General features: G+C 46.5%; 64 protein-coding genes (1 of these 64 running past the window's edge). 10 read left to right on the top strand and 54 right to left on the bottom strand.

Annotated features, from left to right (window positions below):
* Positions 1–1,613: hypothetical protein (locus EGI32_RS12930; protein WP_255155781.1), on the bottom strand; the 1,613-nt coding region annotated here is incomplete at its 3' end.
* 473 nt (positions 1,614–2,086) lie between these two features.
* Here EGI32_RS12930 and tsaD point away from each other — a divergent pair.
* Complete coding sequence (tsaD, locus tag EGI32_RS12935; RefSeq protein WP_255155782.1) at positions 2,087–3,124, top strand: tRNA (adenosine(37)-N6)-threonylcarbamoyltransferase complex transferase subunit TsaD; 1,038 nt, start codon at positions 2,087–2,089, stop codon at positions 3,122–3,124.
* Between the two features lie 113 nt (positions 3,125–3,237).
* On the top strand, positions 3,238–3,948 hold the full coding sequence (locus EGI32_RS12940; RefSeq protein WP_255155783.1) for a tRNA1(Val) (adenine(37)-N6)-methyltransferase: 711 nt from the start codon (positions 3,238–3,240) through the stop codon (positions 3,946–3,948).
* Positions 3,949–4,182: 234 nt separating this feature from the next.
* Here EGI32_RS12940 and EGI32_RS12945 read toward each other — a convergent pair whose 3' ends face one another.
* The 35 genes from EGI32_RS12945 to EGI32_RS13115 all read right to left on the bottom strand — a co-directional run bounded on the left by EGI32_RS12945 (position 4,183) and on the right by EGI32_RS13115 (position 49,364).
* Positions 4,183–4,923 carry a tyrosine-protein phosphatase gene (locus tag EGI32_RS12945; protein WP_255155784.1) on the bottom strand — a complete coding sequence of 247 codons (741 nt, stop codon included), beginning with the start codon at positions 4,921–4,923 and terminating at the stop codon, positions 4,183–4,185.
* Positions 4,924–5,071: 148 nt separating this feature from the next.
* Positions 5,072–5,824 carry a glycosyltransferase family 2 protein gene (locus EGI32_RS12950; RefSeq protein WP_255155785.1) on the bottom strand — a complete coding sequence of 251 codons (753 nt, stop codon included), beginning with the start codon at positions 5,822–5,824 and terminating at the stop codon, positions 5,072–5,074.
* A 376-nt stretch (positions 5,825–6,200) separates the two neighbouring features.
* The gene (locus tag EGI32_RS12955) at positions 6,201–7,925 is read right to left on the bottom strand and encodes a carbamoyltransferase C-terminal domain-containing protein (protein WP_255155786.1); all 1,725 of its coding nucleotides are present in this window, start codon (positions 7,923–7,925) and stop codon (positions 6,201–6,203) included.
* A 50-nt stretch (positions 7,926–7,975) separates the two neighbouring features.
* The gene (locus EGI32_RS12960) at positions 7,976–9,052 is read right to left on the bottom strand and encodes an acyltransferase (RefSeq protein WP_255155787.1); all 1,077 of its coding nucleotides are present in this window, start codon (positions 9,050–9,052) and stop codon (positions 7,976–7,978) included.
* Position 9,053: 1 nt separating this feature from the next.
* A complete protein-coding gene (locus EGI32_RS12965; RefSeq protein ID WP_255155788.1) occupies positions 9,054–9,641 on the bottom strand; it encodes an exosortase/archaeosortase family protein in 588 nt (195 codons plus the stop codon).
* On the bottom strand, positions 9,638–10,753 hold the full coding sequence (locus EGI32_RS12970; RefSeq protein WP_255155789.1) for a glycosyltransferase: 1,116 nt from the start codon (positions 10,751–10,753) through the stop codon (positions 9,638–9,640). The genes EGI32_RS12965 and EGI32_RS12970 overlap by 4 nt, the downstream gene beginning before the upstream one ends.
* Positions 10,750–12,096: a hypothetical protein gene (locus tag EGI32_RS12975; protein WP_255155790.1), complete on the bottom strand. Its 1,347-nt coding sequence runs from the start codon at positions 12,094–12,096 to the stop codon at positions 10,750–10,752. Before EGI32_RS12975 ends, EGI32_RS12970 begins: the two co-directional genes overlap by 4 nt.
* A 55-nt stretch (positions 12,097–12,151) precedes the next feature.
* The gene (locus EGI32_RS12980; protein WP_255155791.1) at positions 12,152–13,309 is read right to left on the bottom strand and encodes a glycosyltransferase; all 1,158 of its coding nucleotides are present in this window, start codon (positions 13,307–13,309) and stop codon (positions 12,152–12,154) included.
* Positions 13,310–13,311: 2 nt separating this feature from the next.
* The gene (locus tag EGI32_RS21380) at positions 13,312–14,334 is read right to left on the bottom strand and encodes a glycosyltransferase (RefSeq protein ID WP_255155792.1); all 1,023 of its coding nucleotides are present in this window, start codon (positions 14,332–14,334) and stop codon (positions 13,312–13,314) included.
* 4 nt (positions 14,335–14,338) lie between these two features.
* The gene (gene asnB, locus EGI32_RS12990; protein ID WP_255155793.1) at positions 14,339–16,147 is read right to left on the bottom strand and encodes an asparagine synthase (glutamine-hydrolyzing); all 1,809 of its coding nucleotides are present in this window, start codon (positions 16,145–16,147) and stop codon (positions 14,339–14,341) included.
* Between the two features lie 6 nt (positions 16,148–16,153).
* The gene (locus EGI32_RS21385; protein WP_255155794.1) at positions 16,154–17,326 is read right to left on the bottom strand and encodes a glycosyltransferase family 4 protein; all 1,173 of its coding nucleotides are present in this window, start codon (positions 17,324–17,326) and stop codon (positions 16,154–16,156) included.
* 39 nt (positions 17,327–17,365) lie between these two features.
* Positions 17,366–18,574, bottom strand: coding sequence for a glycosyltransferase (locus tag EGI32_RS13000; protein WP_255155795.1), 1,209 nt, complete (start codon positions 18,572–18,574; stop codon positions 17,366–17,368).
* A 15-nt stretch (positions 18,575–18,589) separates the two neighbouring features.
* Positions 18,590–19,459, bottom strand: a complete 870-nt coding sequence (locus EGI32_RS13005) for a glycosyltransferase family A protein (RefSeq protein ID WP_255155796.1) — start codon at positions 19,457–19,459, stop codon at positions 18,590–18,592.
* Positions 19,460–19,486: 27 nt separating this feature from the next.
* Positions 19,487–20,665 (bottom strand): glycosyltransferase family 4 protein, encoded by a 1,179-nt coding sequence (locus EGI32_RS13010; RefSeq protein WP_255155797.1) that lies wholly within the window; start codon positions 20,663–20,665, stop codon positions 19,487–19,489.
* Between the two features lie 20 nt (positions 20,666–20,685).
* The gene (locus EGI32_RS13015) at positions 20,686–21,744 is read right to left on the bottom strand and encodes an acyltransferase (RefSeq protein WP_255155798.1); all 1,059 of its coding nucleotides are present in this window, start codon (positions 21,742–21,744) and stop codon (positions 20,686–20,688) included.
* A 1-nt stretch (position 21,745) separates the two neighbouring features.
* Positions 21,746–22,591 carry a glycosyltransferase gene (locus tag EGI32_RS13020; protein ID WP_255155799.1) on the bottom strand — a complete coding sequence of 282 codons (846 nt, stop codon included), beginning with the start codon at positions 22,589–22,591 and terminating at the stop codon, positions 21,746–21,748.
* A gap of 61 nt (positions 22,592–22,652) precedes the next feature.
* Positions 22,653–23,468, bottom strand: a complete 816-nt coding sequence (locus EGI32_RS13025) for a glycosyltransferase (RefSeq protein WP_255155800.1) — start codon at positions 23,466–23,468, stop codon at positions 22,653–22,655.
* A gap of 2 nt (positions 23,469–23,470) precedes the next feature.
* Positions 23,471–24,292 (bottom strand): glycosyltransferase family 2 protein, encoded by an 822-nt coding sequence (locus EGI32_RS13030; protein WP_255155801.1) that lies wholly within the window; start codon positions 24,290–24,292, stop codon positions 23,471–23,473.
* Positions 24,289–25,440, bottom strand: coding sequence for a glycosyltransferase (locus tag EGI32_RS13035; protein WP_255155802.1), 1,152 nt, complete (start codon positions 25,438–25,440; stop codon positions 24,289–24,291). The genes EGI32_RS13030 and EGI32_RS13035 overlap by 4 nt, the downstream gene beginning before the upstream one ends.
* Positions 25,413–26,321, bottom strand: coding sequence for an NAD(P)-dependent oxidoreductase (locus EGI32_RS13040; protein WP_255155803.1), 909 nt, complete (start codon positions 26,319–26,321; stop codon positions 25,413–25,415). Before EGI32_RS13040 ends, EGI32_RS13035 begins: the two co-directional genes overlap by 28 nt.
* Positions 26,318–27,181, bottom strand: coding sequence for a bifunctional 2-polyprenyl-6-hydroxyphenol methylase/3-demethylubiquinol 3-O-methyltransferase UbiG (locus EGI32_RS13045; protein WP_255155804.1), 864 nt, complete (start codon positions 27,179–27,181; stop codon positions 26,318–26,320). The genes EGI32_RS13040 and EGI32_RS13045 overlap by 4 nt, the downstream gene beginning before the upstream one ends.
* A gap of 4 nt (positions 27,182–27,185) precedes the next feature.
* Positions 27,186–27,818: an acyltransferase gene (locus EGI32_RS21195; protein ID WP_303626648.1), complete on the bottom strand. Its 633-nt coding sequence runs from the start codon at positions 27,816–27,818 to the stop codon at positions 27,186–27,188.
* A gap of 6 nt (positions 27,819–27,824) precedes the next feature.
* Complete coding sequence (locus EGI32_RS13055; protein ID WP_255155805.1) at positions 27,825–28,790, bottom strand: glycosyltransferase family 2 protein; 966 nt, start codon at positions 28,788–28,790, stop codon at positions 27,825–27,827.
* Positions 28,787–29,830, bottom strand: a complete 1,044-nt coding sequence (locus EGI32_RS13060) for a glycosyltransferase family 2 protein (RefSeq protein WP_255155806.1) — start codon at positions 29,828–29,830, stop codon at positions 28,787–28,789. The genes EGI32_RS13055 and EGI32_RS13060 overlap by 4 nt, the downstream gene beginning before the upstream one ends.
* A gap of 5 nt (positions 29,831–29,835) precedes the next feature.
* Entirely contained in the window at positions 29,836–30,648 is an 813-nt protein-coding gene (locus tag EGI32_RS13065; protein ID WP_255155807.1) for a glycosyltransferase family 2 protein, read from the bottom strand.
* A 164-nt stretch (positions 30,649–30,812) separates the two neighbouring features.
* A complete protein-coding gene (locus EGI32_RS13070) occupies positions 30,813–31,742 on the bottom strand; it encodes an FkbM family methyltransferase (RefSeq protein ID WP_255155808.1) in 930 nt (309 codons plus the stop codon).
* Entirely contained in the window at positions 31,718–33,004 is a 1,287-nt protein-coding gene (locus EGI32_RS13075) for an ABC transporter ATP-binding protein (RefSeq protein ID WP_255155809.1), read from the bottom strand. Before EGI32_RS13075 ends, EGI32_RS13070 begins: the two co-directional genes overlap by 25 nt.
* 14 nt (positions 33,005–33,018) lie before the next feature.
* Positions 33,019–33,897 carry an ABC transporter permease gene (locus EGI32_RS13080; RefSeq protein ID WP_255155810.1) on the bottom strand — a complete coding sequence of 293 codons (879 nt, stop codon included), beginning with the start codon at positions 33,895–33,897 and terminating at the stop codon, positions 33,019–33,021.
* Between the two features lie 122 nt (positions 33,898–34,019).
* The gene (locus tag EGI32_RS13085; protein ID WP_255155811.1) at positions 34,020–35,150 is read right to left on the bottom strand and encodes a glycosyltransferase family 4 protein; all 1,131 of its coding nucleotides are present in this window, start codon (positions 35,148–35,150) and stop codon (positions 34,020–34,022) included.
* A 16-nt stretch (positions 35,151–35,166) separates the two neighbouring features.
* Complete coding sequence (gene asnB / locus EGI32_RS13090; RefSeq protein WP_255155812.1) at positions 35,167–36,960, bottom strand: asparagine synthase (glutamine-hydrolyzing); 1,794 nt, start codon at positions 36,958–36,960, stop codon at positions 35,167–35,169.
* A gap of 184 nt (positions 36,961–37,144) precedes the next feature.
* Entirely contained in the window at positions 37,145–37,669 is a 525-nt protein-coding gene (locus EGI32_RS13095; RefSeq protein WP_255155813.1) for a UpxY family transcription antiterminator, read from the bottom strand.
* A 116-nt stretch (positions 37,670–37,785) separates the two neighbouring features.
* Entirely contained in the window at positions 37,786–40,221 is a 2,436-nt protein-coding gene (locus tag EGI32_RS13100; RefSeq protein ID WP_255155814.1) for a tyrosine-protein kinase family protein, read from the bottom strand.
* A gap of 12 nt (positions 40,222–40,233) precedes the next feature.
* On the bottom strand, positions 40,234–41,010 hold the full coding sequence (locus tag EGI32_RS13105; RefSeq protein WP_255155815.1) for a polysaccharide biosynthesis/export family protein: 777 nt from the start codon (positions 41,008–41,010) through the stop codon (positions 40,234–40,236).
* A gap of 222 nt (positions 41,011–41,232) precedes the next feature.
* Positions 41,233–41,448, bottom strand: a complete 216-nt coding sequence (locus EGI32_RS13110; protein WP_255155816.1) for a PID-CTERM protein-sorting domain-containing protein — start codon at positions 41,446–41,448, stop codon at positions 41,233–41,235.
* Positions 41,449–42,026: 578 nt separating this feature from the next.
* On the bottom strand, positions 42,027–49,364 hold the full coding sequence (locus EGI32_RS13115; protein ID WP_255155817.1) for a hypothetical protein: 7,338 nt from the start codon (positions 49,362–49,364) through the stop codon (positions 42,027–42,029).
* Positions 49,365–50,029: 665 nt separating this feature from the next.
* Here EGI32_RS13115 and EGI32_RS13120 point away from each other — a divergent pair.
* Positions 50,030–50,296, top strand: coding sequence for a hypothetical protein (locus EGI32_RS13120; protein ID WP_255155818.1), 267 nt, complete (start codon positions 50,030–50,032; stop codon positions 50,294–50,296).
* Positions 50,297–50,400: 104 nt separating this feature from the next.
* Here the strand turns inward: EGI32_RS13120 and EGI32_RS13125 are convergent, their stop codons facing one another.
* The 5 genes from EGI32_RS13125 to EGI32_RS13145 all read right to left on the bottom strand — a co-directional run bounded on the left by EGI32_RS13125 (position 50,401) and on the right by EGI32_RS13145 (position 62,497).
* Complete coding sequence (locus tag EGI32_RS13125; protein ID WP_255155819.1) at positions 50,401–51,741, bottom strand: GH1 family beta-glucosidase; 1,341 nt, start codon at positions 51,739–51,741, stop codon at positions 50,401–50,403.
* 244 nt (positions 51,742–51,985) lie between these two features.
* Entirely contained in the window at positions 51,986–53,032 is a 1,047-nt protein-coding gene (locus EGI32_RS13130) for a glycosyltransferase family protein (protein WP_255155820.1), read from the bottom strand.
* Between the two features lie 521 nt (positions 53,033–53,553).
* Positions 53,554–54,000 carry an IS200/IS605 family transposase gene (gene tnpA, locus EGI32_RS13135; protein ID WP_255155821.1) on the bottom strand — a complete coding sequence of 149 codons (447 nt, stop codon included), beginning with the start codon at positions 53,998–54,000 and terminating at the stop codon, positions 53,554–53,556.
* A 162-nt stretch (positions 54,001–54,162) separates the two neighbouring features.
* A complete protein-coding gene (locus tag EGI32_RS13140) occupies positions 54,163–54,447 on the bottom strand; it encodes a hypothetical protein (RefSeq protein WP_255155822.1) in 285 nt (94 codons plus the stop codon).
* A gap of 16 nt (positions 54,448–54,463) precedes the next feature.
* The gene (locus EGI32_RS13145; protein ID WP_255155823.1) at positions 54,464–62,497 is read right to left on the bottom strand and encodes a choice-of-anchor D domain-containing protein; all 8,034 of its coding nucleotides are present in this window, start codon (positions 62,495–62,497) and stop codon (positions 54,464–54,466) included.
* A gap of 824 nt (positions 62,498–63,321) precedes the next feature.
* On the opposite strand from EGI32_RS13145, the gene EGI32_RS13150 reads away from it, so the two are divergent.
* Positions 63,322–63,882: a hypothetical protein gene (locus EGI32_RS13150; protein ID WP_255155824.1), complete on the top strand. Its 561-nt coding sequence runs from the start codon at positions 63,322–63,324 to the stop codon at positions 63,880–63,882.
* Between the two features lie 441 nt (positions 63,883–64,323).
* Entirely contained in the window at positions 64,324–65,628 is a 1,305-nt protein-coding gene (locus tag EGI32_RS13155) for an esterase-like activity of phytase family protein (protein ID WP_255155825.1), read from the top strand.
* A 318-nt stretch (positions 65,629–65,946) separates the two neighbouring features.
* On the opposite strand, the gene EGI32_RS13160 is transcribed toward EGI32_RS13155, so the two are convergent.
* Together EGI32_RS13160 and EGI32_RS13165 are read right to left on the bottom strand one after the other, a co-directional pair.
* Positions 65,947–66,741, bottom strand: coding sequence for a CPBP family intramembrane glutamic endopeptidase (locus EGI32_RS13160; RefSeq protein ID WP_255155826.1), 795 nt, complete (start codon positions 66,739–66,741; stop codon positions 65,947–65,949).
* Positions 66,742–66,745: 4 nt separating this feature from the next.
* Positions 66,746–68,092 carry a serine hydrolase gene (locus tag EGI32_RS13165; protein WP_255155827.1) on the bottom strand — a complete coding sequence of 449 codons (1,347 nt, stop codon included), beginning with the start codon at positions 68,090–68,092 and terminating at the stop codon, positions 66,746–66,748.
* A 223-nt stretch (positions 68,093–68,315) separates the two neighbouring features.
* On the opposite strand from EGI32_RS13165, the gene EGI32_RS13170 reads away from it, so the two are divergent.
* The 4 genes from EGI32_RS13170 to EGI32_RS13185 all read left to right on the top strand — a co-directional run bounded on the left by EGI32_RS13170 (position 68,316) and on the right by EGI32_RS13185 (position 71,166).
* The gene (locus EGI32_RS13170) at positions 68,316–69,425 is read left to right on the top strand and encodes a sensor histidine kinase (RefSeq protein ID WP_255155828.1); all 1,110 of its coding nucleotides are present in this window, start codon (positions 68,316–68,318) and stop codon (positions 69,423–69,425) included.
* Complete coding sequence (locus EGI32_RS13175) at positions 69,422–70,132, top strand: LytTR family DNA-binding domain-containing protein (protein ID WP_255155829.1); 711 nt, start codon at positions 69,422–69,424, stop codon at positions 70,130–70,132. Before EGI32_RS13170 ends, EGI32_RS13175 begins: the two co-directional genes overlap by 4 nt.
* A gap of 412 nt (positions 70,133–70,544) precedes the next feature.
* The gene (locus EGI32_RS13180) at positions 70,545–70,739 is read left to right on the top strand and encodes a hypothetical protein (RefSeq protein WP_255155830.1); all 195 of its coding nucleotides are present in this window, start codon (positions 70,545–70,547) and stop codon (positions 70,737–70,739) included.
* 199 nt (positions 70,740–70,938) lie between these two features.
* Positions 70,939–71,166: a hypothetical protein gene (locus EGI32_RS13185; RefSeq protein WP_255155831.1), complete on the top strand. Its 228-nt coding sequence runs from the start codon at positions 70,939–70,941 to the stop codon at positions 71,164–71,166.
* A gap of 69 nt (positions 71,167–71,235) precedes the next feature.
* Here EGI32_RS13185 and EGI32_RS13190 read toward each other — a convergent pair whose 3' ends face one another.
* The 9 genes from EGI32_RS13190 to EGI32_RS13230 all read right to left on the bottom strand — a co-directional run bounded on the left by EGI32_RS13190 (position 71,236) and on the right by EGI32_RS13230 (position 95,830).
* Positions 71,236–72,342, bottom strand: a complete 1,107-nt coding sequence (locus EGI32_RS13190; RefSeq protein WP_255155832.1) for a T9SS type A sorting domain-containing protein — start codon at positions 72,340–72,342, stop codon at positions 71,236–71,238.
* Positions 72,343–72,361: 19 nt separating this feature from the next.
* Entirely contained in the window at positions 72,362–73,120 is a 759-nt protein-coding gene (locus tag EGI32_RS13195; protein ID WP_255155833.1) for a hypothetical protein, read from the bottom strand.
* Between the two features lie 34 nt (positions 73,121–73,154).
* Positions 73,155–74,588 (bottom strand): T9SS type A sorting domain-containing protein, encoded by a 1,434-nt coding sequence (locus tag EGI32_RS13200; RefSeq protein ID WP_255155834.1) that lies wholly within the window; start codon positions 74,586–74,588, stop codon positions 73,155–73,157.
* A gap of 249 nt (positions 74,589–74,837) precedes the next feature.
* Positions 74,838–75,971, bottom strand: coding sequence for a T9SS type A sorting domain-containing protein (locus tag EGI32_RS13205; protein ID WP_255155835.1), 1,134 nt, complete (start codon positions 75,969–75,971; stop codon positions 74,838–74,840).
* A gap of 62 nt (positions 75,972–76,033) precedes the next feature.
* The gene (locus EGI32_RS13210) at positions 76,034–80,122 is read right to left on the bottom strand and encodes a SprB repeat-containing protein (RefSeq protein WP_255155836.1); all 4,089 of its coding nucleotides are present in this window, start codon (positions 80,120–80,122) and stop codon (positions 76,034–76,036) included.
* Between the two features lie 34 nt (positions 80,123–80,156).
* Entirely contained in the window at positions 80,157–81,539 is a 1,383-nt protein-coding gene (locus tag EGI32_RS13215; RefSeq protein ID WP_255155837.1) for a hypothetical protein, read from the bottom strand.
* A 186-nt stretch (positions 81,540–81,725) separates the two neighbouring features.
* Positions 81,726–84,614, bottom strand: a complete 2,889-nt coding sequence (locus EGI32_RS13220; RefSeq protein WP_255155838.1) for a TonB-dependent receptor — start codon at positions 84,612–84,614, stop codon at positions 81,726–81,728.
* Between the two features lie 226 nt (positions 84,615–84,840).
* Positions 84,841–85,170: a hypothetical protein gene (locus tag EGI32_RS13225; protein ID WP_255155839.1), complete on the bottom strand. Its 330-nt coding sequence runs from the start codon at positions 85,168–85,170 to the stop codon at positions 84,841–84,843.
* A gap of 421 nt (positions 85,171–85,591) precedes the next feature.
* Positions 85,592–95,830: a LamG-like jellyroll fold domain-containing protein gene (locus EGI32_RS13230; protein ID WP_255155840.1), complete on the bottom strand. Its 10,239-nt coding sequence runs from the start codon at positions 95,828–95,830 to the stop codon at positions 85,592–85,594.
* Between the two features lie 543 nt (positions 95,831–96,373).
* Between EGI32_RS13230 and EGI32_RS13235 the strand changes: the two genes are divergently transcribed.
* On the top strand, positions 96,374–96,997 hold the full coding sequence (locus EGI32_RS13235) for a hypothetical protein (RefSeq protein WP_255155841.1): 624 nt from the start codon (positions 96,374–96,376) through the stop codon (positions 96,995–96,997).
* A 331-nt stretch (positions 96,998–97,328) separates the two neighbouring features.
* Here the strand turns inward: EGI32_RS13235 and EGI32_RS13240 are convergent, their stop codons facing one another.
* Complete coding sequence (locus EGI32_RS13240; RefSeq protein WP_255155842.1) at positions 97,329–110,882, bottom strand: fibronectin type III domain-containing protein; 13,554 nt, start codon at positions 110,880–110,882, stop codon at positions 97,329–97,331.
* A gap of 1,294 nt (positions 110,883–112,176) precedes the next feature.
* Positions 112,177–115,343, bottom strand: partial view of a putative Ig domain-containing protein gene (locus tag EGI32_RS13245; protein ID WP_255155843.1) — the end only. The gene runs 5,584 nt beyond the window's last position; only the last 3,167 of its 8,751 coding nucleotides appear in the window; its start codon lies beyond the right edge, outside the window; the stop codon is at positions 112,177–112,179.

A 115,343-nucleotide genomic window follows, 5' to 3' on the forward strand; every position in this document is an offset into this window, starting at 1 on the left:
CTTGTCTGGAAAGTAGTTCCGTTGATGCTGTATTCCAGGCCGGTGCCGGTTGGTGCCGTAATTACGATCGTTCCGGTTGGAGTGGCACAGGTAGGTTGGGTGACTGTAGCCGTGGCTGCAGCCGGCGCTGATGGAGCGGCATTCACCGTTGCGGTAGCAGTGGAAGTACAACCTGCGGCGTTACGTACTGTAATAGTGTAAGTATTTGGCGCAAGACCGGCAAAAGTGGTACTTGCCTGGAAAGTAGTTCCGTTGATACTGTATTCCAGGCCGGTGCCGGTTGGTGCCGTAATTACGATCGTTCCGGTTGGAGTGGCACAGGTAGGTTGGGTGACTGTAGCCGTGGCTGCAGCTGGCGCTGATGGAACGGCATTTAAAGTTGCAGTAGTAGTGGAGGTACAACCCGCGGCATTTCGCACCGAAATAGTATAGGTTCCCGGAGCAACGCCGGTAAATATATTACTTGCCTGGAAAGTAGTTCCATTGATGCTGTAAGTCAAGCCGGTTCCTGTTGGTGTATTGATGGTAATGGTACCGGTAGGTGTAGTACAGCTTGGCTGGGTAAGTGTGTAAGTTGCCACCGCAGGCGCACCCGGAACGGAGTTGATGGTGATCGTTGCGGTAACGGCACAACCTGTCGCATTTTTCACTGTGATGGTATATACACCGGGAGCCAGTCCTGTAAAAACCGGGCTTACCTGGAAGTTCACGCCATCGATGCTGTAAGTATAACCTGTTCCGGTAGGACCGGTAACGGTGATCGAGCCTGTTGGAACGGCACAGGTAGGCTGCGTGATATTCCCGGAAACGCTGCCGGGCAAAGTGGCCTGCACCCGCATGCTGTTGATCCAGGTGGCATTGGCGGTTGTATTGGCAGCACCCGGGGTTTCATCCGTGGTTCCGGCATCGCCGATGATCCAGCTGGCGGCATTGGTATACAGGGCGTTGCTCAAATATAAGTTTGCCCCGCCATCCACATTCGCTTTCTGCACGGTAGGCACCTGGAAGGCACCGCCACCGGCACCAAGACCGAATATGATGGAGAAATGCGCCACTCCACTGTTGGCAGGGTTCACTATTATAACACCATCGCCGCTGTTGGCAAGCCCGATGGATACCCAGTTGGAACTGGTGCCGTACCCCGTAGTCGGGTATACATAGCTGGGGGATGAGGGCGTCACCGGGGTGGCGTCGTTCTGCTGTATCAAAGTGTTGGTGATAGGAAGCTGGTATTTGTAATCGTGGTTGGCGTCGGTGGGATCGTCGGTTCCGGCAGGTATTTTAGTATTCCTGTCGGCATTGTTGTAGATCAGGATGATTGACCCGTAGGGAACTTTTTCCCAGTTGGAACTGTTGGCGAAACGATAATGCCCCGCGGCGATACCGGAGCCCGCGCCGGCATACCATCCGTTATGATCATCGAAGATCCAGTTGCGAAGGTCGGCGGTACTGTCCGTACAGGTACGGGTACCCACCACCAAAAGTTCTATAAACTCCTTAGAGCCATTGGTGCCCTGAGATAACTCATTAACTATCAGGTTAAATTGAGCTTTTACCGAACTTGTTGACAGGCATAGGAACAGGATGAGGACAAGTGTAACATTACGTCTCATGCAGTAGTTTTTTGTCTGCGAATGTAGGGAAAAACAGTTAGAAGACCGTAATATTACGGGTCAATTAAGAATTAATAATCAAGAATTAATAATGCGGTTTTGCAGGGATGGCAACCCTGCAGGTGTTGCAATTACGGGTTGACTACCGAGGGTTGACTACCGGGAGTTGACTACCGAAGGTTGACTACTCGGAGTTGACTACCGAAGGTTGACTACTCGGAGTTGACTACCGAGGGTTGACTACCAGGAGTTGACTACCGGGAGTAGACTACCCGGAGTTGACTACCGAAGGTTGACTACCGAGGGTTGACTACCGAGGGTTGACTACCGAAGGTTGACTACCGGGAGTTGACTACCAAAGGTTGACTACCGGAGGTTGACTACCCTTTCTTAACTATCTTCGCATTCTTAATTCTTAATTCTTAATTCTTAATTCTTAATTCTTAATTCTTAATTCTTAATTCTTAATTGCCTTGGCAACTATTTTAGCTATAGAATCTTCCTGCGACGAGACCGCCGCTTCCGTCTGCCGCGATGGCCGCATCCTTTCCAATATCATTGCTACTCAAAAAGTTCATGCGCAATACGGTGGCGTGGTTCCCGAACTGGCCAGCAGGGCGCATATGCAGAATATCGTCCCTGTAGTAGATACCGCGTTAAAAGAAGCCAATTGCAGCCTCCCGGAAATTGACGCGGTAGCCTTTACCCAGGCTCCGGGATTAATAGGTGCATTGCTGGTAGGCACCGAATTCGCCAAATCACTGGCACTGTCGCTCGATAAACCGCTGATAGCCGTTCATCATATGCAGGCACATGTACTGGCCAACCTGATCGAGCAGCCAGCACCGGCATTCCCGTTCCTTTGCCTCACGGTGAGTGGCGGGCATACGCAGATCGTGCTTTGCCGTTCGGGCAACGATATGGAGATATTGGGACAAACCATCGACGATGCCGCAGGAGAAGCGTTTGACAAAACCGCCAAACTACTCGGACTTCCCTACCCCGGCGGTCCGCTTGTAGACAAATATGCCCGTGAAGGAAAAGCCATTTACCACTTTCCCGAACCCAGGATACAGGGATACGATTTCAGCTTTTCCGGGTTAAAGACTTCCATACTCTACTTTTTGCAGAATGCCGGCGCCGCCAATATTTATAAGGAAGAGTTCCTTGCGGATGAAGCCACTAAAAAACAATTCATCGAAACCCACCTCAATGATATCTGTGCTTCTGTACAGGACCGCATCATCAGCATTTTACTGAATAAACTGAAAAAAGCCGCTAACGATACCGGCATCAAAGACATCTGTATCGCCGGTGGTGTGAGTGCCAACAGCGGGTTGCGGAATGGCCTCAAAACGCTGGGCGAAAAAGAGGGCTGGAATACCTTCATTCCAAAATTTGAATATTGCACCGATAATGCCGCTATGATCGCCATCACAGCATACCATAAATACCTCGACAAAAAATTTGAAACCATGGAAGTGATTCCTGGAGCAAGAGGGGACTGGTAAAAAACCTCCGTGGTTTTCTTAACCCCGGAGTGTTTTGTTTATAAATCAACCGAAGATAATTTAACACACACCGAGGTTAGAAGAAAACCTCCGGGGTTATAATTTTTGAGCCAATGTTTTCTTTCAAAAAATTCACCATACACCAAGACAAATGCGCCATGAAAGTGTGCACAGATGCGTGTTTGTTTGGAGCATGGGTGGCGGAAAAAATGAAGGGTGAAAACGAAACGGAGTTTAATGTGCTGGATATCGGCACCGGAACGGGATTACTTAGCCTTATGCTGGCGCAACAATTAAAAGGAAAGATCGAATCGATAGAACTGGATGCCCCGGCGGCTACCCAGGCGGCAGAAAATTTTGCCGCTTCGCCATGGAAGGAAAGATTGAAAGTACATACCGGGAAGATCCAGGGTTTTGTGTCCGGGGAAAAATACGGGCTGATCATTTCAAACCCGCCATTCTTTGAAGCCGATCTGCGTTCGCCTGATGCTTCGCGAAATGCGGCCATGCATGATACCACATTGACCCTTGAAGAATTAATGAAACAGTTCAGCCTCCATATTGCTGTGGAAGGATCGGGAGCTGTGCTCATTCCATTTCATCGAACTGAATACCTGGAATCGTTGCTGGACCGGCATGGATTTTTTACGTTCAGCAAAGCTGTAGTAAAACAAACAACCACACATGCCTGCTTCAGGACAATGCTGTTGTTTTCAAAAAAAGAAAGGGAGAAAAAAGAGGAAGAGATCATCATACACGATGGAGAACGTGTATATACGGAGCGGTTTGCGGAGTTGTTGAGGCCTTATTATCTCAAACTGTGAAAAGAGTTACAGGTTGCAGATGACGGGTTGGTTGATCGTATGCGAAAGTTTTTTTGGAGATAACTTTCGTAATGGAGGCTCTTTTATTTTTGAAGTTTTTAAACCGCAGAGAACGAGGAAAGCAGAGTTTTCGCAGAGAAAAATATATAATCATACTCCGCGAAAACTCTGCTAACTCCTATTCTCTGCGGTGAAGAAAAATGCAGGATCTATGATATCCCGAACCTTAAAGATTTAAAGCCCGTTGTTCAGCAACATCGAATCTTCAAATACTTCCGCAAATAATTTACGGCTTCTGCGATCGGTGAGTGCGGCAAGGTGGCGTTCGTGGTGCATATCTGTTCCGGCAAAAGATGCCAGTCCGCTCTTGATGATATACTTTGCCGCTTTGGCTGTTTCCTTACCGTAATACCCGGTAAGCGAAAGCAGGTTGACCTGCAATACAAAACCGAGATCTTTCAGGTGATCGTACTGTTTGAGATTTCCATGGTAATAAGCATACCGCTCAGGATGCGCCAATATTGGTGTGTAACCTTCTGTGAGGATGGTGAATGCCATTTGCTCCGGATTTGAAGGTATGGACGAGTAAGAAAATTCTGTGAGGATCAGGCTATCCTTTACCGTTAGTAAGGGTACTTTGGAAGAAAGTAATTCAAAGAAATAGCTATCCAGCATATATTCCGCTGCAGCAGATACGTCGAAAGTAATCGACTCATCTTGCAAAGCCTGCTTCAGCTGGCTGAGCGCATGGCCGATCGTGTCGGGATTGTTACGGTACATATCACCAATGATATGCGGAGTGGCGATCGCTTTCGTGACACCCAGGTTCAGCATCCCTTTCACCAATAAAATGGAAGAAGCGATATCCTGCGAACCATCATCGATCCCCGGCAAAATATGAGAATGCATATCTGCCTGGATGGGGAAATAATCTTCGGTGAAACCAGAAGTCTTCTTTTTAAATAATCCGAACAAAGGAATTAATAATTAATAATTAACAATTAATAATTGAGCGGCCTCTACAATTATTAAATACTTAATTATTGGATGATTGAATTAGTATTTTAAAAATCCCGATAAATATCACAAACCTGAACTCTGAAGAATTATTAATTATTAATTATTAATTCTTCTTATAGAATTGATGCAGTTTGCTCAACGGTTTCAGTATCGATACAAAGAACGCAAACGGTATCTTATTCTTTTTCATCGCCAGGTAATCTCTCCTGTTGGCCCTGAAACGCTGCTGAAAATTCCGGTTGCTTTGCCCGCCGACCCGCATCTTCACGATCAGTTTTGGCAGATAATAAGCCGTTACCCGGTGGTGAAATAAATAACGGGCCATGAACTCATAATCCGCCGCGGTAAAATAATGCGATTCATATCCGCCAAACTCTTCTACCAGGCTCCTCTTGATATAAAATGTAGGATGTGCCGGCATCCAGCCAACTTTGAACAGCGACCTGTCGTACACTTTTCCTTTCCATATCCTGAAAACCTTGTCGGTATCGTCGGAATGTACGTATTCTAGATCGCCATATACAGCGCCTACCCGCTGCCGTTCGAATACCTCTACGATAGCTGAGATCACATCTTCTGTTTCCAGCATATCATCGCTGTTGAGTATACCTATCACATCGCCGGTAGCCATCGCCATGCCTTTATTGATGGCATCGTACATGCCCCTGTCTGTTTCCGACACCCATCTGGCGATATGTGATTCGTATTTTTTGATGATCCCAACGGTCCCGTCGTTGGATTTCCCGTCGATGATGATGTGCTCAATAGACCGGTGCTGCTGTTTTACAACAGAAAGGATACAATCCTCCAGATACTTTTCCGAATTGTAAGTGACCGTTATGATTGATACTTTCATTGCTGCCGGTATGATTACTAAGCTGTTGTGGTTGTTGCAAAATACGGTAATAAAAATAAATATTCATTAGGGAGGGACATTTATTAATATTTTGCAAACCTGTAAATGAAAAAACCTGAAAGGTTTATTCGGTTACTCGTTTGCAAATAGCACGCCAAATCAGGTTGCGGGCAGGTGTTTCTTTCAACTTCCGGGGTTTGGTTTAACCCCGGAGCGTTTTGAACAAACGCCCGGAGGTCGAAGAAAGCCTCCGGGGTTTGGTGTACCCCGGAGCGTTTTAAACAAACGCCCGGAGGTTGAAGAAAGCCTCCGGGGTTTGGTGTAACCCCGGAGCGTTTTAAACAAACGCCCGGAGGTTGAAAGAAACCTCCGGGGTTTACCTCGACACCACAATATTCTCCATCACCAGCATATCCATACTTGTACGTAAATAACAGGCCAGCGCTTCCTCGGGCGTATTTACGATAGGCTCATTTTCGTTAAACGAAGTATTGAGCAATATAGGGACACCGGTTTTTTTCCGGAAAGTATCTATAAGCGCATAATAGGCCGGGGAAATTTCCTTGTCAACAGACTGCAGGCGGCCTGTTCCATCCACATGTGTCACAGCCGGGATCGAAGCCTGTTTTTCTTTTTTGATCGGAAAAACTTTTTCCATGAACGGCACAGCTTCATCCAGCTCGAAATATTCTGCTACATATTCTTTCAGAATGGATGGTGCGAAAGGCCGAAAACTCTCCCGGCGTTTTATTTTGCTGTTGAGCAATTCTTTGGCATCGTTGCGGCGTGGGTCGGCAATGATGGATCTCCCCCCCAGGGCACGCGGGCCAAACTCGGCCCTTCCGCTGAACCAGCCTACTACCCCGCCATTGATCAGGCGATCGGTTACCACATCATATAATTGTTCACCATCGTATTGGGTATAAGCGATGTTCTTTTCATCGAGCATTTTGCGGATAACAGCGTTATCATAACGGCTACCTGTATACGCAGAATAGATGGCATGGCGTGGCTGGTCTTTTTCCTGGTGTTGCACATACAATGCAGCGCCCATCGAAATCCCGGCATCATGGCCGGCAGAAGGAATATATACTTCTTTGAATGGGGTGTTGCGGGTGATCTTACCATTGGCCACACTATTTTGCGCCACCCCACCTGCTATACACACTTTATCGAGCCCGGTGGCCGCATGCAGGTGATTGAGGATATGAAAGATCACCAGTTCGGTCATGCGCTGTACAGACGCCGCAAGGTCTTTGTGGTATTGCGACAAAGGTTCTTCCTTCAACCTTACGGCGCCAAATTTTTTCACCATATGCTCGCTGTACATCGGCGCTACTACGGGTACATGATTTTCATCATATCCTATCACCCCCGATGTCCCTTTGCGGAAATACTCCAGGTTGAGTTTGAAAAGCCCGTCGCCGGTGAGTTTGATCACATCATACAATGCATCCACATACTTTGGTTCGCCATAAGGCGCCATCCCCATCACTTTGTATTCATCGCCATAATGAGGAAAGCCGAGCAGTTGTGTAAATGCCGTATAAAAAATCCCGATGGAATGTGGAAAGTCTACCGATTGCAATACTTTAATGTGATTTCCTTTGCCGATGCCCGTCATGGTGGTACTGAAATCGCCGGAGCCATCTATCGACAGGCAGGCGGCTTCTTCAAACGGCGAAGCAAAGAACGCGGAAGCAAGGTGGCTGCGATGATGCTCCACGTTACGCACCTTATGCGTGAAGTCCTCTTCCGGCAAGCCGGAAATTTCACTCAGTTCCTTCTGGATGGAAGATACTTTTTTGCTGTTGCCCAGCCTGTCTTTCACCGTTTTGAAACTGCCCGACGGGTTAGCCGCCAGGTACAATATTTTCTTCAGGAACTTTGCTTTAGGATCCCTGCCTATCGCGAAAAAGTCTACGTCTTTGAAGGAAACCCCTGCTTCCTGCAGACAAAATTTTATCGCCAGCTGCGGAAAGCCAGCCCAATGCTTCACACGGGTGAACCGCTCTTCCTCAATTGCCGCTACCATTTTTCCATTTACAAAAATCGCCGCCGAAGCATCTGCGTGGTATGCGTTAATTCCTACTATGATCATCCAAATACTTTTAAGATGTTGTTTTAAATCTTATTACCAAAATGTAAAACCTATTTCAAATAGACTTTTAAATCATTGAGAGGCTTTTCAAATATAAACCAGGAAAGTGAGGCTATTCCCACTAATAATGCTAAGTGTAAACCCATTGCTACATAAGGATTTGCGATTGCAGCCGCAGGTATCAATACCGGCACATTTATTGGAAATTCTGTTTCCTTTCCTGAAATACAACGCACCAGCCAGGGTACAAAATTATGATATACATATAAGCCGTAGCTTATTTTTCCAAGATACCGGATCATCCTGTTCTGCAGAAAAAAGCTCGCCCATCCACCTGAATATTCTTTTGAAAAAAAAATGATCAGTGCTGACAAAATGGATATCAACACTCCTAAAATAAAACCGATCTTAAAATAACCGGCTAAAATCGTGATAAAAAAAACGATCAGGAACGTTGTCCATCTTTTTCCGGAACCTGAATTAACAGGCAGCTCTTTAAGATCCATCCGGTATGCCAAAATAGCCCCTATGCCAAAAGCATCAAAGCAACTAACAGGAAGCACTTCGAGATAACCCGTTCTGCTAAAGATAAATTTGAAGACAATGCTGGCGATCACGATACCGGGTAATACATATTTTAACCAGCGGCGCTTTAAAAAAAGAATGATGAACGGCCACACCAGGTAAAATTGTTCTTCTACTGCCAAGCTCCAGAAATGTGAAAGCCCCCCTGCCCATTTTTTTTCTTCAAAGATCAAAAAATTGGAAGTATAGGTGAGATAGTAAAAAAAGTGTCCGTTGAAAATATTTTTGTTTAAAAAATATACCAGGAATATTACTAAAAAATAAAGGGGGAATATCCTGAGACTTCTCCGGTAGTAAAATATTTTCAGTGCATGCCAAAATGTTACTTTACGCTCCTGGAACAGCTGCCGTGTTATAAACAGGTTGGAAGAGATCAGAAACCCGCTGATCACAAAAAAAAATGTTACCCCGATAAACCCGTTCGGAATTGTATTTACAATATTACCCGGTGCCCAATGATATATTATCACCAGTAACACGGCAAAGAAACGGAGGTTGTCTAACTGGGGAATGTATGCTATCTTTTTTGTCGGCTTGGTCATATTAACTAGTTGGCTTCTCGTTGCTTTTCTGGCCGGATGAAATTTTCATACTTTTTTCAAACCTCCATATCATTAAAAAGATAGCCAGATAAGCTGCAATATTGAACCACGTGTGATGATCGACGCCTAAAGGCATCTCCCAGTTGCGGTTAATGGCAGTGAGATATAAGGAGATCCGGATGACGTTGATGATGAACAACAGCAATACGCCGCCAAATGACCAGATGATCTTTTTGCCAATGCTGATGCTGTTCGATAGCACATAAGCCAGCCAGAAACTATACACTCCATAGCCCACACAATCCATCGCGATGAAGACCGATTTACCCATCACGAAACGGATGAGAAAACCGGGTTCTACCTGGGTTTTGATACCGCATAAAGAAAGCAGCCACTGCGTACAAAGCAGTAACATGTTTTTTATACCGCTTACATAATCAAAATATTCAGCAACGAACGGACTGTAATAACCTTCGGGTGAAGCGAGACCGATAACGGCTAATGTGCCGAAATACAAGACACAAAAGATCAGCAGGAATTTCGCTACAAACCACAAAAATTTTTTATCACCCAGGAAACTCCCTTTCATAATTCAAACATTCTTTTATATTGTTTTTCCAGAAACGCATGATCGGTATGGCTTGCGGCATAATCGATCGCGGCCTGCTGGTAAGGGGTATATTGCTTTTTGTCGAGCCTGATAAATTCTTCTATCGCTGTGGCTACCGCGTCTTCGGTGAGTTCCACATTTTTGCCTGCCCCGCTTTCTGCCAGGCCATTCCATGGCGTATTGTTGCTAGTAATCACCGGCAATCCGGCACTCAATGCTTCTATGATGGAGTGCCCGTAATTTTCACTCTTACTCGGCAAGATGAAAACATCGGCTTCCTGCAATACTTCGTTCACAAACCGTGGCTCAAGGTTACCGTGATAATTCACTTTAACATTCCACCTGAATTTTTTCATCACATCCAGGCATACATTCCAGTACTCCATATCTTTCACCGGCCCGTAGATATCGTACGTCACTTTATAATTGGTGCGCCTCAATGCATTCAATACCAGCAGATGGTTTTTCATGGGGCTTATCAATGCCACACTCACCAGCCGCAGGATGCCATATTGTTTGGTGATGTTGGGCGCCTTCAGCAATTTCCTTGGAAAATTGCCCGCGATATCCACTTTCACTTTTGGCCCGAAAACCGCTTTTACAAAACCCTCTTCTTTTTCATCAGTAGCATGAAACGTAATTTTTTTATGCAGCCGTGCCATCTTCCATGAGCGAAGAAAAATATTTTTTTTCCAGCTTTTCTGCGACAAAGCACCGGGATGCAACATCCCCCTTACAGATACTATTTTCTTTTTTGCTTCGCAAAATAACAAGGGTACCAGGTTGAAATGCCAGTCGTACAGGCCAATGATGTACAGCACTTCCGGTTTTTCCTCCTTCACTAACCGCAGCAATGTTTCACTTTTATTTTTTGCCGAAGCATACCACACTTTGGTGTAAACATTATAATCTGTCCACCTGCCGCTTTCTATATTCAATAAAGGCTCATTATTGAGATCGGTAGACGAACAGAATATCCTGTATTGCACACCATCTGTAAAAGAATCTACCAGGTTGGCGATGGATTGCACGGGCCCCCCGGCTTTATAAGCAGGGCGGAACCAGGGAATGCTGATGAAGATGGTTTTCAAGTGGTGGGTTGTAATACGGGTATTTTGCGGCGTACATAAAATTTGTGTTTCCACACCTGCAACATGATAAATATCAGGAAGCTGGATTTCACTACGTGGCCGAGGATCGTTTGCAATTCACAATCGGGACGTATCGGATAATAAAATACCAAAGGCGTGATCACCATCAATATCGGGAAGCGGTAGGAATGCCGGGCAAAGCTGTTCAGTACCCAGCTGAAGAACAGCCCGTAAAAGAACATGAATATCGAGCCGCCCATTTCACCCCAGTTTACATAGGCATCCCCGAGTGAACTCAGCCCCATGGAAGTACCTTTCTGCAAAGGGATGCCGGTATATTTTGTAAATATTTTCCTGTCGCCGGCATTCAGTTTATTGGGAGCGAGTATCCTTGGAAGTATGGCGGATTGTACAATGAGCAACATTTCCTCCCCGTTTTCAAAGGGCTGCTTGGCAGGTACCGTTGCCATGATGTTGGTAATGATGAATCCCTGGTTGATCCTGATATTACTTTCTGCAAGCCTTTCAACACTGAATATGCCCCCGTCTTTTCCACGCCTGTCTTCTTCAATAACTTTATTCAATGTTTCCAGGCCTGCCTCCTGCCCTTCCTTCCAGGTAGATTCGCGGTAATCGGATTTGATCAGCTGAATGAAAGTGGCAAGGGTCATAAAAGCGAGCACAAATCCACCTTTCACCAGATTGCTTGGTTGATATTTGAGCGCAAACACTGCCCCGAGAAAGATCAGCCATATCAACAGATCATGAAACATACCTGCCGACAGCGAAGAGATAAATATAGCTCCATATACTACAATGAGCGTGAGCGGTTTCAATTTACGATCACCTAAGATCAGCAGACTTGTACCGATAAATTTCAACCCGCCCAGCAATACAAATACGAAACCCAGTTCTGATCCGAAAAATCCTGAAACGACACTGGAGAAAAAACCTATCGCAATAAATACATAAGGTAACCGGGGGTTGAACTTTACGAATTTTTGTATTGCAATCCGGTCGATTGTTTCCCCTTTGAATTTGCCCGCAAAAAAATGTAATCCCATGATGAATAAGATCACAGCCGGTATTGCGTATGCAAAGTATTGCTCTTCGGGCACCTGCATCTTGTAGTACATCAGCTGGTATTCATCCAGGCCGCTGTAGGCAAATGCGGGCCCAAGAAACATCTGAAGACACATGAAACTTCCCAGCAGGTAACGTATAGGAAGCACATAACCGAAGCTATAAAACAACAAAAAAAACTGGTGCAAGGTGATCGCAATAGCAAAGAAACTCAGCCAGGTAATATCCATGAACAATACCCTGATGAGCAATAAAGACACCAGATATATAGGCCAACTGAATTTTACTTGAAATAATGAGTACATAATTGGAAACTTAGCTTTTTTCTGCTTCCCGGATCTTATCTAATACAGGCAAAAATACATATTCAAAATTTAGTTGCCCGGCAAAAGACTCCCTGGCCGCTTCTGAATATACATCATAATTATCCGCTATCTGTATCAGTATGTTTTTTAATGATTCCCGGGTGCCGTCAGTAAAGAATGCCCAGGGATATTTTTGAAGGTATTTGGTAAACTGCTCCGAATCGTACAATATCACCGGTAAGCCACAAGCCGCGTATTCATATATTTTATTGGAAGCCGTTCCCAGCGTCTTACTTACATTATCAGTATTCATGTGCACCCCAATGCCCATATGACAGGATGCCGTGAGCTTTGGCAATTCAGCATACGGCCCTATACCCACCCACTCCACCTGTTGCGAAACATCTTTACTTTCCGCCTGCGCATTCAACTGTTCCACATATTCTTTTTTCACCGAGCCTTTCAGGATAAGTTTCAATTGTTTTCCCTTTATCTGATCATTAAGCAGGTCAACGATCTCTTCCAATGCATGCCCCTTACCGATAAATCCCTGGAAAATGATCCTGAGATCATCGCCTTGTTTTTTGATGGAAAGATTTTGCGCCGTATACACTTTCAGCGAAGGATAATTCGGGATGATGAATGCATCCAGTCCCGGCTTCAGCCCGGGGTAAAATCTTGTCCTGTCGGGAGAAGGCAGGGAAAAATAATCGATGTGCCGCATGGCGTTCTTTTCATAACGCCCCGCCATTCCGCCTAGGGTGAACCTACTCAGCCTCGTCATATCCGGCATATCGTGATTGTGATACCAGACCTTTATTTTTTTTGATAAAAATTTCCTGGATACAAAATAAGAAAACAATGGAAACGGGTCGTACAGCACCAGCATCTCCGTTCCCTTCTGCCGGCAGGCGCTTACCAGTGTTTTGGTAAAACGATAGAAGGAACTGAACTTCTGAAACGTGGATACTTCTGCCGATTCGCGGACCGACATGAACTTGCCGATCTTTTTCAATACCACATTCGATGGATAATTAAAATCGGACAGGCTATGGTTGCGGGTTACCACCACCACTTCATCATATAACTCCGCGAAATTGAGGATCGCGTTGATGGTAGGCGGATAAAAATCCGGGTCTATATAAATAGCTACAACAATTCTTCTCATGTTCAGATCTTTTCAATTACCCTCGTAAGCCTCGAGCGATGATCGTAGCCGCTCCGGATGGACCTTTCCAATCCCGCGGCAGCGATCGCTTTCCTTTCTTCGGGATGAGCGAGGTAATAATTTACTTTTTCAAGCATTTCTTCCTTCGTGTTTACAAATACGGCTTCTTGTCCGTTGTCAAAAAGATCAAGATGCAGCTCACTCGTTTCGCCCAGCATGAACACTCCGCAGGCCGGTATTTCAAAAGTGCGGCTATCCTGTTCATCGCGGTTCACATGGCGGAGAAAGTGTAACGCGATATCCATGCCGTTGATGGTTTTTATATAATCTTCGCCATACACCGAGCGCCCCCTGTAAAACGGTTTTATCTTTTCCCAGTTCTTCGCATTCTCCCAATCGTTGCCGGTAACCCAAACTTTTATTCCATGGTCGAGCAGGTACACGATCCAGTCTTCGCGATAAGATTCGTGCGTTCCTACAAAACCAACTTCCGCATCAAACTTTTTATGCTCTTCGGCCGAAAGCAATAACGGCCGGTGAAAAGACGGATCGAATGAACGATAACATATTTCAACCCGCTTGGCCCCGCGATCTTTTAACTCCTGTATGTTGATGCTGCGCTGTACAAAATGAACATCGAAACAGGGAGCCGTATTTAAATACAAGCGCCATTTCCTGCCCAGCGGATCATCCGTAAGCAGGCTGATGATCTTTGTTGAAGGATGATCCCTGCGGATCTTTTTCAGCAATGCGGCCTGCAGATAACTTTTATTATCCACCCATATTATTTCGGGCTGATGTTGCTGAACTGCTTTCCACACGGCGTTATTGAGACGATGGATGCCGGGGCCGATGTTCAGGTGAAAATGAAATTTTGTAAAGATATTTCCGAAAATGAACGGATCGGTATCCAATCCATGTACCGTGTGGCCCATTGCCTGCAACGTCTGGAACCGCCTGTAACAATTTCCCGATTGGTCGAGTGTGCCGATGTATAATATATTCAACGATGCGGTGCTGTTCACGGAATTATACTAAGTTTTTTTTGAAAAATACCTGGTACCACAAAACATAACTGAGGGTGCGCCAGTAAATAGATACATCCCCATTGTTATTATAAAAATTATCGCCCAGGGCAAGCGCTTCTTTTTCTTCCAGGAAAGGCGTTTCCTTTACATGTCCGTAAAACAATTCACGCCCGCGTTCATCCGTCCGCAGTGCATGATCGATCGGTGAAGGAAACCCGTACTTCCCTTTCTGATCCAGCACTTCATCGGGCACCCTGCCCCTGAAGGCATTGCGCATGACTGATTTCGTACGGCCCGTAATAATTTCTTCCGTAGCAAATTGCAACACAAATTCTATGAGCACATGATCGAAAAAAGGCACACGTGTTTCCACGCCAAATGCCATCGAATTACGATCCTCGTAATGAAGGAACGGCGGCGCCGTCCAGCTGCGGTAATTATTTACCAGGTTGGCAAAATAGGGGTTGCGATGTTGATGATAATAATGCGGAACTTTTTCTTCCTGTACAATATGCCTGATCTTTTTCTGCAGGCTGCGGTTCTTGATCATCGTACGCAGCGATTGCGGAATGGTTTCGTACATACTTTTGATAAGCAGGTGCGATGCGCTGTAAGTGCCCATCTTTGAAAACTTCTTTACATCTTTCAGGTAAGAAACTATCTTCAACCCTTTGAGTAAAGTAGCATGATGCGCATGTATGTAGGAAGCATAACCGCCAAACAATTCATCGCCGCCGGATCCCGACAGCAATACTTTTATCTTATGCTCACTGGCCAGCTGGCAAAGTTTATAATGCGCATACATAGATCCATCCATCACCGGTTCATCGTGATGAAAAATGACGGAAGGCATATCCCTGAAAAAATCTTTTCCATCGAGCGGAAACGTATGCGGCTTCAATTTACTGTTGCCTTTGAGCACTCCTTCAATCAATGCATTCTCCGGATGGAAATACGGCAATATCCCGGAAAAGGTATGCAGCGCCGGTTGCGACATCTGTGCTGCCGCGAAACAGGTAACAGAAGTAGAATCGATACCGCCGGAAAGAAATGAGCCAACCGGCACATCGGATCGCAGGTGAAGACTGATTGTTTGCGAAAAAAGAGCCACAAATTCTTCGGCAGCAGCCGCATCGAATTTCTTCCTGCCGGGTGATGGAAAGTCCCAGTACATCTTTTGTTCCGACATACGCCCCTCCGCATCTACCCACGCATAATGCGCAGGATGTAGCTGCAGCACATTTTCAAAAAAAGTTTCCTCGTTGGTATCCAGCTGGCAATTGGCCAGGAACTCATACACTTTAAAAGCATTGATATTTTCCTGTTCGCGAAGCAAAGCCTTGATCTCCGAAGCGAAGTAAAAACCTTCATTATCCTGCCGGTAATAAAATGGTTTTATCCCAAACCTGTCGCGAACGACCAGCGTTTTGTTTTGTTGTTTATCATACAATGCAAAGGCGAACATGCCCCGCAGCATGTTGATGAATTCTATTCCATACACCGCATACGCGGCAAGGATCACTTCCGAATCGGAATCATTTTTGAAATCATAACGGTTACCAATAGCCGCTTTTATCTCAAGGTAATTATATATCTCCCCGTTAAACACCAGCATGTTGCCGCTGGCACTATCCTGCATCGGCTGATCGGCATTGGAAGACAGATCGATGATGCTGAGCCTTGCATGCCCGAACGCGATGGAAGGTTCGGCCCAGTAATGCAACCCATCGGGGCCACGGTGCCGGATCGATTCCAGCATCGGCTGTATCAGTGTTGTATTACCTCCTATTATCCCTGCGATTCCGCACATACTGATTTAATTTTCTGCCGCGATCTTTAGTTCCCCGACAATTTTATCTATAGAAAAATCCGCCACTATTTTTTTTGAAGCCTCGCCGGCGCTGATGCGGAGTGATTCATCCGACAGCAACTGATTGAGCTTTTTTGATAACTCTTCAATATCCCCTTCGTCATACACAAACCCGTTTACACCCTGCTGAACAAGATCGTGTGCGCTGCCACAGGTGGAAGATACGATCACCGGCATGCTGAAGTTCATCGCTTCGTTTACCGATAAACCCCAGGTCTCGCCCATGCCCGAGCACATTACAAAAACATCCGCGGCCGCGTAATACTTCACAATTTCAGATTGGTTCACAAAGCCCGTCAGCACTACATCCGCTATATTATTCTGCGCAATATAAGTTTCCATTTCCTTTCTCAATCCACCTTCTCCCATCATCAACAGCGTAGCATCATCCCGACGTAGCTGCGCAAATGCTTTAACCAGGTCCAGCGGGCGTTTCTTCTCAATATATTTCCCGGAAAATAACACTACTTTTTTCTGGGGATCAACACCAAGTTCCTTTTTGATCATTCCCTTATCGAAAAACTTTTTCGCCTCTTCCCGGAAGAAATCATTGTCGACCGCATAAGGTGTGTACACCAGTTTTTTAGGATTGACCCCATAGTATATAAAAAACTCTTTGCTCTGCGAGCCGATGTATAAAAACCTGCTTACAAAAGGAAATAATAAATATCCCAGTAACACTTTTTTGATCTTTAATACCTTTCCGCTTTTCCTCAACTCCTGGTTCAGCGGGTTTTCTGCACGAAGCCATACTTTTTTTCTGAAAAGAACGGAAAAGAAGATCACCATCAGTGTAGAGCTGTAACTCCATCCGTTTACGATCACAATTTTAGCAGGGCTTCTGAACAATGTAGAAATGACCGAAGGATTGAATACATCAAAAAAACGATTGGAAAGCGATTTTCTCCCCGAAAGATTTTTCAGGAAACTGTGTTCATAACCTTCCAGCAAAGGGATATCCCATTTCACTTTTTGTCCGAAACCAACATCGTAATTTCCGCGGATACTCGCGTCTGAAAAGTAATACACATGCAGGTCCAGTTCCTTATCCATTTTTCTCAGCAAAGGAGAAAAATATTGTATCGGGTGGCTCAGGAAATAAATGACTTTGGGTTTCACGCTGTATTTAATTATTGATAAGGCTTTTGAAAACCCATTTTAATTTAAGTAATAAGAAACAAGTTCGGCCGTACTTTTCGCGGCATCGGTCCTTTCAAAAGACGGTTTCCACCCCGCCGCTTTTTTTTCATAAGCAAGCCGGATGGTCTCTGTGAGGCTTGCTGCACTTCCGTATTCAAACAGGAAACCTTTTTCCGCACTGTTCACCACATCACGGTTACCCTTACTCGAAGACGCGATCACCGGCAATGAATGCTGAAACGCATCCAATATTACCAATGGCAGCATTTCCGGAACAACACTGGGCAGCACCAGGAAATCATACTGTTTCAATTGCGCCAGCAACACCTCCTGGCTGACCGTTCCTTTATAATTGAAATGGTAAATAGCTTTACAGGAATCGAAATAATCCGCTTCCATGATATCGCCGTAAACATCTACCTGCAGTTCTTTATTTTCCAGCCGGCTCATCGCTTCACACAAAAGGTGCAGCCCTTTGATCTGTTGTATGCGCCCGATGAAAACCAACCTGTGTTTTGTTATGGCATTATCGGCCTCATCGCCTGAAGCTACCGGTTTCAATGGCTTGTGTGGCAACAGCACAATATTTTCCGAATCGTATCCATTGTCCGCCAGCAATTGTTTGAACCAGTTCGCAAGCACAAATACTTTGTCACACAAACTGATCAACGCGTCAAGATCTTTTGTCCGTGCAGCAACACGGTGCCTGAATTTACCGGTGATACCAGAATAACTGATCGCTTTTTCCAGCACACCTGCCAGCGGCCCTTTTTGCAGCATCCCGATATTCAGTTTACTGATAAGGTTGCAATTGGCACATCTGCCGGCATCGGTAAATGTATTGCAATCGCTTACACCCTTATACCGGAAATCGCCTTTGTAACAAGTAAGGTATGGAATATGAAAAGTGAAATATACTTTTTTGCAGAATTCTTTCGCGATGCGAAACCAGGGAATCTCAATTCCACCGAAGGATGAATATTCATGGAAGTGGCAGATATCGAACTGTTTTTCCCTGAGCAGTTTTGAAAAATTCTCCGTGCTCCTTCCTGTAAGGTTTACCAATACCTCATCAAAAATATAATCATGCCCTTCCTGCACCGACAAAGCTGCCACTTCTACGTGGAAACCCTGCGTTTGCAATAGCTTTGCCAGGTAATGGGTGTAATTCTCAATACCACCTTTTTTGCCCGGCAAATAATTTCCTGTTACAAATAAGATCTTCATGTCAGCTCTTCGCCATTATTTCAATCGTCCGAAAATGTTACGGACAGAAATGCCGGACATGCTGAGTGCCTTCGCGGCTTTTTTCAGGTTACCGGTCTTTTTCAGGTAGTATAAAAGGCTGTATAAATTTTCACCGGTCTTTTTACGGATCACGCGCCGTTTATCTCTTGCCGATAAAGGGATCGCCTGTTCATTAAAAACATCCACGATCACGCGGTGATTGTTGTACAGGTAACTGTATTTATTATTCGCTTCCTGACCGTCGTGGATGCGGTAATTCAGGTAGATGTAAGGCAGCAATAAAAGGTTGGTGTTGCTTGCCATCTTCAGATCGTAATACAGGTCATTCGCGGGGCCATACTTTTCAGGGAAACGCCCAAGTTTTTCAAATACGGATCTCCGTACGATGGTACCACCAGGCCCGATATTGAGAAAACTTTTTTCAAAAAAATGTTTCTGAAGGCTTTGTTCCGGCGTAAGCATTACCGGCCCCGTAATATCTTTTTTATAATACAACAAAGAAAAATCCGCCTGCGGGAACAATGCAAAATTTTTAACTACATACTCCATTGCATCCGCTTCTATCGAATCATCGGAATCAACGTACATCAAAAATTCCCCTTTGGCATAAGACGCTGCTTTGTTCCTGTTTGGATAATCCCCAAGGTTCTTTTCATTCAGGTAAAGTTTCACCCTCGGGTCGCGGCGCTCATATTCCCTTGCGATGCTTATCGTTTCATCCTTCGAACCATCATCTACAATGATAAGCTCGAAATTTTCGTAGGTAGATCGTAATATGCTATCAATTGCTTCGGCGATAAATTTTTCACGGTTGTAAGCCGTCATCAAAACGCTGATCAAAGGATTGTTGCTATCTGTGCTCATGGTATGCTAACGTGCGTTCTGCTTTAATTATAATTTCGGGTTGCGTATGATCTTCCTCAAAAAAAATACGATCCACCCGGGTATCCACTTCCTGTCGAGTACGCGACCGCGGATGTAAGGGGGATAAATCTTTCCTTCCCTTTTATGCTGCGAAATTTCAACGATTGCTTTTTCATACGCATCAGCCTGTGCGAACGGTTCAAATTTCTGCAGCATCGCGGCAGAATTATTGCGCAGCATTTCAAATTTGGCGTGATCGTGATATAAGCCTGTAACGGCATCCGCGATAGCATTAGCATCACCTACCGGCAACAATATTCCGTTTACCCCATTCCTGATCACATCAGACACTCCGCTCTCAATATCAAACGCAACGGGTACCGCCCCGGCTGAAAGTGTTTCTATCAGTACATTTGGTAACCCTTCCAAAAACGAAGGGAATAAAAAAATATCCGCCTGCTTCATTTCCTGCATCACGGCTGCTTCATTCAGCCAGCCGGCAAAACTTACCCCAGGCTGATCGCCCAGTTGTTGCTTAAGGGCATTTTCGAGCGGGCCATTTCCTGCTATGGTGAATTGAAAATTATCTACCCCGTTCTTTTTTATACGCTCATAAATGGCCGGCAACAGGTGGGCCCCTTTTCTTTCGATCAGCGATCCTGCAAACAAGATCTTCAGCTTTTCGCCCCGGGGTTGTTTTTTATTCCCTGGTTCGTCCGCAGCCGCAGCTGATGGATAATATATCTTCCGGGTTCTGCCGGCCCCGTTTTCAAATGCCGCTACATCCTTTTCTATTTTATTGCTGTAAGCGATGAACCCATCCACAACAGTTCCATAGTGTTTGGCCATGGAATAATAATAGGGAAAATCACCATGCAAAATATACACAACAGGGTTTTGCAAACGCATAGTGGCCACCATCTTTATTTCCAGTCCGTCATTGCCAACAATGATGTCCCACTGGCTTTTCAGTGTTTTGCTCAACCTGCGAAAAGTACTGAAAGCACTCTCTTCCGAAGGGTAATAAAAACGGATGACCTCGTCGGCCGCGAAGTTTCCATCGCAGGCATCCATCTGCTGATTATCCGACCGGAACAGTACTACCGCATACGTATAGCCGCTGTTTTTTTTCCGGTAGCGCAGCAGATTTTTAACGATCCGTGAAACACCCGCTTCCACATCCGGAAGAAAATAAACGATCCTCATATCAGTTAAGCGCCGGCATTTTATTTAAACAAACGATCTTTCAGTTTCAGTAAAGGCCGCTCCAGGAACCGCATAGACAAGGCTGCAAAGCCGATGGTGATGGCAAGATATAAAGGCAGTTTAAATATCCATGGATGAAATTCCAGCACAGGAAAAAAACTAAAATCGATGCTGTTCCATATCGGGCTAAAGGCATATTCATTCAGGTAATATTGTATCGGCCCGTGATAAACATAAATGCCGTACGAGATGGATGCGATGTATAATACAAAACGGTGATGTAAAAACTTATTGATACCGCCGATCCGGAAACCGAAGAAGGCCGCTTTCAATACCAGGTACAGGGATACAAGCCCCAGGACGACCGGTTTTAATTTAAAGAAAAAAACAAGCGACAAAGGCAATACCAGCAGCAACACGAGGCATTCCAACAAAACCGACCTGAATAATTTTTCAGGTAATTTATAGTTCAACGTATACACCGCACCAAATGCGCCTAACCCAAGTGATGCCATCCTGGTCAGTATTCCTGCTCCATTATAAGGGCTTAAAGAAGGAAAAATATCCAGGGTAGTTTGTAAAAATCCAACAGAAACGATCGCGGCAATGACCACCAATAAAATCTGTTGTTTTTTACGAAGTCCCAGAACAACCAGTGGCCAAAAAAGATAGAATTGCTCTTCCACACAAAGCGACCAGAAATGGTGCACATCACTCACCGGTATTTTGTAATATACCCAGGCATAATTGTACGTATAGGTTACAAAATAAACCAGGTACTCGCGGATGACAGGATATTGCAGTATATACAACACCAGGATCGCGAAATAGTATACCGGGAAGATCCTCAATGTCCTTCTTCCCATGAATATGCCATATGCTTTGAAGAAGCTGGTCTCCCTTGACTTGCAAAGGATGCGGGTGATCAAAAAACCACTGATGACAAAGAAGAGGTCTACGCCATAATACCCCGCAGAAATATATTTACCGATCCACGGGGGAAAATGCTCGAGTAATACCAGCAATATCGCAACACACCGTAATCCATCGATCCCCGAAAAATATTTCTGATCGTTCAATTTATTTCCGGGATTTCAACAATGCTTTCACCAATGTAATATTCGGTTTACTGAAAGGTTTTAATGTAAATGCTTTAACAATATATTTCATTGCCTGTTGCCGTGTTTTTTTAAACCGAAGCAATTTATTGATGTAATCTACCAAAGCATAATACTCCAATGCTGCCATTTGTTTTTTATCGAACCCATCGGTGTATGCCGGCAACAAGGCCTGGTTATCCCGGTGAAAATTTTCGGAAGCTGTTAACCAGCGTTCGCTGAAATTGCCTTCAGATAAATGTTCTATCGTGATGGTATTGGCTACAACTACCCGGTACTTTTGCCGTACCCGCACACTGATGTCGATATCGTACATATCAAATCCATTCAGCGATCCTTCATTCCACGGAAACTCATCAAATACTTCTTTTCTTCCTGCCATGAAAAAACCATCCAGCACTGCCACTTCGGAAAAATTTCCTTCATCCAATATCTTATAAGGAACTTTTTCGCCACCTGCTTTTCGTTGTATCATATTGATACGATAGTATTGCTGCGGCACCGCTACCCACGAAGCGGGGAAACGCGATTTAAAGATTGCCCCGGCTGCACCAGCAAGGCCGATGCTCCCGTTATTTAACAATGACACCAGTTCCCGGCCCCACCCTTTTGTTTCAAACAAAATATCTTCATGGCAGAAGCAGCAATATTTTCCGGTGGCCGCTGCCAGCCCATGATTGTACACGCTGCAAAGGCTTTGCTGAAAAATGGTATTATCCACCACTATCAACTCATAATTAAAATCTATGGTGGCTTCAATATTTTCTTTCAATGCCGCTAAAAGCGCAGCATTGCGGGAACATACCACGATGCTTATTTTCTCTGTATCCCCTTTGGCGGGGAAGATGGTAACGGCATTGCTGATACGCTTAATATTTTACCAGGGGCTTGCCCAGGATCGTTTTCAATATACTCTTGAGTTTGTTGTTGCGAAGAAAGGATTTGAGGTTTTCAAATTTCTTCTTTTCATCGTACAACTGTGCATAATGACGGGCATATTGCACCGCATATTTCTTCACGATATATTCGTTGATCTCATCCTGCCGCGGGGTGGATTCCCTGCGGGACAATGACCGGTTGATGATGCGGTAATCAAAACCCGTCTCGCGGAGGTAGAACATTCTTTTGTTTTCAAAATACATACGCAGCCAGAGATCCCAGTCTTCATTGCCGTATACGGGTATCTTATCATCGTACCCTCCCATCGCTATCAAGTCTTTGGTACGCATGAGCGAGCAGGTATCGATGTGGTTGCGGGCCAGTAACAGGTCGGGGTTCAATTCGCCGGGCTCCCACAGATAAGTTTCATCGCCGAAACATTGCGCATTCGGGTACACTACCGAGATCGACGGATCAGCTTCCATGATATCCAATGCTTTCTCAAAAACAGCGGGCCTGAGTTTGTTGTCCGTATCTAACGGCAACACATATACGCCTTTTGCAGATCTTAAAGCAGTATTGCGGGCATTGGCCGGGCCACCATTTTCCTGGTCGATGATATGCACACCGGCAGCTTTCAGCTGCGCCAGTTTTTCAATGGTAGCGGGATCGGTAGAGCCGTCATTTACAATGATATGTTCTACCGGCACTTTCCAGTTATAGTCTTTCACACTGGCGATCGCTTCATCCAGGTATGCACCATGATTGAAACACGCCGATATCACCGATACAACTACTTCCGCCATAATTATTTTTTGAAAAGCTTTTTGAATTTTCCGGAGATGGCCCGGCTTTTCAACTGCAACGCAAATATTTTTCTTACAAAAAAATTCTTTGTCAGGTCTTCGAAATGCCGTTTCAGGTAACGCAATTCTTCCAGCTCGCTATAGCTGTCCGCATGCAAGGGATAACCCGATAAAAGCACTTTCTTTTTTTCAGCCAGCTGCACTTCAAAATATTCAGGCCTCGAACTGATACCGGTATAATCATACACGGTGATCACCAGCGGAACATATTTTGTTGCAGCCTCATACCTGCATACCGCATCCAGGAAGAATTTCCAGTCGGCCACTATCTTGAGGCCCTCATCATATTTACCCGCTTTTATCAGCAGGTCACGCGAAATGAACGAACCCTGGTGGGGCAATGTATCCCGCATGAAATATTCAAACGTCAACCGTTCGTTGTAATGTTTCACCCATTCCTTTGCCGGTTCTTTGATCAGCAGATCGCCGTACACGATGTCGGCATCCTGCAAAGAAGGCACTATGGTTTCAAGTACGGTGTTATTGGATAACACATCACCCGAATTAAGAAAAAGTAAATATTTGCCTGTAGCGGCATCAATGCCTTTGTTCATGGCATTGTAGATACCCTTATCTTTTTCACTGACGCTGTAGGCGATATCCTGCTGATATTTCTCCAGCAGCGTTTTGCTTTCATCGGCAGACCCTCCGTCAATCACAATGAATTCTACCTCCCGGTATGTTTGTGAGATCACACTCGCGATGGTAGCTTCGAGCCCCGCCGCATCGTTGTAATTGATGGTGATGATGGATAATAACTTCAACCTGCTTCTTTTGATGAAATGACCTGATCGATGATCTGCGAAAAGGCTTCGCCGAAGGCGTTTATATTTTTACTGTAATCATTGCCTGCATGTTCGCTGTATCCCTGTGGCAACGCGGCCGCCAGCGCTTCCGCGGAGGCAGGATCAAAGAAATACGATGGCCCGTAATTTTCCAGTTGCTCACGATGTACTTCTATATCCGATACTACCAGCGCCACTCCCAATGATTTGGCGTCTTCCACCACCGTACTCCATCCTTCAAAAAAAGAAGGCTGTATCACCGCCTGCGACAGCGTCATCAGCCCGAGCTGATCGGCACGATCGATGAAGCCCAGGAAACGAATATTTTCTTCAATACCCAATTCTGCCACCTGCGCTTTTATTTCTTCAAAATAACCCGGGTAACGATAATCGTTTTCCTTACCGGTGAACGCCACAAAAATATCCGGGCGTATGTTTTTGATGAGTGCAATTGCTTCGAGCACCACTTTGTGATTCTTGTGCCGCCAGAACTGGTTGCTGCAGATGAAAAATTTTTGCGGCAGCCCGTATCGGTCATGCAATGCAGATGTATCAGGCGCTACCACATGTGATACCGCGAAAGGAAGCACAAACTGACGGATTGCCGAACCGGGAAAAAACCGGTTGAAATGTTGCTGCGCCGTCTTGCTGCTGAATACGATCTGCTGGCCCTGCTCCGCTATCTTTTGCTGCGTCCCTTTCCTTAAAACGATCTCTTCTTTGGAAAAAAATTCCGGAAGAAAATGTTCCTGGAAATCGGGGATCCAGAAAATATTGCCGGTGGCCGGAAACAGCGGATTGCTGAGGTCTGCAGGAAACACCACCGGTATATCCTGCCGGTAGGGCGAAACGATGAATTTTTTCGCGGCGGTAAATGAGAGTTTATTCAGCAACTTCGAAACGATATCCAGCTTTCTGAGCTTCGTTCCTTCCTGCAGGTATGCATAACCGGTAGCTGCTTTCAGTTTTTGAAAATGCCCCGGTTCTGCGGTAAATACATGTAACTCCGGCTGATCGGCTTCAGGCAGTTTTCCCAATGCAGATACGAGGTTCTCGATGTAATAAGTACCCCCTATCCAGTTCTCATTGTATTCGTATATTATAGCAACTTTTCTTCGCGTAGCCATTGTACATAACGGTCGATGCCCGCATCCAGCGATACTGCCGGGGCATAACCCAATTGTTTTATTTTAGCAATATCGGCGCTCCATCTTGTAGGGTCGCCTTCCCGCTGCTCCCCGTTGAAACCGAGCGTTCCGTTGAAGCCGATCTTTGCCAGCAGTACCGACGCCAGTTCCTGCACACTCACTTCCTGCCCGTTGGCTATATTGTAAACAGCTCCTTCAAACACTCCCTGCCCCACTACAAGTTCCAGTGAGCGGATGATGTCACTTACATAAATAAAATCCCTTGTTTCTTTTCCTGTTCCAAATAACAGCACTTCTTTTCCCGCGAGTGTTTTTTGAAAAATATCCCACAGCAATTGTTTTTTCAATCCCGGGCCATAGGCCGAAAAGATGCGCAGCGAGCAGGTATGCAAACCGAAATGCCCGGCATATTCCTTACAGATATCTTCGGCCATGAGCTTGTGATAACCGTATGGCGACATGGGTTTCCTGGCCGCATTTTCATTCACCGGTAAAGATTCGGGGTTCCCATATACCGCGGCGCTCGACAGGTTGATGAACCTGCAGCTGCCCGAATGCCTGCGGATAGAATCAAGCACTTTTACTACATTGAATACATTGAGGTTGAAATCACGCAGCGGGTGCTTCAATGAATCCGGCACACTCGCCGCCCCGCTGCAATTGATGCATACATCAAAACGATGTGCTTCGAAGATCTCATCGAAATCACTGATGCCCGCATCAATGGTAAAATAATTCCGTGCGCCATGATCGGTCACCACATCACAGCCATAACAATCATATGCTGCATTAGCAGAAAAATGATCCATGGCATGGCTTCCGATGAACCCCTTCGACCCTATGATGAGTATTTTTTTCATTTTTTTTGAGCGATATAACTGTACATCCTGCCGGCAATGTCTTTTTCATTCAGCTCCAGCAGGTGCCTGTTCTTTCTTTTATAAACAGCGAACAACCCCGGTATGGCCCGCATGGCGCCTACACGTGTATTGAATGCCGAGCGGAACTGCAACCTCTTCGTTTCCTTCTGCTTTTCGATATCCGCATGGGTCATCGGGAAATAATTGATAATGGAATCGTAGTAGGACAGTTCCTGCAAAACCGCCAGCCCCGCGGCTTCCATCGCTTCCCGGTATTCGGCCGATGTGAACGCATTTTCGCCGCCGTAAAATTTCTGCAAAGGATGCTCCCGCAAAAATCTTTCCTTATCATCTTCATCATAGATCACATGATCGCGGATGGTGAAAAGAAAACCTCCCGGTTTGAGCAGCGTTGCCAGGTTGGCAATAAACTGCCGGAGATCATACGCATGGTGCATGGCCTGCCGCACATACACGATATCGAACGATGCTTTCTCCACATCGATGTCTTCGGCAAACTGCTCATATACTTTCATCCCGGCTATGTCGTACTGCGCCTGCAACTGGCGTATGGCACCCGCGCCCACCGTATCACTCGGGTCGGGTTCCGAAACCGTTACCTCGTAGCCTTCCAATGCCAGTGCAATGGCACTGATGCCGTTGCCGCTTCCTATGTCGAGCAGCGATTTAGCTCCCGGTGAATATTGCCGCAGCAACTTCAACGTTTGCAAAAACTCTTCGCTCTTCCTGAACCGTTCTACATTGGCTGCCAGGTCTTCTTCAAAATATGCTTTCTCTACGAGTTCGGCATATTCGGGCAATGTTCTGATATATCGTATGGTTTCTTCCCAGGTGCGCATAAAATTATGTTGTGTATTTGACGATAGTGGCAGGATTGCCCGCTACCACCGCATAATCGGGAACATCTTTGGTAACCACGCTGCCAGCCGCCACCACAGCGCCTTCGCCGATGGTGACGCCTTTGAGGATGATGCAGTTGAAACCAATCCACGCTTTACTTTTAATGTTGACAGGATTGCGACTAACTTTTGTCCAATCTTTATATGCCCCTATTTTGCCTTCATCAATTCCCCTCTTCCAATCCAACACATCATTCATACGATCTGTGGAAACTAAAGAATGTGCATTGTTATCCATAACGGTACAACCCCAGGAAAACATGACATCGTCCCCGATATTAATTTCATTTATGCTGATGAAAGTTCCGCCGCCAATAAATGTGCGATCTCCAATATTTATTTTTCCGGTAGGCAATTCAAAAACAAATGTCCCGGTTACCATCGAATCATTACCGATTTTCAATAATTTTTGATTGGGATCCTGGGCATTTCTTACAGAAATATTTATTCCTGAAACATTTGTCCTGTCTCCAATAATCATATGGGAATCAATTGTAGCGTGAACAACTTTTTTTACAGATTGCAATTGCAACCCCACTTTCCTCAGAAGATAATTTATTGCTCTTTTAAATAACATTACTGATTATTTTTTCCTCCCTTTTATAAATCCTTTTAATCGATTTATATTTTTTTCAAGCAATCCTTTTTTAGGAGAATTGAAAGCAGCGTAAAGATATTTTTTTAACTGGCTAAATTTTTTACTATCCGCTTTTACAGCCTTCGGGAAATGCGTGATCTCATATCCTTCCTCCCAATCCTTTTCTTCAAAAGGATTTTCGCCACCCGAGTGTGTACCTGAATTATCCCAGCCGGTATTTTTCACCAGGCTTTTATCGGGGTACAATACCAGGCCTTTTTGCCGGAATACCGACCACCACCAGCGGATGGCCCAGGAACTGATCCTGTCGGATTCCATCTGCTCCACCAGCATCGAGGTATAATCAAAATTACCATCGAGGTTGAAAGAGTTGCGCAATGCAGCATCCGTTTTGAGCGCTTCATACCCGGTGGCTTTCGTATCGAAGCTGTTCCAGGCCCGCTCCCATGTACCCCATGCCTGGGTAGTGGTTAAAGGTAAAAAGAAAGAACGGTTGCTGCGGGCGATCTTTTTTACCGGGAAAATATAACCGGCTATCATGTATACATTTTGTGTATTGGCATATTTATGCAAAGCCCTGTTCATGTATTTCAAAAAAAAACGGCCGGCCACTACATCGTCTTCCAGCGTGATCACGCTTCCGTGTTTGCGCACCACCGCGGTAGTGCCTTCTATCACCGAAGCCGCCAATCCTTTATTGGAAGCGGATTCCACTATATGAACATTCCCGCACCATTGCTGCTGCCTGATCACGGCACGTGTTTGTGCAATGCGGTCGAGGTCTTCCTGCGATGCCCCTGCTTTAGCGCCATCGGCATAAATATACAGGTCGGAACCTGCCGCTTCCCTGTTGGCAGCCAGCGCCTGCAGTGTCTGCAAGGTATGCGCAGGCCTGTTGTACACAAACACCACGATGGGCGCCAGCGGCGATGTATGTGTGGTGCTTGTCATGATTGCTGACGGGAAGTATTCATTCGTAATAGTGACTTCAGCCGGGTACGCAATCCCAGTTTCATCCTCATCGACACCAGCGATTGCTGCAACTGCCCGAATTTTTTATACTTCAGGTGCATGGTCGTTTTGAAACCTATGTCGATATTTTTTGTCACCGGCGAGCGCAGCAACTGGCGAAGCACTTTGTCATATTCGGCTGTACGTTCTTTGAATGTAAGCAGCCAGTCGATCGTCCAGCGGACAAATTGTTTGCTGTCGTCCCGCAAAGCGGTAATGGAATATTTTTTATACAATTCTTCAATCCCTTCGGCTACAGTGAGCAATGAAAATGCCTTATGCGGATCGGGGTTGCGGGTAGAAACTGAATTGGCCCGGATGCGGCGCTGGTAAAACGGTTGTTTCAAAAAATAAACGTTTTCCGCAGCCAGGAAAAGGGTACGCGAAAACAATTCGTCTTCGTGCATGATGCCTTCATGAAAGTGTATCTGCTGTTGTGTGAGCAGTCCGCGTTTTACGGCAAACAAACAAACACTCGCCACAAAATTGTTTTCATCTGTCATGCACTGATAAAATTCCCTCCCGGTATATTTTTTTTCCGCAAGAAAATTACGTGCATAAAAATTAGAACTGAGGTCGGGCACAGTATTATCGGCACCCGCAAAATCCTTATCCAGGAATGAAACCGCCGTGAATGCCACAAGATCGGTGCCTTGTGTATCAAAAACATTGTTGAGCTGCTCCAGCATACCGGGCGCCACAATATCATCGCTGTCCATGCAGTAGATGTAGGTACCTGTGGCATGTTTCAACCCGAGGTTGCGGGCCGTACTGGCGCCACCGCCTTTCTTTTTGTATACGCTGATGCGTTGATCGGACGCAGCCAGTTCGTCGGCTATCGCTGCGCTGTTGTCGGTAGAACCGTCATCTACCAGAATGATCTCAATATCCGTGAAGGATTGCTGCTGCAGGCTGCCCACAGATTCCCTGAGGTAAGCTTCCACATTGTAAACCGGCACTATGATACTGAAAACGGGCAAGGGTTTTATTTGAGCCTGCGCAGGATATCTTCCCGCAGTTTTTTCATGAATTGTTTGAGTAAGACTTTTTTATTGTTGAAGGCATAATATTGCCGCCTGTTCTCTTCGGTCAATGTTCCGTGTTCGTGCAGCAGGTTGCGCACAGCGTGAGGAAAATTCGCATCGATGTAATCCTGCCGTTCCTTCAGCAGCAACTGCCGGTTATCGGGGTGGCTGCTGATGCCATCTTTGTAAAAAACGGAAACGGTTTTATTGTGGTGCACACAACGTGCATTGCCGGTAACGATCGTTTTGAAAAAGAAAGCCCAGTCCGAAACGATCTTCATGTCTTCACTGTACAATCCGTACTCGTCAAACAGCCGGCGGCTGATAACGGTTGCCGGGTGGAACAAACTTCCTTTGAGCAGGTAATCGACCGTGAGCTGCGGCGGCGCGATGAACATCGTGGTGCTGCCATCAGGCAGTATCACTTTGAGGTTACCATAAAGGATATCTACATCGTCTTTGATGGCATCGAGCAGGTGACGGCAGGCATCGTTGTTTTCAAATGTATCGCCGCTGTTAAGGAACAGCAGGTATTTACCTGTCGATAAACGGATGCCTTTGTTCATGGCATTGTAAATGCCGGTATCCGGTTCGCTCACCCATCTGGAAATGGAAGCGCTGTTTTTTTCCAGTAATGCCCTGCTTCCATCGGTGCTGTTCCCATCTACTACCACATATTCAACATCGCGGCAGGTTTGGGAAAAAACGCTTTGCAGGGTTTTTTCGAGGCCGGCAGCGTTGTTATAGTTGATGGTGATGATGGAGAGAAGCAATGTATGATGTATGATGTATGATCTATGATCTATGATCTGTGATCTGTGATGTATGATCTATGATCGGTGATGCCAGCCCGGCTGACGCTGTTCGGACGGGTATGATCTGTGAAGTCCGTTCGGTTGGATGTTCAGTGACGGGTAGCTTACATTTGCGGTATTGTTTAAGCGATCCCGATGCGTTGGCGAACGTTTGCTTCGTTCTTTGTAGCGATGAGATTATTGTATGGGTAATGCAGCCGCATTTTTTCAACGGCAAGCTGATCGTTCTCGTACGTGAACCATTGATAGCCGAGGCTTTCGAGCAGGGTGAAAATATCCTGCACAAAATATCCTGCAGCAAATGTATTGGAATCGGTAAATTCTATGATGAGTGTGGGTGAATGATCGCGGAGGAATTGCAACCCACCTTCCAGCACATATTTTTCCCAGCCTTCCACATCGAGTTTTATCAGGGCTACCTTTTCCTTTTCTACTCCCGCAAGCTCATCGTCCAATGTAGCGACAGGAACGGAGATCGATTTATGGAATTTGCCGGAATCGGCCGGCGCGAAAGTGTTCCATGCATCGTAGCCATTATCGGACTGCTGCATTTCGAGTGTGCCGGGCTTGTCGGACAAACCGATATTCCTTGCGGTAATATTGGTGAAATTATTGAGCGTGATATTTTCCATCAGCCTGCTGTAAGTGAGCGGCGATGGCTCAAAAGCGATGATCTTCCCGTTGGCGCCAACGATGCCGGAAGCCAGGAGCGAGAACAGGCCGATGTTGGAACCGATGTCGAGGAACGTGTCGCCCGGCTTCAAAAATTTCTGCATGAATACGATCTCATTCTCCTCAAATCCATCCACGATCACTTTTGAAAGGATGCTGTCTTTGTAAAGATTGATCCGGATGGAATTGTTGATCGTATGCTCAAAATAAGATCTCCCCTGGAAGCGGTCGTCCCATTCCTTTTCGGCCCTCTTCACATTTCGGTCGTGTGAACCGGCCAATATCTTACCGGTCTTGCGGTTGATGGAACGCACGACCATATTGAATTTTATCTCGAGATAAGACCCGAGCCTTTCTAGAGTGAATTTTTTGTTTCCCATTTGATTCTTGGCATTATGAGGCCTGGCCTTGTGTCTGAATAAAATTTATTAAGTCCGAACAATGTGGTGATCGCCAGCGGCACCCGGATGCTGTCGTAGGAGATCCATCTTACATTATGGATGCCTACCGAGAGGCTGATGAGGTAATTGCCGGCATTGAGGAAATCGCTGTCGAGTGTCATTTCCGAAGTGTAGGTGCCGGGCTGTGTGTAATTCATTTCCTGGTACTCATCATCGTGAAAAGTGCGGAACAACACGATCTCCGATTGTTGCTCTATCAAATCAATACCAACCCGGAGGCCGAGTACGGCTTTTTTAACTTTGTACTGAAACCTTACTACGATCTCTTTTCCGGAACCGTATTCCTGTTTGGCTTCGCCTTCCTGCAATATCTCTACATCGATGAATTCAAAATGTTCATCCTCGATCTTCTTCAGTTGCTCAAGGATCGTTTCTTTTGATAACTGATTGTCGCGATCCTGGTACCTGCGGATCCCTTCAAATGTATCGCCCTGGAATGTCTTGGTACCATTTTGCAGAAGGATCACATTGTTGCAGAGATTGGAAATGGCGCCCATATTGTGGCTTACGAACAACACCGTCCGCCCTTCTTTTCCGCTTACGTCTTTCATTTTGCCGAGGGCTTTTTTTTGAAACTCCGCGTCGCCAACAGCCAGCACTTCGTCCACGATCAATATTTCCGGCTCCAGGTGTGCGGCTACGCCAAATGCAAGGCGCACGTACATCCCGGAGGAATATCTTTTTACGGGGGTATCGATGTAGCGTTCCACACCGGCGAAATCCACTATTTCGTCAAACTTTGATTTGATCTCTTTTTTCGTCATGCCCAATATGGCGCCATTCAAAAAGATATTATCGCGGCCGCTGAGTTCGGGATGAAACCCGGTGCCTACTTCCAGCAGTGATGCCACCCTTCCTTTGATCTTTATCTGGCCGGTAGTAGGAGCAGTAGTACGACTGAGTATTTTAAGCAACGTACTTTTGCCGGCGCCGTTTCGTCCGATGATGCCGGTGACTTCGCCCTGCGCTACTTCAAAATTGATGTCGCGGAGCGCCCATACATAATCGCTGCTGGCTTTCTGCGAACGGTCGTTCACATCGCCGATCTGCAGGTAAGGGTCTTCCTTTCCGCGGATGCGGTGCCATGTCCTGTTGAGGTCATGCGCCAGGGAGCCCGTACCTACTGCACCCAGGCGGTATTGCTTGGAGATATTTTCTACTTTTATGACGGTTTGGTTCATGTTGTCGGAAAAAATTAAACGGTATCCATAAATGATCTTTCCACTTTGCTGAACATGACGAGCCCTATCATCACTACGATGATGATGAACGTGCCGCTGAACAGCAATCCCTGTACATCCAATTGCCCTACGCCGAATATTGAATAACGGAATGCTTCCACGATAGGTGAAAGCGGGTTCCATGCCACCCAGCCCCCGAGCCCTTTATCTTTCAGGTAAGAAAGCGGGTACGCCACAGGAGTGGCATACATCAGCAGCTGCACGGCAAAACCGATAAGTACGTTGAAATCGCGGTACTTGGTGGTGAGGGATGAAATGATGATGCCCATCCCAAGCCCGAGGCCCGCCATCATCAACACCAGCAATGGTATGAGCAGCCAGCTGAGGCCGAAATGAAAATGCCCGTTCTTTACGCCAAACCAACTGAGCACTACCAGCAATAAAAAAAACTGGATACCGAATTTTACGATATTGCTCATTACGCTGCTCAACGGTATCACCAGCCTTGGAAAATATACTTTACCGAAAATATTGGCATTGGCTACAAAAGTGGAAGAAGTGGCGGTAAGGCAACTGCTGAAATAATTCCAGATCGCGATCCCGCTCATGTAGAAAGGGATGCGGTCGATACCATCGGTAGGAATGCCGGCCACCTGTCCGAAGATGAACATGTAAATGACAGTGGTAAAGATGGGCTGAATAAAATGCCATAGCGGACCGAGTATGGTCTGTTTGTATTGCGATACAAAATCGCGTTTTACAAAAAGCCACAACAGATCGCGGTAGCGCCACACTTCAGCCAGGTTGAGGTCGAGCAGCTTTGCACGGGGTTCTATGACGGTATCCCAATGTTCGGCGGTACTGTCAGAACCCCGGGTGGTTTGCGTATCCATATTTAATTCGTTCGTAATGAGTTGTAAGTTATATAAGATTATCACTTACGCTGTCAGCCTGAGCTTGTCGAAGGTTTTCTTTGCCTGATTTCGCCTTCGACAAGCTCAGGCTGACAGCTATTCTAATTTGTAACTGGTGCGTTGGTAAGCTGCAACAATCGATGCAGTTTTCTTTTATAAGTTTCATACCCGAAATTATTCATCAGTAGCTGATGATCGGGTTTATATGTCAGCGGGTTTTCAAGAACGGTTTCGAGCGCCCGGGTTATTTCTTCCGTATTTTCAGGGTCTACGAGCTGCCCCAGTTTACCATCGAGCAAGGCATCGGTAGATCCGTCTTTATTACCCGCTATCACCGGCAGGCCGTAATACATCGCTTCGATGAATACGATGCCGAACCCTTCTTTCCTGCTGGGCATCACGTATACTTCCGACAGGGCGAAATGTGCTTCCAGTTCTTCATCCTGTATGAAACCGGCGAGTATCACCCTATCCTGCAATTGCAGGTTGTTGATGATCTCCTGCAAAAATTTCTTTTCCTGCTCATCATAACTTCCGGCGATGAGGTATTTTACTTCCAGCCTGTCTTTCAGATTTGCGATAGCAGAGATCACTTTATCATATCCTTTGTAACGTTCTTTGGAAGACAGCCGGGTAAGCGTCATCAATATCCTGTCGTCTTTGTTGAGGCCATATTTTTGAAGTAACGCCGGTAGTTTCTTATTGACCGATGGAATGGCCAGGAAGGGATCCAGGCAATTATTCAATACAGAACAACGTTTTTTATCCAGCCCATGCGAAGCGATGATGTTGTTCATGGTATACCTGCTTACTGAAACTACCTGGTCGCAGCTTCTCAGCATCTTTCTTTTGTGATTGCTGATAGCATCCCATATCTCAATGCCGTGCGCCAGCAATATGATCTTCGTGGAGGGGGATATTTTTTTGATCATCCACCCTACCATCAACAGATTGATATGGCTGAGTATCACGGTATCGGCTTTCACGCCTTTTTTTACCATGGCGGCAATGAAGTTCAATTTTTTTACCCCATACCCGTTGAAATTTTCCGCAGGAAAGTAGAGGTTCCCTTCGGCATCGGAACTGTTGTCGTACATGCTGGACATCTCGAACGGCTGATGGTTTTCGATGCTGTTCTCATACAATGCTTTGCCGAGGATGCGGCATACTTTTTCGATCCCGCCGGTGGCGGAAAAAGTACGAAGCGTCAGAAAAAGTATATTATTTGCCAAAACTATCTGTTTGTTTTTATGCGGCTTTTCTTTTGCGCAGCAATATCAGCGACATCAGGTTGCTCCAATGCAGGTTTCCCGAACGGAATTTCTGGTAATTGAGTTGGGTGTTCTTTTCGCTTCCGGCCATCAGTTCTTTTACATATTCACTGTTTCCCAGCCACTCGGTGAACGGAAAGCTGAAGCCCATTTTTTTGCGATTGAAGATGGCATCCGGCAGATCGGTCCTGAATGCATCGATGAGCAGTTGTTTCGGATGTTCACCGGCGTATTTTACTTCGGGTGCTATGGAGCAGGTTTGGCGGATGAGTGTATCATCCAGGAACGGCACGCGTATTTCAAGCCCGTGCGCCATGCTCATCACATCCGCATCCCGCAGCAACTGGTTTTGCATATAGAGGTTCATCTCCATCCAGCTGGCTTCGTTTTTAGGGGCAAGACTATCGGTTACCGGAAAAACGGGTGTGCTTTCGAGCGTATCCCAGACTTCCTTTTCGGTACAGCCAAGCTGTGTGGCGATCTGTATTGGGGTGAATTGCCCGCGCAGAAAAAGATAGAGCCCTTTGATGCCCTCCAGCTGAAGGTAAGCCAGGCGGCTGACGCGTTTATTCGAATTTCTTTTTCCGGCGTTGAGTACCGCATCCGGCAGGCGTTGTAATTTTTTGGCGGTAGCAATTCTTCCGAAGGAAGGATAACCTCCGAATAATTCATCGCCACCTATGCCGGACAAAACGGCTTTGAGGCCTTGTTTTGCCGCATGCTTGCTGATGAACCAGGTATTGATGCCATCGCAGCTCGGCATATCCATATCATCCAGTATCGTGGCGAAGGATGCTTCAAATTCCTGCTCTACCAGTAAATGCTGCGATGATCTGCATTGCAGCTTTTCGATCAGGATATCCTGGTATCGTTTTTCGGAAAACGCTTCTTCGTTGAAATAAAGTGATAATGTATTGAGATGTTCCTGCTGCGTTGCTGCCGCAATATTGGTGATGATGCTGGAATCGACACCGCCGCTCAGGAACACGCCTATCGGGGCATCGGAAAGTAAATGGCCGGTGACGGCCTTTTCAAAATTATTTTTTGTATCGCTGACCGCCTGTCCGCGGCTGGTGATCTTTTCGGAAAAAGTATAAAAGGAAAAACTCTGAAGGCTGGTAGTTGCTGTTGCAGCTTTATATTTCAGGAAACAACCCTTGTGCAGCGGCCTCACATTGCTGAGGGTTGTTACCGGCTCGGGAATATGCCCATAGGCGAGCTGGAGCACCGGCCATTCCTTGCTTTCCACGTGCCTGTGGCCGGAATAGGAGAACGCCCGTATTTCAGAAGCGAACTCGAGACCGGTATCCGACAGATGATAATAGAGCGGTTTGATGCCCGCCGCATCACGGACAAGAAATAATTCCTTTTCCTGCCGGTCCCACAGGGCGAATGCGAACATTCCCTGCAGCCGCGAAAAACCCTGCGTATTCCATCTTGCAAAAGCCGCCAGGACCACTTCGGTATCGGAGTGAGCATGAAACTCATATCCTTCTTTTTTCAATTCGGTCCTGAGCTCTTTGTAATTGTAAATTTCTCCGTTGAATGTGATCACGTACCGGTCGCGGTAATGCATGGGCTGATGGCCGAGGGCCGAAAGCTCTATCAATGCCAGCCGGCGATGCCCCAGTACCAGCTGATCTTCGGGTGATACATAACGGCCTTCCCCATCGGGACCGCCGTGGCGCTGCAGGTCGCACATATGGTCTACCTGCTGCCGGATGGTTTCAAAAGGAATGGATCTGTCTATTTTGCCTGCTATCCTGCACATAAGAGAAAACGACGGCGGAAGGACGACGGATAACCGACGACCGACAACCGCGGGGTTGTTTAGGTTTGGAAGTGTATTAGGTTAGGTGGTAGATGCTGGATGGTGGTTGCTGGATGCTGGATCATCGCAGCAAGGAACTGAGCGAAGTTCTGAAATTATGAACTGCCAGTATCCAGCATTTTCCTCAAACTGCTTCGAGGTTGCTTTTATCGAATATCGCACTCAGCTCCAGCCCCATGCTGTCTATTTTTACTTTTGCTTTGTTGCCGCTTACTTCTACTATGATACCTTTGTAATTCATGAGCACCCCTTGTTTTACGATCACGGTCTTGTTCACGTCAAGGTTTTTATCTGTCACTTCCACATTTTCAAATTCCTGCAGGAACTTCCGGATGGTCACGATGTCTTCTTCCCGCACTACCGCCGGTTTGCCCAGCCAGTATACATAATTCACGATGCCGTCTACCAGTTTCACATCCCATTTGGCGGCTTCATGGATGTTTACAAAAACATAGCCTTTGAATAGCGGTTCGAGTACTACTTTTTTCCGGTCGCTCCATTGTTTCTGTACCCTGTTGAGCGGACAATAATATTCGATGCCTTTGGATTCAAGGTTGGAAGCCACTTTCTTTTCCCATCTGGGGCGGGTATAAACTACGTACCAGGTTGAATTACTTTCGGTCATGGACAAAGCTTCGCTGCTCCTCAATCACAGTTATTCTGTAACGGAAGAGAAAATGGCTTGAAAACTACAGTATGCAATCCCTGTAGCGGTATGTCTGAAAAACAGTAAACATCCCCCGTGAGAGGGATGCCCGGCTGCCTTTATCTTTTACGTTTTCCTTTAAATAATTTCTTCACTTTGCCTACCACACCAAACAGGTTTTTAAAGCCTGGTTGTTCCCCTTCGGAAGTATAGTAACTGCTTGCCTCGTTGCCATAGCCGTAACCATAGCCGTAGCCATATCCATAGCCATAACCGTACCCGTTTCCATAACCACCAAAACCATAGTTGAATATAGAAACCCCCCGTGGTTTTATCCCGTTGAAAACTACGCACATGTTCTTGAAGCGTTTTTCCCTGTTGAGGCTTTCCACCAGGTTGAGGAAGCTGTGAGGGGTAACGGCATGGCGTATCACGTATACGGTAATATCAACATACTTGTTGAGCAATTGCGCATCGGTAACCGGACCGATCGGCGCTGAATCGACAATGATATAATCGAAGCGTTCTTTCAGCTTTTCCATCATTTCGGCGAAGCTGGGTTTACCGATCAACTCTGTAGGGTTAGGTGGTATCGGCCCTGCCGTAACAAGGAATAAGTTGGCATGATCTGTTGGCTTGATGATCTCATCGAGGGTGGTTTTTCCCACGAGATAACTGGAGATACCCGGATCACGTTTTACATTCAGATGCCTGCTGAGCTTGGGTTTACGAAGATCCATCTCCAGCAACGCCACTTTTTTTCCGGTCAATGTGATACTGATGGCAAGATTGGTGGCCACAAAGCTTTTTCCTTCACCGGAAATACTGGAGGTCACCAGCAAGGTTTTTTCCTTGTCGTTGAAGCCCATGAAACCAAGGTTGGTGCGGAGTGCCCGGAACTGTTCGGCAATAACGGTTCTCTTACCTTCCGAAATAGCTACGTGCATTTTGGTAGGGGATTGTACGATCTCGCCTATCACCGGCACTTTGGTCTTATCTTCCACTTCCCTTCTGAAAAGTATCTTATTGTTGAACTGCTCCTGTATCTGCACATACAAAATGAACGCGAGCAGGCCTATGATGAAACCCGTCCAGTAAAATTTACTTGGTATCGGGCGGATCGGGCCACCGGACGAAGCGTTTTCCAGCACCCTCAGGTCAGCGGATGTAGACGCTGAGGAAATGGCGGTCTCTTCCCTTTTTTGCAAAAGGAAGGTGTAGATGTTATTTTTGATAGCCTGCTGACGGCTGATCTCGAGCAACCCTTTTTCTTTGCCGGGTACGCTGCGAAGCAGGCTGTTGTTGAGTGAAATATTATCGTTGATGCTCCTTGATTCTGTCAGGAAGGTATTGCGGATGTTGCCGATGTTCTCGCGGATATCTTTTTTGATACGGCTCACTTTTTCTTCCGCCAGTACCACGGCATTGCTTTGCGCACCGCCTTCGGCATTGGCTTTTCCGGCATCGAATTCGGCCGCGTACAATTGCGTGAGCAATGAGCTCAGGATCGGATCGGTCACCAGTTGCAATGCAGGAACCGTACCGGCACGCTGCCCTTTGCTGTTTACGTAACGCTCGAGGCCATTGAGTACATCCAGTTGCAGATCAAGATCGCTTTTACGCTTGTCGAGTTCCCTTACATTGTTGAAATAAATGGAAGCCTGCCCGGTAAGGTCGGTGATGCCTTCGCGTGATTTATACGTTTCGATGTTGCGTTCTACACTGTCGAGCTGGGCGATCACGGTATTCAGACGATCATCGATGAAGTTGATGGTATTGGCCGCGATCTGGTTTTTGTCTTTTATCCCGGCAACGTTATATACTTCAAACAGTTTGTTGAGTACATTTTTAGCTTTTTCCGGAACGGGCGTTTCTATCTTCAGGTCGAGTACGGTAGACTGGTAAGACAAAGGCGCTGCCTTGATACTTCCACTGAGCGGGCCCGCTGCCGAAGCGATGGTATTGAATACTACGAAATAATTTTTTCCGTGGAGGTTGGTATTATACGTGGGATTGATGCGGAGCCTGTAAGAGGTCCTGTTGTTGGTGTATACCCCGTCGAAAGGGATATTTTTTCCATCTATCTGCACGATGCGTTTATCCCAGAGGATATCAAATTCGTGGCGGCCTCCCCCGTTGATACTATCCTTGTCAATGGCTTCAAATACAATGGGGGAATTATCTCCGTACAGCTCTTCTGTCTGAACATTTCCTTTGTTGAAAACGGAGGCATAAATATTCAGCGATTTCACCACTTCCTGCATCAGCGAGGAGCTCTTCAATACGAGGATCTCATTTTCAACAATTTTCTTTTCGCCGAAAATATTCAAGGCGTCGAGCACTTTGCTGTCGCTTCCACCCTTCTGTGGATCCTTGAGGAGTACTTTCGCGGAAGCTACATAAATTTTGGTCTGGGAACGGAGATATACATAAGCGATACTGAGCGCAATACCGGTGAATAATATGAATATTGGCCAATAGGGCAGAAAACGGTTTACAATCTGACGTAAAATATTTGCCTGCGGCTTTTCATTAAAAAACTGCTCTTCGCTCATAAAAAAATTGGTTTACCTGAAAATCCTGTCGGCTATGATAAGGATCAATGAAACTCCGGAAGCGATCAATGTTACGGTAGTCTGGACACGCCTGCGTTTTTCTTCGCGTTCCATTTTTTCGATATCCGGTTTCACATATACGATATCGTTGGGTTGTACATAATACCAGGGAGATTTAAATAAGGAATGGTCTTCCAGGTTGATATGTTTTACTGTTTTTTCATTTCCTGTTTCGCGTATGATCATCACATCGTCTTTCCTGCTTGCTTCTATCATATCGCCGCTGAGCACGATCGCATCCAGCAGGCTGAGCGGTTCACCCGGCAGGCTCAATACCTGTGGCGATTTTACTGCCCCCATTACTGTTACACGGTGATTTAAGAAATATACATTCGCGATAGGGTCTTTCATGTAAGGCAACATCGCATTCTGCAGGTAGAGCGCAAACTCTTTCCTGGTTTTACCTTCCGCTTTTACACTACCCAGCCGGTGCAATGCTACTGTTCCATCTGTGGCAACGAGAAAACCGATACCGGTTGTGGCAGTGGAATTGCCGCTGACGATCTCCCCCGCAGCCTGGTTGAACAATATATCTTCATCTTTGCTCAGGCTGGTGATAACGATACTGAGGTTGTCGCCCGCTTTGATCTTTGCTTCAAAATCATTGTTTACAAAACCGGTAATGGTAGTGTCTTTAGTCATGGTCTTGAAATACTGGGATTCTTTGGCTGTTTTACAGGAAGTAAAAAGCAGCATCAGACATGACAGGCACACCAGAAGTTTTGACATCGGGACTGGCTTTAGAAAAAAGGGAGATCTATTCATTGAAATTTGACAATATTTCCATCCTTAATGGAGGTTTACAAAACTCGTAAAAATTATCCAGAATCTGAAACATAAATTCCGGAAGCGTATGTTATGTTTAAATAACTAAATATCAAGCCTTTAGTAAGCTAAAAAGGCAACCTTTCGATTGCCTATGTTACAAAAACTTATATTGAAACTGATGGATTAATATTTCCTGATTTCAGTCTTTTTTTTCTGATCGTACGCTTTTTTTGCCCCCAGGCCAATTCCGGCCGCTATCAATAAACTCACTCCCCCGTCGATCGGGCAAGGCACCGGGTTGTCCGGATCACCTGGATCACAAGGTTGCGCTTTCAGCGTTAGCGCTGAAAATGAGAACATTAGCACTACCAAAACCCTCACCATCAAAGTCTTTTTCATATTGATCTGTATTCGTTACTCTTTTTACAAAAATAAGCCGTTATTTCAATTTTCAGCAATATAGGCAAAATATTTATACCCACTCCGTGGCTTTTACTTTACTTAACGCAGACTTAAAGACCATATTGCCGGTTTTGTGCCGGGAAGGCGGAAAGAAATACGGAAAAAACTGACTCAAAGATTTAGCCAGGGTTGAAGGATTTCAGATGGGATCACGGATTTTAAATGATCAGGTGATCACACAGATCCTCGCCGTTGTTGGTGTTATCACCGACAACGTTCTCTTTCCTGTAAACTTATTTTAGGACGAGTCAGTCATTTCTTTCTCCTATCATCGTTGGTGATAACACCAACAATGGCTTTCTTTCTCCCATTATCGTTGGTGCCGTTCATTGCCGTTGTTGGTGTTATTACCAACAACGTTCTCTTTCCTGTAAACTTATTTTAGGACGAGTCAGTCATTTCTTTCTCCTATCATCGTTGGTGCCGTTCATTGCCGTTGTTGGTGTTATCACCAACAACGTTTTTTTCTCCCATCATCGTTTGTGATAACACCAACAATGGCCGTGATCCAAATTCTATTTCACCAAAATCTCCTGGCTCATCAATTCCCCCCTGGTATTTAAGATCAGCACACTGTAACTACCGGCCACTATATTTCCTAATTCAATCTTTTTCAAAAAGTTACCTCCACTCACCTTCACTTGTTGATCAAATACAACCTGCCCGATCTTGTTGAAGATCTTCACCTGGTAATTACCGGCCGGCTGGTTTACAAACCGCAACTGTGCCGTCTTGTTTTCCACCGGGTTGGGCGCTATCGTGATCGAAGATGGCAGATTGATGGCTGCTACTTTCACGATGTTGCTGTAAGTGATCGCGCCACCCGGGCCTGTAGCTTTGATGCGGTAATAATTGTCTGCCGCCAATGGGCCTAAGTCATCTTTCTGATAGGTTGAAATGCCTGAAGCATCCGCTGTCAATATGCCCGTAAAGTGTTGCCCGTCGGCGCTGCGTTCTACCGTATAGCCGGTAATATTGAGCTCGTTTTCCACTTTCCATTGAACGCGTATGCTCCTTTCGGCATTGCGGGTAGCCGTTACCGAAACAAATGTCACCGGTGTTGGCCCCGCTATCTGGCGGTTGAATACGATCTTGAAGCGATCGCGTGCAGAAGACAACGGATCAGCTGTTACCACAAAATCTACCAGCGTTTGTCCATTCAGGTCGATGGGTGTTTTTAATTGCAGGAAACGGTCGTAAACCCAGGCGGTACGTCCCGGCAGCAACATATTCCTCGTATCCAGCTGCCATTGGTAGGCTACCTGGCGGGTGCCGGTCAGTTCAAGGTGCAGCGTATCGTTGTTTTCCGGCGAAGGGCGCCTTTCTACCGCCGCCAGCGAATTGCCGGCCCGGAAGCTGGTATTCTCGTTGGTGCCCGGTATTTTCTGCCCGTCGTTGTTGTCGTAATTCCTGGAGTAATTACCAAAAATGGCCATGGCCCCATCGAGTAAAGTATTTTCACCACCCGGAATCTTTTCCAGCAGGTTTATTTTCAGGAGTTCCACCTCTTCCCCGCTTCCGCCACGGTTCACCAGCCTGCTGCTATCTGTTTTGGCTGCTTCGCTGAAAGCGATCTTTCCGACCAATCCGGTTTGTGCCTTGATAAAAAATGCCTGTCCGGATTGCAACCTGTTCACAATATCTACAGGATAAACCCCACCCGTTGGAGTGATCTCGTAGTTGGAGCCCACCACGGTAAGGGTACGGTATTTTCCAAAGCCAAAGCTTCCGCCCAGTGTTGGATCCCAGATGTATATTTCATCGGTCAGGTTTGTTTTCAGCAATGCCCTGATGTCGATAGAAGATGCATAAGGATTACCTACTGACTGGTATTTACCTGGTTCAGTCACTACTTCACCCGGTAGGTTGCCCGGGGCATATATCTGTCCGCGGGTGCGGAGTACCGTTGCGGAGGATGGATTGTTGTGCGTTTGAGTGCTGGTGCGGTCCCCACGTACAAACAGCATGTAACCTTTCGGATCGTTGACAGGTTCGCTGGTGCTGGCCGGGCCGTTGTCCCATTGGTCAACCAGGGGCAGGTAACGCTTGAGATTGGCGCTGGCCCCGGTATTGTCAAATCCGCCGGCGGTACCATAAGGGCTATAAATAAGTGTTCCAAAACCTGCTTTCGCATTCGCCATCGGCGCATTGTTTTCCTGCCATGCTTCGCGGATGGTTTGTGAACCGGTGGTTGGTGTGCTCAGGAACTGCCAGGCACGGCCATGGGTATTGGTAGGGATATAACGCTCTACGATGAACCTTCCGGTTCCGCTGTAATCCAGTGTGGCAGTGCCTATCGGCGCAATACTGGCTGTGTTGGCAGCCGTGGACCTGATCACTATGTCGCCGGTACCAAAACGCAGGCCGGAGTTATTTTCGAAGAACATCCTTCCAAGAACGTTCACATTCCTGTCAGGGATCACCACCCTTCCGGGGTTTGCCAGGCGGAGTTCCCAGATATTCATATTTTCTGCCCCGGTCCCGTTGATGGCCTGGTCGGCTGCACCGGATAATTTCAATACGCCTTTACTGCCGCTGTTTACGGTAAACGTACCATCCACAGTAATATCACCCTTCACTTCAAACCCTGTTCCTGCGGTACTTGCAAAGCTGGACAATGTATTTCCGGTACGGACGATGATGCCGCCCAGCACCTGCATAGGCAGGGCGTTGGTATTTTCGTTGTATACAGCCATGGTGCCTGTACCGGTTCCACCGATGTCCAGCGTACCTTTCACCGTGGTATAACCGCTTGCCCCTGTAAATTTCTCTGCAAGCGCATTGGCATTATGTGCCCCATTGGTGCTTTCAAATACCAGGTTAGGGTAAAACATATCGATCGCTATCACAGGCACGGTAGTACCATCTGTAGTAAATCGGTAGATCCAGGTGGCGGTAGCCGGAATGCTGCTGATGCCGGCCTGGTAAGCGGCGCGGTAATGCGCCACTGCCCCGTTGTTGGTTTTAATGAATGTTCCCGCGGTACCCATTTGCCAGGTAGCAGATGTGGCAAACGTTACCCCATTTCCGCTACCCGAATTGCTGCGGTCGATGAAAGTACCTTCCACCACCAGGTCGGCGCCCCCGGTATTCCCGTTGCGGATATTCAATCCATCCACCGTTCCAAGTTCGAGCGTACCGCCATTGACGATGGTCACTTTATCGATGTCTACGGTTATATCTCCCGAAATATTAATTTTAGAACCGTTCTTGATGATCACTTCCTGGCTGTTGGCTTCTGTAGGGTATACACAGGCATTCACCCATGTATTGCCGTCGTTGCTCATTTCCCAGCTGGCGGCGCTTGTCCAGTTGCCATTGGCAACCCTGCTGCGGTAGATGATCCTTGTTTCCGCCACCACTTTGATGTTCACCGCTGTTGAAGCGATGAAACAGGTAGCATCATCTTCCCTTACCTGCACATAATATTGGTAACCGTCTTTGGCGGCTGGTGTAATGGTGATGGTTGAACTGGTAGCATTCGATACAACTCCCGTGCTGATGGTTACCCAGTTTGCCGCACCCGGTGCCAGCTCATACCATTGAAACACCAATGATCTGCCGCCCGATACCCCTTGTGTGGCATTGACGGTATAACTGGCCGTTGTTGAATTACAGGTCAAGGCCTGGTTGGCAGGCTGTACACTGATAGCCGGGGAATTGCCGAGTGACTGAGGGGTGATACCTACCACGCTGCAATCGAACCCGTCGCCGATATCGGTGATAATCCAATCGGAAGCGGTGAAAGTGGCGCGGGGATAATATTGTCCTAACGCACGTTTGAGGTAATACCCTGCGGAGCCGATGGTAACATCCACATCATCCACTACTACTGCCCCGCTGCTTTTCCTCAGCTGGATACCGTCATTACCATTGTAGCCACTGCCCATGGTGCCGTTGGTGGCCGGCAACGCACAATCGCTTCCTGTAACACCGGCCACACCGATGCTTCCGGCGGCAATGCTTCCTGTGAGGTTCAGGTAATTGGTATAAGTGCCGCCGTAATTATCAGCCCTGTAAATGGAATATCCTGAAAGGTTGATGGTGGAAGATGTTCCGTTGAATAAAACGATCTTACCGCCACTACCCGTCTGCTCGTCGAGTATCTCGTAAATGATCAGGTCTGTTGCGGCGCCGCCCCCTGCGGTCAGTTCACAACCGTTGTCGGCTGATGTGATGACCGTAAAAGGCGCTTCCGAATCGCAGGCGAGTGAGGTATTCACCGTAACCGTACCGCTCGTAGCCCCGGCAGGCACTACCACACTGAGTTCGGTAGCGCTTACAAATGTAGTGGTAGCGGCTGTTCCGTTGAAATCAACCGTGGTTCCGGCGGTGAAATTGCTGCCGGTTATTTTCACGATCGTTCCAACAGGACCGGTTGCTGGCTGCAAAGTGATGGCAGCCGGGATACAATTGGGCAGACAGAAAACTTTTACGTTTTCGATATAAACCCTTTCGTCTGTATTGGCCGAAAATTTCAGGACCGAGCCTGCCGGCACGCCGGTAAAATTCATTACTTTTTCCTGGTAAGCAGTGTTGAACATATTGATCGTTTGCGAAGCGGCACCAAAAGAAACGGTAACAGTTCCTTCCGAAGCCGACCAGCCCTTGCCCTGAAATTTCACACTAACATTTCCTGAAACACCCGTCAATGCTGCTGTTGCGATACTGCCTGCGGAACTTCCCGATGCAAGCCGCATTGCTGTGCCCGATATTTCGGTGTAACCTGTTCGTGCTGGAAAATCAGCGCCGTTCATTTCAAAACATGGGCCGTCTGCCACCGTAAGTATCGCGGTGCCGGATGTTTTGCTGCCGCAAAAATTGCTTACCAGTACACGGTAGCGGTAACCGTTTTTACTCAATGGTACCGATGTAAGGTTAAGTGTTGCAGAGTTGGTACCGATGTTTGTCCAGTTAACCCCGTCCGGGCTTTCCTGCCATTGATAGGCAAGCGCTGCGGTACCGGTAGCAGCCACGGTAAATGTGGCATTACCGCCGGTGGTGATGCTCAGGTTGGCTGGCGATGTACCGATCGTCACGGCTGTATTGATGGTGATGGTCCCGCTGGCTATCGCCGGGCCCCAGCAGCCTGTGGCGTTCCTTCCCCTCACATAAATATTGGCGGTAGTGGTTGTTACGGTATAGCTGGTGGTACCTGCGTTGATGGCGGTAGATACACCTGTTGAAGTGGTCTGCCAGTAATAGGTCACGCCTGCTTCCGGGGTGCTGTTGTTGTAAGTGAGTATGGCCGATCCGCACGCCGGGTTATCGCTCGGTGTGATGGTGCCCGCCGGGGCCTGCGGCAATGCCACCACATTCATGGTGATATTGGCGGATTGTGCAGTATTTGTTGTGATACAACCTCCCGTAACGGTGATGGCGCAGGATACCAGGTCGCCATTCACCAACGTGGTAGTGGTGAATGTAGCGGCAGTCTGCCCCGCAACATTTCCCCCGTTAATTTTCCATTGATAAGCATTGGATGCTACCGTACCTCCGCCCAAAGTGGCCGGCGTAGCGGTAAATGTTGCGGAGGCTCCTGTACATATCGGGTTGGTGCCGCTTGTTTGAGCGATGGTAACTGTGGGGGTTACAGGCGTCGTGATAGTTGCGTTGATGGTATTGGAAGTGGCTGTTGAAGAAAGCACACAACCACCGGTGATGCTGATGGCACAGGAAACCTGGTCGCCATTAACGAGTGTATTGGTGGTAAATGCAGCGGCTGTTTGCCCCGCAACATCCACCCCACCTATTTTCCATTGATAACCGGTAGTAGCATTTACGCTTCCGCCACCAAGGTTGGCAGGTGTAGCGGTAAAAGTGATGTTATTCCCTGAACAAACAGCGCCCGTTAGACTTGCGGCAATCGTTACAGTTGGTGTAACTGCAGCCGTAATGATGATGTTGCTGTTGTTGTTGGTGCTGATCACAGGCGTACTGTTGGTACTTTTTATCCGCACGCGGTACGCCGTGCCTGCGGCAGTTCCGGAAGGCAGGGTTGCTGTGATGGTAAATGTACCGCTGCCCGAAACAGTACCGCCGAGGTTGGTGGTAACGCCGGCAAAACTTCCGAGGTTACTGCTCAGTTCGATAAACGGGGCGGTGATCGTTCCGGTAGTAGTATACGTAAGTGATATCGTATTATCAGCAGCATTACAATAGGAACCTAATGCCTGCGTGGCGGGAGATAATGTAATTGTTCCCGCGGGGATGGCGGGCACCAGTTCGCCATCGGCCCTGAGCATGGCGCCTGCGGTAAATCCGTTGAAAGTGATCTTCGCCAGCTGATCGTCTGTAAGGCCGGTGGCATCTGTTCCAACATAAATTCGTCCGGCAGTACCACTTCCGCCTGCCACGCCGGCCCAACCGGTGATGGACAGCGTTGTACCGGCCCAGGTGAGTGCACTGCTGTTATTGAAACGTAAAGTATGCACACCTGTGCCCAATGCCAGGGTCGAGTTAGCTGAAAGATCAAGTGTGCCGACAACATCTGAAAAACCTGTACTGGCACCGGTCCTGAATGTTCCGCCGGCTAATACCATGTTACTTGCATCGGCGATAGCGTTGTTGACTCCGGACTGTAAGGTGCCCGCGTTCACGATCGTGTTACCGGTATAGGTATGAGCGGTGGCCAGCAAGACTGTTCCCGCCGTAGCGGTGAGGCTGCCCGAACCTGTAACAATATTTGTCAGGGTGATCGTTCCGCCGGTAGCATCGAATAAGCCACCGCTGGCCCCGAGTGTGATACCGCGGTTACTCGAAAAATTGATCGCCCCGCCGGAAGCCAGGATCCCCCCTCCGTTGAGGGTGATCTGGTTGGCGGTGAATGAAGCCGGGTTGGCCCCAAACCTGCTTTCACCGCTGGCGCCGATATATCCCTGGTTGATGACCACTTTACCGGTGAAGGTGTTGGCCGCACCCGGAAACAGGAGGTTGCCCGCGCCATTTTTGGTTAACGCCACATTCGCCGCCGCAGTGGTGCCGCTGACTACATCGTTGACTGTAAGCGTAGAACCAGCCATGGGGGAGAAAGTGATGTTATTGGTAGAGAGGATGATATCGCCGTTCAATACTTTTGCGCCTGCAGACACCGTAGAGATAGCATAGCTGCCTACATTGAAGGTCAGCGAGGCCACTTCAGTGGTAGCGGCGGTAAGGCCAACCGTTCCGGCAGTACCCTGGAAAACTGCCTGGGCAGTGATAGGCGCCGTTACAAGTGCCGTATTGCCAGCTACTGCGGTTGTGAAAGTGGTACCCCAGGTAGCAGAGCCCCCAAGTCCGGCAGCAGTGGATACATCCCAGTAATAAGTGGAAGGCATTTTATAGAACGTAAGATCGGCCTGGCTGCCTGTGTAGCAGGCAAAACGCGGGGCGCTGGTATTGTACTGCAGTTCCCGTGTGCCGACTGCCACATTTGTGATGGTTGCCATCCCGCCTGAAGTATACGCAAGTGTCCAGCGTTGGTTATTGGCTGTTACCGCATCTACCACCTGCACATTGTTGGAGCTTCCTGTATAAGATATATATTTAGCGGTGGCTTCGTTGTAAATGCTTTTGCCGCTTCCGTTGGTTTCCACTTTCCATACAATGGATGTTGCAGGATTGGTAATAGTAGTACCAGACGTGGGGGAAATGGCAGTCCTGTCCAGGTAAGTAGTGCTTACATAGCTGTTGTTCATTGCATAGGTAGTACCGTAAGCAATTACATAATACCCATCGGTAAGGTCTGCCGCTGCGGTTATTTTGGTAAACACACCGGTACCGGAGTATTGCGCCTGTGCATTTCCCATAGCAAGGAAAAACAGTAGAAACAAGGCCGTAATGTTTCGGATGGAAGTGTAAATTTTACTCATGACATTGTTGATATAGTGAATGATGTTTTATTAGTTTTTTTCTGTTCCCAACCGGGCAAAGCAGTAGCTAAGGCAAGGCCGTTGGCGGGTTGCTGCAATGTTGAGAACAGGTTAAAAAATGTGAATCAGACCGGAGATCTTTCGGAGGGATATTGCTAAGGAAGCGCTAAAGTAAACCCTTGATTTTTTTTGGAGGCTGTTTCTGTGTTAAGTATTTATGACTGGAGAAATGATAATATTAATGTAACGGAAATTTAATATAAACGATCCTGGAATGGTATGGTGGAAGGAGTGGTATGGGTGATATGAGTGGTATCGTTGGCATGGGTCGGCATGGGTCGCGACCCATGCCGAAGATAGATTCAACCCCTTCGGGGTTGGTACGAAGACCCCGGAGGTTTTCTTTTCAACCTCCGTGCGTCTTGCTCCGACCCCGGAGGTTTTTCTTCAACCTCCGGGCGTCTCCCTCCGGCCCCGGAGGTTTTCTTTCAACCTCCGGGCGTCTGCCTCCGACCCCGGAGGTTTTCTTTCAACCTCCGGGCGTCTGGCTCCGGAAGAGCAACAAACGCTCCGGCGTTGGGGCAAAACGCCGGAGGTTTGATCCCTTCTCAAAACTTAACATTGGCAACATTATCTTATCGTTAATTTTGCCTAAAATATATAACATGTCAGGTAAGAAAGAAAAAAACGAAAAGAAGGTAAAAAAAGAGAAACCTTCCAAAAAAGTATCTGCGGCCAAAGCGTCTAAGAATGTGATCAAGAATAAGATGATCGAAGTATTGTTAACGATTGACCCGGCAATGAAAGAAAAAAAAGTGCTGAAGAAAGCAGAAAAAGCCACTAAGATACTCAGCAAAGGGGTGAAGAAACAAAAATCCAAAGGGGCCGTTTTGGTAGCAGAAGTATTTGAAGTAAAAACGGAAGTAAAATAGGCAAAGGATATTTGCAATTTATTTGCAGGAACGTCATTCCTTATCAGTACTGTCATTGCAGGTATCCCGCACTCTCAATGACAGTGCTATTTTAGTAACTGGCTTTATTTCAAAAAATCCGCATACCATTTCCCTGAACTTTTCACAATGCGCTCCTGCGTGGCGTGATCTACATGTACGATTCCGAATTTAGGGTAATACCCTTCGGCCCATTCAAAATTATCGAGCAGCGTCCACACAAAATACCCCCGCACATCCACACCTTCCTTTTTCGCTCTCAACACTTCAGCCATGTGCGCCTGCAGGAAAGCGAGGCGTTTCGGATCATCTACCTGCTTATCCGAAACAGTATCCGCGAATGCGGCACCACTTTCTGTTACGATGATGGGTGGCACATTCGGGTAAGCCGCAAATTTTTTCAGCAGGTGATATACCGATGCCGGGTATACCTCCCAATCCATCTGGGTGGTTTCCACCTTACGCTGGCTCGCTTTGATGATCTTCGCTTTGATGAATGGCATGAATGTGCTGTGCCTTACCAGTTCGCGGGTGTAATTCTGGATACCAATAAAATCCATATCAAATGCCAGCAGCAATTCGTCGCCGGGTTTCATCACGTGTTCGATACGGCGCAATATTTTCAGTTCGTTTACGGGGTACCCCATTCCCAGCAACGGCTCCAGGAAGAGCCTGTTGAGCAAGAGGTCAGCCTTTGATGCGGCGACCTGATCTTTTTTTACAGGACGATAAGGTTCGATATGCGAGCACGAAAACGTAGTACCGATATGGGCACCCGCTGCCAGCTGCCGTATCAATCGTCCGCCGGCCGCCTGGCTTAAAGCCGCATGGTGCACGGCCGCGAGAAAATTTTTCAATCCTTTTTTACCCGGCGCATGCACCCCCAGGAAATAACCTGCCCCGGTAAACACCATCGGCTCATTGAGCACGATCCAGTTTTTTACCCGATCGCCGAAGTGACGGACACATTGCTCCACGAAATAACAAAACCATTGCACCACATCGCGGTTTGTCCAGCCGCCCCTGTCCTGCAATGCCTGCGGCAAATCCCAATGATAAAGTGTTACCCAGGGCTCTATGCCGGCTTCCAGGGAATGATTGATCAGCCGGTTATAAAAATCAATTCCCTTGGTATTCACTTCACCGGTACCGGAAGGCAATATCCTGCTCCAGGAAATCGAAAAGCGATGGTTCTGAATATTGAGCGTATTGAGCAGATCCGTATCCGGTGCATACAGGTGGTAAAAATCGCAGGCGGTATTGGCATGCTGCCGCTGAAATATCTTCCGCGGATCTTTTACAAATTCATCCCAGATGGAGGGGCCTTTGCCATCAAGGTTGTGGGCGCCTTCTATCTGGTAAGCGGCAGTGGAAACACCGAAGTGAAAACCGGGACCGAAATCGGATTTAGTGAGTGAGTGGGTCAATGGGTGAATGGGTGAATGGTGAATGGTGAACCCCGGAGGTTTTCTTTTAACCTCAGGGCGTTTCGGTGAGCAAACGCTCCGGGGTTGATGAAAAACCCCGGAGGTTTTCTTTTTAACCTCCGGGCATTTCTGTCAGCAAAACCTCCGGGGTTGATGAAAAACCCCGGAGGTTTTCTTTTTAACCTCCGGGTGTTTCAATCAGCAAAACCCTCCGGGGTTAGAGAAAAACCCCGGAGGTTTTCTTTTAACCTCCGGGGTTTTCGGTCAGCAAACACTCCGGGGTTGATGAAAAACCCCGGAGGTTTAATACATTTTCTTCAAAAACCTGGTCGATCACCGCTGCGGTGTTATCAGCATAATTCACTTCAGGGGGTGTTTTGAAATAAGACCAGCTGATCACCTTCTCCAGGTACTTATCCTCCAGTTTTTTCAATACCGGTACCCCCATTTGCTCCAGTGCCGCGGCATTGCATTGTTGTTCGTATTGCCCTTTCATGGGGATCACCATCAGTTTTTTCTTCAGGAAAAGTGTTTCGGCAGGTGTTTCAAATCCTGCTCCGCAAAGAACACCCGAACAGGAGATGAGGGCATTTATGAACTGCTCATTGTTCACCGGGTAGATATAGACATTTCTTTCCTTGTAAGCTTCTTTAGCGGTTTTGGAAAAAACGTACCACTTGATATCGGGTATATGATCCAGAAAAGCGAGGATGCGTTTGTCGGAATAAGCCGGAAGGTATACCACGTAATGATCCTCTTCGGTAGGGATGGCGTGCCTGATCTCTGAGCGGATCACAGGGGTGAATATGTTGTTGTGATATGGTTTGAAATGAAACCCATAGGCTTTTGTTACCGGGGCGTAATTTTTCAATAACATCTGTCCGAGCATATCCGTTTTTTGCGGACGAGGGGCAAACGGGTCCAGCACTGCGGCCTGGTGACTGAGGCCGATGCAGGGTTTGTTTTTACGACGGCAGGCCCAGGCACTCACCGGTTCAAAATCGCTGATCACCAGGTCATATTGTTCTACCGGAAGACTATCTATTTCTTTGTTCAGGCGTTTCAGGCTTCCTTTTTTGAATGTTTTCAGAAAGTCTACCCCACCCTTTTTCCCGAATACAAAACTCAATCCTTTGAAGCGATAACGGATCTCGAAGGGTAATTCTATTTCGGCTTCGGTACCACTAACCAGTATATCTAATTCTCCCTTTTGGCGGAGTAGCGGGATGATGTCGCGTGCCCGGGCAAGATGACCGTTGCCTGTGCCTTGTATTGCATAAAGGATCTTCATGTGAGTGAATGGTGAATGGTGAATGGTGAAATCTTTGAAGGTTTTACTGAGTGGCCATAGTTTGCTTAAAGCTGTTTAATCGTAACTTATGAGTGCCCTCCGAAAACTCTGTACACTCATGTTCTCTGCTCCTCCCCCGTCGAATGGCGTGGGGTTAAAGCAGGTAAACCGTATATAGAATGCGGGGTTAAATTTTTGCATTCAGATCGTAAAATTTCAATGGAGAATACAGATCCCTGAGGCGGTGGATGAATAATCGTATGATGAATGCCGTGATGAAATAGCCTGCTTTTTTCATGCCCTTTGTTTTAGATGACGAAAGTTGAAATACCTGTTGTAAAGTTTAGAAGGGCATATGAAATAATTGTTATTTGAATGATAAGGAATGATTAAGTCTCTCCATGGGTTGCAACCCATAGAGAGATAGATTCAACCCCTTCGGGGTTGGTTGAGAAGAAGATTTCGCCATGGGTTGCTACCCATGGCGAAGGAGAGATTCAACCCATTCCGGGTTGGCTGGATTACAATAAATATTTCTCGTCAAATTCGATCCCGTTAGCGATCAGCATCGCTTTAAGCTCGTCGTAATAGTTTACGCCCATGTGATGACGTTTCTGATTTTTGACATAATTAAAAACCCTTCTCACATCGTTAAATGAATATGTGAATGCGGCGTAGCCCGACTGCCAATAATCAAACAGCGGGAACTTCGGATTGCCTTTCATCATGTCGGAGGTCGATAATTTTATATCTTTTACCAGATCCGCCAGGCATACGGATGGATGCAGGCCGGTAAGAATATGCAGGTGATCCGGCATTCCATTTACGCCGAGTGGTTTGCAGTTTTTCTCTTTCAACACTTTCGTGATGTAGTAATAAAGCTCCTTATCAAATCCATGTGTGATGGTGGGATTTCGGAATTTTGTCGAAAAAACGATCTGGTAGTTGATCTGTGTGAATGCGCCCATATGATTTTTTTTAAAGCATAAAGATGCGAATCAGCGGATACCTGGCAAGGGGGAAAACAACAGGATTTTGGGAGATTTTCCTGCTCCGGAAAGGGTCAAATTTATATTTTAAAACGTGCTGTCCCTGGTATCAAAGGGATTAGCAAACGCTCATCTGATGTATCACCTGCGCAATGGTTTGCAACCATGGCAAACAGCGATGACCGGTTCGGCACCTGCTCCATGGGGGCAATGAGGGCAATCATCTACCGGTTCGGCATTTGTAGTACCGGATCGGCATCTGCGCCATGGGGGGCAATGAGGGCAATCATATACCGGTTCGGCATTTGTAGCACCCGATCGGCACCTGCACCATGGGTTGCAACCCATGGCAAATATATATTCAACCCCTTCGGGGTTGGTAATAATGAAGAACCCGTTCCTCCAGGGAGAAACGGGTTCCGGCATTCTTAATTTTTAATTCTTAATTGACAATTATCTTCTGCACGCTCACCTTTCCATCTTCTTTCACCACTTTCACCTCATAATTGCCTTGCGTGGTTTTAGCGCCCAGTACGATCGGGTATATGAAGTTATAACCGGATACTTTTACCGAACCGTTGTAGATCACCTGTCCAAGGTTGTTGATCACCTGTACCTGGTACAATCCTGCGGGCTGGTTAGCAAATACCAGCTGAGCTGTTTTGCCTTCTACAGGGTTCGGGTAAACGCTGATGTATGCTTTGGTTGACAATGGCGCAACTTTCACTACTTCGCTGTAGGTGATCTCGCCGGCAAGGCCGGAGGCCTTGATACGGTAATAATTATCCTGGGCCAGCGGGCTCAGATCATCTTTACCATAAGTTCCCTGGCTGGTCATAGCCGAGTTTACAATTCCGGTGAAGCTGCGGCCATCGGCACTGCGTTCGATCGTGTAACCGGTAATGTTGGCCTCATTCTCCACTTTCCATTTCACGTTGATGCTGCGGTCAGTATTTCTTGTAGCACTGATGCTGATAAACCTGACTGGCGCTGGTGCCGCGATCTTATCGAACACGATCTTAAAGCGATCTACAGCAGCCGACAGCGGATCAGCAGTTACGGTAAAGTCTAACACCGTTTCTCCATTGAGGTTTACCGGCGTATTATTTTTCAGGAACTTATCGTAGATCCATCCCCCTCTTCCGGGCTTGTCCATAAACTGTGCGGTTACTGTCCATTGATAAGCTTTTTGCCCGGCATTGCTGAATTCTACATGCAAAGTATCTCCTGCTACCGGCGAAGGCCTGCGTTCGATTGCCGCCAGCAATGTCTTTACCCTCAATCCCACATTCTCACCGGTGTTGATGAATTTGGCCCCATCCCTCCAGTCAAGGTCACGGGAGAAATCGCCGAATATCGCCATGGCGCCATCTAACACTTCCTGATTACCGGCACTGTTCCTGGTATTTAGCTGAACCCTCAAAAGTTCTGCATTACCATCAGCAACTCCGCCACCCCGGGTTACCACCTTATTGGGTTCTACCTTATTGGTTTCACTGAATGAAACCGTACCTACCTGGCCTGGTCTTGCCTTCACAAAGAATGCCTGGCCTGATTGTATTTCGTCCACGATGGTGCCAGGATAAGCGCCTCCTACCGGCGTCACTTCGTAATGGGTGCCCACTTTGGCGAGCGTACGGTACCTTCCAAAACCAAAGGCCCCTGATCCAAGTGTTGGATCCCATATATAGATATCGTCGGTGATGTTTAGGGTATCGAGTGTACGCAGATCGATCGTTGAAGCGTAAGGGTTTCCAATGGCATGGTATTTACCTGCCTCGGTTGTTGCTACATATGGCAGATTACCCGGTGCATATATCTGTCCGCGGGTGCGTAATACCGTTGCATTTCCAAAATCGCTGTTCGTCTGTGTGTTATTTCTATCGCCACGAACAAATACCATCCAGCCATTTGGATTGTTGATCGTTGCTGTCGATGTAGAATTTGGTGAAAGTGCGGAAGTCCATTGATCGGAAGACGGTATGTAAGATTTGATGTTCACACCAGTTGGCCCGTCAAAACCATTTGCCGATGTACCACCATTGATACGCGTACCAAATCCATTTATACCAACTGTACCGGAACCGCCAAACCCTTCCTGCCATGCCTGGTTGATGGTTTGGCTGCCGGTTGTCGGGGTTGCTAGAAATTGCCATGCACGGCTGTGGGAATTGGTGGCGATGTAACGTTCTACGATGAAACGGCCGGTACCATAAGTGATGGCTGCTGTACCATCAATTTTGCCAACATTTGCCGTGTTGTTCAAGTCGGATTTAAGGCTGATATCGCCAGAATTCAGGTTAAGCTTACCTACACCGTTGAACGATAAGGTACGATAAACACTGAAATTCGATTTGACCTCCACTCCAGTTGCATTATTAACCTGGAGATTATTGAACACAATCTGTGGGGTTACCAATGAGTCTGTAATATTCTGGGTGGTTGTACCGTTCAGTTTTACGGTACCATCATTATGTTTAAATATGGATGCTCCGTATTTTTTGATGTTGCCCAAAATGATGAGATCGTCAGAAGGGGCTGTTTTATCGCTTGAACCACCAATGACAAGATTCTGGTAGTGGGCATTTGCAGGGAAAGTATTCAGCGCATTACTGATGACCTGGTTATCCGGAGCAAGACCATCATATTCTATGGTAGAACCTGCTTTTAAAGTAATAGATGGGTTATTTACATTACTCACGGCAGTATTGGAGCCTCCGCTAAAACCATTAATATTTGCGATTTTGAATGTGCCCGTATCCGTTACTGTAAATGATCCCAGTGGCTGAAATTGCATGAATGAATTGGGCCCGGTGCCTAAAGCGCTTAAGCCAACGTTTGAACCAGAGATAATCACATTGGCATAAAATGGTACAGAATTGATCAGTCTTGGGCTTTGAAGAGTAGCTGCCGATTTGTTGTTAAATTCTATGGTGGTATTAGCTCCTAAAGTATAGGCTCCTGTAGCATCTGGTTTTACTCCGGTTCCTGCAGTAATATAATGACTATTTCCTGTCATCGTTAGTGTAGTATTATTACCGCCAAGATAATTAGCGCCAGCATCCACTACGGCGTTGTCCGCAACTGTAATATCGCCTAAAACTACGGAGGCAGAACTTACATTCTTATAATTGGTCCTTAGAATATTATTGTTACTGAACTTGATATTCTGATATGCGGTACGGTTTGTTCCGTCTGTGCCACGTAATGTTTGAAATGCATGCGCTCCTGTTCCAGATAATTCAATGGTGCTTCCCGAAGCGAGGATATAAGGATTTGCGGCAGTACTGCCTAACATCCTTGGGATATATGTTCCTCCACTACCTCCGGATTCTATTGTTGCTACATTGTATCCTGTCACTACTTTGTACAGAGTTCCTGCAGACATATACAGAGTTCCTGTTGAACCATCAATATATCCGGAAGTGGTTTCAATAAACTTACCTTTCCTGATATCTAATTTACCTCCGCTGGCCACCAAAGTTGCCGCGCTTGTAATAGTTGTAGGGCTGGTCATTGTTAATTCTGCATTATTATCCACCAGGTCACAGATCAGGATTTTCCCGCTTGCTGTGCCGGGCAAACCAGTGCCTGTGGACTGAGTGGCGGCCCTGCCTATATACCAAAATGTGGCAAGACTGGTGTAATTCGGTGCATTTGTGACCTGAACGTTTCCGGTAGTCGGTGTAGAAGATGCACTGATTCCTGCAACAGAAGTTATTTTTAAAGTAGATGCCTGTTCAGACTTAAACATAGTACCTGTACTATAACTGGTTATATTAAGAGGTACCCCGGCAGCAAAGTTGAAATCTAATGTACCTCCAACGCTTCCGCTACCATTTACAGTAAACGTACTCTTCTGACCAAGAGGCATATCCTGGTTAATTAATTGCACGTAAGCCCCTGGTTTGACAAAGAAGTTGATGGCCTGATTTCTTGCTGCTACTGTTGTGGCTATATTAATCGTCTGTGTTAATGCGGCTGTAGATCCATCGCCCGCGCCATTGAAATTGAAAACTGCACCAGCATTTGTAACATCTGAATTCAGCATATTAGAGCCTGCCCCAATGGACAGATCCCCTGCAAGGTTTACGGTAGTAGATACGATCGTTCCTGACGACGGTGTGCCCGCATTGAAATTGAATACCCCGCTGTTACTTGTACTAAGATTGCCTTCAATTGTAAGGGCAACCGATGAGCCTGCAGTGGTTGTAGAACAAAGCCTTAATACCGCACCAGAAGACGAATTATTTTCTACGTTTCCTTTTACGGTTACAGCTACCGTACCTGCATTATTCAACATACTTACCGGCTTATTTGCCCATGTACTGTTAACGATAAGATTTCTTCCGATAGTGGCAGTATAACTTGCTGCATTTACAAAACGTACTGCGTAATTTGCCCCGGTAGCAGCCGAATTAAAGATCAGATCGTGATTGGTAAGATATCCACTGAACCCATTGTATAACAATTGTAAAGTTTGCGCATTGGAAGATGAGCTCATATCTATGATGAGGTTGCCAAAATATGCCGTTACGCCCCCATCTGTATAGGTAGAAACATCAGTTGACGAAGCTATGAGAAACGTAGTGGACGAATTATCCCATTCCTGGATGTAGAGGTTCGAATTCTTATGAAATTTTTCTACACCTGTCCATAGATTGGCGAGATAAGACTGAAGGTAAAAATTACCATCATCTTCCACTTCGATCACAGAAGTTGCATTTCTGAGGAAAGTGCCACTGGTGCTGCTTACATAAAAATTTGCATTGGCTGCAATATGCAACGTTGCGCCGGCTGTCAGGCTCATTCTTCCACTCATCAAAACATCACCTCCTTTAATATCGAGCGTTTTACCTGAATTTATAGTAAGGCCTGTACTGGTATTTCCAGAAAAAACGGTTGTTCCGGCCCCACTCACCACAATATTGTTATAACTCGAACCGGCTGCAACATCTATATAACTACCCGCCAGATAAATGGTGGGTGGTTTTGACCCGGCGGCTAACGATTGTGGAGCTTCCGCAGCGAGCGTTACATCCGCCCAACCGGAGGATGTCCATTTCTGCCAGGGATAAATACCTGATCCATCGGCGGTGACAGAACTAAAAAAGTAAGTGCCAGTAAACGCAGGATTAGTTTGATAATCGCCTAATGCATATGAAACCGCTGAAATGTTAAACGAATTTGAAGTGCCCGTTAGAACAGGAGTTGTAACATTTCCTGTAAGTGTGATGCCCGTTTGCACTGAGGCGAATTGAACATTGTTGATGGTTACTACCCCGGCAACAAGCGTATACGGTGTAGAGGATGTCATGCCAGTACCCGATGTGGTTAAGTCGACAGATTCAGTTCTATCAAGATCAGTATTTCCCAGAGCATCTTTTGCACTGATCGTGAAAGCTGCAAGGTTGATAGCCACAGAGCCATTTGCCACTGTGCTAAAAGCAAGCCTGTCTGCAGTTACTTCTATACGATTTCTGTCATTACCGGCATTATTGTCGGAAACTGCACCAAAAGAAGTAAATGTAGAAGAGGTATTGCTTCCCGCAGCGGTAGCGGCCGTAACAGTAAACACAAGTTTTTCATTATCTGCAACAACTGTATTAAATACCACACGCAAAATTGCTTGTGTATTTCCACCATCAGTGAGCGTGCTTATAGCAAGCCCGGAGAATGCAAGTGTATTTGCTCCTACAGTAGTTACATCAGCTATTTTTGAACCGCTGGTAGTAAATAAAGCTGCAGATCTGATAGTATTGGCAGTTCCTGTATAAGTAAATGTAATTGAGTTTAAAATTGTTGGCAGGTTATCCGCATCCACACCATCTGTGATGATGATATTGTGAACACCTACACTTCCTCCTGCGGCTGCAGGAACGGCAGTATTTACGTACGTTAAGTATGGAATATTTTGAGTATAAGAGTAAGTGGCGTCTGTTGTGATAGTGCTTAAGGCACTTGGTGTGCCGGTACCGGAAACATTGATGAGGTATGCTGCTTCATCGGGATCTGTATTATTAAAGGTAATGTTAGCTGTTCTTGCCCCAATCCCGCCTGGAGCAAATCTTACTGTAATATCCTGTGAACCGCCTGCTACAACAGAAAAAGGAAATGATGGAGGAGTTACCAAAGTGAAATCTCCGGCATTTATACCGGCAAAATTAATACTGTTTACACCTAAAGCCGCAGTTCCTGTATTCAATATTCTGAATACTGCAGTCACGTTATCACCCCATGCAACTGTTCCAAAAGAAGCTCTTGTTCCATTTACTGCGATAGAGGTTCCTACCGGTGATTGGATGTCAACTTCGGGTGTTGGCGGTGTATATACCAGATTGATATTTCCACCCGTGAATACAATGGAGAAAGATCCTGTAATTGTTACTCCGGTTAATGCTGAAGTATTTACGGTAACAAAGGTGGATACCGGCGAACCACTTCCATAAGTACCTATTTGCCAGGTATAACTGAGTGTATTGTCAAAGCCAGGCATAGTTCCGTTAATGGCTACTGTAAAAGCACCACTTGCAGGCGTTGTCAATGCACCTGAAGCTGTAATAAAATCCCAATTTGTACCGGCATTACCACCTGAAGGCAGCGCATTAATATCGAACCTGTAAGAACCTGTATTGTTCCATGTCATGGCACCTACATTAATTGTTCCGATTCCTGTTCCTGCAGGTGAGATTGTACCGGTAATGGCCGCAGAACCAGTTGTACCAGCACTGCCGGTGTTAGATAAAGTAGCACCATTTGCCACAGTTATATTACTGACTAATGTATTGGCATTAATGAGTAATGTACCGGCAGCAACAGTAGTAGCCCCCAGGTATCCATTAGATCCTGAAAGAGTCAATGTCGCAGTTCCATTCTTGGTAAGTGTATTTCCAGCTATGCCGGTAATACCACCGGTAAGTGTAATATTTGCATTGTTTCCTATGGATGTTGCAGACCCCAGAGTGATCGGGCCGGAATATGTAGCCGCGGCAACAACATTTATCATGGCACCAGCCCCGGTACCAGTTCCGTTCAATGTTAATGGTTCGGCAGTACTCAATGTGATACCATTAAGATCAAACACGGCACCACTTGTTACTGAGGTACCGGCACCTGTTGTTCCCAAAGGCGAATTTATTCCATCACCCGCTGCACCCAGTGTTATAACACCTGCACCGATGGTGGTCGCCCCTGTGTAAGTATTATTACCGGATAACGTCATAGTACCTGTTCCGGTTTTGATCAGGGAAAGTACACTCGCCCCGTTTTCGAGTGTACCTGAAAAAGTGGTGGTGGTATTATTTCCACCTGTGGTCAATGTACGGGCTGTATTAACCGTACTCATTATGTTACCGGCACCAGCAATAGAACCAACCGCTTCACTTAATCCATTCATATCAAAAAAGGCACCCGAAGCTATGCTCAAAGGGCTTGCATCCGGAATTCCACCGGCTGTTGTACCCAGGCGGATCGTTCCTGATGTAATAGTTGTTGCGCCTGAATAGGTATTTATTGCTCCCAGAATAGTGATTCCTGAACCATTTTGAGTAACACCACCTGTACCGCCTATAACATTTGGCAGCGTAAGAGATGCTGTTGAAACTGGTGCGGCAGTGATCGTATTGGCTCCCAAAGCAATACCATTTGTAGCTGTAAGGCTAAAAGCACCCGTTCCGCTCGTGGTGATACTGTAATCGTTTGTGTTTACTGTAATCGATTTTGCTGTTTGTGAGGCACTCAGGTTTACAACGTTTGGCGTTCCACCAGTACCTTGAAAAATAACATCATCCGTTGTGGCGGCAGTTACCAATGGATTGCTACCAGTGGCTACGGTAGAAAAAGTAGTACCCCATGTAGCAGAGCCACCCGTGTTGGGGTTGGCAGTAGAGGCATCCCAATATTTACCTGCTGACGCCTTTTTATACAAATAGATCGCCCCTTGTTCGCTACTGTAGCAGGCAAACCTGGTTGCGCTAGCGTTATGGCTCATAAGGTTCCTAGGACTAGCATTCGTGTTAGGATGACCTGTATTTGTAATGATCGCCTTGGTTGCAAAAGTGATGGTCCAATCACTTGGGGCGGCCTGGCCATTAAGGTAATTATTTGCAGAAGTACCTGTTGCTGGAATAAGGTAAGTGGAATTGACTGCATCAAAGAGCAGGTATTTTCCGGTACTTCCGTCACTAATAGTTATTTCAAAAGGCTCAGTACCTGCACTTGCTGTGGCAGGAGTAGTGGAGATAGTCATAACCCCAGAGACATTAGTAATAGTAACAGCACTCCTGTTTCGGTAATTCGTATTTTGCGAGCCCAATGCCTGTGCCGCACCTGCCAAATTACTGGAAACGATCAGATATTTTCCACCAGGATCAATGTCTGCTGTTGAGGTAATGAGAGTATACGTGCTTTGTCCGAAAGCATTTCCGGCAAAACACAATAAACAACCCAATAACAATTTCGCGTAAATCTTCTTCATAACCAGCTATTTAATAACTAATACAATTAATTAAAATTCAGAAAATGTAGAGGTACGGAAGGGGATCGGAAGGAGACTTTACAAAGGATTGGAATCTGCGAATATACAGTCCGCAACCCATATACCGAGTTGCGCCAGCAGGAAGTAATGCTCAATTTACGCACAAAAAATCAACGACATATGCGTAATACATTGATTATGAACACATGGTTTTTATGTTACTTCAATATTAACTAAATATTAAATCTGCTAAAAACCAGACTGCAAAAATATACGAAAAGTTGCTCATAACAACTTTCATTGGTTCTATTGTGCTGTAGTAAAACTACTATATTTTAATAAGCCTGAATGTGGAAATTACTACGGAAAAGAGAAAAACCCAGTCTTACCTCCCCATGATCCTTTATTAAGCACTGATTTTCAATAAAATGACTAAAAAACGTAATAGGACCATTGCACCACGGGACGTTTCCTAATGAATTACATTTTTTTAGTAATAGTCAACAAATATTTCAGGAAGCTGAAGGCCACGGGGTTTTTCTGCCCTGGTTTATAGATCCGGATGTTTTCTTAACTGCCCGGGCCGCGTCTCCAACAAACACACCGGGGTTATACGAAAACCCCGGAGGTTTTTCCCAAAGGAAACTGTACAAAAAAAGTACAATATAATTATTTTTATTGCGCACATTTTGTAACTTCGTGCTACAATTCCCGTTCTGAAATCTGGTACATTAAGGCACAGGGAAGATGAAGTTTTTCGCACGGCAATGCACAACTTTATCAGTATTATTTAATGTACCGCTCATCATTAAATAATCAACACCATGAAAACTTTCACACAACCCATCACCACCCTCAGCGAAGCCTACGCCACCATTCATGATTTCTTCAGCTGTTATCACCTGCACGAAGCCGTAGACGATCTCAACCGTATGTTTGGCTGGGCCTGTAAAGAGGGGTATTACAAAAAATCAGCGCCGGCCAATCTACTCTTTCACGCCCAACAGCTTCACCGGCTTTTCTGCGCAGCAGAGATCATCCGGTACAGCACCGGCAGAAAAATGTCACCGGTACTGTTCCATCACACTGTTGATAAAGCATCGCCTGTTCACTTCAAAGGCACCCATACCCCCTGTACCGAATGGGAATGTTACCCGCGGCACCTCACTGCCGAAGAATACCTGAACCCCTATTGGGCCTTTGAAAAACTGACCGGTATGCGTAACTGGGAAGCTATGCTACAGGAATTGATGGAATCCGCTTTAAGCAAGGGCAGTATTGAAGGAAATTATACGATCCGTGAGGTAATGGATTGCAAAGAAAATATGCTGAAAGTTGTGGAAGGCAGCTGGCTGATAGAAATCAGGAACAATAAATTTAACTGATGCTGCTGCTGATCTCAGGAAGCCTCTTTGGAAAGCTGATCCATCAAGGCCGGCATCATCAATATCCACCGGAGAAAAAATAAAAAACCGGCCAGCCGGTGAAACTTAAATTTCAGATAATAGAAATACAGCCAACTGATAACTGGTAAAAGGAAAAAAACTGCGAAAACGAAATCGCTGTTCCGGAGATGTTGGGAAAGCGGAAATTTTATATCAAACCAATGATCACAAAATTATTCCAGGGGAGATATAAAAAAGGACTACCAGCAGCATTAGTGATGCGAAGAAATATGTTTTCATAATCGTTGATCCATCCTGCCATCCGTAGAAGGCATCACTGCTCAGTTTTAAAATCAGCGATCCTTCGGTTAACTCAACATTAAGTTTTATTGCTTAACGCTGTCATAACATTACGCCGTTTCCTTTGCATAAACTCTTACAATGAAAGCGATCGTAAAATTTGTACCGGTAATGATGGCCGGCCTCTCCCTCTTCAGCAGCTGCAGTGATGACAACAATACCAATGGCGATACTACGCCGGTGTATCCTGCCATGGCATACGACAAACACCCCAAAGTGCTGGCCACCACACCGGGTGGAATAGTGTTGAACAATGGCGGTTATGGCTCGTCGATGGTGCAGGACCCGAACGATAAAGCTGTATTTTATCTCCTTACCGACCGTGGCCCGAATGTAGCTGAAGCTGCTACCAACAGTATCATGATCGCAACGCCGGACTTTGTTCCGCAGATTGGCAAGTTTCGTTTGAAAGGAGACTCCCTCACATTTGAAGGCAGCATCTTTTTAAAGAATAGCGCAGGGGCAAATCTGAATGGCCTGCCAAACCCTGTAGGAGCAGGCTCTACCGGCGAAAACCCGATGGATCTCAATGGCAACCCGCTGCCAGTCAGCGGAGATGGCCTGGATTCGGAAGGAATGGCCATGGCACCCGATGGTTCTTTCTGGATCAGCGATGAATACGGCCCTCACCTCCTCCATGTAGACAATACCGGTAAAACGATTGAAAAAATAAACCCGTTCTCTACCGGTTCCCGCAAGCTGCCACTGGTACTTGCAAAGCGCCGCCCCAACCGTGGTATGGAAGGGCTTACCATTACACCCGATGGAAAAACGTTGGTAGGTATCATGCAATTCCCTTTGTACAACCCGTCTTCAGCAGCAGTAGCGAATTCGCTGGTGATCCGCATCGTTACATTTGAAATTGCCACCGGCGCCACCAAACAATTTGTGTACATGATGGACAATCCTTCCCTGCAGGCGGTGAGTGAGATCACGGCCATCAACAATACTACTTTCCTGGTGCTCGAAAGGGATGGGCTGTTTGCTACCAACGCCAACCGCTCCACTGTATTCAAAAAAATATTCAAGATCAGCCTTACCGGCGCCACCGATATTTCCGATCCGGCAAACGCGGCTAACGGGAAATTATATGCCGGCAAAACTGTAGAAGAATTAAAAGACCTGGCTACCCTTACGGCAAATGGTATTACACCGGTTTCCAAAACCGTAGTGGCCGACCTGATGACAGATATCCCTACCCTGTATCCACACGATAAAGCAGAAGGATTGGTGATCATCAATTCCACTACCCTCGCCGTTTCCAACGATGATGATTTCGGGATCACCGGTGCCAACAGGGTCTACAGCGCAAAGGTCCTCGCCGGCTCGGGCCAGGTAGACAGGAATGGTATTTACTTTATAAAACTTTCCACGCCGTTATTTTAAGTTGAAAAAAAATGCAAAAGATCCATCTGTAGATCACAGATGGATCTTTTGCATCATAGCCGATCCCTGAAGCGAAAATTAAAGAACTGGCCATCATCATTAACTATTTAAAGGAGCACAGATTAAATGAACCTCCAAACAAAAACGCATTGCTTTGGAAAAAGTATATGTCAACTTAAACCCTGATATTGATGCCAGTTGGGAAAACAATGAAAATTTGTTGACCTGGCTTAAAAGATTTTCAAAAAATTACGTAAAGTAGTGATGGCTAAAATTTAGAACAGTCGCTGTTGACACTTCATTACTTTGCATAACTATTTACTTTGCCAGTGAGTCTTGGGCATATTCAACTATTTGTTTATCACCATCCCCCTTCCATATTTTTATATATATAAATGCTGCCAGAGGGAATACAACAAATTGAACAAGCGTTACAATTATGCTTTCATAAACATTGAACCGGTCTCCGCGTTTTGAAATCAACAACTGATCTCCAATCGGGCCCTGAGAAAAGATGATCGTATTTATAAAATTCCATCCAAAATGCAAGCCTATTGGTAGGTACATCGACCTTGTTTTGGCAAAAGCCAGCGCGAATATGTAACCCATAATTCCGGTGCCAATAAAAAGACAGGCCATAGATACCCAATTACCAAACGCCCCCATCGAAAACCAATGATAAACGCCAAAGCAAATGGCAGATAGCATACAAGCTTTTTTTGCACCTATTTTTTTTATTGCGATGTAGAGCAGTGCGCCTCTAAAAATCAGTTCCTCATACAACACCGATTGCATGACCCACCAACTGCCTGAAAAAAATCCAGGCCAGGTAAATGCCTTATTAAGCAGCCATGTAGAGCCCGAAAAAACAGTTTGCAAATAGTAGTTAAAGGCACAAATAATTATGGCTATCGCAAACCCAACAAATACCTGCGTTGTAGTTTTTGTAGTGGGGAGCAGGCCCAATGCCCGGGGATCTTTCCTATCAAATAATGACAACAATACCCAGCTGATGGATAGTTGCACTAATAAGCCATTGCTCTGATAAAAGCCCGCGGCCAATAACACAATGGACGGAATAAATTTGATAATTAATGAATGTTTTGTGATCATGGTTTTAGAAATCAGTCTTTTTTACACCGAGAAATTCGCCATTGCTATAGATAAAAAGCTGCTCCACCTTACCCTGGTTATTCCTTATAAATTCAGCCCGTATTTCTCCTGATTTAAACCGGTCTTTTGCCACCGGGAAAATCTCAAAATCCGACTGTCCGAAAATTTTAACTGATAACTTAGATTGCTTTAAAGTAACTGCAATCCCTGCTGAATCTTTCAGATTGACTTTATAAACTCCCTGATATTCCTTTTTCAAGGTATCTGTCATAGTAATTACCGGCTGTGATGAAAAAGGTTTTGATAGTGGTTGGTGGTAGATAATATTAACGATGTTCCTAACCAGCCCTCCTACACTACTGTTATTTGAATTACTTAAAGCAATTACACATACATCATCGGCCGGAAAGCGATTGATATTTGATTTATAGCCGTTGATATTACCATCATGAGAAACCCGTTGCTTGTTGTACAACGAATCGGTAAACCAGCCGTAACCATAAGGACCTGCATCTTTTTGATAGGCCAATTTAAGCGAGGATAAAGAGAGGAATTTCCCTTTTTGTAAGGCTTGATGCCATTTATATAAATCTTCTACCGTGCTATAGATGGCGCCGGTTGAATAAGAAATGGATGGATGCACTTTATAAGCAGGCATTTGAAAGTTTTTAAAATACATATTGTATCCCTGGGCAAGTTTCGGAGTTTGGATAACGGGAGGCCCGTAAGTAGTGTTCTGCATATCATGAGGCTGAAAAATCAAATGCTTCAGCGCAAGCGCGTACGATTCGCCGGTGATTTTTTCTATGATATAGCCCAGCATGGTATAGCCCGAATTGCTATAGCGGAATTTAGTACCGGGCTCAAAATCAAGCGGCTTATTTTTAAAAAACAAAATCATTGCTGACAAGGTAACCTCTTTAGACTGGTCCATTTTTTGAAAATCTGGATCATCGGTGTAATTTGATAGCCCGGAGGTATGGGTTAATAAATGATGAATAGTGATTTTATCTCCGTTAGGGAAATCGGCGTAATACTTACTTAGCTTATCTGTAACAGATAGCTTTTTACTTTCCTCTAATTTAAGGATCAGCGCAGCAGTAAAGGTTTTTGTAAGCGATGCGATATTAAAAATTGAAGTAGCATCATTAGGGATTTTTTTTTCTGCATCCCTATAATTAAACCCTTTTTTTAATAAGATCTTTCCATCGCTGGCCACTAAAACTGTTCCGGTAAATTCTGAATTATCGCTGTAACGTGTTACAAGGCTGTCAATACGCTGCGACTGGTTTTGTGAAAACACCGTGCCTGATAATATGATCAGGTTAAGCAATAAGATGAGTTTCTTCATGTCTGGGTTGGTTATGATCCAAATAGACAAGCTTTTGGTCAGTCTATAAAATCAAAACAACGGGTAGCTGATTATTTTAGATGAAGGGCCATATATTACCCAACGAAGATTTTCCGGGGTGGCACTGACGATTTAGTTGCCTGTAAAAAGGCATTCATCGAAAAATACGGTATATTAGTCGTATTAATTTAGTTGCCGGTTTGGTTTATCTGAAGTTAGCGAAATGGATATTGAAACATTAAGTGAAAAGCTTCGCTACAACAAAGGCTTACGCATAGCTGCGCATATGCTTTTCTGGACATTGTTAGCGGCAATTTCCTGGCATAGCATGGCCATATCCTTTAATTCGTATAACCAGCTTGGTAATGGGTATATCCTGTTGATTTCTGCAAGTGGTACCATCTGCGAGGTGCTGGTTTACTACCCGCTGGTTTATTTCGTTTTTCCCGATCTGTTTAAAAAATCGAAGGTATTTGCCGGGATACTGGCAGTGCTGTGTTTAATTTTATTTTATACCTGGTTAAGCACCTTGGGCGAGTCGTTTATTTTATTGAATTGCGAGAGCTGTACGCAGGTTTTAAAGGCAAATAACATAGGATATTACAGCTTTTTACATCAGGACTTAGGTAACCGCATGCTTGCCAAGCTATTAAGTCTGGGGGTAGTGTTCGGGTTGATCTTTGCAATAAGTATTCCTTTAAGTGTCAAGTTTGCTTTGCAGGCTTTTCGCCAGCAAATAGTATCGGCAAAAATTGCACGGCAAAATATCGAACTGGAATACAATTTTCTTAAATCGCAGGTCCATCCGCATTTTTTATTCAATTCGTTAAACAATATTTACGGGTTGATCTTAAAAAACGAGAACAATAAAGCTGCCGAAACGGTAGCAAGGCTTTCTGAATTTATGAGGTATACCTTGTATTACTCTACCCAGGATAAAATGCCTTTAGAAAAAGAAATACAATTATTAAAAGATTATATCGAACTGGAATCTATCAGGCTTAACCATACAAAAGTTAACTTAGCATTGAATGTAGACAGCTATGAATATGATTTCCCATCGCTATTATTGATGCCTGTTGTTGAAAATGCTTTTAAGTACAATGCTGATACGGCCAATACCTGCATCACCATACAATTAGCTATTCAGGATAATAAATTAAATTTCAGCATAGAAAATACCGTTGACGAAAACTTGCTGCTTAAGGTAACCGGCGGAATTGGGTTGCAGAATCTCAAAAAACGCCTTGACTTGTACTATCGCGGCAAATACAAGTATGAAACGGTGGCAACAGACACAACTTATACAGCAATTTTAAATATCGACTTATGAACCTGATCAATTGCATAGTTGTAGATGATGAGCCTATTGCCAGGGATATTTTAACCAACCACATTGAAGTTACTGCCGGCATACAACTGGTTAAAAGCTGCATCAACGCATCGGAAGCCTATGAGGGCTTACATCAGCATAAGGTTGATCTGATTTTTCTCGACATCCAAATGCCGGTAATCACCGGGGTCGACTTTTTACGGTCGTTGCGCAACCCGCCTTTAGTGGTATTTACAACCGCATACCATAATTACGCGGTTGAAGGGTTTGAACTAAACTCCGTTGATTATTTACTAAAACCTGTTACCTACGATCGCTTTTATCAAGCCATACAAAAAGTAAAGGAACGTGTAGCTTACAGAAACACTCAGCCGCAAACTGCCCCTGCCTTGCCTGCAGATTATATTTTCATCAAGCAGGATACTAAGCTGGTTCGCGTAAACCATAATCAAATCAGCTATATACAAGCCGAAAAAGACTATAGCTCTGTCTATTTGAACGATGATAAGCGCCTGTTTGCAAGCATGCATTTAAAACTGTTTGAAAACGCCTTACCTAAAACTCAATTCCTGCGAATACACAGGTCTTATATCATCCATCTATCTAAAATTAAATCTATTAAAGGAAACATGGTTGAATTTGAAAAGATTGAGATACCGATTGGAGCAAATTATAAAGAAGGACTATTTGCGGCTCTAGGGATATGATTTTAGCTACATCTACACTGTCCTGAAGTCAAACGCTAAAGGGTTTCAGGTGTATCATAACGGGAAAGAGCCCAATCTCCATTGGGTTTTACTTCACCAGTAGTCCAGCTGTTTCCGTTCTTATCTTCGTAGACATTACCAATAAACTTCCGGGTGATATTTGGTAACTGCACTAGCATTATGATACCAGTTGGGAAACCAATGAAAATTTGTTGACCTGATTTAAAAGATTTTAAAAAGTTATGTAAAGTAGTGATGGCTAAAATGTAGAACAGTCACCATTGATACCTGGAACTGAAAATGTACTTTGCATATAAATAAATTTAGAAGCGACAGAGAGTGGCGCATATCACTGGCCAAAAGGAAACGGAATAAATGGCCGATATAACTCGCCCTTGGAACACGATTGCTGATGGATGCAAAAGTGATCAGCGAAGATTCATTTCCGAAAGTAGCCCGGTATATTACGGCTAATTTCAGAACGCACAAAAAAGAGAACTTATCACTCGACAGCTTCCGGAAGAAGTCATACGATTTTGAAAAAAGTGTAGTGAACAGGATCAAGGACAAGATCATCCTGCTGATGAACCTGGCGCAGCGGTTTTAAAAATGATCACCGGCAGTAGTCCGGGTCAACAAAGCCGCATACAAACCAGGTGTTTATCAAACCTACTGATATGGTCATGGAAGACAATAAAAATTCGCCGCCAGGCAAATCCGTATCCTGTAGCGACATGCCCATATTATCAAATAAATAATTCTCTGAATCCCTTGTTGTTTTTCGGGAATCGCATTATTTTCCCTCTATGAAAAAGAAAAAATCCAAGACAATTAAAGCAATTGTCGACAGGCACCTGGAGGATAAAAACGATGTCATTCGGGAAGAGGATATGAAAAAAATCAAGCTGGGAGTGGAGGACGAAGATCCGTTAGAACTGGATGAGAAGCGTGAGCGAAAGAAAAATGAAATTTCAGCGCAGGGTATTCACGGCCAAACTTCCTCATACGACATTCTTGATTCGGAGGCCGATTAATCCTGATGATTTCTCCATATACGAAAGGACCGGATACCCGGCCCTTCGTTGTTATTGCAACAGCCTGCACTACAGCACCTGAAACTGCAACACAGGGTATTCAAACCCGTTTTCGTCAGTAAGTTTCAACAGGTAGGAGCCTGCTGAAAGGTTTTCTATACCATATTTAAACTGATCAATATTGTTGAGTGTCTGCACACGGGTACGAATATACTGCCCGTTTGCGCCGAACAGGTGGAGTGTGTAACGCCCGGAAAAAACACCCTCCGTTCGCCTGACAGATAATTCCCTTTGCTGACTGAGCGCAGGGTTGGGAAAGAGGATAAGTTTATATGCAGCGTTGACGGGCGTGCATCCGCCGGCTATCTTTTTTACTGTGGTTAATTGCTGCCTTCCGTCGAGGTCTACCGACCTCACCCTGAAATACAAGGCAGCAACATCTTTATACCGCCCCTCGAGGGAAAATAAGAACCTGTACATCGACAGCCCCGCGGGGTTCAGGGAAGCTTTTCGCTCGAATTGTATTCCATCGGTGCTTACTTCCAACTCATAACTCTTCAGATTGATCTCATTTTCTACATATAAAGTGATGGCCGCTGTACATTCTTTTTTTGTTACGGTCAGATCTTTGAAAGTTACCGGAACAGGACCAGCTGCCACGATCGTATACGGAATGAAACTGGTATTGTTGCTCCCGTTTTCGTCAGACAGGTTGATCTGTGTATTATGATTGGTGACCAGGAAATTGGTAGTGATAGTGGAATTTCCGAGTATGACCCCCTTAACGTCGAGGAGCAGGGTATCTTCAAACTCTTCAGGCAGCGCTGCATATAAGTCTCCCATGACCTGCAACTGCCCGCTGTTTATTTCGGATGTCCAGTGAAAATAATTGCTCAGGCGTGCGTTTGCCAGGTCAAATGCGGGATCGAGGAGCATTTTTGACCCGAGCCCGATCTTGATCTTGCAGGTGCCCGATGGCAGCCCGTTTACAAGGTTGCGGTTGAGGATGGGAACTTTTATGGTAAAGGTAAGGTCTTTACCCAGCAGCGCCGGGTCGGCAGGCAGGAGGAGGCTGTTGAATAGGCGCATAGGGTTCACCGAGGGATCGGCTATTACCTGGGCCTTTACCCCGGCCGAAGCGACGAGGAGCAGGATGATAAAAAATAAATTTTTCATATACTTTTTTTAAACTGTATTAGTAAACCCTGGTGATCCTGTAGCGCTGCCTGCCCAACGTAAGGGTATCGTAACTATAAAGAATGGCAGTGTTCAACGCAGGAAGAACGGTAGTATTGATGGAAACCCCGGTACCATTGTTATAAACAAAATCAGTAAGAGCATCCCTCACTTCTATGTTGTATGTGGCGCCGATCCTGGCTTCGTAAAATTTTGTCACTTCATTCTGATGCAGGACGACCGTATCATAACTTACCCCGCCGCCTGCACCTGGTACGTTTTTCCGGATAATACATTTTATGGAATCGTAAAATTGTAAAGTGGCAGAAGGTAGTGTGGCTATCGGCTGCGGCCTCACATACTGGAAGCGGATTTTGGAATTACCTGCCAATGGCGGTGTTTCATCCGGAACACCTGGCACTACCGGTTGTGTTCCGGCGGATAATTGTACGATGGGTATGATATGGGATCCAATGCTCAATCCCATCGTGCTGTCTACGTACAACTGACCGGTAATGGCATTGTATACTTTCAGGGTAGCGGAAGTGTCTTCCACAAAAGTGAAGTTCTGCGTAAATTCTTTGCCTGATTTTAAGCTATCGGTTACGAGTTGGCCATCCACAACGATCCTGAACCTGAAACTGTCAATCGTGAATGCGGTGAACTTATAACGCCCGCTGAATGGTTCAACAATGGGATCCCCCTTTTTTGAACATCCTTCAAAAAATAACAACCCGAGGGAAACCAGTAACAATATTATCCGAAACCTTCTTTGCATATGAATTCATTTTAAGATCGCGTGAACCTTCGTATTACATTTTTGTAAAACTGACCGTCTCTTTTTTCCCGGCGTTCTCATACACCAGATAATAGTTTCCTTTCGACAGCCTGCTGATATCCAGAGACGTTTGAAATGCCCCCCTGGCCACCTGCTGAGACAATATCCTTGCGCCAGAAATACTATAGACTGAAATGGAACCGGCTGCTACAGCCGGAGAATGACTGATGGCTATTTTATTGGTAGCGGGATTGGGGGACACTAGGAGTTTTGCCGGTTCTTTTCCATTGACGATGGCGATGTTGCTGTACGATAACTTCCCATCGTTGTCAACAATTTTCAACCGGTAATAAGTTACGCCCGGATGCAGTTCGTCGTTTGTTTCGTAGTTGCCGGCTATGCCCTTAGCGCCCAGGCTGTCGACCCTATTGTAAGTAGTAGCATTGAAAGAGCGTTCGACGATAAAATATTTTGTGTGTTGTTCGAGGCTGGTAGCCCATTTGAGCAACACTTTATTTTCCGGCATTGCACTGGCTGTAAACCTGAGCAGGGTTACCGGCAAGACACCTGTGGGGGTGCAGGTGAGTACGATGGCATTCAATCCTCCATTTGCATTGACCGTGCTAGCTGAGCCGAAGGTTCCGTCAGCAGATAAACATGCCCTGAGTTTACTCCCATCCGTGAGTGAAAACTCAGCAATACTCCTGATCCCCCCGGCAAGGTTATTGGGTATGATGGTACCCCAGACTTTATCCTGCCCATCCACATTGTCGCCGTAAAACGGTGCATACCCTTCATTGGTAACATCGGGGTTCAACGCACTCAGGTTCCTGGTACCATCGCTTTCGATAAAACTTCCGGATACGGGCCTTCCGGTACCATCGGCATTATCATAAAGTAATACAAAGTTTTTAGCGGTATATTGAGAGATTGCCGTACTCCTTAGCCCTGTACCCTGGTTGGGTGCAGTGCCCCAGCCCAGCACTGTTACGGGATTAGGGTTGGTGATCCTGGTTACTACGGCAGCCCCGTTGTTTCCGTTGTTTAAAAATATTCTCCAGTACAAACTTGTACCGGGTGCAAAATTGATATCACTGGATGGTTCCAGTACACACCAGGTTGTAAAGCTTCCTGTAGCGTCGGTAGTGGCAGTCTGGTATCTTCCTGCCACCGAAAGCGTTGCGGAAGTAACACGTTGAAAATTGCCTGTCTGGTTTACTACAATGTAACCACCTACGCCGGTATTGCCGGAAGGTGCATTACCAAATAAAGAATAAAAACGATAGGTGGCATTTGGCGTAAGCCCGTCCACCTGCATCCGGCATACAAAAGGAACTTTCCGGTCGTCGGGTGGATTGGCACTCCCCACTCCCTGCACATATTGTGGCAGGCTGATCTCCGTTACAGATGGTTGGGCAAATGCGGAAACCGAGAAAAATAAACAAATCATGGATACAATCTTTTTCATAAAATTTGATTGATAAAGTCGATAAAATATTGTTGAACTATTAATCCTGTAAAATGCTGATCGGGTTATTTTCCGGAAGGGATATTGAATGAAAGTAAAACTAGCTGTTCTGTAAAGCCGTGTTGTTATTGAACTATCACCAATTTGTTATTTCCCACCGGCCTGGTGGTTCAAACAAAAGAAAGAAACATGCACGAAACTTGTCCATGCATGTTCTTCCACTTTTTGCTTAAAGATCCAGGGCTGAGTTTATAATTTTTCCAGGCTTAATACTGCCGACTGGGACCCATCAAGATTGACTACTTTGATCAGGTATTTTCCTGCTGACAGATTACTTAATTCGTACCTGTAGCTTGGTACATTGTTCAAGGTAGCTTCCCTTGTTCCGATGATCTTGCCAGCCATATCTACGGTAATGAATTTGTACTTTCCGGCAAATTCTCCATTGGTGGCACGGATCGTTACAAACTTAACAGAGCTGGCAGGATTAGGATATACACCCAGTGTCCAGCTTCCATCGCAATTTCCATCGATGGTTTTTGCCTGCGTGTATTTTGTTTCCCCACTACGGTATACAGTTTTTATACGCACATATAACACTTTGCTCTGCAAATTCCTGCTGATCACGAAAGTGCTGTTGTAAGCATTCTGGTTGCCTGCTGCCACTGTGGATACTTTTTCATAAGCCGTACCATCTTTGCTTACCTCTACCTCATAACCGCTGATGTTGATTTCCCTGTTTATTCCAAAAGTCACGTTAACAGAACAACCGGCACGTTTTGCATCGAGCAGTGTAGTGATGGCGCCCGGTGCTGCTACGTTTCCGACCGTATATTTCAGGAAAGCAGCATTGTTTGATCCGTCCTCATCAGACAGGGTTGACAATGTATTGTGGTTGGTGATCAGGAAATTGGCCGTAATGGTTGATTTCCCCTGTGCAGTACCTTTTATTTTGAACGCCACATTTACCTCCGCAAAATTTGCAGGAAGCGGGTTTACCAGGTCGCCTACCAGCATGGTTTGTCCGCCGTTTGTATAAGCCGTCCATTTGAAATAATTGCTCAATTCGGTAGCATTAAGATCGAAGGATGGATCTAATGCCAGCTTTGAGCCAAGGCTGATCTTGATCTTTGCACTGCCTGCGGGAGTTGGTTTGCCATGGTTGCTGCTGGCTACCGGCACTTTAAGCCTGATAACCTGATCGGGCTGCAAAAAATTTTCGTCCAGGTCATATCCGGCCACATCGGTGATAACGATCCTGCCGAGTTTGGGATCCTGTATCACAGGTTTGATCTGTGCCACCCCGGCCAGAGATGCTGCCAGCATTACTCCCACGATAGCTACCTTCAGGCTGTAACGGGTATTTTTAAAAAATGATTTCATAAAAAAGATTTTGATATTTTTTAATAGCAAGGGGAATGGATCCCCTTGCTGATTATGGGTGATTATTCTGCCGCCAGGATCACTGAATTCAGATTATTACTAAGATTCAGTTCGCCATTCGATTTTCTCAACCTTGCACTCAATGTAAATGTAGAAACGTCGGTAGTGTTACGTGTTAACGTGACAGCTACGTTCACCCTTTGATTACACAATAAAGTACCCGGAGTAGAAGGGCCGGCCGGATCGGTAAGGATGATCGATACAAATGAAGGATCAGAGTTATCGATTTTCCAGCGGGCATTATCCAATGTGTAAGTAGTGCCACTTACCACCGTGCTGAAGGTAGCGGAGTTGAAGCTGATGGTGAACCCGGATACTTTGGTGATACGGATGGTATCGCCTACAGATGGATTACCGGCTATTTCAGTTACGTTGTATACGATGGTTTGCGAACTTCCCGCTGCGGTAAACAAGCTGCCGGTAATATCTGAACCTAAAGAGATATCAGGAGCAGTACCGGTTGGCTGTGTGATAGTAGCGGTAGTAGTTGCGGTACAACCATTGGCATCTGTTGAAGTGATGGTATAGTTACCAGCCATGAGGCCGGTGAAGATACCTGTATTGGCACCAGTGGTATTTACTGTAGGGCCTGCTATTACATAAGTGTAAGGAGCAGTACCACCTGCTGAGGCCACAGTAACCGAACCGGCATTTCCGCTGTTACAGATATTGTTTACTGTACTGCTCACGGCAGCTGTAAGTACCAAAGGCTGAACAATGGTAACGTTCACTACATTAGAACAGGTATTGCCTGCATCGCCGGTGGCAGTGGCTGTAACGGTATATACACCCGGAACAAGGCCTGTATTTGATACGATCGCGTTAGCCGCATTTCTGATCACAACTGTTGCACCAGGGCTGGCCACCGCATTGATGATACCATTTCCGGCACCATTACAGGTAACGTTTACCTGGGTGGTAGTAACTGTTACAGGCAGGGTATATTGTAAAGTAGCTGCATTGTTCTGCAGATCTTCATCCTGCAGGATGGCGAGTGTGTTTACAATGTTGATGTTGGTAGAAACATTTGCAGTACAAGAGAATTCGCCCCTTACATCGAATGACAATGTACCGGTGAAATCAGCAGGGATGTCTGCTATCTGGGTACCTGTGATCACTACGCTGTCTGCTACCACCTGGCTTGTCCAGGCGAAGTAATTATTCAATGGCGCTGTAGCCAATGAGAATGCAGGATCAAGGATCAATTTGCTGCCAAGGTTAACCCTTACCGTGATAGTTCCATTTGGAACGATCGTGGTCTGGTTCAGGTTATAGAATGGCACATTCAATTTGTAAGCCTGCGTGAACAAAAGTGTATTGGCACTTTGTGAAACACCAGCCAGTGTGGTGAAGTTCATCTGTCCTACTGCAGGGTCGGCGATGGTGGCTGCCGCGAATGGGGTACAGCTGACTACCTGCGGTGTGAGGCCACCGTTGGTATTGGCAGTTGCAGCAGTTCCAAACACACCATCCGCAGAGGTACACCTGTTTACAAATGCACCGTCTGCCAGCGTATACTGCGTAATATTTCTGATACCTGTTGAAAGGTTATTTGGAATGATCGTTCCGAATGCACCCGCTACACCGTCTACGTTGTCACCATAAAAAGGAGCATACCCTTCGTTGGTTACATCCGGATCGAGGGCACTCAGGTTCCTTGTTCCGTCACTTTCTACAAAAGTGCCTGCTTCAGGTCTTCCTGTACCTGCTTCATTGTTATAAAGCATGATGAAGTTTTTTGGGGTGTATGCTGCATTGGTTGCACGCACACCTGTACCCGTGGTAGTGGTGGTACCGAAAGCAAGTACGGTAACAGGAGCAGTTGAAGTTGTCCTGGTAGCCACGGTGGTACCATTGCTGCCGTTGTTCAGGAACACCCGCAGGTATAACTGGTTGCCTGGTGTAAATTCAACCTGGCTCGAAGGTTCAACGATGAACCATGCTGTTGCCGATCCGCTTGCATTAGCGGTAAGTTGTCCGTACCTGCCGGCTACTGCCAGGGTGGGAGCGGTTACCCTTGAGAAGTTGCCGGTTTGGTTGGCTACAATATATGCTCCGCTTCCGCCACTTCCGTTGGTTGGGTTGATCACAAACTGGTTGTAATACCGGTAAGTAGCATTTGGTGTAAGGCCATTGATGGTCATACGTGCCGCAAAGGGGACTTTCCTGTCGTCTGATGGTTCACCTGAACCTACGCCCTGTACAAATTTTGGTAGCAATACTTCAGCTACCGTAGCGCAACCTGTTGGTGCTGCTACATTGATAGTAGTGGTAGCAGTTGCGCCCTGCGCATCTGTTACTGTATAGGTATACGACCCGGCCGCAGTGATCGTTTTAGCGCCGGTTCCTGAATAAGGGGCTACACCACCCGAAGCTGTTACTGTAACGATACCAGACAAAGCACAACTGAATGCGGTAGTAACAGAAGAAGCCGCTGTCAGAGGGCCGGGAGCTGTTAAAGTTACCGAAGAGGTAGTAACGGTACAACCCCTTGCATCAGTAACCGTAATGGTGTATGATCCTGCAGAAAGGCCGCTGAATGCGCCTGATGTAGCACCCGTGGTATTTACGGTAGGACCTGAAATGGTGTATGAGTAAGCCGCTGTTCCACCTGTGGTGGTAGCGGTAATAGTACCAGTGCCACCTGCAGTAACGATAGGAGAAGTGACAGCAGCGGTGGCAGCCAGTACAGCCGGTGCTGCCGCTACTGTGACAGGGGAAGTAGTAATGGTACAGGAATTAGCATCTGTTACTGTGAAAGTATACTGACCGGCAGTAAGCCCGGTAAAGATCCCGTTGGCCGCGCCAGTGGTATTTACCACAGGGCCCGATGCTATCACATAACTGTACGCCCCCGTACCACCCGTAGCAGTTACGGTACCAGTTGTTGAACCGCCAAAGCAGGCGATGGTACCCGCAACAGCTGAAGCCGACAAGGCTGCTGTTGGTTGGCTGACAGTGGCGGTAGCAGTGGCTGAACCACTTGCCGCATCGGTCACAGTAACTGTATATGCACCCGCTGCAAGTCCTGTAAATACGCCTGTGGTAGCACCGGTAGTATTTACGGTAGGGCCTGCAATAGTGTAGGCATATGGAGGTGTGCCCGCGGTACCGGTTGCTGTTACCGTACCTGTGCTTCCACCAAAGCAAGCTACATTTGTTGCTGTAGCAGCAGCACCAAGTGCCGGTGCCACCGGCGAACATGAAAGGGTGAGCGCTGTAAGGCCTGCCGCAGCATTGGCGGTATTGGTAGAACCATATACCCCATTTGCAGCTGTACAGCTGTTCAATAAGGCACCGTTGGCAAGACTGAATTGTGAAATATTAGCGATCCCGTTTGAAAGATTATTAGGGATGATAGTACCCCAGGCACCGTTCACACCATCTACGTTGTCGCCATAAAAAGGCGCATAACCTTCATTGGTTGGATCAGCATTCAATGCACTCAGGTTCCTCGTGCCATCGTCTTCAACAAATGTTCCTGTTTCAGGCCTTCCTGTACCGGCCACATTGTCCCACAACAGGACAAAGTTTTTGGCGGTATAAGAACCGGTATTCGTATTTCTCAAACCCGACCCTTGTGTAGCACCACTACCCCATCCCAGCACAGTTACAGGGTTAGCGGCGGTAATCCTTGTTACCACTGCACTACCGTTGTTACCATTGTTCAGGAATATTCTCCAGTAAAGTGTGCTGCCCGGGGCAAAGCTGATATCACTTGATGGTTCGATGATGAACCAGGCGGTGAAACTGCCCGAGGCATCTGCCGTAGCGGTCTGGTATCTTCCTGCCACCGCGAGTGTAGCTGCGGTTACCCGCTGAAAATTACCCGACTGGTTTACGACAATATATGCACCCACACCAGTATTACCGGTAGGCTGGTTCCCAAATAAAGAGTAGTACCGATAAGTGGCATTCGGCGTAAGGCCGGTTACCTGCATACGCGATACATAAGGTACTTTGCGGTCGTCGGGCGGGTTGGCATTACCAACGCCCTGCACGTACTTCGGCAAGTACACTTCTGTTACTGCAGGCTGGGCAAAAGATGCCACCGACAGCAACATGAAAAGAGCAATAAAAATCTGTTTCATATAATTTTTTTAATATTTTTTAATCTCAATTCATTTATTGGAAGTCTGTCCATTTTGTCCATATCCTTGCCCAGTTGGTATTGGCAGGGAATGCGCCACGGTAAGGAACCACCTGGAAGAAGTTAACCGGTGTTCCTGTGAACCCGCTGAAATTTGCACCTGTTTTTATTTCTGCCGGCGAATCAAATGTTGGACGAAAATCAGGTGCCGCACCTACTACAAATGGATTTGCGAGTTCGATACCGAGGTTAGAAAAATCTTCATTGCCCAGGATCTCAAGGTTGGTTGCAGGGATGCTTGCACCACCATCGGTAACTTTAAATCCGTGCACAACATTATACTGGAAATTGGCAGCATCGGCCTGGGTCAATGCACTTTCAAACAACACACCGGTATTGAACCCCATATAAATGGAATTACGCACAGTGTAGCTACTCTGCCTTCTGAAACGTGCACCGTTCAATATCCTTTTACCAACTCCCGGAACCGTACCGGCTGTAAGTGAATCGATAAAACCTATCACCGTCATGTTGGAGATTTTCGCATTGGTACGTGGGCTGGCATTCGCTGTACCTGTTCCTTCGTTATCGCTTTCGATACCGTTTGGATCAGAAGAGTAAGAAGGCTTTTCAGGTTTCAATAATGAAACACAAAATTGCAGGTTACCACTATACCCAAAATCGAAATCGAATGCATCATCATCCGGCGCGAGTGCCACGAGGTGTTTGGCATTTACCGTTCCGCCAAAAAATTCGAATGCATCATCCGCGCCATACATTACCTGGATGAAATCCAGTTCGGTTCCACGTCCTACAGAACCCAATGTCAAACCATTCAATTCATTTGCAGGAGAAATGGCTGCACCAGCGTATTCGATACGGCAATAGGTCATGAAGCCTGAACTTTCATCCGGTAATCCCGGAGAAGGAACACCACCAACGGTAGCGGGGATGGGGCCATAGTTGAAATCTGTTCCTGCCGGCAGGTTCGTACTGCTGCCATCGATCCCTTCAATTGCAGGATTAGTAGTCCTGTTGTTGGGAGCCCTTCCTAAAATTACAATTCCACCCCAGTCGCCACTGGAAGGTACCGGTTGGTTTGAAGTAAACACAATAGGGTTCGTGTTGGTACCATTCGCTTCTATCTGGCCCCCACGTGAAATCAGAATACAGCTCGCATTGGTGTTCGGCAGTATCTTATTTGCCTTCAGCAGTGTGCCTGCTTCAATCTGTAATACACCTCCGTCTTTTACCACCACTTTACCGTTGATGATGTAAGTATTGGCTGCCTCACATAAGTAAGGCGAATTGCTCGCATCAATAACAGTGGGCAATGTAACAGTTGTCTGCGCTATAGTTTTACCGAACGTAAAAGAAGCGAGAACGAGTGCCGCAATTTTTAAGAAATTCTGTTTCATAATTAGTTTTTAATTAGTTTGTTTTAATTGATCTGCTCAAATCAAAAAATCAGGTCGTTTGTAATTTTGTATGAAATGTCTGTACTGTTGTTGGTGTGTTTCAGAAGATGCATGTTGAGTTTTCTGTCATAGTTTTTTAAATGGTTTTTAGAATTAAAGAATTAATATTTCGCTCAATTCAATGGGTTAAAATTTATAGGAAACACTGAGGGAGTAATTAACTCCGGGTTTCACCTGGTAGTTTACAAAATCGGTGGCCGCGTTGAACCGGTCGCCCTTCGGATCGTCGTACACATTGCCACCTTTATCGATATTGCTATAGATAATAAATGGCTGATTCAGTAAGTCGCCAATGTTAAACCGGGCAATCATCTTTTCTTTGAAAAATTTCGCATTCAGCTGCAGGTCGAGAATACTTCTCGGCTTTTCGTACTGCGTCAGGTATGCAGATTCCCTGCCGGCGTTGATGATCTTCCTGCCCGAGCGGTTGAAGGAAACGCTCACGCCCCATCGTGGCTGGTCGTAGTAAAGCCCCGCATTCAGCAGAAAAGGCGCGAGCCCCTGGATCGGGCGATTTTGCCCGGGGAGTGATGTATCCCCCGTTTTCACCGTCCCCTTCAGGTAGGTGTAATTGAAACTTACCGTACACCTTTCGAGAATTTTTGAAGCACCGTTGATGAACCCCATACTTTTCCTGATATCCACTTCAAAACCTTTGGCATCGGCCCGGGGTTTATTGGTATACTCTACGAAGCTGCTTGGATTATCTACCTGAAAATCCCGCTCAACCGCATTCTTAAAATCCTTATAGAATAAAGAAAAGGATAAGACTTCACCGCCTGCAGGATAATATTCGAACCGCAGATCGTAATTTTTAACGGTAGTAAGTTTAAGCCCTTCATTACCCCTTATCAATACCTGGTCCGCAAAGTCGTAGTACCGCACATATGTACGCTCTACAAAGTCCGGCCTCGATAAGGTTTTGCTGAATGCTGCCCTGATATTTATCTTATTGCCCAGGCTGTAGATAACATTCAAAGAAGGCAACCAGTTTTTTTCACGAAAAGAATTGGTGGTATCTACTGAAGCAGAACTTGAGTCGACGGTAGAATATTTTGCGGTAGTGATGTTCATTGAATTATTTTCATTACGGATACCTCCCGTCAGGCGCAGTTTTTTAAACACTTTAAGATCCAGCATCGCATAGAAAGAATTGAGCTCCTGTATACCTGTGTAAGCGTCGCCGGTGCTGGTACTGGTAGCATATGCAGGGTTGTAATAAAAATCCCCCTGCTCCAAACCTTCAGGCGTTACCAACAGATAGTAAGGGGTATACCCATATTTGGGATTCAGGTTGGGCTCCCTTCCCCTCGCAAGGATACGCAGGCCGGTATTGGCAAAGTCGGCCTTGCGCCTCGAATAAGCATATCCCATTTTCAATATTTCTTTTTCCTTTTTAAACAAAAAGGGAATTGATATATTGGCACCTGCGTTGTTACGTTTTTCCTTGAACTGGCTTGAAAACAGCCCCCCACCTATCAGCTGCAATTCTTTGAAGTCGTAAGAATATGCCCCCGTAGAAAGGTCAGTATTGAGAAGGTACCGTGAATCCGGCTGCTCCCTTTTAAAGGTAATATCATCCGCATACCAATCTATTTTGAGCCCCCCTGTAGTAAGGGCATGTTCCCCTTCTAACCTGGACTGAAACAATCTGGATTGTAATGTAACGTCTGCAAACCTTCTTTCATCAGCCCTGGCAGCACTCTCATTAAGCCCGGTGCGATCATCTACCTGGTTGCTGTATTTTTTGTTGAACAGGTTCTTCCAGGCAACACGATGTTTTTTTGTTTTATAAGATGCATTCAAAATACCCCCGATAGTGGTGTTGTATTTATAACGTTTTGTATGTACATCGTAGTTGGTAGGATTTCTTGCTTCTCCTTCTTCGTAAAGCTGGTCGTTGCGGTACGTAAGCGCCGCAATCACTCCAAGTGAATTACTGTTTTTGAAACGTTTTGCCAGCCCGCCATTTACCTGGTAGTTATGAACGGGCGTGTAGGCATACTTGTAAAACTGCCAGCGATTTGGGATACTTCGGGTAGCAGCTCTCATCGCCATCGTATCCGCGGGCAATGAATAAGCCGCTTTGAAAAAACGAAATGCATCAAATGCCCGGCCTTTTCCAAACCACAACCGGTTATCATCCACTTTTGCCAGGTGGGCCTGTTTGTCTCTCTGGAAACCTACGAATTCTTTTCCGGCACTTTCCGTATTGAAACCCGTGCCGATATTTATTTCAATAAAGTTTTTTGAAGGAACATCTTTTGTATTTACCTGTACAAGGCCACCCGTAAACTCACCGGGCAGATCAGGAGACGCTGTTTTGTATACCACTACATTATCAACAAGGGAAGAAGGGATAATATCGAAGCTGAAATTTCTTCTGTTGGGTTCAGAACTTGGTAAAGTAGAACCGTTGATCTGTACATTGTTGTAGCGGTCGCTTACGCCACGGATGGTTACGAATTTACCTCCCTGTACGTTTACCCCGCTCACCCTGGCCAGCGACTGTCCGATGTTGTTATCGGGCGTCCTTTTCATCAATTCGGCACTGATGCCATCACTTACTGTGATGCTGTTTTTTTGCACACGGAGTAAACCGCTCGCGGTCTCTTTTTTCAAGGAAGAAGTAACTACGATATCCGTCAGATCGTTACTTTTTTTATGATTTAATATGATGGGTAATACTGTTTCCGAACCGGCTTTGATGATGACATCTGTTACTGCTTTTTTCTCAAAACCTACAAAACTGATATTAACCGTATAACTGCCTTCCGGAAGGGCTAATGCAAACTCACCCGATACGGATGATAAGCTTGTTTTATGCAGTGAAATAATTTCAACAGTTACACCTGCCAGCGAAAGGTTATTTTCGTCTTTAATTGTTCCTGCCAATAAACCCGCCTTTGACACCTGGGCATGCAGATGATCGCTGATCAATAGCAACAGCGAACAGCAGATCAATATTAAAATCCTTCTTTTTTTAAAGCATTTGAAAGGTTCAATTAAGTACATAGTTCTGGCGTTTACCATTTTTGAGAATGATATCAATACACTCACAGTAAGTGAAAATGACGTGTTTCTACCCGATCAGTGTGGGAGGTTAATTCTAGGATTGGAATTTCTAAATGGGCTGAAAAACAAAAAAATAAATGCGGATTTGAGGCGCGTTTATTTCCAGAACAAACTTATAATAAATAGTTAAAGTTGCATGTTACCAAAACAGCATGATAGCGTTAACCTAAAATTGCGTAATTGTTAAGAGTGCTATGAAAGGCGCATGACCATTGGCTTTTACGGAGAGTACAGTCTTTTTGATTTGAACTTTTATCTTTTTCTGTCTCAATGACATAAGTTGTCTTACTTCAATTTTCATTTTCCTGAACTGCCTTGTGAGAGAAGAAATTTCATCAAAGGACGAACCGTACTTTTTATAAATTTCAGTCAGCTTTTTTTTGCGTGCGGCAATTGCGGCGATGTCTTCAGCTGAAGCGCCGGGAGCCGGAGACTCGAGCAACGAGGAAAGTTGCTCCTGCATTATTTTGTAATCGAAGAGTGGAATACCCTGCATGATTGGCAAGTTTTATTGGGAGCGCTATATTATAAATTTAAAGCGGTGTTTATTGTATGGAACAGATTAAGAAACCATTACATAAATGTTAAGCACAGTGTATATGATATAAAAGCGAACAGCCTTTAGAAAAAGGCTGTTGTTGTTATCACATTGTTCACCTACAAAAAACTTTTGCAAAGTTTATCAGGGGATATTATCATTCCATAAAACCAACATGGTGTTTATGTTATTTTACCTGAGGCAGTATGTAGTTGTGTGTAGATGAAAACAATATCTGTTTAGGAAAGCTTTTGGATGTTATACCGGTGGCTTTACCGAAAGGCACACCGATCAACAGGCAACTCAAAAAAAAACCGGAGCCTTCGCTCCGGTCAATTATTAACTATTAATTATCCATTATTCAATTATCAATTATCAATTACTCCACTACAATCTGCATAGTAGTCACTGCGCCACTTTCCGAGATCACTTTCAGCTGATAGACGCCTGCCGGTGTACTTTCTCCAAGGCTTACCGCTCTTGAGAAACTATTGCCCGAAACTACTGCAGAGCCGGCGTAGACCACCTGGCCGATCTTGTTGCTGATCTCGATGGTATAGTTCCCTTTTTCCTGGTTGGTAAACTGTAGCTGTGCTGTTTTGTTTACTATCGGGTTCGGATACACGCTGATGGATGCCGCCTGTTTCACGGCTGCCACTTTTACAACAGAACTGTATTGAGTGTGGCCGCCGAGGCTGATGGCTTTGATGCGGTAGTAATTATCACCGTTCAAAGGGGCAATGTCGTTTCTTGAGTAAGCGCTGTTACCTGTAGCCGTTACGTAACCGACAGAGCTGAAGCGGCTGCCATCGCTGCTGCGTTCCACTTCATATTTTTCCATGTTGGTTTCGGTCGCCACTTTCCAGGTTACGGTGTTGGTCTTATCATTGTTGCGGTTGGCTGCTACACTGGTAAATGTTACCGGCAATACGGTGATCCTGTTGAACACGATCCTGAAACGGTCGTTCACATAACTTGCCGGGGCAGATGTTACGGTGAAATTTACCGTGACCGATCCATCCATATTCAATGGTGTGGTCGTATTCAGGAAACGATCGACCAGGAACCCCCTGAGCACATTGGCTTCGAGATCGTTGGCAGTGATATCGAAACTGTAACGCACCTGTTTCATTCCACTGATGGTAAGGTTGAGTGTATCGGCCTGTGCGATGGTATGCCTTCTTTCCACCACCAGTAATTTGTTGTTGGTTTTAAGCGAAAGGTTTTCCGCGACATTCGGTGTTTTTATCGCGTCTTTTTCGTCTACCGCGTTGCTGTAAGCATCGCCAAAGTTGGCCAGCACCCCATCTGTGATGTAAGAAGTAGTATCGGAAGTAACCGTATTCAATGTTACCCGTATACCCGGCAATGGCGCACCATTGCCGCCCCTGCTGTGCGGCCCCTCAACCGATTTTACATTTTCTTTGAAAGTAAGGCTGCCACCGCTTTCCATCGCCTGTACAAAAAATGCATTACCGCTGGCCACATAGTTGTTCACCGTTCCTCCGGCGCCGTAGCTACCGCCACCGGGAGTGATCCTGTAATCAACACCGTCAAAGGAAAGCGCCTGGTATCCGCCATAACCTGCCGCCCCACCGAGGAACGGATCCCACAGGTAGAAGAATTCTTTGATGCCACGGGTGGATATTTCACGCAGATCGATATCCGATGCATAAGGGTTACCTGCCGTACCAAATTTGCCGGGTGCAACCAGAACCGGTGGCTGATCGCCGCTAAACAATTCACCTTTGGTACGAACTGTAGTGGAGGTGGACGGCATGGTACCTGTTACCGAACGGTCGCCTTTGATGAAGGTCATGTAACCGATGTTGTTTTTGATAGTACCACTGTTGGTAGCAGTTACTGCCGTCCAGGCATCGGTAGCCTGTACATATGTTTTCATGTAAGGGCTCGCCGCGTTCGCGTCAAATCCTGCTGCAGCCCAGCCTGTCTGTGCCCCCGCGGAGATCTGTATACCATATCCGGGTACAGGATTGGAAGCTGCGCCGCTGGAGTTTTCCTGCCATGATTGTTTGATCGTTTGAGTGGTATTGGTTGGTACCGATAAGAAGTACCATGCTTTGTGCGAAGGGATATATCTTTCCACCGTCACTTTACCATACAGGTAGTTGCCGGTTGTATTGCCTACCGACCCTGTACCGGCGGCTGTTGATTTGATGGTAAGGCTATCGTTGGTAGTGAACCTGATGTTCGAACCATCGTAAGAAACAAGGTTGTATACATCCATTGCACCGCCGAGGATCACACCACTGGCGCTGGTATTCGCCAGCACGAGGTTTTTCACCGCGTTGTTTACAAATGCATGTACCGGAATGGTCTGGCTGGCCGTACCGCCCAGTTTAATTGTGCCGTTGGCAGCGTTGATGCCGCTGGCGCTGCTGATAGTACCCGTGACCGTTAATGTACCCCCGCCAAGCGTAAGCATTCCACCCTCATCCACTATGATATTATTCATCGTCTGCGATCCGCTTACAACCGGGTAGTTGGTAAGCCCTGCAGGGATATGAATATCCGTTGTTGTTGCAGGCACGCCACCGCATGACCAGTTACCAGGATTATTCCAGTCTGCGTCTGCCACACCGATCCAGGTGCCAGCGGTACCTACGTTGATGGTAGCGGTAGTACGGTATTCACGGCACTGGCCTCCTGCCGGGATGGTGTAAAAAACTTTATAGGTGCCTGCCGGTGTTCCGGAGAAATCCACCACGCCGGTAGAGGCATTGATGGTGATGCCCGCATCTGCAGTAAATACACCACCTGTTGTACCGGTGATTACCGGGGAAGCAGTTCCTGAGTTGCTGCAGAACGTGGTGGTACCATAAGAAATGCTGGTTCCTTTATTACAGATCTCCCCTATAGCGATATCCCCTAATGTGGTAAGGCCGGTGGCTTTGATGTTGGTAGCATTTTTATTCGTGCTGGTCACATTGGTCCAGGAAGAGCCATTGTATGTCTGCACTTCCAACGCCAGTATTACAACGCCGGGATCTAGATCCGCCGAAACGAAGTTGGCTGTTACGTCCACCGTAGTGTAAGCGATACCGTTATTTGTGAGCGTGAAATAACGGTTCACGCTGCGGTTGCCATTGATATCAGAACTATTGATAGCCGGATGTTCATTCGGAGTTGCTGAAGCCACCAGGTCGCCTGCTGTTGTTACTGAAGCAAAGCTGGTAGTTACCGGTGTGTAGCTGGCAGCATCCCCTGTTTCAAATGTTTTGCTGGTGGCGCCTGTCGCGATATTTTTCTGCAACTTACCATTTACCCAACCTGTGTTTTGCGCAGCGCCGCTGATGGCAGCGCCAACAGCCTGGATAAGGGTATTAGCGCCTGTTGCGATCACACCTTTGGTGAAAGTGAGCTGCCCGCCCATCGTTAAGTTGGTAAGGAGGTTCGTTACACCGGTGGTTTTATTTACGGTGATAGAATTGAACGGCGAGCCCGAAGATATTTCCTGTGTACCCGTACCGCTGAGTGTGAACAGAGATGTTCCACTGTTGATGGTACCGGTGTTTTTGATATGTCCTTTCACCCTGAACGTCCTGCTGTTTGCATTTAAGACAGCTCCGGGATTTACCGTAAGGTTGTTATTCATCGTCCAGTTGGAAACCGGTGTAATACCCGCCGCGTTCGTGTTGCTGATGATCACATTATTAAAATCACCCGGTGTACCTGCCAGCGTGATGGCCCCTGTGCTGCCGAATACCACCGTACCTGTACTGGTAAAACCTGTACCGAAGTTGAGGTTGACCGGGGTGGCCGGTATGAAGTTGAACATACCGCTGCTGGTGATCACCCCATTGTTGGTAAGATTGCCCAGCAGGTTTTGCATGTATGCGCCACCGTTGAAAGAAGCCCCTGCACCTACGTTCAGCTGCGACATTATTGTCCAGCCCACACTCGGGTTTACACCACCGGTGTTGTTCACGTTCAGGATGGCGAATTGCGGCGCTGAGGTAGAATGCAATACCGGCGATACGCTACCGTTGAAAGTGATGGTGACAGCATACGTACGCACCGCATTCAGCAGACTGAGTGTCTGCAATTGCGTGCCTGTAAAAATGGTTTCACCCAGCAGGTACATGTCACCGCTATTGGTGAAATCACCTTTCACGGTATTCACCGATCCTGCAGGCGCAGTAAGTACACCCGCCGCAGTTACAAGAAGCAGGTCGTTGAATGTTACGTTGGATACCACATTATAGTTACCCCCTACGGTTACCTTGTTGAACGTGGTGACACCGCTGATGGTTTTGTTGATACCATTCCACAATACGGTACTCGATTGCGGTGTGAAAGTACCATCATTCTGCCAGTCACCATTCAGGGTGATGGTATTGGAACCCGCTTCCAGCGTGGCTCCGGCTTCGATGGTCAATTTTGTATTTACGGTTACCGGCACGTATACGATCTTGGTTCCGCTGTTGCGGAAGATGAGGTTACCGTACGTGATGCCCGGCAAAGCGAAATGCTGCGTACCGGTTCCGTTGAAGATCACCGTACTTCCGTCGGAAAGAAAATAGTTGGAGAATCTGGTCGGGGCATTATCTGCCGCGATGATGAGTGTACCGTTGTCGTACAGGGTGGCGGATCCACCTATGGCATCCCTGTTGAAGAAGAACGATTTGGTATCGAGTGTACCGGATTTACCTACGAGGTTTCCTGTTAGTGTAACTGCTCCTGTCAGTTCGGCTACAGCACCAACCGGTTTGTTGAATTCGATGTTATTGAAAGTGGAGGAAGAAATGGTTTGTGTACCTGCGCCATCAAATATTACATTCACGCTATGGCCATTGTATGTACCATTGTTCAGCCAGTTGCCCCCTACCCGCAGGATGTAATTATTTTCAAAAGCCCCGGCAGGATTGATGGTTATATTTCCCCTCACATTGCAGGTACTGTCGTTTTCCACCTGGCCATTGCTGACGAGCAGGTTACCATTAATGGTATTGCTACGTTGCATCAGCGCTGTTCCCGCTGTTTTATTGATAGTAACGTTATAGTATGTCAAAGGAGCCACTCCCTGGTTGGTACTGCCATTAAATTCTACCGTACCTGTACCGGGGGTAAAAGTACCATTGGTATAAGTATAATGGCTGCCGATCTGCAATTTACCATTCCCGGAAAATGTTACAGAGGCATTTCCGGATTGGGCCAGCGCGCCGGTAATAGTAACTGTTCCGGTAGAAATGCTGAGATCAATATTGTGCCCGTTAGTGCCATCGCTCAATGCAAGGCTACCGTTGATGTTTACAGACTGAGCACCTGCATTGATCTCGTGAGAAGCGTCGGTGGCCCAGGTTCCGGTGATGTTACCGGTTGCAAGGCTGCCGCCCGAAGCCATAGAGAGCTTCACTGCTTTTACACTTCCGAAGTTGATATTCTTCACCGTTACAGCTGTACTGATAACGGGTTGATTCGTGAAAGATTCGATACCGAGGTCTACGATATCTGTTGGCGAAGGGATAATAGAAGAAGGCACCCCGCCATATTTCCAGTTGCCCGGTTTGTCCCAATGGTTATCGATCACACCGCTCCAGATGAAATTGCTGGGGGCCTGCGACAATGTCCAGCGGCTGGCAATGCTGGTAAGGCCGTTTTTTTCTACATAATTATTGGTAGCATCATTGCCTGTGCTGGCACCCACCGGCGACCAGGCAGTTGCAGGGTTGCTCCATAAGCCCATAGAAGACTCGCTGTTACCATTCAGTTCATCATCTTCGTAATGCAGGCGCAAGCCGGAAGTATAGGTTCCCGCAGGGATAACGATATTGTACTGCCTGTTGACAGAAGCACCTGACGGGAAATCGGCGACAGCGCCCAATGTAACGGTTACGGTTACACTATTTACTCCCGATACCGAACTGAAATTGATGGTATTGTAAGGACCTTCAAACGCGTAATCCACACCGGTTGTAAATGAATGCGTACGCCTGATATTACCGATGATGATGCCGGCACCTGTTCGTGTATTCGTCATCGTTATGGTCCTCGCTGCTGTGGTATTTATGCGGCCTTTCGTCATGTTGACGATAGCGGCATTCACATCATTCTGCAAGAGCAATAAGGTGGTGAAAGTTGATTTATCGGCCGTCAGTTCATTGAAGGTGGTAACATTCGAACCGCCGATGTTTGAACCGCTGGGCCCGGCAAAACGAACCACAGAAGTACCTGCATTGTAAGTACCGTTGTTGATCCAGTCGTTGTAAATATTGTGTGTATAGCTGCCCCCGGCAAATGTGGTGGATGCAGCGATGGTCAGGTTGCTGTTTACTGTAAGCCCTGAAGTAGCTGTCTTGATATTGCCATTCGACAACAGCAGGTTGTTGTAAGTGATCGGGTTGATATTTTGCGCAGCTCCGTTAAAATTAACTGTGTTGGGCACCGATGTGGTAACATCCAGAATACCTGCTGTGAGCGTAAGTGTATTGGCCACCCCCAGGGTAGCGTTACCCGAAAGCTGCAGTTTGGTACCATTGATCACGATCGTGTAAAGATCAGCCCGGCCGCTCAGGGTAGAAGTTCCTGTAAAGGTTGCAGTACCGGCAGTGGCAGAGAATGTGCCGTCTACTACCAGCCCGTTAGCGATAGAGAAACCTGCTGAAGCAATGTTTGAACCGGTGATGTTCAATGTATGGAAAGCCGCTGTACCGGCACCAGAAATGGTTTTGGCAGCGCCACTCAATATGATGGTGGTACCGGTAGCACCGGTGAAAGTATTGACAGCATTTACCATGCTCAGGTTGCCGGTAAAGGTAAGTGAACTGGAAGCAGTGATCTTGCCGCTACCCGTTACCGTTAGATTGTCGATGCTGATAGAATTACCTGCGATCGTAGCGCCGTTACCGGTCATGGTAAGTGTACCTCCACTCAGTTGGGTGAATGAGCCCGAACCGCTGGTCAGCAGGTTTCCTGACATGGTGAGGCCACCATCATCGAAGAATACCACTCCCGATGCGGAGATCGTGATGCTGTTGAAATTCTGGTTTGCCGCAGCACCACTTACCGTTTTGTTTGCCCCGGCAAAAACTACTGTCCCGGTATTACCATTGTACAAACCATTGTTTACCCAGTTACCATTGATGGTATGGGTGTAGCTGCCGCCATTAAAGGTGGTGGATGCTCCGATCAGTACGTTGCCGCCGATGCTGAGGTTTGCCGAAGGTGTAAAGCTCACGCTTGTACCCGCGCCTTTATTCATGGTGAAATTGCCCTGTGTGCTGAACGCGCTTGCTGCAGAGGATTTCACCGCTGCGCCTGCCGAGCTGCTGAACACCAGGTTACCATAAGCCTGGGCAGAAATGGCCTGGTTGGTACCGGCGTATTCTACTGTAGAAGCTGTAAGGAAGGTATTGGTATTGTAGTTGGATGGCAATGTATTGGTACCCCCGATTTTCAGGTAACCGGTATTGTTGATATATAAAGTACCACCGGCTGCACTGCGGTTAGCGGTAAAACCGGCGAGGTCTAACACGCCACCTACGGTGAGGTTGCCGGCTACTTTAATGTTATTGGTCAATGTGATCGTGCTGCCCACGTTGCCCGCGGTTACAGTGTTGAAGCTGGTTTCAAAAGTACCGCCGATCGTCTGCGCAGCAGTACCTGTGAAAGTTACAGAGGCTGTACCTGCGGTAAATGCCGAGGCAGATGCATTATTCAACCAGTTGCCTTTTACATCTATGCTGAAATTATTCGCGTTCAAAGTACCTGCTGTGAGTGTGATATTGCCCGCTGTAATGGCCGCAGGTAATAAAACACCGGCGGTATTGTTCACCGTAATGTGGTTGAAGGTTGCGACGCCTGAAAACGTCTGCTGGCCGCTTGTTCCTGCAAAAGCAGTGGTACCGTTGTTGACCATGGTACCATTGTTCGTCAGCAGTCCTGAAAGGCTCAGCGTACCTGCAGCAGTGGTGGTTACAGTAGCGCCGGCATTGATGGTAAGGTTATTGCAAACCACGGCGGAGCTGATCGTTGGCTGGCGTGTAGCCGTAGACGTTATGATCACGTTTGTTGTGGCCGTTGGCACTGCACCCGTACACCAGTTGGAGCCATCGGCCCAGTCGGTGCTGGTATTCCCTGTCCATTGCCCCGCAGTGGTGGTAGCGGTTACATTGGTATAAGAAGTGGCAGAGCATCCGTTGGAAGTTACCACCAGCGTGTAAGTTCCGGCGGCAGCTGCATTGAAAGTCAGTATGGGGTTTTGTTGTGTGGAAGTGAAACCATTCGGGCCACTCCAGGCATAGGTAGCACCGCTGAGGGTAGCGCCGCTGAGGGTCAAGGCAGAACCGGCACACACCGGGCCGTTGTTTCCTGCACCTTCCGGTGAATTGTATAAGGTGGTTACTTCCGACGCGGTCAATGCACGGTCGTAGATCAATGCGTCATCGAGTGTACCGGTAAAGTAAAAATTGCCAGGTTGTGAGGTCCAGGAGTTGTTATTGTCGTAAGCGATCCTCCACCAGCCGGTGTAATTTTCCGCGGTTGTGGTAGCAGCATTGGAACCTACCAGGGCGCCATCTACATAAAGCGCCATACCTCCAGCGCCCAGGGTGGCTACAGCCTGATGCCATTTATCATCATTGTAGGATGCAGAAGAATTAACGGTCACTACCTGGTTGGGATAAACACCGAAGTAAAGCTGACCGGAATTGTTCATGTAAATATGACGATCATACTGTCCGCTCTGGCCCGTTTGTTCACGACCGAAACCGATCAATCTACCACCGGCGGTAGCAGTTTTGAACCAGATAGCAATCGTAAATGTATTCGGGTTCGCATAACTTTTGGTGGTAGAAATATACTGCGTACTTCCGTTGAAGCTGTAGGCTTTGCCGGCATTCCCGAACCGATCGGTTACTGCAGTGGGCGCATTTTGCAATACACCATTATTGAGGTTGCCCGATACATCGTTGGCGTTGCCGGAGAAGGGCAGATTGGCTACCTGGCCTGTAACGGGTACCTGCGAGGTGCTCACACTGTTTACATTTACAACGATGGTAGCTGCTGCGCTTACGCAGCCGTTTACGGTTTGGGTTACATAATAATTTTTCGATCCTGCTGCAGCGGTAGATGGTGTTGGCGCAACGGCTGCTGATGCGTTGAACTGGATGTTGTTGAACATCCTTACACCCGCCGGAGCAGTTCCGGTTACGTTGATGGTACCTGTCGCTTCCGTGATTGGAAAGGCTGGATTATCCGCACCGATATTACCCATACCTGCGGAAACACCTATGCTATAGTTGCCCGCGGCTGGAATGGTATAATTGAACACGTTGGTCACTTTCAATCCAGCGGCCGTTGCGGAAGCAGAGGTAGTGGTGGTTGAAGTGGCCACCACAGTTCCTGCACTGTTGTAAATAGATAATACGAGGCCTGATACAGATTGATTTCCCGGAATAAAGTAATCCACCGAGGTGATGGTCACATTATTGATGGAAGTGGTAAAGTTTGTTTTCTTATTATTCCATGAATTATCTATGTAGGTGGTGGTAGCCAGATTGGCGGTACCTCCTACACTGCCCGATCCCCCTCCCCATAAAAGGTTGCTGCCGGTTGCCGTTAAAGGAACGGCTGTTGCGTTGAGGCAATAATTTACCGGGCTCACCACAGCAGGTGCTGCGGGGGTAACACAAGGGGTTGCCTGGCTTCCTGTTGCGGCAGCGCTGGCGCCGCCTTCGCTGATGGCCTGCACCCTCCAGTAGTAAGTGGTATTGTAATTCAACCCGGATTGTACCGAGGAAGTTGCACCTGCTGCTACCTGTCCCACATAGGTAAAGTTGACGTTATCCGTCGAATTATAAATGATGAACCCGCGTTCGTTGGTCGCATTGTCTGTCCAGTTCAGCGTCATGCCTGTTGTAGTAACGGCAGTAAAACTGAGCGCTGTCGGTGCATTCGGCACTGGTGGTGTAAAGCTGTATGAATGGCCGGTGGCAGGTTTTGCCGCAAGGTTGTTTGTTTCAGCAGTTGAGCTGACAGCCCCAGAACCATTCAACGACAAATAGCTACCCGGTCCGGTAGCTGTTGCCGCAATTCCTATTGATGCCGAACCGGCAGTGAGTGTTCCGGCTTCGGGCCGGTAAATGAAATCGATCTTACCGGTGGTTTCCGTCAGTCTTACCTGGAAGGAAACAACGGCCGCACTGGCTGTATTGGCCCATTTCACGTTGAGATACTGCACGGTAAATACCCTGTTGGGGGCGGTACCGGTGGTGAGGTAACTCACATTGCTGGTGGCCGTAAGGGTCAGGTCGTCCCACAGGGGGGCGATCAACGGCCTTGGTGTGCCGCCCGTTGCCAGGTTATTGGCAGGACTGGCATTGGTAATATCGGCACCAAAACTCAACCACCCATTGGTACTGGCCGATACGGTGGTGTACCGGGTACCCATGTACCAGAAGCTGAAACCGATCGGGATAGCGTTGTAATAACCTTCATCCGCTGTACCGGCGGTAAGCGTGGCTGTGTTGGTTGAACTGAGGGGGGTGAAAGTTCCGGATGCAACAGATGAAAAGCTGTAATTAGTGATCGACTGTGCGATTGAACTTCCGATGATCGCTACCAGTAATAAGCCGGTTAGCGTAAATTTCTTTATCATAATATGGATATTTGGATAGAGCTATCCAACTACGACAAAAATTTTACCGGGGTTTTAACATTTTAACCGGTAGGTTCATTCTGTACTGTAAAACCCGTGAAATCTCAAAAACAGACTACAGGTTATTCGTTTTTTAACTACATGTACATGTAGAGGTTAGTGTCGAAGCAGGTGCTTCGCAATAAAACGACATAAAATATAATTATTGTAAATGTGGAAATGTTTCGTGGTGAAAGCCCGGGAGGTTTACTTTCAACCTCCGGGGTTTGCGCCAGTGAAACGCTCCGGGGTTGAAGGAAAAACCCCGGAGGTTTGTTTTCAACCTCCGGGAGTTTGCGCCATTGAAACGCTCCGGGGTTGGAGGAAAAACCCCGGAGGTTTGTTTTCAACCTCCGGGCGTTTGCGCCATTGAAACACTCCGGGGTTGGAGGAAAAACCCCGGAGGTTTTGCAGAAAAAAAACAAATAAGCCTGTTGTTTTTCCATTGCCTGGGTTTCAGGATAGAATTAATTTCAAGTTGGGAGCAACTACTCCTTATTTGATATGAAACATCAAGACATTTTCTTCGCAGATTCCTCCTACCATGTATTCAATAAGGCCAATGGCCGAGAAAAAATTTTTATAGAACCTGACAATTATGATTTTTTTCTGAGGAAGTTTAGAAAATATATCCTGCCTATTGCCGATGTATACGCATATATTCTCCTACCCAATCATTTTCATTTTTTACTCAGGATAAAATCTGAAGAAACTCTTTCCAGGCATTATAAGCACCTGCATAAAAAATTACCTGACATCACTACTCCTAATTGGGTGAATACTTTTGTTATCCGGCAATTTTCCAATTTCCTGAACAGTTATGCTAAATCTTTTAATAAAAAATACGAACGCAGCGGATCACTATTTATGAATCATCTTAAAAGAGCCAGGGTCGAAACCGATAGACAGTTTACCGCTACCCTTTTTTATGTACATAAAAATGCTGTTCATCATGGCTATGTAAAAAATATAGAAGACTGGCATTATAGTTCTTATAAGGCTATCATTTCCAATAAACCAACCTTACTAATGCGGGATCAGGTAATCGAATGGTTTGGCTCTGTACAGAGATATATTGAGTATCATCAGCAACCGATTTATTTAAAGGATGCGAAAATCATGGAGTAGAAAATTTCTCACTTGTTGTGCTGTCCTAATGAAACCTCCGGGGTTAGAGAAAACCCCCGGAGGTTTTTGCTTTCAACCTCCGGGGTTTGTGCCAGTGAAACGCTCCGGGGTTGGAGGGAAAACCCCGGAGGTTTGCTTTTTAACCTCCGGGCGTTTGCGCCATTGAAACGCTCCGGGGTTGAAGAGAAAACCCCGGAGGTTTTTGCTTTTCAACCTCCGGGGTTTGTGCCAGTGAAACGCTCCGGGGTTGGAGGAAAAAACCCCGGAGGTTTGCTTTTTAACCTCCGGGCGTTTGCGCCATTGTATTAAATTTCTCATAAGAAAAAACATGTTATTGAACCACCACCTGTATGTTGACAGCTTTACCGTCAGCATCCACGATCTTCATCTGGTAGGTACCTGCCGTCACTACTTTGCTGAGGGTGATGTTCTTCACGAAGCTGGCTGCGGTTACAGAAGCCATTCCGCTGTACACCACTTGTCCGAGCTTGTTGGTAAGTTGTAGCTGGTAGCTGCCTTCCGTCATATCGGTGAAGCGCAGGTTGATGGTTTTGCCTTCCACCGGGTTAGGATAAACACTGATCAGGCCGTTGGATTTCAGCGGAGCTACTTTCACAATGGCGCTGTATTGTACCTGGCCGTTGTTGCCGGTAGCTTTGATACGGTAGTAGTTATCCTGTGCCAGCGGGCTAAGGTCATCTTTCGCGTAGCTGCGGCTGTTGGTAGCTGCTGTGGTAATGATACCGCTGAAACGGATACCATCTGCACTACGTTCCACCTCATACTTATCGATGTTGAGTTCATTTTCAACGCTCCATTTCACTTTGATGCTGCGATCAGGATTGCGTACCGCGGATATGCCGGTGATAGTAACCGGCAATACCACGTTTACTTTGAACACGATCTTGAACCTGTCCGGCGCATAAGAAGCCGCATTGTTATTCACTACGAAATCGTATGATGATGTATCCGTCAGGCTGATGCTGGTGGTTGTATTCAGGAACCTGTCTATCAACCATGCTGCCCTTCCGGGTTCATCGATATTCCTTGGCGCTATCTTCCAGTTGTATGACTGTTGTTTTGCACCATTGAGATCAAGATGAAGTGTATCATTGTTAACCGGTGCCGGTCTGCGTTCTACTGCAAGCAGAGATCCGTTTCTCCTGAAGCCGGTGTTTTCGTTGCTGTTCGTAATTTTCAAACCATCATCGCTGTCTACGTTTCCGGAGAACTTACCGAAGATGGCTGCCGCGCCATCCAGCAATACCGGTGCACCAGGGTAAAGCAGGCTTGAAAGTGTTACTGTCAGCAACTCCCCTTCTGAACCACCGCGGTTAACCAGTCTGCTGCCGGATGACTTCGCTGTTTCCTTGAAGCCTATTGTAGCAACAGCACCCGGCCTTGCCTTGTAGAAGATGGCCTGTCCGGACTGAATAGTATCCGAAATGCCCGCCGGATATGCTCCGCCGAATGGAACGGCTTCATAATGATCTCCTACTTTGGTCAATGTACGGAAGCGGCCGAAACCATAGTAACCGTCGCCCAGTGTAGGATCCCATACATATACTTCATTGGTAACATTCAGTGTATCCACTTTTGTAAGATCGATAGCAGATGCGTAAGGGTTACCTATTGATCCGTATTTCTCAGGGTTGATAGAGATACCTGTTTGTGTTCCTGTAAACAATGCGCCTCTTGTACGCAAGGTAGTCGGAGCAGTTGGTGCGCTCGATCCGGTTACAGTCCTGTCGCCACGAACGAACACCATCCATCCTTTGATGTTTGCGATCGGTTCATTGGTATTGAGCGGCCCCTGGTCCCAATCATCCACATCTCCACGGTAAGTTTTGATACCAGGGCCTGCGGTTGAAAGGCCTTCATCGAAACCATTTGGCGCGCCTGCTGCCACAAACCTGTTACTTGACAGCCTTGTACCGTAACCGGCTACCGGGTTGGCTGATGGTGATGCAGCCCCTTCCTGCCATGCACTTTTGATTGTTTGAGCAGTGGAAGACGGCGCCGTTGTTGTTGGTACTGACAGGAACTGCCAGGTACGTCTGTGCGCTCCTGCGGTATTACCTGTGTTGATGAAACGTTCTACACTGAACCGGCCAATACCGTTATAACTGAAGCTTGCCGCAGGTTTCACTTCTGAAACGTATGCTGTAGCAGCCAATGTTGAACGGATAGCTATATCAAATGCATCGAGTTCCAGGTTACCACTGGTTGGTTTCAGCTCATTGGTGATACCGAATCCTTTCGTGAGTTTAACACCTGCACCAGCTCCACCCGTATTCGCTATTTCAAGATTGTACATGTCGGGTATTGTTCCTGTACCAGGGAATGTCTGCAGGGTGTTACCAACCAGCCTGATGGTACCATTATTGGTCAGTGTACCACTGCTGGCTACGTTTCCTGCAACAGATAAAGTAGCGCCACTGTTGATCAGGAGATTGGCTGCGCCTGCGGCGATGGTGATGCTTCCCGCAAAGGCCGGGGTAACATTTTTTACTTCAGGATATTTTAATGTCCCATTTGCAACGAGTGTTGCATTCAACACAGGGATAGAAACTGCTGTGGAGATCGTTGGTTTAACACCACCGCACCAGTTAGCGATATCTTCCCAGTCGCCGGTAACACCTTTACCTACCCAGTTACCCGACGGGTTTACAGTTACGGTAACTGATCCGAAAGTGTTGCAATTAGCCGGCAGGGGGGTTGCTGCGGTAGCCTGATAAGTAGTAGTGGCGGCAGTTGGCGCAGCGTATACTACAGAGGCATTTCCGCCGGTGTATGGTATCGTGGCTGCTGCATCGGTGTATAACCCTTCTGTAGGTGACCACACGATTGGTTGTTGTATGGTTTGGTTGCCACTTATAACCACGTTATCAATCGCCCAGAAATAATCCCAGCTTGCATCAAATTTAAACCTCACATATACGGTAGGCTGATTGAGGAACGGAGCAGTCAGTGCAAAAGTTTGCTGTACGAAACTGCTGTATGTTCCTTCAGAGCCCAGGTTATAAACCTTTACGTTGGTCCAGTTTGCTCCGTCAGTCGACACCTGTACGCTTCCTGAAGCTGATAGGAAAGGATCTGTGAAAGCGTGGTAGAAGCTGAGATTGGCTGTTCCAAACCCAACGGTGCTGAAGGCAGGTGACGTCAGAATTGTTTGAGTAGTACCCCCCGACCCCTGAGCGTCACTGTTAGTATGGTAAAACTGTGAATTGTCGTTACTGTGATAAGGTCCGTAGGTATCCCCAAAAGTAGCATCAAAGTAACTATAGCCATCAGGCCTTAATGTCCAGGCTGCATTTGCAGGTGTTCCACCGGCAGATAGATTTGTGGTTGTCCAGTTATTGGTTGGAGCATTGAAGTCCTGTGATAATATTGAAACCACTTCGTTTGTTATACCTCCACTGGCCGTAAGCGTTTTGATATCGCCGCAATTCATCGGAGTAGAGCCGGAAGCAACGATAGTTACTGCGGAAGGCTGAGGGTTGATAGTGGCCGTTACACCCACCCGTGCGCTTGCACATTTACCCTGGCCGCCGAAAGTCATCTGCGGACGTGCATCTGAATATAATCCTAATGTGGCGGTTGCTGCAGCACATACCGAAGTAGAGTTATCGGCCCTGTAATAATTAGTGGCGTCAAATGTTACGTAATCCGCTAACACGTCTGTTGTCTGGCCTCCACCATTGTTGTTGGAATAACATGTCTGAACTACAATATTAGAAACGCCATCCCAGTTGTATGGTGTGCTGAATGTAATGGTACAATTCCCGATTGAAGGTGTTGTCAATCCCGCAGGGGCAACTGTTGAGTAAACAGATGTTAACCCTGTTACCGGCGTGCTGGTAAGATTCGTCAATGCAGTTGCACCCATACTCACATTGAAGCCCTGGTACAAGATCCCCCCATTACCACTTACATGAAATGTAAGGGAGGTGATGTTGCCCGCAGACAAACCACTTGCGGTCAGTTCTGACGCAAGAACGAGGTATTGTAATTTTTCACCACCGTAGTAATGATCAAATGGACTGATGTTTAAACTTTCTTCAGCTAGGTATTCACCGATACCAATTGTTCCCGTTACAGGTGAAGCTACTTCTGCCGCAGCGTAATAGGTAGTTGTGGCACTAACCGTTGGAATAACCAATGGAGAACCTGTTCCGATAGACGTTCCGCCGGAAGCGGTAGTGAACCAGTTTACCGTTGCTCCCGCACTTGCTGTTGCAGTAAGTGTTACAGAACCCGGGCCACATTGCGCCGTTGGGGTAGCTGCCGGAGCAGTTGTAAATGCCGGGTTGTTTACCTGGATAGTGATAATATTTGAATAAGCTGTTGAAGAAGTATTTGGACATATCACTTTCAGCCTGAAATAGGTTGTTACGTTTATCACCGGCGTAATAAGGCTTGCATAAATATTGGTAGCCGTTCCAATATTGGTGATCACGGCACCGAAGTTATCGGTAGATGATTGCCATTGATAAGTTGTACCAAAGCCTCCGGAGTAACCGACAGAAGAAATAAAGGCAGTTCCGGAATTACATATGGTGGTGGTGGAAGCGGTGGCCGTTCCGCCCGATGCACCTGTACACAATGGCGTGTTATATTCATCCGCACCCATATCAGGTACTGTGCTGGCGCCTAATGGGCGGGTGTCGTTATCTATATCTACTGTAACTGCCGGAAGAACTACCCCTTGATCTCCAAGGAACAAATTAGACGCCGGTACAAGATGAAGATCAGTAGCTGATACAAACACAGGAGCTATCGAAATCGAATGGGTATTTTGTCCAAGGCCGGTCTGGATATCTGCAAGTGTTTGTGCAGTTACAGAAGGAGTGAAGCCCAGGTTTGCACCGGTACATGAATAGTCATTGTAATCTAAATTACCGTAAGCCGAAGCCGAAGCATTACTACCGATAGCAAAGGTATACCCACTGCCTGCAGACATAGTGTTGCTAAAAATATTATTGCGCACATCCAGTACACCGCCAGTTACAGATCCTGCAACATAAAATGCGGTTGCATCACTCGTAGTTACTGTTAATGGGGTTGAAAGAGAAACACTATTGTGGTAGATCCTGTACCCGCCGCCACCTGACACGTAAAGCCCCATTGCAGTGATGTAACCGTCATAACCATATGCGGAAATATCAGCAATGAAGTTGTTGTATATCAAAGGTGTTCCAGTAGTAGTGGTGGCTGATAACACAAGGCCCCGTCCTGCATACCCGAAAGTGCTTGTTCCATTCTGACGCACATTGCTGATCTTGTTGTTGAAAACGCTACCACCCGCGATCGAACCTGTAAGTGTAATACCATCGGCATTATTGGCATTGTTTGGTACAACTACACCTGTCACTATGTTTTCAGAGATCTGCACATTACTCATATTTTCTGCAACGATCCCCGTTGAAACAACGTATTCAGCGGCCGTTAACGAACCCACCGTATTTCCGGTGATCACCCAGTTTTCGTTATAAGGCGCAGCGGTATTACCTCGTGCGTATATACCATTGTTAGCTTTGATCACCGTGTTATTTTGTATAATATTATTGGAATTGGCGGTTTGCGCAGCATTACCAACAGTAGTTCCGCTGCCGGATAATATACCGTAGTTCACGGCGCCTCCGGCGGTTGCCGCACCAGTGATGATGCTGTTTTTCACCACATTGTTCGTTGCCCCGTCTGATGCTGTAGAAGCGATCCAGATCACAGAAGAATTCGCATTACCACTGGAGTTGAGGAACGTAAGGTTTTTAGAAGTAGTACCGTTATTCGAACCATCGATGATGATATAATCGGCACCGTTGAGTTTGATGATACCATTGTTATTGATAGTACCGGAAACAGTTGCATTCACACCAGCATCAGGTTTGATGGTAAGTGTGTTGGTTGCGCTTGCGCCAGTATTCGCATTGATGTTGATAGCAGTTTCTGCATACGCTGCATCTTTCAACAGGAATGTTACCGGCCCGCAGATAGGTCTTGCATTATAAGCCGCTACTGCCGCAGTAAGCGTTGTGAAGTTCTGCCCTGCCCCTACTGTGTAAGTGCCGGACAAACCTGGTGTTACATTGTTTATCGTAAGCGCATCGTTTGTTGTATTGGCATCAGTAGAATTGTTTGGCAATGTGGTAGAAGCCGTGATGGTATATACCGTTGCCGCAAGGAAATTGAACGTGCCTACAACGTAAGTGGCAGTTCCCCCTACCGGTATAGCGATCACACCCGGGTCAAACTGTGGTTGTGGAGCGCCGTTTACAGACCAGTCTACTTTCACGCTCGTTAGTGGTACCGAACCGAAGTTGGTAACTGTCACTGATACGTTTGTTACACCCGGGCAGAAAGCTGCCGGAAATGTGATTGCGGAGATACCTCCATCCGCAACGAGCGGAACAAATATTTCATCAGCGCCCATATCTGTCCTGGTGCTGCCAGACCAAGGCCTAGTTTCGCCATCTATATCCGTGGTAAAACCTGTCATAACCGGGCTGCCTTTATCATCCAGTAATGAGTTGGAAGCAGGAGCAAGATGCATATCGGTTGTTGAAACGAATACCGGGGTGATATTCACTGAATTTGCATTTTGCGAGAAACCGGCGATGATAGCCGCCAGGTCTGTACGGGCGCTTCCGATGTACCCGAGGGCCGCACCCGAAGAAACGTAATCGTTATAATCGATCGTTGTGAAAGCCGTATTGGCAGATGCGGAATAGATCGCATAACGCGTACTTGCAGACGGCATGCTGTTCATCAGGATGTTATTCTGTACGTCCAGGCCGGTTATGGATGCCGCTACATAAAGAGCTGCGTTGACGGCAGTTGTTCCGCCCTGATCGGTGTTCAGGTTAACGGTATTATAATAAAGTTTGTAGCCGCCACCAGTGAGGATCGCAATACCATGGGCACCGCGTGCCAGGTTACCGTTGGTTCCTGTACACGATACATCAAAGATCATATTGTTGTATACTGTCAGGTTAGATGCTGCAGTAGAAGAAGACAGCTGGATACCAAAAGCCTGTTGGGCTGCTGAGTTTTTAATGTCACTCACTTTGTTGTTGGCAACGATACCGTTGGAATAGGCTCCGGATAATAATATACCCGCAAGATTGGTAACATTTGTTGTTACTCCAAAAACAGTATTGCCTGAAATATTCACGTTCGACTGGTTGGAGGCGAAGATACCGTTCAAACCGATCTTACCAGCCGCAACAGTTGAACCTATCAGGTTGTTGGCTACAGTGTTGTTTGCATCCATTGTCGTTGCCATACCGGCGATCCCGATACCGTAATAAGCGCCGGTAATCAGGTTATTCTGGTAAGTATTATTGCTGTTTGAAATATCAGCCTGGTTGCCTAGAGTAGCTGCAGTACTCATGATACCACCGAATGTTGTTGCCGAACCATTACCGGTAACGATCAGGTTTTTGATGGTATTATTAGTAGCACCGTCGGGAGCTGTGGTGCTGGCAAGCCAGATCACTGTGCTGCTGGTTCCGGTGCTTGAGTTTGCTACTGTAAGGTCACGTGTCGTTGTGCCGTTGTTGCTACCATCGATGGTGATATAATCGGCACCATTGATCTTGATGATCGCAACAGTGCTTGAGCCTGCAATAGAAGCAGTAACACCTGCGGCCGGCCTTACGGTAATTGTTTTAGCCGCAGAGGCTCCTAAAGCGATCGGGAAAGTGATCGGGAAGGTTTCGCCTGCGCTTGAATAATCTGATTGTAGTTCCAGCACAATATTTCCTGTATATCCGCACGTTAACAGGCTGCTGATGGCATTTGTAAGGTTGGTGAACGTTCCTGTTGCGCCAACGGTAATGCTGCCTGAATAAGTAGGACAGGTCAATGTGGTACCGGTTGTTGTTGCAGCCGTAGCAGAATAAAGAATACCACAGCTGTTGCTATTATAAGAGAATACCCAGTAATCGTAACCTGTTCCGGCAGTAAGGCCAGTGGAGGTCCATGATCCCGGGGTAGTATTTACATATTCAATATATCCTATACCACTTGTTCCAACAGTGTATGTTCCTGAAGGGTTAGGCTGTGGTGCACCAGTTGTGGTTCTTACTACCAGGTACCCTGTTGGTACAGGAGCAGGAGCAGCGGTAAAGCTGCCATTGATGGTGGTAAAGCCTGTTCCTGTTGCAGTAAGTCCGGTGGCAACGGTCGTTGGTACCGTTGGAAGCGGGTTTACCAATACGGCACTTGCCGACAATGTGCTGCTACAAGTTGTTGTCGGATCGGTAGCGGTGGCTGTGTAGGTAATATTAATCGGAGATCCGGTCACGTTAGTTGGAATTACTGTTCCGGATGCTGAACTCAATACGGTTGCAGCCCCATCCGACCAACTCCAGTTGAGGGAACCTGTGTTGATAGTTCCTACCTGGCCGGCGAATACGATATTCAATCGTTTTGTAGATAATGCCGGTGTAACAGATGCACTGGCCACCAATGCCTGCACCGATGTTGTTCCCGACGCAGTGGTTGTTACAGCTGTTATAATAGTATTACCTGCTGTAGCTGTGTAGTATGTAATGGCATTATTTGTAGAATTTGCTCCGTCGTGCCTTACATCCACAATGATGTTTGATACACCATCCCATGGATAAGGGGTAGATAAAGTAATTGTGTTCAATCCAACCGAATGTGATTGGGTAACCGGGCCATATACCGTTGTCAACCCTGTTGTAGTAAATGCAGTAACGGTGGCGCCGGCGGTGGTGCCGATCCTGATGGAGTAATTGGCGTTCGTTGTTGCATCACCGTTGGTAGTAATGTTAAAGGTCAGTGCAGTAATATTTCCTGCAACAAGCCCTGCGGCTTGTAACTCCGCTGCAGTATATACCGACTGGCTCCAGTATTGGGAATAACGGTTGTTAAATGCAGTCGGTTCCACACCGTTCGCAGTTGTCAGTGTAGTGCCGGTGCCAATAGATGTACTATTACCTGCTGCAATACCTGAGGCACTTGTACCTGTCAAAGTTAAAGTGCTGCCGCTACAGATCGGGTTAGGTGTTGCGGTTGCAGAAAGAATGATCGGGTTGCTATTTACCGCAAACGTAACCGTTACTGCGTTTGAACAACCGGATACGGAGTTAGAAGCATTTAAAGTAATGACTTCCCCTGCTGTTGCAGTAGCTCTTTTATAATATACGGTAGTTGCACTGGTGCCGGTATAAGCGATTGTTGCTGCCGCATCGGTATACAGGTTCGTGGAAGGAGACCATATAAAAGTTGAATAATCACTTAATGTAGAAGTCACGCTGAGTGTTTCGATCCTGCCCGAACAAGTTTGTACCGTGCCTGTTTGTGAAATCGTCAATGCCGGTGCTGTAGTACTGTTGACAGAGATCATAACCCTGTCGCTTTCGCAGGTTCCGTTGCTATAAGATATGTATAATGTATTAGTAGATCCTGGTGTATAGCCTGTATAGGAATATGTAGGCCCTGCTGTAGTAGCAACTGGCGTACCGCCGGAAGCAACTGTATACCAGAAATAACTGGTTGCCCCGCCAACAGCAGTAACTGTGTAGGTAGGTACGCCACATTGATTGGGTAATGTTCCGTTATCGGTTGTGGCAGGGGGCAACGGATTTACCGCTACATTCACCGTACCCTGTGCAGTACAACCTGCGTTGCTGGCAGTCACAGTAAACAATGTAGGGCTTGACAACGGATTAGTTAATGTTGTCTGATTCGATGGATTTACCACACTTCCTGATGGCGCCCATGAATAAGTAAGCGTTGCAGATGGCGGTGTAAATGTATAAGTTGTTCCTGTAGGGAAATTAGTAGCTGAGGATACCGTGGTATTTTCGGAGCTAGATGAAACAGTTGAACTGCTGGCTGGATTTGCAGGCGTAAGACTTAAATAATTTCCAGAATTACCTGTGATACCTATACTTGCAGTTGTACTGGTAAATGCTGCACTGGTTGCACCATAAACAAACTGTACAACCCCCGTATTTTCATAGAGTTTTACCTGAAGGTTAATGGTAGGCTGGGAGGAACCACCACTGCCCCCTACGTGCATACCCGTCCACTGAACGGTTAATATCCTGCTGCCCGCTGCACCGGTTGTAGTGTATTGTACGCTACCGCCGGTGGTATTATTATCTTCCCAAAGCGGTGCAATTGTATTTGCGGTACTTGCCAGTACATTTGAAGAAAGGCCAGTAAACGTTGCACTGGTATTGCCCAATTGTATCAAACCATTCGAAGAAACGCCAAAGACAGTCTGCGCAATTCCATTATAAATAAAAGTAAAACCGATCGGGAGGTTTCCAACTCCAACATCATCGCCTATCGCACCGGCTACAGCTGTTCCCGAAATTGCGGAATACGTTCCTGCGGCCCCGGTAAAGATATAAGCACTGGGTAATGCTGCCGTATTAGGTGCACTTGCCGTAGCGGAAAGTGAAGTCGTTGATCCGCTGCACACCGCTGTTGGTGTTGCTGTCGCAACAACGTTCGTTGGCGTTGCTGCTGCTGTTATTACAGAAGTTGCAGTACCCTGGCAACCATTTCCATCAGTACCTGTAACAGTATAAGTGGTAGTAGCGATAGGGCTGGCATTTACGTTCGCCCCGGTAGCTGCACTCAATCCAGTGGCTGGCGACCATGCATAGGTGCTGGCTCCTGTTGCTGTTAAAGCAATTGCCGAACCGCCGATGCAATAGGTAGCTGAAGGAGGAGTAACACCTACTGTTGGTAATGCATTTACGGTAACAGTTACTTCATTTGACAGTACCGGCGTTGCAGAACCTGCTGCGCAGGTTCCCTGCAACACATAATAATATGTGCCGGCAGCAAGAGCTCCCGTTGTGTAAGAAGTAGTGGTAGCACCGGTTCCACCGGTTACATTGGTGTAAGGGCCTCCTGGTGTGCCCGAAACCTGCCACTGCCAGTTAACACCAGATGCGGTAAAGCCTGTTGAACTCAGAACAGTTGTCTGTCCGGTACATCTTGATGGTAAGGATGCAGATGCAGTACCGGCGGTTGGAGCATTTACAGTGATTTTTACATTAGATGATGTGGCTGTTGCTCCGCCATTCGCACAAGTCACCACCAGGCGATACCATGTTGTAGCCGTGATACCTGTAACGGTGTAGGGACTAGTGGTAGCGCCACCGATAGCAGCAAAAGTACCCGGGGCCCCTGCTACATCGGGAGCTACTTCCCATTGGTAAGTGATACCGTCAAGCAAGGTCTGCCCTGTTCCTCCCAATTGGGAAGACCCTGAGCAGGTTAATGTCAGTACACTTGCAGAAATAGTTCCGGCAGATGGTGTACCTGCGCAACCTGAAACGTCATATTCATCTGCGCCAATATCTGTGGCCGTATTCCTGGGAGCGCAATCGATATCCGTGGTAACCCACGATGTGTTGGTTGCATAGTTTGGATCAGCAGCTCCGTTTAACAAAGGAGAACCGGCATGCAGATCTGTTGTGGAAACGAATAAGGGATCTACGGAAACAGAGTTCGCATCGTTCGAAGTGGCAGTCTGCCAGTTAGCAAGCGTTGCATAGTCGGTTGCATTTCCCAGACCCACAAAACCATTCGTATTAAGGACGTAAAGGTCATTGTAGTTAGACAGGCTTCCGGCAGCGCCAATTGCACTGGCTGAAGTAGATACCCAGGTGTAGTGTTTAGCATTACCTGACTGGGCAGCTGTTACGTTGGCTAATATATTATTCCGAACCCTGAAGATAGGGCCTGAAGCTACGCCGATCTCCAGACAGGTATTTGATAAAGCAAGGTTTGTTGCCGCAATTCTTACCGTATTAAATTCCGCATAAATGGATGATGCTCCACCACCTCCGGCAGGTTGTAGCGAAAGCCCGATGATCCTTCGGGTGGTAAGTGTGGTATTGGTACTGGCGCTTTGAATACCGCCGATAAAGTTGTTGTACACCCTGGTGATCGTTCCGGCCTGGGCGTTATTGTTTATACGGATACCTCTTGTTATGTTATTGGCATTGGTACCTGTGTTTGTGTTATAAACACTGTTGATCTTATTATTATAAACTTCGCTTGTACCGAGAGCCACACTTGCAGAACCGTTATCAATAAAGATACCGTCCACAACTGAGTTGGCCCCACTGGTAGAGATGTTAGAAATATCGTTATTAAAAACTTTAAATCCTGATTGGTTTATCATTCGGATACCATACGCTCCCGTACCTGCACCGGTAAGTGTATTGGTAATATCATTGGTTACCGCAGGATCACCGATGCTGTTCCTCAACGCACATGAAGTAGTACCGATCTCACAACCTATATCCGGAAATCCTGCAAGGCCGTTTAACAAAATACCGGCATTTGCATTTGTGATCGTAAGGTTATAGAATTTATTACCGGAGTTGGCTCCTGTTGCATTTGTAGGTGCCGCATTGGTAAGCTGAATGATGCCTATTGACAATGTGTTTGCCCGGTTAAGAGTGATGACACTGTTCTTAATGGTATTGTTTTGTGCACCATTGGTAGCCGAAACGTTTTGAATGTAAAAGCCATATTCAAGGGTGGAGCCTGATGCGGAAATGTTAATACCATCAAAAGTGATGTAATCAGCACCGTTTATCCCAATTGCAGATTCTGTACCTGTAGAACCGGCTGAACTTATGATGGGATTGGCACCAGCGCCCGCTTTCTGAAAGATAACCGGGAAAGTTGCAGTTCCGCTGGTTACGATGAAGGGGATACTGCTTTCAGCAAAGGTTTGCCCTGCTGTTACATTAAAAGTTATCGTTCCCGAAGGAGTACAGCTGTTAAGACTATTCAAATAAGTGATAGCAGATGTAAATGACGGAAAATTCGTTGCGCTTAACGGCAAGGTATTATCGATCGTAAATGTTTGCACACCCGACGGGCAGGATGAAGTAGATTGGGAGCCTGATACCGGAGTATTGGACAGTGCACCTTCGGTTACCGCATAAACTTTCCAATAGTAGAGGGTCGCCGGACTTAAACCTGTTACGCTAGTTGAGGTTGAGTTTGCAGCAATTTGTTTCTCGAAAACGTAGTTCACTCCATCAGTAGATTTGTAAACAACATAACCAACTTCGTTCGTCGCGTTGTCTGACCAATTCAGCGTCATGGAGGTTAAACCAATGTTGGAAAAAGTAAGAGCACCGGGATTTCCTGGTATAGCAGGTGTAAAGGTGAATTTTGTGCCGGAGGTTATAGCAATAGTATTTGCATTATTAACAGTTGCGTAGTTTACGGTGGAGGATGCGGATGTCGCATTTAATGTTACACTTGCAAAAACTGTCGCGGAATTGCCAAGACCGATCGAAGCACCACTATTGGCACTGTTGGTAGCCATACCAGCCCCATAATAATATTCGATCTTTCCAGTTGTTTCATATAGCCACGCCTGGAAAGTTGCAGCACCCGCTGTGCTGGCACCAACCCTCGGAACCTGCATGTTTTTCCACTCGATTACAAGTATCCTGTTAGGGGCTGTGCCTACAACTTTGTAGTGTACCTTACCCGTTGTTGCTCCGCTATAAAGGTCATCCCAATATGGGGCTATCACTGGCGCCTGATTAGTGGAAGCAAGACTATTTGTGTAATTGGAGCTCCCTGTCGTAATTGCTGTTCCCATTCTAACAAGGCCATTAGCACCTGCATCAAATTGGGTATAGCGAACGCCGACATACCAAAAATCGAATCCGATATTTGTTAGTCCTGCAGTACCATCGTCACTATTAGCAGCAACCAACTGAGTTGTACCAGTAGACATATCCTGAAGCGTAGCTCCCGACGAAGCGGCAAACGGATAAGTTGTAGCACTAATCGTTTGCGCATTCAAAGTACTTATAAGGGCAAAAAACGAAATCAACAACACGTAAAGTTTACGCATAAAATATTTGTTTGATTGAAAATTTCCGGAAGTAAAAGCAGTTCTATTTACAACAGCAGTGTAAAATTTCTTCATATAAAATCTATTAAATTTTTGTTTTTTTCATAAGACAGCAATACGGTACCAGCCACACAAAGGCATACATTGTGAAGCCTGGTACACGGTTATACGGATGTCATCTAAAGGGGAAAAGCAGTAAGATTTTGGAGAGGATATTGTATTGAAGCGATGAAAATAGTTGATAATTTTTTAACAATAAAATAATTATTTAGAAATGTTAATATCTCGTGAAGACCCTGTAGTATAAACTCTACAAAACACGTAGACTTACGCAAAAACCGCACAAACCCGCATAAAACATCATGATTTTCGTCAGGCGTATTGAAAATGATGCCGGAAGAGCGGAGCCCGAAAAACTGCGGTAATTTGAAAAACCAGGTTAGCCGTTCATACATTTTAACATAGGATATAAAATTTTAAAGTATAAACCGGAAAGTTCAAAAAACCACATCCAACTATTATACCCCGCCACGACAGCAGCAAAAAATATGAAAAACCGAAAAAGTCACTTTTTAAAAATCGGGCTTTCGTAACCAATTTTTTTTGAGCATCCTGCCCGGGTACGATAGCGTACCCACCCCGGTACCTCAAAAAAAATTGGTTACGAAAGCCAAAATTTCAAAAATCAAAATTTTCAGAAAAACGGAATTTACAACAGTGATCAACGGGTGCCGGGTTTGGATGTGCCGAAATCAATCCTCATTCGGCTGGATAACTAATACGGCCTCCCCGACCAGATTTTGCTCTTAAAAAATGCAGGCCAGGATGGAAGCATCTCTTAAAGTATAATGAATGAAGATAAAAAGGGATAAGTAAGCAATGCATGGTGCTGTTAAAAGTTTCCACTAAACACCTGAAAATTGCAGTTGCTTGTCCCGTAGGGACATTTTATCGGTAGAAAAATCAACATTAGTTTCATTCCGTGCCGTAGGTACGGTTTGTGCTTGCATCAACACAAATCGTACCTACGGTACGAATTACGATGACGACAAAAATTGTCTACCGATAAAATGTCCCTACGGGATAAAAATCTCCAACCTTTAAGTAAGTGTAGTTTGTCAGGAGACGTTGCTGGCTTCATCGCGGTGATCCATTCTCTGACCACAGCAGGTAAAATATCAGGATATAATCAACAAAAAAAGCGTGGGCATCATTAAGGTTCAACCCTTAAGAAGCCCACACTTTCTTATTCTATGTTTCTTATTTTATGTTTTTACCTGATCTTCCCTATTTCTTACTGGATGATCAGCTGAATGTCCGTCGCATGCCCTGCCGCATCCACCACCCTCAGCTGGTAGCTTCCGGCAGTAACCGTTTTGCCCAGCGTGATGTTTTTCACGAAGTTCATGGCGTTTACTGTTGCTGTGCCGCTGTATACGATCTGGCCAAGGTTGTTGGCAAGCTGCAGCTGGTAGTTTCCGGATGGCATATCGGTGAAGCGCAGGTTGACGATCTTGCCTTCAACAGGGTTTGGATAAACACTGATAGATGAAATCGTTTTAACCGGCGCTACTTTCACGATGGCGCTGTACTGTACCTGGCCGCTGACACTGGTTGCTTTGATGCGGTAGAAATTATCTTTCGACAGCGGGCTGAGATCATCCTTTGCATAGTTCCTGCTATTGGTAGAAGCTGCTGTAAGTATTCCTGTGAAATGGATACCATCCGCACTGCGTTCTACTTCGTAACGATCGATGTTCAGCTCATTCTCCACGCTCCATTTCACCGCGATGCTCCTGTCGGAATTGCGTGTAGCGGAAATGCTGGTGATGGTTACCGGCAATGGGGCTGTCACTTTGCTGAAGATGATGCTGAATCGGTTAGCCGCAGCTGAAGGCGCTGCTGAAGTCACATCAAAGTTTACGATCGTGCTGCCTTCCAACGACAATGGTGTTCTTGTGCCCAGGAAGTTATCCAGCAGCCATGCGCTGCGGCCCGGCCTTGTCATGTTGGAAGCGATCACTTCCCAGCTGTACGACTGCACTTTCATCGCGGTCATTTCTACATACAAGGTATCTGCTGTTACCGGTGAAGGGCGACGGTCTACCGCGAGTGACCTGCCGGCTGTTTTGAAGCCTGCATTTTCACCGGAGTTGATCAGTTTAAGTCCGTCGAAACGATCCACCGCCGTTATATACTGATCATCAAATATCGCGATAGCGCCATCCAGCAATGTTTTGGTGGCAGTGGCCGCACCGATCGAAAGATTGATGCGCATGGTTTCATTCGCGCCGTTTCCACCACGTGTCACTACCCTGTTGGCATTCGCTTTAGCCGCTTCAGTGAAAGTTACTGAAGAAGGACCCTGGCCATTTGATTTCACAAAGAAAGCCTGGCCGGATTGAATGGTATTTACGATACCCGGATACATAGGCGATGGTGGTACCGCTTCGTAATCAGATCCGATCTTAGTAAGCGTCACATAACGCCCGAATCCGAAACCTGCCCCCAGGGAAGGGTCCCATACATATACTTCGTCGGTGAGATTGGAGCCCGGCAGTATCAGCTGGCGCAGATCGATCTCAGAAGGATAAGGGTTACCTACCACATCGTATTTATTTGCCTGGATCGTGATGGCCGGTTGTGTGCCGGTAAACAGGCTACCGGTTGTACGAAGCACTGTTGGTTTAGCCTGCGTTGGTGTGCTGCTCCTGTCGCCGAGAACGAATGTCATCCATCCGCGGTTAGTGGCTATCGGGGTTGTGGTAGGGTTAGTACCGAGCGACCACTGGTCGATATTCGGATAATATACTTTGATATAAGTACCCGCAGAGTTGTTATCATAACCACCCTGTGCACCTGGGCCGTTGAGCAATGTACCGTAACCTGGCAAACCGTTTACGTTAGCGCCCTGCCCTTCCTGCCATGCATTGTTCACCGTTTGTGCGCTGTTGGTGGGTACTGACAGCAACTGCCAGGTACGTCCGTGTGCAAGCGGGTTGCCCACTGTAGCTGTTCCGGTGTTGATGAAACGTTCTACTGTGAATTTGGTACCGGTGATGGCATTGTTACCGATGTCGGGAACATTCGCTGTCCTGGTGAGTGATGACAACAACACTACGTTGCTGGTGCCTGCGGCGAAAGTTCTGCCACCTGCCGGTGAACCGAAATCAAGTGTCGCGCTGATCTTGAGTGTATCGCTGCCGGTCACATTTACATTATTATCGATGGTGAGGTCGCGTATTTGTTTTGCAACAAACATGCTGCCTGCTACAGTTTGTGTGGTACTTCCTTTAAAAGTAACATGGCCATCGATAGCATTGATCCCATTGGTACTGATGATGCTGCCATATACATCGAGGGTGGTATTATTGAGGGTGATGGTTGCACCCGCAGCTGTGGTGATATTGTGGGCAGAAGCCGGGCCGGAAATAACCGGGTAAAATAATCCGGGCATCATTACCGGGATGTTTACGGATGTTGCATTGGTTGGTATCATTCCGCCGCACCAGTTATTGGCATCATGCCAGTTGCTCGTGATACCCAGCCATGTTCCTGCGGGGTTTACGGTAATGGTCACTGAACCGGTAACAGTTTGTGTACAGGCCGGTGTAGCAGTGTAACCAACATTTACAAGATGGTACGTGGTGGTGCCTGCCAATGGACCAGTTACCAATGTGGCAGTTCCTGTACCATTCACCGCGATCGTCAATACAGGGCCGGCACCATTTACCTGGTAGCCAACGGTTGTGTTAGGAGTTGCAGTGATAGTGATATTGGCTGAAGAACCTGCACAGATGGTGGTTGCACCAGCTATGCCTGCTGTAGCAGCAGCATTCACCGTGACGGTTGTGCTGGCTCCCGTTGTGTTTCCGGTGCTGCACGGAGCCGTACCAGCTTCTGCACGTACATAATAAGTAGTGTTACCAGATGGTGAAACTGTAAGTGAGGCATCAGGAGCAACGCTTGATCCTGCCAGTGTGTTGAATCCCGGATCTGTATACCAGCGCCATGTAGCGCCTGTACCCAGTGTACCGCCAGTCTGCGTCAATATGGATGAACTACCGGCACAGATGGTGGTTGGTGTAGCCACCGCGCCTGTTGGGGCAATGGAGGGAATATTTACGGTCACGGTCACACTTGCCGCAGCTGTATTGGCAGCACAAGGGGCAGTGCCACCTTCTGCGCGCACATAATAAGTGGTGGTACCGGATGGAGTTACTGTAAGTGATGCATCAGGAGCAGAGCTGGTTCCCACAGGAGTGGTAAAACCAGGTCCGGCATACCAATGCCAGGTAGCCCCGGTACCGAGCGAGCCGGCGCCTGTTTTGGTAAGTGTTGTGGACTGGCCAAGACAAATGGTCTGTGGTGAAGCCGCGGCACCCGCCGGTGCAACAGATGGCTGGTTCACTGTAACAGTTACCTGTGCGGTGGAAGTACAACCCTGTCCATTTGATTGTG

Origin of the sequence: Ferruginibacter sp. HRS2-29, from assembly GCF_024343615.1 — a bacterium.
GTDB lineage: Bacteria > Bacteroidota > Bacteroidia > Chitinophagales > Chitinophagaceae > Ferruginibacter.

Bases quoted from the DNA above. Each gene is read 5' to 3' on its own strand.
- EGI32_RS13070 (WP_255155808.1), bottom strand. From the start codon at position 31,742: ATGGGAAACAAAAAATTCACTCTAGAAAGGCTCGGGTCTTATCTCGAG.
- EGI32_RS13055 (WP_255155805.1), bottom strand. From the start codon at position 28,790: ATGACAAGCACCACACATACATCGCCGCTGGCGCCCATCGTGGTGTTT.
- EGI32_RS12980 (WP_255155791.1), bottom strand. From the start codon at position 13,309: ATGAGAAGAATTGTTGTAGCTATTTATATAGACCCGGATTTTTATCCG.
- EGI32_RS13210 (WP_255155836.1), bottom strand. From the start codon at position 80,122: ATGAAACAGATTTTTATTGCTCTTTTCATGTTGCTGTCGGTGGCATCT.
- EGI32_RS13225 (WP_255155839.1), bottom strand. From the start codon at position 85,170: ATGCAGGGTATTCCACTCTTCGATTACAAAATAATGCAGGAGCAACTT.
- EGI32_RS13025 (WP_255155800.1), bottom strand. From the start codon at position 23,468: ATGGCGGAAGTAGTTGTATCGGTGATATCGGCGTGTTTCAATCATGGT.
- EGI32_RS13040 (WP_255155803.1), bottom strand. From the start codon at position 26,321: ATGAAAAAAATACTCATCATAGGGTCGAAGGGGTTCATCGGAAGCCAT.
- EGI32_RS13165 (WP_255155827.1), bottom strand. From the start codon at position 68,092: ATGAAGAAACTCATCTTATTGCTTAACCTGATCATATTATCAGGCACG.
- EGI32_RS12940 (WP_255155783.1), top strand. From the start codon at position 3,238: ATGTTTTCTTTCAAAAAATTCACCATACACCAAGACAAATGCGCCATG.
- EGI32_RS21195 (WP_303626648.1), bottom strand. From the start codon at position 27,818: ATGTTATTTAAAAGAGCAATAAATTATCTTCTGAGGAAAGTGGGGTTG.
- EGI32_RS13080 (WP_255155810.1), bottom strand. From the start codon at position 33,897: ATGGATACGCAAACCACCCGGGGTTCTGACAGTACCGCCGAACATTGG.
- EGI32_RS13105 (WP_255155815.1), bottom strand. From the start codon at position 41,010: ATGTCAAAACTTCTGGTGTGCCTGTCATGTCTGATGCTGCTTTTTACT.
- EGI32_RS13075 (WP_255155809.1), bottom strand. From the start codon at position 33,004: ATGAACCAAACCGTCATAAAAGTAGAAAATATCTCCAAGCAATACCGC.
- EGI32_RS13230 (WP_255155840.1), bottom strand. From the start codon at position 95,830: ATGATAAAGAAATTTACGCTAACCGGCTTATTACTGGTAGCGATCATC.
- EGI32_RS13185 (WP_255155831.1), top strand. From the start codon at position 70,939: ATGAAAAAGAAAAAATCCAAGACAATTAAAGCAATTGTCGACAGGCAC.
- EGI32_RS13240 (WP_255155842.1), bottom strand. From the start codon at position 110,882: ATGCGTAAACTTTACGTGTTGTTGATTTCGTTTTTTGCCCTTATAAGT.
- asnB (WP_255155793.1), bottom strand. From the start codon at position 16,147: ATGTGCGGAATCGCAGGGATAATAGGAGGTAATACAACACTGATACAG.
- EGI32_RS13045 (WP_255155804.1), bottom strand. From the start codon at position 27,181: ATGCGCACCTGGGAAGAAACCATACGATATATCAGAACATTGCCCGAA.
- EGI32_RS13145 (WP_255155823.1), bottom strand. From the start codon at position 62,497: ATGAAGAAGATTTACGCGAAATTGTTATTGGGTTGTTTATTGTGTTTT.
- asnB (WP_255155812.1), bottom strand. From the start codon at position 36,960: ATGTGCAGGATAGCAGGCAAAATAGACAGATCCATTCCTTTTGAAACC.
- EGI32_RS13120 (WP_255155818.1), top strand. From the start codon at position 50,030: ATGTCAGGTAAGAAAGAAAAAAACGAAAAGAAGGTAAAAAAAGAGAAA.
- EGI32_RS12950 (WP_255155785.1), bottom strand. From the start codon at position 5,824: ATGAAAGTATCAATCATAACGGTCACTTACAATTCGGAAAAGTATCTG.
- EGI32_RS13160 (WP_255155826.1), bottom strand. From the start codon at position 66,741: ATGATCACAAAACATTCATTAATTATCAAATTTATTCCGTCCATTGTG.
- tnpA (WP_255155821.1), bottom strand. From the start codon at position 54,000: ATGGGCGCATTCACACAGATCAACTACCAGATCGTTTTTTCGACAAAA.
- EGI32_RS13155 (WP_255155825.1), top strand. From the start codon at position 64,324: ATGAAAGCGATCGTAAAATTTGTACCGGTAATGATGGCCGGCCTCTCC.
- EGI32_RS13200 (WP_255155834.1), bottom strand. From the start codon at position 74,588: ATGAAAAAGATTGTATCCATGATTTGTTTATTTTTCTCGGTTTCCGCA.
- EGI32_RS13215 (WP_255155837.1), bottom strand. From the start codon at position 81,539: ATGAAACAGAATTTCTTAAAAATTGCGGCACTCGTTCTCGCTTCTTTT.
- EGI32_RS13140 (WP_255155822.1), bottom strand. From the start codon at position 54,447: ATGCCGGAACCCGTTTCTCCCTGGAGGAACGGGTTCTTCATTATTACC.
- EGI32_RS13000 (WP_255155795.1), bottom strand. From the start codon at position 18,574: ATGAAGATCTTATTTGTAACAGGAAATTATTTGCCGGGCAAAAAAGGT.
- EGI32_RS13110 (WP_255155816.1), bottom strand. From the start codon at position 41,448: ATGAAAAAGACTTTGATGGTGAGGGTTTTGGTAGTGCTAATGTTCTCA.
- EGI32_RS13035 (WP_255155802.1), bottom strand. From the start codon at position 25,440: ATGGCTACGCGAAGAAAAGTTGCTATAATATACGAATACAATGAGAAC.
- EGI32_RS13235 (WP_255155841.1), top strand. From the start codon at position 96,374: ATGAAACATCAAGACATTTTCTTCGCAGATTCCTCCTACCATGTATTC.
- EGI32_RS13170 (WP_255155828.1), top strand. From the start codon at position 68,316: ATGGATATTGAAACATTAAGTGAAAAGCTTCGCTACAACAAAGGCTTA.
- EGI32_RS13005 (WP_255155796.1), bottom strand. From the start codon at position 19,459: ATGAGCACAGATAGCAACAATCCTTTGATCAGCGTTTTGATGACGGCT.
- EGI32_RS13205 (WP_255155835.1), bottom strand. From the start codon at position 75,971: ATGAAATCATTTTTTAAAAATACCCGTTACAGCCTGAAGGTAGCTATC.
- EGI32_RS13220 (WP_255155838.1), bottom strand. From the start codon at position 84,614: ATGTACTTAATTGAACCTTTCAAATGCTTTAAAAAAAGAAGGATTTTA.
- EGI32_RS13175 (WP_255155829.1), top strand. From the start codon at position 69,422: ATGAACCTGATCAATTGCATAGTTGTAGATGATGAGCCTATTGCCAGG.
- EGI32_RS12955 (WP_255155786.1), bottom strand. From the start codon at position 7,925: ATGATCATAGTAGGAATTAACGCATACCACGCAGATGCTTCGGCGGCG.
- EGI32_RS13115 (WP_255155817.1), bottom strand. From the start codon at position 49,364: ATGAGTAAAATTTACACTTCCATCCGAAACATTACGGCCTTGTTTCTA.
- EGI32_RS13180 (WP_255155830.1), top strand. From the start codon at position 70,545: ATGGATGCAAAAGTGATCAGCGAAGATTCATTTCCGAAAGTAGCCCGG.
- EGI32_RS13100 (WP_255155814.1), bottom strand. From the start codon at position 40,221: ATGAGCGAAGAGCAGTTTTTTAATGAAAAGCCGCAGGCAAATATTTTA.
- EGI32_RS13130 (WP_255155820.1), bottom strand. From the start codon at position 53,032: ATGAAGATCCTTTATGCAATACAAGGCACAGGCAACGGTCATCTTGCC.
- EGI32_RS13195 (WP_255155833.1), bottom strand. From the start codon at position 73,120: ATGCAAAGAAGGTTTCGGATAATATTGTTACTGGTTTCCCTCGGGTTG.
- EGI32_RS12965 (WP_255155788.1), bottom strand. From the start codon at position 9,641: ATGAAAGGGAGTTTCCTGGGTGATAAAAAATTTTTGTGGTTTGTAGCG.
- EGI32_RS13190 (WP_255155832.1), bottom strand. From the start codon at position 72,342: ATGAAAAATTTATTTTTTATCATCCTGCTCCTCGTCGCTTCGGCCGGG.
- EGI32_RS12960 (WP_255155787.1), bottom strand. From the start codon at position 9,052: ATGACCAAGCCGACAAAAAAGATAGCATACATTCCCCAGTTAGACAAC.
- EGI32_RS13010 (WP_255155797.1), bottom strand. From the start codon at position 20,665: ATGAGGATCGTTTATTTTCTTCCGGATGTGGAAGCGGGTGTTTCACGG.
- EGI32_RS13150 (WP_255155824.1), top strand. From the start codon at position 63,322: ATGAAAACTTTCACACAACCCATCACCACCCTCAGCGAAGCCTACGCC.